The 115,343-nt window shown below is 60.7% G+C and carries 103 protein-coding genes (2 of these 103 running past the window's edge); 73 read left to right on the plus strand and 30 right to left on the minus strand.

Translation table 11 applies throughout. The features are described 5' to 3' along the window. From MTX21_RS38645 to MTX21_RS38660, 4 genes are all read left to right on the plus strand, one after another. Nucleotides 1-1,824 carry the 3' portion of a conjugal transfer protein TraG gene (locus MTX21_RS38645; RefSeq protein ID WP_280969659.1) on the plus strand. Its footprint begins 165 nt before the window's first position, so only the last 1,824 of its 1,989 coding nucleotides appear in the window; its start codon lies off the left edge, out of view; the stop codon is at nucleotides 1,822-1,824. Nucleotides 1,825-1,830: 6 nt separating this feature from the next. Continuing rightward, nucleotides 1,831-2,268 (plus strand): CopG family transcriptional regulator, encoded by a 438-nt coding sequence (locus MTX21_RS38650; RefSeq protein WP_280969660.1) that lies wholly within the window; start codon nucleotides 1,831-1,833, stop codon nucleotides 2,266-2,268. 243 nt (nucleotides 2,269-2,511) lie between these two features. After that, nucleotides 2,512-3,975 (plus strand): amidase family protein, encoded by a 1,464-nt coding sequence (locus MTX21_RS38655; RefSeq protein WP_280969661.1) that lies wholly within the window; start codon nucleotides 2,512-2,514, stop codon nucleotides 3,973-3,975. 38 nt (nucleotides 3,976-4,013) lie between these two features. After that, nucleotides 4,014-4,589, plus strand: a complete 576-nt coding sequence (locus tag MTX21_RS38660) for a TetR/AcrR family transcriptional regulator (protein WP_280969662.1) — start codon at nucleotides 4,014-4,016, stop codon at nucleotides 4,587-4,589. Between the two features lie 75 nt (nucleotides 4,590-4,664). Here the strand turns inward: MTX21_RS38660 and MTX21_RS38665 are convergent, their stop codons facing one another. The 4 genes from MTX21_RS38665 to MTX21_RS38680 form a co-directional block, all read right to left on the minus strand. After that, complete coding sequence (locus tag MTX21_RS38665) at nucleotides 4,665-5,582, minus strand: NADP-dependent oxidoreductase (RefSeq protein WP_280969663.1); 918 nt, start codon at nucleotides 5,580-5,582, stop codon at nucleotides 4,665-4,667. 84 nt (nucleotides 5,583-5,666) lie between these two features. Then, a complete protein-coding gene (locus MTX21_RS38670; RefSeq protein ID WP_280969664.1) occupies nucleotides 5,667-6,212 on the minus strand; it encodes a carboxymuconolactone decarboxylase family protein in 546 nt (181 codons plus the stop codon). A 35-nt stretch (nucleotides 6,213-6,247) separates the two neighbouring features. Then, the gene (locus tag MTX21_RS38675) at nucleotides 6,248-6,934 is read right to left on the minus strand and encodes a nitroreductase family protein (RefSeq protein WP_280969665.1); all 687 of its coding nucleotides are present in this window, start codon (nucleotides 6,932-6,934) and stop codon (nucleotides 6,248-6,250) included. Between the two features lie 95 nt (nucleotides 6,935-7,029). Further along, nucleotides 7,030-8,007 (minus strand): AraC family transcriptional regulator, encoded by a 978-nt coding sequence (locus MTX21_RS38680; protein WP_280969666.1) that lies wholly within the window; start codon nucleotides 8,005-8,007, stop codon nucleotides 7,030-7,032. A 569-nt stretch (nucleotides 8,008-8,576) separates the two neighbouring features. Between MTX21_RS38680 and MTX21_RS38685 the strand changes: the two genes are divergently transcribed. The 12 genes from MTX21_RS38685 (at nucleotide 8,577) to MTX21_RS38740 (ending at nucleotide 19,673) form a co-directional block, all read left to right on the plus strand. Further along, nucleotides 8,577-9,905, plus strand: coding sequence for an MFS transporter (locus tag MTX21_RS38685; protein ID WP_280970925.1), 1,329 nt, complete (start codon nucleotides 8,577-8,579; stop codon nucleotides 9,903-9,905). A gap of 228 nt (nucleotides 9,906-10,133) precedes the next feature. Further along, nucleotides 10,134-11,048 (plus strand): P-type conjugative transfer ATPase TrbB, encoded by a 915-nt coding sequence (gene trbB / locus MTX21_RS38690; protein ID WP_280969667.1) that lies wholly within the window; start codon nucleotides 10,134-10,136, stop codon nucleotides 11,046-11,048. Nucleotides 11,049-11,100: 52 nt separating this feature from the next. Further along, on the plus strand, nucleotides 11,101-11,373 hold the full coding sequence (locus MTX21_RS38695) for a TrbC/VirB2 family protein (RefSeq protein WP_280970926.1): 273 nt from the start codon (nucleotides 11,101-11,103) through the stop codon (nucleotides 11,371-11,373). Further along, a complete protein-coding gene (locus MTX21_RS38700; protein ID WP_280966283.1) occupies nucleotides 11,373-11,636 on the plus strand; it encodes a VirB3 family type IV secretion system protein in 264 nt (87 codons plus the stop codon). Before MTX21_RS38695 ends, MTX21_RS38700 begins: the two co-directional genes overlap by 1 nt. A 10-nt stretch (nucleotides 11,637-11,646) precedes the next feature. Beyond that, the gene (gene trbE, locus MTX21_RS38705) at nucleotides 11,647-14,088 is read left to right on the plus strand and encodes a conjugal transfer protein TrbE (protein WP_280966282.1); all 2,442 of its coding nucleotides are present in this window, start codon (nucleotides 11,647-11,649) and stop codon (nucleotides 14,086-14,088) included. Next, nucleotides 14,085-14,813, plus strand: a complete 729-nt coding sequence (trbJ, locus tag MTX21_RS38710; RefSeq protein ID WP_280966281.1) for a P-type conjugative transfer protein TrbJ — start codon at nucleotides 14,085-14,087, stop codon at nucleotides 14,811-14,813. The genes trbE and trbJ overlap by 4 nt, the downstream gene beginning before the upstream one ends. Further along, nucleotides 14,813-15,181 carry a putative entry exclusion protein TrbK-alt gene (gene trbK-alt / locus MTX21_RS38715; protein ID WP_280966280.1) on the plus strand — a complete coding sequence of 123 codons (369 nt, stop codon included), beginning with the start codon at nucleotides 14,813-14,815 and terminating at the stop codon, nucleotides 15,179-15,181. The genes trbJ and trbK-alt overlap by 1 nt, the downstream gene beginning before the upstream one ends. Beyond that, nucleotides 15,178-16,407 (plus strand): P-type conjugative transfer protein TrbL, encoded by a 1,230-nt coding sequence (gene trbL, locus MTX21_RS38720; RefSeq protein WP_280971351.1) that lies wholly within the window; start codon nucleotides 15,178-15,180, stop codon nucleotides 16,405-16,407. The genes trbK-alt and trbL overlap by 4 nt, the downstream gene beginning before the upstream one ends. 101 nt (nucleotides 16,408-16,508) lie before the next feature. Beyond that, nucleotides 16,509-17,192, plus strand: a complete 684-nt coding sequence (gene trbF / locus MTX21_RS38725) for a conjugal transfer protein TrbF (RefSeq protein WP_280969669.1) — start codon at nucleotides 16,509-16,511, stop codon at nucleotides 17,190-17,192. 122 nt (nucleotides 17,193-17,314) lie between these two features. After that, nucleotides 17,315-18,223 (plus strand): P-type conjugative transfer protein TrbG, encoded by a 909-nt coding sequence (gene trbG / locus MTX21_RS38730; protein ID WP_280970927.1) that lies wholly within the window; start codon nucleotides 17,315-17,317, stop codon nucleotides 18,221-18,223. After that, on the plus strand, nucleotides 18,220-19,431 hold the full coding sequence (locus MTX21_RS38735) for a TrbI/VirB10 family protein (protein WP_280969670.1): 1,212 nt from the start codon (nucleotides 18,220-18,222) through the stop codon (nucleotides 19,429-19,431). The genes trbG and MTX21_RS38735 overlap by 4 nt, the downstream gene beginning before the upstream one ends. Nucleotides 19,432-19,436: 5 nt before the next feature. Continuing rightward, on the plus strand, nucleotides 19,437-19,673 hold the full coding sequence (locus MTX21_RS38740; protein ID WP_280969671.1) for a DUF2274 domain-containing protein: 237 nt from the start codon (nucleotides 19,437-19,439) through the stop codon (nucleotides 19,671-19,673). 589 nt (nucleotides 19,674-20,262) lie between these two features. On the opposite strand, the gene MTX21_RS38745 is transcribed toward MTX21_RS38740, so the two are convergent. Then, a complete protein-coding gene (locus MTX21_RS38745; protein ID WP_280969672.1) occupies nucleotides 20,263-21,153 on the minus strand; it encodes a LysR family transcriptional regulator in 891 nt (296 codons plus the stop codon). A gap of 132 nt (nucleotides 21,154-21,285) precedes the next feature. On the opposite strand from MTX21_RS38745, the gene MTX21_RS38750 reads away from it, so the two are divergent. The 8 genes from MTX21_RS38750 to MTX21_RS38785 all read left to right on the plus strand — a co-directional run bounded on the left by MTX21_RS38750 (nucleotide 21,286) and on the right by MTX21_RS38785 (nucleotide 31,005). Continuing rightward, entirely contained in the window at nucleotides 21,286-21,801 is a 516-nt protein-coding gene (locus MTX21_RS38750; protein WP_280969673.1) for a hypothetical protein, read from the plus strand. Continuing rightward, nucleotides 21,798-23,009, plus strand: coding sequence for an efflux RND transporter periplasmic adaptor subunit (locus MTX21_RS38755; protein WP_280969674.1), 1,212 nt, complete (start codon nucleotides 21,798-21,800; stop codon nucleotides 23,007-23,009). The genes MTX21_RS38750 and MTX21_RS38755 overlap by 4 nt, the downstream gene beginning before the upstream one ends. Continuing rightward, nucleotides 23,006-26,143, plus strand: coding sequence for an efflux RND transporter permease subunit (locus tag MTX21_RS38760; protein WP_280969675.1), 3,138 nt, complete (start codon nucleotides 23,006-23,008; stop codon nucleotides 26,141-26,143). The genes MTX21_RS38755 and MTX21_RS38760 overlap by 4 nt, the downstream gene beginning before the upstream one ends. 23 nt (nucleotides 26,144-26,166) lie before the next feature. After that, a complete protein-coding gene (locus MTX21_RS38765) occupies nucleotides 26,167-26,865 on the plus strand; it encodes a hypothetical protein (protein ID WP_280969676.1) in 699 nt (232 codons plus the stop codon). A 164-nt stretch (nucleotides 26,866-27,029) separates the two neighbouring features. Continuing rightward, nucleotides 27,030-27,692 (plus strand): response regulator transcription factor, encoded by a 663-nt coding sequence (locus MTX21_RS38770; protein WP_280969677.1) that lies wholly within the window; start codon nucleotides 27,030-27,032, stop codon nucleotides 27,690-27,692. Next, entirely contained in the window at nucleotides 27,689-29,062 is a 1,374-nt protein-coding gene (locus tag MTX21_RS38775; protein ID WP_280969678.1) for an ATP-binding protein, read from the plus strand. Before MTX21_RS38770 ends, MTX21_RS38775 begins: the two co-directional genes overlap by 4 nt. Before the next feature lie 362 nt (nucleotides 29,063-29,424). Next, nucleotides 29,425-29,937: a cytochrome b/b6 domain-containing protein gene (locus MTX21_RS38780; RefSeq protein ID WP_280969679.1), complete on the plus strand. Its 513-nt coding sequence runs from the start codon at nucleotides 29,425-29,427 to the stop codon at nucleotides 29,935-29,937. Between the two features lie 729 nt (nucleotides 29,938-30,666). Beyond that, nucleotides 30,667-31,005, plus strand: coding sequence for a hypothetical protein (locus tag MTX21_RS38785; RefSeq protein ID WP_280969680.1), 339 nt, complete (start codon nucleotides 30,667-30,669; stop codon nucleotides 31,003-31,005). Between the two features lie 166 nt (nucleotides 31,006-31,171). On the opposite strand, the gene MTX21_RS38790 is transcribed toward MTX21_RS38785, so the two are convergent. Beyond that, the gene (locus tag MTX21_RS38790; RefSeq protein WP_280964601.1) at nucleotides 31,172-32,203 is read right to left on the minus strand and encodes an IS110 family transposase; all 1,032 of its coding nucleotides are present in this window, start codon (nucleotides 32,201-32,203) and stop codon (nucleotides 31,172-31,174) included. 589 nt (nucleotides 32,204-32,792) lie between these two features. Between MTX21_RS38790 and MTX21_RS38795 the strand changes: the two genes are divergently transcribed. The 3 genes from MTX21_RS38795 to MTX21_RS38805 are packed head-to-tail and all read left to right on the plus strand — an operon-like array spanning nucleotide 32,793 to nucleotide 34,289. Next, nucleotides 32,793-33,338 carry a hypothetical protein gene (locus MTX21_RS38795; RefSeq protein ID WP_280969681.1) on the plus strand — a complete coding sequence of 182 codons (546 nt, stop codon included), beginning with the start codon at nucleotides 32,793-32,795 and terminating at the stop codon, nucleotides 33,336-33,338. 4 nt (nucleotides 33,339-33,342) lie between these two features. Then, nucleotides 33,343-34,092, plus strand: coding sequence for a TMEM165/GDT1 family protein (locus tag MTX21_RS38800; RefSeq protein WP_280969682.1), 750 nt, complete (start codon nucleotides 33,343-33,345; stop codon nucleotides 34,090-34,092). Further along, nucleotides 34,089-34,289, plus strand: coding sequence for a hypothetical protein (locus tag MTX21_RS38805; protein ID WP_280969683.1), 201 nt, complete (start codon nucleotides 34,089-34,091; stop codon nucleotides 34,287-34,289). Before MTX21_RS38800 ends, MTX21_RS38805 begins: the two co-directional genes overlap by 4 nt. Before the next feature lie 403 nt (nucleotides 34,290-34,692). Here the strand turns inward: MTX21_RS38805 and MTX21_RS38810 are convergent, their stop codons facing one another. The 8 genes from MTX21_RS38810 to MTX21_RS38845 form a co-directional block, all read right to left on the minus strand. Next, nucleotides 34,693-35,466, minus strand: coding sequence for a hypothetical protein (locus tag MTX21_RS38810; RefSeq protein ID WP_280969684.1), 774 nt, complete (start codon nucleotides 35,464-35,466; stop codon nucleotides 34,693-34,695). A gap of 97 nt (nucleotides 35,467-35,563) precedes the next feature. Next, nucleotides 35,564-35,956 carry a hypothetical protein gene (locus MTX21_RS38815; RefSeq protein WP_280969685.1) on the minus strand — a complete coding sequence of 131 codons (393 nt, stop codon included), beginning with the start codon at nucleotides 35,954-35,956 and terminating at the stop codon, nucleotides 35,564-35,566. Between the two features lie 56 nt (nucleotides 35,957-36,012). Next, nucleotides 36,013-36,768: a hypothetical protein gene (locus MTX21_RS38820; protein WP_280970928.1), complete on the minus strand. Its 756-nt coding sequence runs from the start codon at nucleotides 36,766-36,768 to the stop codon at nucleotides 36,013-36,015. A gap of 764 nt (nucleotides 36,769-37,532) precedes the next feature. After that, nucleotides 37,533-38,486, minus strand: a complete 954-nt coding sequence (locus MTX21_RS38825) for a LysR family transcriptional regulator (protein WP_280969686.1) — start codon at nucleotides 38,484-38,486, stop codon at nucleotides 37,533-37,535. Nucleotides 38,487-38,531: 45 nt separating this feature from the next. Beyond that, a complete protein-coding gene (locus tag MTX21_RS38830) occupies nucleotides 38,532-39,161 on the minus strand; it encodes an acyl-homoserine-lactone synthase (RefSeq protein WP_280969687.1) in 630 nt (209 codons plus the stop codon). Between the two features lie 107 nt (nucleotides 39,162-39,268). Further along, nucleotides 39,269-40,003 carry a LuxR family transcriptional regulator gene (locus MTX21_RS38835; RefSeq protein ID WP_280969688.1) on the minus strand — a complete coding sequence of 245 codons (735 nt, stop codon included), beginning with the start codon at nucleotides 40,001-40,003 and terminating at the stop codon, nucleotides 39,269-39,271. 247 nt (nucleotides 40,004-40,250) lie between these two features. Next, nucleotides 40,251-40,820, minus strand: a complete 570-nt coding sequence (locus tag MTX21_RS38840; RefSeq protein ID WP_280969689.1) for a sigma-70 family RNA polymerase sigma factor — start codon at nucleotides 40,818-40,820, stop codon at nucleotides 40,251-40,253. After that, nucleotides 40,817-41,026 (minus strand): DUF2892 domain-containing protein, encoded by a 210-nt coding sequence (locus tag MTX21_RS38845; RefSeq protein WP_280969690.1) that lies wholly within the window; start codon nucleotides 41,024-41,026, stop codon nucleotides 40,817-40,819. The genes MTX21_RS38840 and MTX21_RS38845 overlap by 4 nt, the downstream gene beginning before the upstream one ends. 249 nt (nucleotides 41,027-41,275) lie before the next feature. On the opposite strand from MTX21_RS38845, the gene MTX21_RS38850 reads away from it, so the two are divergent. The 3 genes from MTX21_RS38850 to MTX21_RS38860 are packed head-to-tail and all read left to right on the plus strand — an operon-like array spanning nucleotide 41,276 to nucleotide 43,880. Next, on the plus strand, nucleotides 41,276-41,623 hold the full coding sequence (locus MTX21_RS38850; protein WP_280969691.1) for a carboxymuconolactone decarboxylase family protein: 348 nt from the start codon (nucleotides 41,276-41,278) through the stop codon (nucleotides 41,621-41,623). Next, complete coding sequence (locus MTX21_RS38855) at nucleotides 41,620-42,609, plus strand: MBL fold metallo-hydrolase (protein ID WP_280971352.1); 990 nt, start codon at nucleotides 41,620-41,622, stop codon at nucleotides 42,607-42,609. The genes MTX21_RS38850 and MTX21_RS38855 overlap by 4 nt, the downstream gene beginning before the upstream one ends. 44 nt (nucleotides 42,610-42,653) lie before the next feature. Next, nucleotides 42,654-43,880, plus strand: coding sequence for an ABC transporter substrate-binding protein (locus tag MTX21_RS38860; protein ID WP_280970929.1), 1,227 nt, complete (start codon nucleotides 42,654-42,656; stop codon nucleotides 43,878-43,880). 461 nt (nucleotides 43,881-44,341) lie between these two features. On the opposite strand, the gene MTX21_RS38865 is transcribed toward MTX21_RS38860, so the two are convergent. Both MTX21_RS38865 and MTX21_RS38870 read right to left on the minus strand, forming a co-directional pair. After that, a complete protein-coding gene (locus MTX21_RS38865) occupies nucleotides 44,342-45,523 on the minus strand; it encodes an IS91 family transposase (protein ID WP_280970930.1) in 1,182 nt (393 codons plus the stop codon). Nucleotides 45,524-45,529: 6 nt separating this feature from the next. Then, nucleotides 45,530-46,390 (minus strand): site-specific integrase, encoded by an 861-nt coding sequence (locus tag MTX21_RS38870; protein ID WP_128943944.1) that lies wholly within the window; start codon nucleotides 46,388-46,390, stop codon nucleotides 45,530-45,532. A gap of 67 nt (nucleotides 46,391-46,457) precedes the next feature. Between MTX21_RS38870 and MTX21_RS38875 the strand changes: the two genes are divergently transcribed. Further along, the gene (locus tag MTX21_RS38875; RefSeq protein ID WP_280969693.1) at nucleotides 46,458-47,501 is read left to right on the plus strand and encodes an NADP-dependent oxidoreductase; all 1,044 of its coding nucleotides are present in this window, start codon (nucleotides 46,458-46,460) and stop codon (nucleotides 47,499-47,501) included. Nucleotides 47,502-47,848: 347 nt separating this feature from the next. After that, complete coding sequence (locus MTX21_RS38880; RefSeq protein ID WP_280969694.1) at nucleotides 47,849-48,829, plus strand: dienelactone hydrolase family protein; 981 nt, start codon at nucleotides 47,849-47,851, stop codon at nucleotides 48,827-48,829. A gap of 584 nt (nucleotides 48,830-49,413) precedes the next feature. Here MTX21_RS38880 and MTX21_RS38885 read toward each other — a convergent pair. Further along, the gene (locus tag MTX21_RS38885) at nucleotides 49,414-50,973 is read right to left on the minus strand and encodes an FAD-dependent monooxygenase (protein ID WP_280969695.1); all 1,560 of its coding nucleotides are present in this window, start codon (nucleotides 50,971-50,973) and stop codon (nucleotides 49,414-49,416) included. Between the two features lie 790 nt (nucleotides 50,974-51,763). On the opposite strand from MTX21_RS38885, the gene MTX21_RS38895 reads away from it, so the two are divergent. Genes MTX21_RS38895 through MTX21_RS38905 form a run of 3 tightly spaced genes read left to right on the plus strand, consistent with a single transcriptional unit; the run spans nucleotide 51,764 to nucleotide 54,386 of the window. Then, a complete protein-coding gene (locus MTX21_RS38895; protein ID WP_280969697.1) occupies nucleotides 51,764-52,096 on the plus strand; it encodes a hypothetical protein in 333 nt (110 codons plus the stop codon). A gap of 20 nt (nucleotides 52,097-52,116) precedes the next feature. Beyond that, entirely contained in the window at nucleotides 52,117-52,785 is a 669-nt protein-coding gene (locus tag MTX21_RS38900) for a MarC family protein (protein WP_280969698.1), read from the plus strand. 5 nt (nucleotides 52,786-52,790) lie between these two features. Continuing rightward, a complete protein-coding gene (locus MTX21_RS38905; RefSeq protein WP_280971353.1) occupies nucleotides 52,791-54,386 on the plus strand; it encodes an AMP-binding protein in 1,596 nt (531 codons plus the stop codon). Nucleotides 54,387-54,656: 270 nt separating this feature from the next. Here the strand turns inward: MTX21_RS38905 and MTX21_RS38910 are convergent, their stop codons facing one another. The 5 genes from MTX21_RS38910 to MTX21_RS38930 form a co-directional block, all read right to left on the minus strand. Next, entirely contained in the window at nucleotides 54,657-56,738 is a 2,082-nt protein-coding gene (locus MTX21_RS38910) for a DUF4387 family protein (RefSeq protein WP_280969700.1), read from the minus strand. Nucleotides 56,739-56,776: 38 nt separating this feature from the next. After that, nucleotides 56,777-56,968 carry a hypothetical protein gene (locus tag MTX21_RS38915; RefSeq protein ID WP_280969701.1) on the minus strand — a complete coding sequence of 64 codons (192 nt, stop codon included), beginning with the start codon at nucleotides 56,966-56,968 and terminating at the stop codon, nucleotides 56,777-56,779. Further along, on the minus strand, nucleotides 56,940-58,583 hold the full coding sequence (locus MTX21_RS38920) for a thiamine pyrophosphate-binding protein (RefSeq protein ID WP_280969702.1): 1,644 nt from the start codon (nucleotides 58,581-58,583) through the stop codon (nucleotides 56,940-56,942). The genes MTX21_RS38915 and MTX21_RS38920 overlap by 29 nt, the downstream gene beginning before the upstream one ends. Beyond that, entirely contained in the window at nucleotides 58,580-59,443 is an 864-nt protein-coding gene (locus MTX21_RS38925; protein WP_280969703.1) for a hypothetical protein, read from the minus strand. Before MTX21_RS38925 ends, MTX21_RS38920 begins: the two co-directional genes overlap by 4 nt. Before the next feature lie 321 nt (nucleotides 59,444-59,764). Next, nucleotides 59,765-60,943 carry an alpha/beta fold hydrolase gene (locus MTX21_RS38930; protein ID WP_280969704.1) on the minus strand — a complete coding sequence of 393 codons (1,179 nt, stop codon included), beginning with the start codon at nucleotides 60,941-60,943 and terminating at the stop codon, nucleotides 59,765-59,767. A 174-nt stretch (nucleotides 60,944-61,117) separates the two neighbouring features. On the opposite strand from MTX21_RS38930, the gene MTX21_RS38935 reads away from it, so the two are divergent. Both MTX21_RS38935 and MTX21_RS38940 read left to right on the plus strand, forming a co-directional pair. Further along, nucleotides 61,118-61,741 carry a TetR/AcrR family transcriptional regulator gene (locus MTX21_RS38935; protein ID WP_280969705.1) on the plus strand — a complete coding sequence of 208 codons (624 nt, stop codon included), beginning with the start codon at nucleotides 61,118-61,120 and terminating at the stop codon, nucleotides 61,739-61,741. Between the two features lie 134 nt (nucleotides 61,742-61,875). Next, nucleotides 61,876-62,802 carry a LysR substrate-binding domain-containing protein gene (locus MTX21_RS38940; protein ID WP_280969706.1) on the plus strand — a complete coding sequence of 309 codons (927 nt, stop codon included), beginning with the start codon at nucleotides 61,876-61,878 and terminating at the stop codon, nucleotides 62,800-62,802. A gap of 43 nt (nucleotides 62,803-62,845) precedes the next feature. Here the strand turns inward: MTX21_RS38940 and MTX21_RS38945 are convergent, their stop codons facing one another. Beyond that, nucleotides 62,846-63,130: a hypothetical protein gene (locus MTX21_RS38945; RefSeq protein WP_280969707.1), complete on the minus strand. Its 285-nt coding sequence runs from the start codon at nucleotides 63,128-63,130 to the stop codon at nucleotides 62,846-62,848. A 50-nt stretch (nucleotides 63,131-63,180) separates the two neighbouring features. Then, the gene (locus tag MTX21_RS38950; protein WP_280969708.1) at nucleotides 63,181-63,552 is read right to left on the minus strand and encodes a hypothetical protein; all 372 of its coding nucleotides are present in this window, start codon (nucleotides 63,550-63,552) and stop codon (nucleotides 63,181-63,183) included. 151 nt (nucleotides 63,553-63,703) lie between these two features. On the opposite strand from MTX21_RS38950, the gene MTX21_RS38955 reads away from it, so the two are divergent. The 5 genes from MTX21_RS38955 (at nucleotide 63,704) to MTX21_RS38975 (ending at nucleotide 68,536) form a co-directional block, all read left to right on the plus strand. Further along, entirely contained in the window at nucleotides 63,704-64,033 is a 330-nt protein-coding gene (locus MTX21_RS38955) for a hypothetical protein (protein ID WP_280969709.1), read from the plus strand. Between the two features lie 108 nt (nucleotides 64,034-64,141). Continuing rightward, the gene (locus MTX21_RS38960; protein ID WP_280969710.1) at nucleotides 64,142-64,423 is read left to right on the plus strand and encodes a hypothetical protein; all 282 of its coding nucleotides are present in this window, start codon (nucleotides 64,142-64,144) and stop codon (nucleotides 64,421-64,423) included. A gap of 89 nt (nucleotides 64,424-64,512) precedes the next feature. Next, complete coding sequence (locus tag MTX21_RS38965) at nucleotides 64,513-65,706, plus strand: alpha/beta fold hydrolase (protein WP_280969711.1); 1,194 nt, start codon at nucleotides 64,513-64,515, stop codon at nucleotides 65,704-65,706. Nucleotides 65,707-65,719: 13 nt separating this feature from the next. Then, the gene (locus MTX21_RS38970; protein ID WP_280969712.1) at nucleotides 65,720-67,513 is read left to right on the plus strand and encodes an ABC transporter ATP-binding protein; all 1,794 of its coding nucleotides are present in this window, start codon (nucleotides 65,720-65,722) and stop codon (nucleotides 67,511-67,513) included. Nucleotides 67,514-67,546: 33 nt separating this feature from the next. Then, nucleotides 67,547-68,536 (plus strand): phospholipase D-like domain-containing protein, encoded by a 990-nt coding sequence (locus MTX21_RS38975; protein WP_280969713.1) that lies wholly within the window; start codon nucleotides 67,547-67,549, stop codon nucleotides 68,534-68,536. 33 nt (nucleotides 68,537-68,569) lie between these two features. On the opposite strand, the gene MTX21_RS38980 is transcribed toward MTX21_RS38975, so the two are convergent. After that, a complete protein-coding gene (locus MTX21_RS38980; RefSeq protein ID WP_209295339.1) occupies nucleotides 68,570-69,496 on the minus strand; it encodes a LysR substrate-binding domain-containing protein in 927 nt (308 codons plus the stop codon). A 410-nt stretch (nucleotides 69,497-69,906) separates the two neighbouring features. Between MTX21_RS38980 and MTX21_RS38985 the strand changes: the two genes are divergently transcribed. The 7 genes from MTX21_RS38985 (at nucleotide 69,907) to MTX21_RS39015 (ending at nucleotide 80,320) form a co-directional block, all read left to right on the plus strand. Continuing rightward, entirely contained in the window at nucleotides 69,907-70,191 is a 285-nt protein-coding gene (locus MTX21_RS38985) for a hypothetical protein (RefSeq protein WP_280969714.1), read from the plus strand. 61 nt (nucleotides 70,192-70,252) lie between these two features. Then, complete coding sequence (locus MTX21_RS38990) at nucleotides 70,253-71,542, plus strand: DUF3300 domain-containing protein (protein ID WP_280969715.1); 1,290 nt, start codon at nucleotides 70,253-70,255, stop codon at nucleotides 71,540-71,542. Nucleotides 71,543-71,595: 53 nt separating this feature from the next. Further along, nucleotides 71,596-73,017, plus strand: coding sequence for a DUF4403 family protein (locus MTX21_RS38995; protein ID WP_280969716.1), 1,422 nt, complete (start codon nucleotides 71,596-71,598; stop codon nucleotides 73,015-73,017). A 244-nt stretch (nucleotides 73,018-73,261) separates the two neighbouring features. Beyond that, nucleotides 73,262-74,416: an efflux RND transporter periplasmic adaptor subunit gene (locus MTX21_RS39000; protein WP_280969717.1), complete on the plus strand. Its 1,155-nt coding sequence runs from the start codon at nucleotides 73,262-73,264 to the stop codon at nucleotides 74,414-74,416. Continuing rightward, nucleotides 74,413-77,550: a multidrug efflux RND transporter permease subunit gene (locus tag MTX21_RS39005; RefSeq protein WP_280969718.1), complete on the plus strand. Its 3,138-nt coding sequence runs from the start codon at nucleotides 74,413-74,415 to the stop codon at nucleotides 77,548-77,550. The genes MTX21_RS39000 and MTX21_RS39005 overlap by 4 nt, the downstream gene beginning before the upstream one ends. A gap of 291 nt (nucleotides 77,551-77,841) precedes the next feature. Then, entirely contained in the window at nucleotides 77,842-79,095 is a 1,254-nt protein-coding gene (locus tag MTX21_RS39010; RefSeq protein ID WP_280969719.1) for an MFS transporter, read from the plus strand. 175 nt (nucleotides 79,096-79,270) lie between these two features. After that, nucleotides 79,271-80,320, plus strand: a complete 1,050-nt coding sequence (locus MTX21_RS39015) for an adenylate/guanylate cyclase domain-containing protein (protein ID WP_280969720.1) — start codon at nucleotides 79,271-79,273, stop codon at nucleotides 80,318-80,320. Nucleotides 80,321-80,348: 28 nt separating this feature from the next. Here the strand turns inward: MTX21_RS39015 and MTX21_RS39020 are convergent, their stop codons facing one another. Both MTX21_RS39020 and MTX21_RS39025 read right to left on the minus strand, forming a co-directional pair. Then, nucleotides 80,349-80,834 (minus strand): thioesterase family protein, encoded by a 486-nt coding sequence (locus tag MTX21_RS39020; protein ID WP_280969721.1) that lies wholly within the window; start codon nucleotides 80,832-80,834, stop codon nucleotides 80,349-80,351. A 28-nt stretch (nucleotides 80,835-80,862) separates the two neighbouring features. Beyond that, nucleotides 80,863-81,279 carry an IclR family transcriptional regulator C-terminal domain-containing protein gene (locus MTX21_RS39025; protein ID WP_280969722.1) on the minus strand — a complete coding sequence of 139 codons (417 nt, stop codon included), beginning with the start codon at nucleotides 81,277-81,279 and terminating at the stop codon, nucleotides 80,863-80,865. Between the two features lie 609 nt (nucleotides 81,280-81,888). On the opposite strand from MTX21_RS39025, the gene MTX21_RS39030 reads away from it, so the two are divergent. The 16 genes from MTX21_RS39030 to MTX21_RS39105 all read left to right on the plus strand — a co-directional run bounded on the left by MTX21_RS39030 (nucleotide 81,889) and on the right by MTX21_RS39105 (nucleotide 98,998). Further along, nucleotides 81,889-83,040 carry an ABC transporter substrate-binding protein gene (locus MTX21_RS39030; RefSeq protein ID WP_280969723.1) on the plus strand — a complete coding sequence of 384 codons (1,152 nt, stop codon included), beginning with the start codon at nucleotides 81,889-81,891 and terminating at the stop codon, nucleotides 83,038-83,040. A 32-nt stretch (nucleotides 83,041-83,072) separates the two neighbouring features. Continuing rightward, nucleotides 83,073-83,948 carry a branched-chain amino acid ABC transporter permease gene (locus MTX21_RS39035; protein WP_280969724.1) on the plus strand — a complete coding sequence of 292 codons (876 nt, stop codon included), beginning with the start codon at nucleotides 83,073-83,075 and terminating at the stop codon, nucleotides 83,946-83,948. A 3-nt stretch (nucleotides 83,949-83,951) separates the two neighbouring features. After that, complete coding sequence (locus MTX21_RS39040) at nucleotides 83,952-84,920, plus strand: branched-chain amino acid ABC transporter permease (RefSeq protein ID WP_280969725.1); 969 nt, start codon at nucleotides 83,952-83,954, stop codon at nucleotides 84,918-84,920. Next, on the plus strand, nucleotides 84,917-85,654 hold the full coding sequence (locus MTX21_RS39045) for an ABC transporter ATP-binding protein (protein ID WP_280969726.1): 738 nt from the start codon (nucleotides 84,917-84,919) through the stop codon (nucleotides 85,652-85,654). The genes MTX21_RS39040 and MTX21_RS39045 overlap by 4 nt, the downstream gene beginning before the upstream one ends. Then, nucleotides 85,641-86,348 carry an ABC transporter ATP-binding protein gene (locus MTX21_RS39050; RefSeq protein WP_280970931.1) on the plus strand — a complete coding sequence of 236 codons (708 nt, stop codon included), beginning with the start codon at nucleotides 85,641-85,643 and terminating at the stop codon, nucleotides 86,346-86,348. The genes MTX21_RS39045 and MTX21_RS39050 overlap by 14 nt, the downstream gene beginning before the upstream one ends. Nucleotides 86,349-86,420: 72 nt before the next feature. Further along, nucleotides 86,421-87,677 (plus strand): aspartate aminotransferase family protein, encoded by a 1,257-nt coding sequence (locus tag MTX21_RS39055; protein WP_280969727.1) that lies wholly within the window; start codon nucleotides 86,421-86,423, stop codon nucleotides 87,675-87,677. Nucleotides 87,678-87,724: 47 nt separating this feature from the next. Continuing rightward, complete coding sequence (locus tag MTX21_RS39060; RefSeq protein WP_280971354.1) at nucleotides 87,725-89,377, plus strand: hydantoinase B/oxoprolinase family protein; 1,653 nt, start codon at nucleotides 87,725-87,727, stop codon at nucleotides 89,375-89,377. Nucleotides 89,378-89,404: 27 nt separating this feature from the next. Then, nucleotides 89,405-91,483: a hydantoinase/oxoprolinase family protein gene (locus tag MTX21_RS39065; RefSeq protein ID WP_280969729.1), complete on the plus strand. Its 2,079-nt coding sequence runs from the start codon at nucleotides 89,405-89,407 to the stop codon at nucleotides 91,481-91,483. Nucleotides 91,484-91,512: 29 nt separating this feature from the next. Then, on the plus strand, nucleotides 91,513-92,406 hold the full coding sequence (locus MTX21_RS39070; protein ID WP_280969730.1) for a 3-keto-5-aminohexanoate cleavage protein: 894 nt from the start codon (nucleotides 91,513-91,515) through the stop codon (nucleotides 92,404-92,406). Between the two features lie 2 nt (nucleotides 92,407-92,408). Then, a complete protein-coding gene (locus tag MTX21_RS39075) occupies nucleotides 92,409-93,758 on the plus strand; it encodes an aminotransferase class III-fold pyridoxal phosphate-dependent enzyme (protein ID WP_280969731.1) in 1,350 nt (449 codons plus the stop codon). A gap of 34 nt (nucleotides 93,759-93,792) precedes the next feature. Continuing rightward, nucleotides 93,793-94,563, plus strand: a complete 771-nt coding sequence (locus tag MTX21_RS39080) for an SDR family NAD(P)-dependent oxidoreductase (RefSeq protein ID WP_280969732.1) — start codon at nucleotides 93,793-93,795, stop codon at nucleotides 94,561-94,563. A gap of 128 nt (nucleotides 94,564-94,691) precedes the next feature. After that, the gene (locus MTX21_RS39085) at nucleotides 94,692-96,158 is read left to right on the plus strand and encodes a DUF1254 domain-containing protein (RefSeq protein ID WP_280969733.1); all 1,467 of its coding nucleotides are present in this window, start codon (nucleotides 94,692-94,694) and stop codon (nucleotides 96,156-96,158) included. A gap of 553 nt (nucleotides 96,159-96,711) precedes the next feature. Then, nucleotides 96,712-96,930 carry a rubredoxin gene (locus tag MTX21_RS39090; protein ID WP_280969734.1) on the plus strand — a complete coding sequence of 73 codons (219 nt, stop codon included), beginning with the start codon at nucleotides 96,712-96,714 and terminating at the stop codon, nucleotides 96,928-96,930. Between the two features lie 25 nt (nucleotides 96,931-96,955). After that, a complete protein-coding gene (locus MTX21_RS39095) occupies nucleotides 96,956-97,759 on the plus strand; it encodes a pirin family protein (protein WP_280969735.1) in 804 nt (267 codons plus the stop codon). 170 nt (nucleotides 97,760-97,929) lie between these two features. Further along, nucleotides 97,930-98,487, plus strand: coding sequence for a tautomerase family protein (locus tag MTX21_RS39100; RefSeq protein WP_280969736.1), 558 nt, complete (start codon nucleotides 97,930-97,932; stop codon nucleotides 98,485-98,487). After that, nucleotides 98,423-98,998: a VOC family protein gene (locus tag MTX21_RS39105; protein WP_280969737.1), complete on the plus strand. Its 576-nt coding sequence runs from the start codon at nucleotides 98,423-98,425 to the stop codon at nucleotides 98,996-98,998. The genes MTX21_RS39100 and MTX21_RS39105 overlap by 65 nt, the downstream gene beginning before the upstream one ends. 793 nt (nucleotides 98,999-99,791) lie before the next feature. Here the strand turns inward: MTX21_RS39105 and MTX21_RS39110 are convergent. The 3 genes from MTX21_RS39110 to MTX21_RS39120 form a co-directional block, all read right to left on the minus strand. Continuing rightward, on the minus strand, nucleotides 99,792-100,220 hold the full coding sequence (locus MTX21_RS39110) for a heme-binding protein (protein ID WP_280969738.1): 429 nt from the start codon (nucleotides 100,218-100,220) through the stop codon (nucleotides 99,792-99,794). Beyond that, nucleotides 100,213-103,191 carry an FAD-binding and (Fe-S)-binding domain-containing protein gene (locus tag MTX21_RS39115; RefSeq protein WP_280969739.1) on the minus strand — a complete coding sequence of 993 codons (2,979 nt, stop codon included), beginning with the start codon at nucleotides 103,189-103,191 and terminating at the stop codon, nucleotides 100,213-100,215. Before MTX21_RS39115 ends, MTX21_RS39110 begins: the two co-directional genes overlap by 8 nt. Nucleotides 103,192-103,298: 107 nt before the next feature. Next, nucleotides 103,299-104,048 carry a GntR family transcriptional regulator gene (locus MTX21_RS39120; RefSeq protein ID WP_280969740.1) on the minus strand — a complete coding sequence of 250 codons (750 nt, stop codon included), beginning with the start codon at nucleotides 104,046-104,048 and terminating at the stop codon, nucleotides 103,299-103,301. 133 nt (nucleotides 104,049-104,181) lie between these two features. Here MTX21_RS39120 and MTX21_RS39125 point away from each other — a divergent pair, with 133 nt between their 5' ends. From MTX21_RS39125 to MTX21_RS39160, 8 genes are all read left to right on the plus strand, one after another. Then, entirely contained in the window at nucleotides 104,182-105,384 is a 1,203-nt protein-coding gene (locus MTX21_RS39125; RefSeq protein ID WP_280969741.1) for an alanine--glyoxylate aminotransferase family protein, read from the plus strand. 55 nt (nucleotides 105,385-105,439) lie between these two features. Further along, a complete protein-coding gene (locus MTX21_RS39130; protein ID WP_280969742.1) occupies nucleotides 105,440-106,723 on the plus strand; it encodes an MFS transporter in 1,284 nt (427 codons plus the stop codon). 126 nt (nucleotides 106,724-106,849) lie between these two features. Continuing rightward, on the plus strand, nucleotides 106,850-108,049 hold the full coding sequence (locus MTX21_RS39135) for an aminotransferase class V-fold PLP-dependent enzyme (protein WP_280969743.1): 1,200 nt from the start codon (nucleotides 106,850-106,852) through the stop codon (nucleotides 108,047-108,049). 31 nt (nucleotides 108,050-108,080) lie between these two features. Then, the gene (locus MTX21_RS39140) at nucleotides 108,081-108,878 is read left to right on the plus strand and encodes an enoyl-CoA hydratase/isomerase family protein (RefSeq protein ID WP_280969744.1); all 798 of its coding nucleotides are present in this window, start codon (nucleotides 108,081-108,083) and stop codon (nucleotides 108,876-108,878) included. Between the two features lie 143 nt (nucleotides 108,879-109,021). Continuing rightward, the gene (locus MTX21_RS39145; protein ID WP_280969745.1) at nucleotides 109,022-110,008 is read left to right on the plus strand and encodes a tripartite tricarboxylate transporter substrate-binding protein; all 987 of its coding nucleotides are present in this window, start codon (nucleotides 109,022-109,024) and stop codon (nucleotides 110,006-110,008) included. A 137-nt stretch (nucleotides 110,009-110,145) separates the two neighbouring features. After that, nucleotides 110,146-110,688, plus strand: a complete 543-nt coding sequence (locus MTX21_RS39150; protein WP_280969746.1) for a tripartite tricarboxylate transporter TctB family protein — start codon at nucleotides 110,146-110,148, stop codon at nucleotides 110,686-110,688. Nucleotides 110,689-110,698: 10 nt separating this feature from the next. Further along, on the plus strand, nucleotides 110,699-112,225 hold the full coding sequence (locus MTX21_RS39155) for a tripartite tricarboxylate transporter permease (RefSeq protein WP_280969747.1): 1,527 nt from the start codon (nucleotides 110,699-110,701) through the stop codon (nucleotides 112,223-112,225). Between the two features lie 545 nt (nucleotides 112,226-112,770). Then, on the plus strand, nucleotides 112,771-115,343 hold the 5' portion of the coding sequence (locus MTX21_RS39160) for an FG-GAP-like repeat-containing protein (protein WP_280969748.1). The gene runs 2,086 nt beyond the window's last position; the window shows 2,573 of its 4,659 coding nt (coding positions 1-2,573); its start codon is at nucleotides 112,771-112,773; its stop codon lies off the right edge, out of view.

Consider the following 115,343-nt stretch of genomic DNA (forward strand, 5'->3'; position numbering starts at 1 on the left):
GTCTTCTTCTGGTGGTGGTTCGTCTACGACGCCTATGCGCCTCAGGTCTTCGTTGAGGGGGCGTTCATCGCGGCGTCGGGAACCTTCGTTTCGATCGCGGCGGCGATCGGCATGTCGGTGTGGCGGGCGCGTGAAGCCAAGAATGTCGAGACCTATGGTTCGGCGCGCTGGGCCGATGCGGGGGAGGTTCGAGCAGCCGGACTTCTCGGTCCGGATGGTGTGGTGCTCGGCAAACTCGACCGCGAGTACCTGCGCCATGATGGACCGGAGCACGTCTTGTGTTTTGCACCCACCCGTTCCGGCAAGGGTGTCGGTCTTGTCGTCCCGTCCCTGCTGGCTTGGCCCGGCTCGGCCATCGTCCACGACATCAAGGGCGAGAACTGGCAACTGACCGCGGGCTTCCGTTCGCGCCATGGCCGCGTCCTGTTGTTCGATCCCACCAACGCAAAGTCCTCAGCCTACAATCCGCTGCTCGAAGTCCGGCGCGGAGAATGGGAGGTTCGCGACGTCCAGAACGTCGCCGACGTCCTGGTCGATCCCGAAGGCTCGCTCGACAAGCGCAACCATTGGGAGAAGACCAGTCATTCGCTCCTCGTCGGCGCCATTCTCCACGTCCTCTATGCCGAGGCGGACAAGACCCTGGCCGGTGTCGCCGCCTTCCTGTCCGACCCGAAGCGGCCGATCGAGGCGACGCTGAAGGCGATGATGACCACCGCGCACCTCGGCGAGCAGGGTGCCCATCCGGTGGTCGCCTCGACCGCGCGCGAACTCCTTAACAAATCCGAGAATGAACGTTCTGGCGTCCTGTCCACTGCGATGTCGTTCCTCGGACTCTACCGCGATCCCGTGGTGGCCCAGGTGACCCGCCGCTGCGACTGGTGGATTGCCGATCTGATCGCAGATAGCCGCCCGACGACGCTTTATCTCGTGGTGCCACCGTCGGATATTTCTCGGACCAAGCCGTTGATCCGTCTGGTGCTGAACCAGATTGGTCGTCGCCTGACCGAAGATCTGCATACCCGCCACCGCCGGCATCGCGTTCTGATGATGCTCGACGAGTTTCCGGCGCTGGGTCGGTTGGATTTCTTCGAGTCCGCGCTCGCCTTCATGGCGGGGTACGGCATCAAGAGTTTCCTCATCGCGCAATCGCTCAACCAAATCGAGAAGGCCTATGGGCCTAACAACGCCATTCTCGACAATTGTCACGTCCGGGTCAGCTTTGCGACCAATGACGAGCGGACCGCGAAGCGGGTATCCGACGCGCTGGGAACGGCGACCGAGATGCGCGCGATGAAGAACTATGCCGGGCACAGGTTGAACCCATGGCTTGGACACCTGATGGTCTCGCGCCAGGAGACGGCAAGGCCGCTCTTGACCCCGGGCGAGGTCATGCAGCTTCCGCCGATAGACGAGATCGTCATGGTGGCAGGGACGGCGCCGATCCGGACGAAGAAGGTTCGCTATTACGAGGATCGGCGGTTCATCGAGCGGGTTCTGCCGCCGCCTGATCCTGCGAGCGCCGGCCGATCATTGCGAACGGACGGATGGTCAGCGCTCGGACCACCGAAGCCGACGGCAGGTCCAACTGACAAAGCTGCGGAGGCCGAGGAGGACACGGCGAACAGCGGACTCCGTCGTGAGCCCGAACTCCCCGATCACGTCGCGATCGCCAAGGAGACGACCGAACCGACACCGGCAGAAGAATTTGCGGCCGTTCTTGACGATGATGAGGATGCGGTCCGTCAGTCCCGGCTCATACGCCAACAGATGCGCGGTGTCGCGCGTCAAGTCGCCATGGACCCGAATGACGGCATGGAGCTGTGAGGCAATATGCGCGACCGGATGAACGTGTATTTCCCGCCAGAGCTTCTGAAACAGATTTCGGAGCTCGCAGATCGCAAGAAGCTTTCCCGGTCTGCGATCGTGGAGGCGGCAGTTGCTTCGTTTCTGTCACCGGACGGCGCGGACAGGCGGGAGGCAGCGTTCGCCCGTCGCCTGGATCGGCTGTCGCGTCAGATGCAGAGGCTGGAGCGCGACATTGGTCTGACGGCTGAGACCTTGGCGCTTTTCATTCGGTTCTGGCTGACGATTACGCCGCCGTTGCCCAACGATGCGCAGGCGGCCGGGCAGGCAAAGGGCAGGGAACGCTTTGAAGGATTTGTCGAGGCGCTTGGGCGCCGTCTGCAAAAGGGGCAAAGCTTTCTGCGCGAAATTCCAGAAGATATTCGCCGGCAGGAACCGGAGGATGAAAAATCTAGCGGAGTCTAGACTTTCGTCGCGTTTCCGACGTCCAAAGGGAAATCGATCATCGCGACCGAGATCGGCGCTCGTGAGCCCAAGCGGCGTCCAAAGCTCGCCGATTCAGTCCAGCGCCGTCGGACCTCACGCTCATGTGTACCGAGGAGCTGTTCCTTTCTATTGAAGTACGATCGTAATTTAATATTATGACCGTCATGGTATCGGCTGATATCGCGGCAGCCGATTGCCGCAAACCGCTCTTGCGAGGTCTTTATGAACGACATCACCGCCATTACGCGCCCCATGGCTCAGGAAGAACTCATGGATCGCTCCTCGCTGGGGCTCGCGGCCGCTGCAGCAGCTATTCGGCGTGGCGAAATCAGTTCGGAAGCATACACTGCTACGCTTCTGTGGCGTGCCCGAACGCTTGCCGGGCTTAATGCCTTCATCACCCTGAACGAGACGGCCGTGTTGGAGGCTGCGCGGGAAGCGGATAAAGCACGTGCCGCCGGATCGGCGGCTCCGCTACTGGGCGTGCCACTCGGAGTAAAAGACAGTTATCTGACGAAAGGGTTGCCGACGAGCCTCGGCCTCGACAGCCTCGCTCACTTCGTGCCACGCGAAGATGCGGACGCTGTCGATGCCATAAAGCGTGCGGGGGCCTTCGTCTTCGGGAAGAACAATCTCGTTGAGATGTCCTACGGCTTGACTGGCCATAACGCAAGTTATGGCCAAGTGAAGAATCCGCATGCACGAGACCGCGTGTCGGGTGGCTCCTCGAGCGGTTCCGCCGCATCTGTGGCCGCTGGCCTCGTTCCCGCGTCGTTGGGCGGTGATACCGTTGGGTCGATCCGAGTCCCGGCATCGTTCTGTGGCGTGGTGGGATTCAAGCCAACCACCGGACGATGGCCGCGCAAGGGCGTTGCTCCAATCTCCCACACACTCGACACGACCGGTGCATTTGCTCGAAGCGTCGAGGATTGCGTCCTGCTGGATCAGGTCGTGACTGGCGAGCGCACTGCCGAAATTTCAGATGGCCATGACCTGAAAGGAGTCCGACTGGCCTTCGCGCCGCGGCAGTTCCTGGATCTGGTGGACTCGGAAGTCGAGGCGCGCTTCCGTGAGGTGGTTCGGCGGCTGCGGGACGCCGGCGCCGAAATCGTCGAGGTGGACTTTGGCGCCGATTTCAACGCCGTCGTCCAAACTGCGACGTGGGGCATCTTCGCCCATGAAACCATGGGCGCGATCTCGGACTTCCTTCGCCGCCACGATGTTCCAACCACATTCGATGCCATTTACGAAGGGCTTAAGCCCCAACTTCGGCAGGCGTGGGCTCACATCGTACTGCCGGACGGTGCAGGGGCAATCTCAGCGGATGCCTATCGGACGGCGCTCAACGTGAGCCGGCCGGAAATCCAGCGCCGTCTCGATAAGGCGTTCGTCACCCAAGGCGCGCAGGCCATTCTGCAGCCTACCACTCCTTGCACGGCACCTTTGATCGAGGAGCAGGCGACAGTGCATATCGCGGGACAGGATGTCAGTTATCTCGCTTTGGCAAACCACACTGTCTCGGCGAGCAGCGTGGGGATGCCGGGAATCAGTCTTCCCGTTGGCTGGTCTAGCACTGGACTGCCGATTGGCCTCGAGCTTGACGCCCCCTTAGGAAGCGACGGGACGCTTTTCGTCCTTGCCCGCAAGATCGAAGGCGTCCTGGGCGACAAGTCAACTGCGATCTGACGCGACCGGGTGCGGAAAATCTCTGGAGTTGAGAGAAGATGCGTTTCGAGAAAGGCCACAAGTCGGCGACACGTCGGCACATAATCGATGTGGCATCGAAGTGTATGCGCCGGGACGGCATCTCCGCCACCGGGATTGCCGGGATTATGGGCGAGGCCGGTCTAACCAAAGGAGCCTTTTCTCCGCACTTCGACTCCAAGGACATCCTTGTTCGCGAGGCGCTGGCGAGAGCGCTGGCTGACCAGCAGTATCGGCTTGAGGAAGATCAGCTCAAAGGCCTCGATCTCGAAGGCTCAATCCGGAGATACTTAAACTACGCTCACCTTGAAGACCCTGGGGACGGGTGTCCCTCCGCAGCGTTGCTTCCGGAAATCGCGCATCAGCCTCAGAACACCAGGGAAGATTACGAGAAAGCGCTGGAAAGCTACGTTGGGACTTTAGCGGCGCTGCTACCCGGCGCAGATTCTGCCGCGAACCACCGTCGGGCGAGGGCCATCTTCGCTCTCATGGTGGGCACTCTACAGTTTGCGCGGGCTATCCCCGACGCTGCCAAAGCGCAGCAAACTTTGGATGGAGGCATTGAAGCCGCGCTGCACTTGGCGCGAGCTCCATGATTCTAAATCAAGACAGCGGAGAGGCTCAGATCGGAGAACCTTGTGAGAGCTGAGCCCCTCGTCCTGCCCAAGCTCTTACGAGCGGACGTGAATAATCGTCTTGCCTTGGCGTCGCTGGGCCGAGTTGAAGTTGGCGACAGCATCGTCGAGAGAGGAGACCTTTCCGATGTTTGTCCGCAGTCTTCCGTCCCGCACCCTCTGGACGATCTCACTCAATTGACCACGATCGGCCTCCACAACGAAGTCGATGGCCAAACCGTCTAGCGGCCGAGCCTGCACCGGGCCGACGACACTCACCAGCGTCCCTCCGGCTCTGACAAGGGCTGCAGACTGCTTCTGGACGTCGCCGCCGATGACGTCGAATGCAAGATCGACGCCGCCGATATCTTTGAGGGCGTCGTTCTCCAGGTCGACGAATTCATTTGCGCCGAAATCGAGCGCTTTCTGCCGGTCGGCTGCACGTCCTGTTCCGATGACATAGGCGCCAGCTTCTCGTGCGAGTTGAACGACCATAGAACCGACCGCGCCGGCCGCACCATGCGCAAGTACGCTCTGGCCTGGGCGAAGACGGCCGTGCTGGAAAAGTCCCTGCCACGCGGTTAGGCCAGAGATCGGCAGGCTTGCGCCCACCTTGAAATCGACATCACCCGGCAATGGCGCCAGATTGCGCGCCTCGATGGCAATATATTCAGCGAGCGTGCCATCGCGATACCAGTCGGCAAGGCCGAATACGCGCTGCCCCGCCGACAGTCCCGTCGTGCCGTAGCCAAGAGCGGTGACTATGCCGGAAAATTCATGCCCAGGGATCGACGGAGTTCTGTCCCGTTCGCGACGATCGGTCCACGTCGAAGGCCATTCCAATTCCGTCGGAACGAATCCCGATGCGTGAACCTCTACGATGACGTCGTTGATCGCTGGTTGAGGGTCGGGCCGTTCCACCAGCTTCATCCCGCCAAATCCTGCAGCCTGGTCCGTCGCAATAATCGCTTTCATCTTCGACTCCTTGTGTGTGGTGTTTTTGTGTGTGGTGTTTTTCAGATTCCGAGCTTCCCGATCTGCGAGCTGGGAGGACCGTGCTCAGATCGAGCCGGCCGGTGCCACCGCGGGGAAGTCCTTGTCGGGGTTGAACACGTTGTTGAAGAAGTTCGTCAGCGAGTACATGGCCACGAGCGCGACGATCTCCATGATGCTTGCATCCGCGTAGCCCGCATCGCGGACGGCTTGCAGATCGGCGTCTGTGACATGGCCTCGGTTCTCGATGATCTTGCGTGCAAACTGGACGGCGGCATCCCGCTTCGGGTCGCTGGCGTGACCCTTTCGGGCGAGAATGATGTCCTCGGCCGGCAGCTTGGCCATGTGCTCCGCGGTGAAGCTGTGCACCGTCAGGCAGTAGTTGCAACCGTTCACCTCCGAGACCGCAAGGCCGATGCTGTCGCGCGTCTTGACGTCGAGCGCCTTCCTCAACGAGCCGAGCAGAGCGGCCCATGCGTTGAACGCGATCGGGCTTTGCGCGAAGGTCGCCATCATGTTTGGAGTGAACCCGATGCTCTTGGTGAACATATCGAGGGTCGGTTTCGAAGCAGCCGGCACGTGTTCCGGCTTCAGAGCGGCAGCTCTGGCCATGGTATTTCTCCTTGAATGATTGAGTTCAGGGGTGGTTAGGCGAAGTGCAGCACGTTGGCCACGGGCAGGCGCGGCTTCTGCGGCCAGTTGCCGGGCCGCTCCGGCCCGACGGTCAGCAGCATCACCGGGATTTCGTCTTCCGTCAGGCCGAACTCTCTGTGCACGGCCTCTGCATCGAAACCGATCATCGGTGTCGACCCCAGGCCTAGCGAGCGAGCCGCATAGATAATAGCTGCGGCGCCGAAGGTCGCGGAGCGTACGGCTTCGTCGCGCTGGCGCTGCGGATGATCGTCGTACAGGCCGTGCGCAGGCCCCTCCCATTCCGGCACCACATGTGCCGGCATGATTCCGGCTTCCACGACGGGCGCCAGGCGGCCAGGGACGGTGCTGGCATCAGCCAATTGGCCGATGATGACGAAGGTAACGGCTGCTTCGGTGATTGCGGGCTGATTCCAGGCGATCGGCCGCAGCCGTGCCTTTGCTTCGGGTGAGCGCACGGCGATGAAGCGCCAGTTCTGCAGATGGAAGGATGTCGGCGCTGATGTGCCGATCCGCACGAGGTCGCGGATCTGATCGTCGCTGAGGACGGCCGTCGGGTCGTAGTACTTCGCAGCACTGCGGCTCAGAATGGTTTCGATCACGGCGTTTGTCGGCAGCGGCCGCCCAAGTGAACGGGAGGTTTCCGGATCGGCAGCGGCAGCGGTTGTAGCGGTCTGGTTCATTGGGTTGCTCCGTTATCAAGTGATGACGGAGCCCAATTTACTGCTGGGAATGATCGTTTCGAGCCTCTATTGGCTCAATTTGGTGCTCAAAAGGATCATTCTGACGGCGACCGAGACTCATCGCCGTTGTGCGCCAGTCGGCGCCATTCCCCCGGCGTCATCCCCATCCTCTCCGCAAACACTCGCCGGAATGCCGAAACGGATTGATACCCGACCGTCTCAGCCACAGCTTCCGTACTGATCCTTGGGTTCTTGAGCTCGTTGGCGGCCATGCTCATGCGAAGATCGGTCAACAGGTCGAGGGCGGAGCGGCCCAACTTGTCCTGAAAGTGGCGCATGAATGTCGCGCGTGACATGCCGCATAGATCGGCCAGATCGGGAAGTTTCCAAGGTCGCGCCGGATCCGCGAACATCGCCGCAATGGCCGCTGCCAATCTCGGATTGCCGGCAAGGGCCAACAAGCCTTCAGTGGATTTGCCGGCTTCGCTCGCGGCGCGTAGAACCAGAGTGAACAAGACCGAAGAAAGCGCGTTGAGAATGGCGCGTCCTCCCGCTCTGTCACTTGCGGACTCCATTCGCATCAGCCTGACCAGTCCGGAAAGTTGACTCGATGCCGACGGGATGTCCTCTTCTCCATGGCTTTCCATGGCCCGCACCACCAGATTTGCCGGCAGGTAGTTGCGGACCAGTCGATCGTGAGGTGGCGCGACGAAAAAACGTCCGCACAGCAGATCGAGTTGCTCCCCCCATCCATCATTCTCGCTCAACATCCATCCTGCGGAGCCCTTGCTTTGGTGCGTGCTGATTGGCGTTTGGCCGCTGCCGTCGTGCAGCACATGCGCCGAACCGTGCGGGAGCAGCACGACATCCCCGCTTCCAAGCTCCTGCATCGTTCTAGAATCAGGGTCCTCGAAAATGGCCCGGCCCTTGACGATGACATGGTAGGGGATCTCGTTGGCCGCGGCCTGCGGCCAGATAAGACGCCATGGTGCGCCGTAGGCGCAGCGGACCTCGAGTTGGCCGGTCACGGTGATGATTTGCAGGAGATGACTTAACCAATCGACTTGAGACATAAGACCTCGAACGTGAATCGCCGACGCAGCATATCAATTTAGCGACGCGTTCGTCGAAAGGCTTGGCGTTCCGTCCTCATTGATTGCGTCGACGACGCCAGAACGCTCATTGCTGATTGCCGCCATACGGCGGTGAGTTCAGTCATCATCAATACCCACTTTGAACATGGGTGCTCAGGACGCCGCACGAGGTCCGCCAGCGCGAGCTGCAACTTTGAGCGGCCTCTATCTAGTCGAGTGCGGCGCCCCGTTTTTACCGGATGGGCGATGCGGGTCATGGATCTTTACTGGCGCAGCACCAGCAACGGCAACGCGGTAGCCATCATCGAAATCCTGATAGGAGCGAAGGCGAGTCGGCTTGTGCCCCCGAGCCCGCATGCATCAGTGTCCAGTTGATTATCACCTTGTGCGGGTAGAGCGGAGCTGATGAATTTATCGATTCGCGCTTGAGCAAAAATCACATCGGTCTTCCTTTTTCTACGCCAGCCTACCATGGCAACAATTTAGCCAAGCGCACAAAAGGCTGGTCGCGCTATCGGCTCGCACGAGCTGACAGCAAGAGGGTCCGCATGCAAATTTCTGGGAAATGGATTCTCACAGCGCGCGTATTTCTCCCGTTTGCTGCCGGATACTATCTTTCGTATCTGTTTCGAACGATCAACGCTTTGATCGCCAGTCATCTCAGCTCGGATGCCGGCCTTGGGACTGCCGACCTCGGGTTGCTTACGTCAGTCTATTTCCTTGTTTTCGCGGCGGCTCAGATTCCCGTCGGCATATTGTTGGACCGATTTGGTCCGCGTCGCGTCCAAAGTGTGCTGCTATTGCTCGCAGCAGCGGGCGCCGGGCTGTTCGCGGTATCGACCAGCTTCCTGTCACTTTTGATCGCGCGTGCAATGATCGGGCTTGGTGTGGCGGCGGCGCTCACGGCAGGACTGAAGGCCATTATCCTTTGGTTCCCCAGGGAGCGAGTTGCATTGCTGAACGGCTACATGATTATGCTGGGATCGCTGGGAGCCGTAACCGCTACGGATCCCCTCGAACATCTGCTCACTTGGATGAGCTGGCGGCCGCTCTTTGAGATCCTGGCAGCCGCTACGGGTGTGACGGCCATTCTCATCTATGTCATGGTGCCTGAACGACCCATTGTCCCATCAACCGCGCACGCCACCCTTGGCTCCGTTTTCGGCGATCGACGCTTCTGGCGAATCGCACCGTTGTCGGCGACTTGCATTGGATCAGCCTGGTCTCTGCAAGGTTTGTGGGCATCGCCATGGCTGACAGACGTCGAGGGGCTTGATCGCGCAAGTCTGGTCCGACAGCTTCTTACGATGTCGATCGTCTTAAGCTGCGGTGCCTGGTTGTTCGGTACGACGGTCCATTACATCAAACGGAGGGGAATCGGGGCGGAGACGATATTAGTGATGGTAGCAGTTCTGTTTGTCGCAGCTGAGTTAGCCTTGATCTTGCGAGCACCTCTGCCGTCCATTGTGCCCTGGTCCGTTGTCGCCATTGTCGCAACGGCAACTGTGGCCAGCTTCGCGGTGATAGCGGATTACTTTCCTCCGGAACTTGCCGGTCGTGCCAATGGCGCCCTAAACGTCCTGCACTTCGGTTGGGCATTTTTGGCTCAATTCGGGACTGGCCTGATCCTGGAGGAATGGTCTGCGAATGATGGCCGTAGGCCCGTCCAGGCCTATCAAGTCGCGTTCGGCCTCAGCGTAGCACTGCAGATCGCGGCGCTGGTCTGGTTCGTGCTGCCTTCGCGCCGATCCTTCTCCTCATGGATGAGTTCCATCCTCTTCTTCAAGCCGGCTGATGCTTCCTACGCTGTCGAGTCGGTCGGGGTGTATGAGGATTCGGTCATACTCGTGTCCGCGGATGACGATGCGGAGTGGTGAGCGGTAGCTCGCCGAGTACGATACTACTGAGTAGCCCTAAAACATCAGTTCTCACTCTTTCTTTTTCTACGCCAGCCTACGATCACTGAAGCCGCTTGTTGCGCCAAGTCCATCGGTGCCTTTTCTAATCATCCCCATCTGAGGCGCTCTTTGGGCGTCCTCATCCGGTGGGGGCGAACGGTGGCAATCCATTCCATTCAATCGGAAGCGAGTTCGCGCGGTGCGCGAATGCTGCGCAGCGCGCTTGGTTCTGCGATTGCCGGCTACCTCGAAGACGAAGCGATCATCGAGGTGATGCTCAACCCAGATGGGCGGCTGTGGATCGACCGGTTGTCGAATGGTCTGATCGACACAGGGGAAACTCTGTCGGCTGCGGATGGCGAGCGCATCGTTCGCCTGGTTGCGCATCACGTAGGCGCCGAGGTGCATGCCGGCGCGCCACGGGTTTCGGCAGAGCTGCCCGGGACCGGCGAGCGCTTCGAAGGTCTGTTGCCCCCAGTCGTTGCCGCCCCAGTCTTTGCTATCCGCAAGCCTGCAGTCGCGGTGTTTACGCTCGACGACTACGTCGCCAAAGAGATCATGACCTCGGAGCAGGCCAAGGTCCTGAAGAGCGCTGTTGCTGCACGGAAGAACATCCTCGTCGCCGGCGGGACGTCGACCGGCAAGACAACATTGACGAATGCGCTCCTGGCCGAGGTGGCGAAGACTGCTGATCGGGTCGTGCTGATCGAAGATACGCGTGAACTTCAGTGCAAAGCGCCCAATCTGGTAGCGCTCCGGACCAAAGACGGCGTGGCCACGCTATCGGATCTTGTTCGGTCCTCGCTGCGCCTACGACCTGATCGCATTCCGATTGGTGAAGTTCGCGGTGCCGAGGCGCTCGATCTGGTCAAGGCCTGGGCTACGGGCCATCCCGGCGGCATCGGCACTATTCACGCGGGCACCGCGCTCGGTGCGCTGCGGCGGCTTGAGCAGCTCATCCAGGAAGCCGTGATCACGGTGCCGCGCGCTCTAATCGCCGAGACCATCAACCTCGTCGCTGTGCTTGCAGGACGCGGCGCTGACCGTCGCCTCGCTGAGCTCGCCCTCGTCACCGGCCTTGGCGCCGCCGGCGACTACACCCTTTCATCAGCGGGAGACTGACATGCGTCGGCAATTGCGTTTTCTTCGAGGTGCATCGTTGGCCGTGTTCGGCATGGTGGTTTTGGGAGCGGCGCCGGCATGGGCGGCCGGCTCGAACATGCCGTGGGAGCAGCCACTCAATCAAATCTTGCAGTCGGTTGAAGGACCGGTCGCCAAGATCATCGCCGTCATCATTATCGTGGTGACCGGGCTCACGCTCGCGTTCGGGGATTCGTCAGGTGGTTTTCGCAGGCTGATCCAGATCGTGTTCGGATTGTCGATCGCCTTTGCCGCCTCGAGCTTCTTCCTGTCGTTCTTCTCCTTCGGCGGCGGCGTGGTGATCTGATGGATGATCAGGTGGCAGGCTTTGTCGTGCCCGTTCATCGCGCGCTCACTGAGCCAATCCTGATGGGCGGCGCGCCGCGGTCGGTCGCGATCGTCAACGGCACGCTTGCGGCAGCTCTGGGGCTGGGACTTCGGCTCTGGATCGCGGGTCTGGTCCTCTGGTTCATCGGCCACATGGCCGTCGTCTGGGCCGCCAAGCGCGATCCCGCCTTCGTCGATGTGGTGCGCCGACATCTGCGCATTCCCAGTCATCTCAACCTCTGAGCTATCGGTCATGTTGAACCTTGCCGAATATCGCCATTCCAGCGCGCGCCTCGCCGACTTCCTGCCTTGGGCAGCCCTTGTTGACGAAGGAATCATCCTGAACAAGGACGGCTCGTTCCAGCGGACAGCAAAGTTCCGCGGACCCGACCTGGATAGCGCAGTGCCGGCTGAACTCGTCGCCGTCGCGGGTCGCTTGAATAACGCCTTGCGTCGCCTGGGATCAGGCTGGGCCGTATTCGTCGAAGCGCAGCGTCATTTTGCGGGGACCTACCCGCCTAACTCCTTTCCGGATGTCGCGTCTGCGCTGGTTGACGCGGAACGCAGGGCTCAATTCGAGGAGGCGGGTGCCCATTATGAGTCCAGCTACTTCCTGACCTTCCTCTATCTGCCTCCAGAGGAAGGGGCCGCCAGGGCAGAGCAACTGCTTTACGAGGGCCGCGACCGCACCGTCGGAGCCGACGCGCGCGAGGTCCTCCGTGGGTTTATCGACCAAACCAACCGTGTGCTGCAACTCGTCGAAGGGTTCATGCCCGAATGCGCCTGGCTCGATGATCAGGACACGCTGACCTACCTGCACTCGACGATCTCGACCAAGCGTCATCGGGTACGAGTGCCCGAAATCCCGATGTACATCGATGCGCTGTTGGCCGACCAGCCGCTGACCGGCGGGCTCGAGCCGATGCTGGGCTCAGCCGATGTCCGGGTTCTCACGATTGTCGGCTTTCCGGGCGCGACGACCCCGGGAATACTGGATGACCTGAATCGCCTGGCATTTTCGTATCGGTGGTCGACCCGCGCGATCATGCTCGACAAGACCGATGCCACCAAGCTGCTGACCAAAATCCGCCGCCAGTGGTTCGCGAAGAGAAAATCAATCGGCGCCATCCTCAAGGAGGTCATGACCAACGAGGCATCGACGCTGCTCGATACCGACGCCCACAACAAGGCGATCGATGCCGATGCGGCTTTGCAGGAACTGGGGTCGGACCAGGTCGGGCAGGCCTTTGTCACCGCGACCATTACCGTCTGGGACCGCGATCCCGGTGCCGCCGATGAAAAGCTCCGTCTGGTCGAGAAGGTCATTCAGGGTCGCGATTTCACCTGCATGATCGAGACGGTGAATGCCGTCGAAGCCTGGCTCGGCGGCCTGCCCGGGCACGTTTACGCCAACGTGCGGCAGCCTCCGATTTCGACTCTTAACCTCGCCCACATGATTCCGATGTCGGCCGTGTGGGCGGGCGAGGCGAGGGACCTACACTTCAGGGGCCCTCCTCTGTTGTTCGGCAAGACCGAGGGCTCAACGCCGTTCCGCTTCTCGCTCCACGTCGGCGACGTCGGTCATACCCTCGTGGTGGGTCCGACCGGCGCCGGCAAGTCCGTGTTGCTGGCTCTGATGGCGTTGCAATTCCGCCGCTATCCGAACTCTCAGGTCTTTGCGTTTGACTTCGGCGGTTCAATCCGGGCGGCCGCGCTCGCCATGAATGGCGACTGGCATGATCTCGGCGGCGCACTGTCTGGCGGGGACGAAAGCCCCGTTGCCCTGCAACCGTTGGCCTGGATTGACGATCCTTCCGAGCGCGGATGGGCCACGGAATGGATCGGCGCGATCCTCGCACGGGAAAAGATCGAGATCACTCCGGAGGTCAAGGATCATCTGTGGTCGGCGCTGACGTCTCTTGCCTCGGCGCCGAGAGAGGAACGCACCCTGACGGGCCTGTCAGTCCTTCTACAATTGAACTCCCTGAAGCGCGCCCTGCAACCATACTGCCTGGGCGGACCTTCCGGCCGCTTGCTCGATGCTGAATTCGAGCGCCTTGGCGAGGCCTCGGTCCAGGCGTTTGAGACCGAAGGCTTGATAGGCACGAGTGCGGCCCCGGCCGTGCTGGCGTATCTGTTCCATCGGATTGGGGATCGTCTCGACGGCCGGCCGACACTCCTGATTGTCGATGAAGGGTGGCTTGCCCTCGATGACGAGGATTTTGCCGGCCAGCTCCGGGAATGGCTGAAGACGCTGCGGAAGAAGAACGCGTCGGTCATCTTCGCCACCCAGTCGCTCTCGGACATCGACGGCTCCGCGATCGCGCCGGCGATTATCGAAAGCTGCCCAACGCGCTTGTTGCTGCCGAACGAACGAGCGATCGAGCCGCAGATCACGGCGATTTACCGTCGCTTCGGCCTCAATGACCGCCAGATCGAGCTTCTGAGCCGGGCAACGCCAAAGCGCGACTATTACTGTCAGTCCCGTCGCGGCAACCGGATGTTCGAACTTGGTCTTGGTGAGATTGCGCTCGCATTCACCGCAGCCTCTTCCAAGACAGACCAGGCCACCATCACGCAACTTATCGCTGAACATGGCCCCGACGGTTTCGTGCCCGCCTGGCTCCAGCATCGTGGCGTCGCGTGGGCCCTCGACCTGATCCCCAACCTCGTCAATCTGGAGAAATCGCTATGAGACCTCTTCGCCTATTGGCGACTACGGCCGTCTTCGCGCTGGTGCTTGGCGTTACGGCGCCCGCACGGGCACTGATCGTCTTTGATCCCAACAACTACGTCCAGAATGTCCTGACCGCCGCGCGGGAACTCCAGCAGATCAACAATCAGATCACCTCGTTGCAGAACGAGGCGCAGATGCTGATCAATCAGGCAAAGAATCTGGCTAACCTGCCGTATTCGTCGTTGCAGCAACTGCAATCGTCGATTCAGCGGACCCAGCAACTGCTGGCCCAGGCTCAGCGGATCGCCTACGACATCCAGCAGATCGATCGCGCGTTCTCGACCAGCTACGCGCCAGCGACCAGCAGCCAATCGAACCAGTTACTGATCTCCAACGCTCAATCGCGATGGCAGAATTCCTATGCCGCGACGCAAGACGCGCTTCGTGTCCAGGCAGGCATCGTTGGCAACCTCGACACTAATCGCATCCAGACATCGGCCCTCGTAACCTCGAGCCAGAGTGCCAGTGGCACCTTGCAGGCAACTCAGGCCGGTAACCAGATCCTCGCGCTTCAAGCGCAACAACTTGCCGATCTCACGGCGGCCGCGGCGGCGCAGGGCAGGGCGCAGAGTCTCGAAGCGGCTCAGCGCGCCTCGGCCCAGGATCAGGGGCGAGAGCAGCTCAGACGATTCCTGACGCCTGGACAGGGCTATCAATCCTCCAATGTGCAGATGTTCCACTGATGACTGAGGTAAAGGCATTCAAGGCGTTGTCGCTGCTTACGACAATCGGCGTATTAGTGGTCGCGGCCTGCACGATTCAGCTTCGCGGTGGCGACGAGTCGCCAGCGCCGCCGAAGGCGGAGCGGACGACAGATGTAATCAGCTCTGACCTCGCACGCTGCCGCAGCGTCACTGCGGAGGAAACGGCAGGTTATCAGCATTGCAGACAGGTCTGGGCCGAAAACCGGCGTCGCTTCTTCGGCAAGAAGAACGGTCCCACAGATCCTGGCCGAGATGATTCCGCAGGTTTGGCGCCCGGCCCAAAAGACCAGAGCCGGATCCCGCAAGGTTATCCGCAACCGGGGACACCTGAGGCGAGCAAGCCATGACTGGTACCGGGATCATCGACCAATTCCTGGAAACGTTCACGCGTTACATCGACAACGGCTTCGGGTTGCTGGGGAGTGACGTCGGATATCTCGCAACGATTCTTGCCGCGATCGACATCACACTCGCAGCGCTATTCTGGAGTTGGGGACCAGACGAGGATATCATCGCGCGCCTCGTCAAAAAGACGCTCTTCGTCGGCGTGTTTGCTTACCTCATCAGCAATTGGAACAGCCTGGCGCGCATCGTCTTCGAGAGCTTTGCGGGGCTTGGGTTGAAAGCATCGGGTGCAAGCCTGTCTGCATCCGATTTCCTGCGACCTGGAAAGATCGCCCAAGTCGGACTCGACGCCGGCCGACCGCTGCTCGAGTCGATTTCCAACCTGATGGGCTACATCAGTTTCTTCGAAAATTTCGTCCAGATCGTCGTTCTCTTGTTTGCGTGGGTCGTGGTGCTGCTCGCCTTCTTTATCCTGGCGATCCAGCTCTTTGTCACCCTGATCGAATTCAAGCTCACGACGCTGGCCGGCTTCGTGCTCATTCCCTTCGGCCTGTTTGGCAAGACTGCCTTCGCGGCAGAGCGAGTCTTGGGCAACGTTATCTCTTCAGGGATCAAGGTCCTGGTCCTGGCCGTCATCGTCGGCATCGGCTCGACCCTGTTCTCGCAGTTCACCGCAGGCTTCGCCGGTGCACAGCCTACCATTGAAGACGCGATGACCTTGGTCCTTGCGGCACTGTCTTTGCTGGGCCTCGGTATCTTTGGTCCCGGGATCGCGAACGGGCTGGTGTCCGGCGGACCCCAACTCGGCGCCGGTGCCGCGGTTGGAACGGGCCTTGCCGCTGGCGGGATTGTTGCGGCGGGCGCAGGCCTCGCCGCCGGCGGTGCCGGTCTCGCTGGCGGTGCCATTGCAGGTGCTGCGCGCGGTGGGGGTGCCGTCTTGAGCGGAGCGTCCGCCGCCTATCGAAGCGGAGGCATTGCTGGCATTGCGGAGGCAGGTCACTCGGCTGCCATGAGCCCGTTGCGTCGTGCAGCGGCTGCACTCGGCGGAGGCGGGGAAGCCGGCGAGCAGGCCGCGAGCACTTCGGCAGAAGGGCAGCCCGATTGGGCGCGCCGCATGAAGAGAGCCCAAACCGTTCGGCATGGTGCGTCGGTAGCTGGCCACGCGGTCCGCTCAGGCGATCACGGGGGCGGCGGATCCTCCGTCGATTTGTCTGAAGGAGAGCGCTGACACGCAGCCAATGCGTTTTCGCCATACGCCGTGCGGCTGCGCCTCAAATCCGGACACCGCACGACTTGAAACCATTCACTCGATCTCAGGGGCAATCATCGATGTTCAAACGACCTTCCGTTCATTATGGGCGCATGCCCGAGCCGATTACGCCTTATCAAAAAGCCGCGCAGGTTTGGGATGAACGCATCGGATCGGCACGCGTGCAAGCCAAGAACTGGCGCCTGATGGCGTTCGGCTGCCTCATGCTCTCAGCCAGTCTCGCAGGTAGCCTTGTCTGGCAATCGAGCCAAGGCTCGATCACCCCCTGGGTGGTCGAAGTCGACCATCTTGGCCAGGCGCAAAGGGTTGCGCCGGCCAACATCGACTATCAACCCACTGATGCGCAGATCGCCTACCATCTGGCGCGTTTTATCGAGGATGTCAGAGGTCTGCCGGCCGACGGCATTGTTCTGCGCCAAAATTGGCTCCGGGCCTATGATTTTACGACGGATCGTGGCGCGGCTGCGCTGAACGACTATGCGCGCAACAATGACCCCTTTGCCAAGCTGGGTAAGGCTCAAATCTCCGTCGACGTCTCGAGCGTCATTCGCGCGTCTTCGGAGAGCTTTCGGGTCGCGTGGACGCAGCGCACCTACGATAACGGTTCGCTGAGTTCGACCGAGCGTTGGACTGCAATTCTCACGATCGTGATCGAGACACCGCGTGACGCCGAACACCTGCGCAAGAATCCCCTTGGCGTCTATGTCCGCGCCATCAACTGGTCAAAGGAGTTGAGTCAGTGATCAAGCTGCCGCATGACGTTTGCTCGAAGCCCCCCTTCTCGCGTGGTAGCCTCAATTCGGCTCGACCCAAGTTCCTGACCGCGAACCGAGCATGTCTGCACGCTCTCCTGCTTTGTTCGTCGATGCTTGGTGGGTGCGCGACCTACATTCCGCCGGAGATCAGCTATGACGCGGAAGTCCCTCCGTTGCCGGCGGCTCCAGCGCCTCTCGACGACAGACCGCAACCGCTTCACGTTCCACCGCTCTGGAAGCCTGTTCTCGGCGGTAAGTCGGGAGGGAAGGAAGAGCCTGAACCGGTGAGCCGGGTTGAGACGGCAAACAGCGCAGCTCGAGTCGAACCGCGCAAACGCGCGTATTTCAACGCAGCACAAATTTACGCCTACAGTCCCGGCGCGCTCTATCAGATTTACGCCGCGCCAGGGCAGATCACGGATATCGCGCTCGAGGAAGGGGAGCAGTTGACGGGATCAGGGCCGATCGCGGCCGGAGATACCGTGCGCTGGGTCGTGGGCGATACCGAAAGCGGGAGCGGCGACACACGACGGGTCCATATCCTGGTCAAGCCGACCCGCGCATCGATCGAGACCAATCTCGTCGTCAATACCGACCGGCGTACCTACCTGATCGAGCTCCGGTCCCGCGAGCGGCCATACATGCCTTCGGTTGCCTGGTACTATCCGGAGACAGTGCGCGAACGGTCGCGTTCAGTCGCTCTGAGGCCCGTTCTTCCGGATCCGGCACAGCGAATCTCTCGCTACGCAATCGAAGGGGATAGCCCACCTTGGCGGCCGCTCGCCGTGTATGACGACGGCCGCAAGGTCTATGTCGAATTCCCGCAAGGCATCGTGCAAGGCGAGATGCCTCCGCTCTTTGTCATCGGCCCGGACGGCAAGACCGAACTCGTCAACTATCGCGCCTACGGCAACGTGTTGATCGTCGATCGGCTGTTTGCAGCCGCCGAACTTCGGCTCGGTGGTGAGCACCAGCAGAAGGTCAGGATTGTCAGGACCGACGGGAGGCCGTCGTCATGAATACCCCGAGTGCAAACGATCACGAGCAAGCAATTTTGCCACAGACGCAAGAGGAGCAATCCACGAGCTTCCGCTTGAGAGCGGAGCACCCGCGCGTGACACGGTTGTCACGGAAAGTCCTAGCCGGAGGGAGCGCTGTTGCATTGCTCGTCATCGGCGGAGCTGTGTTGTGGTCGCTGCAGAACAATCGTCCCCGAAATCAGGTGGCCGATGAGCTTTACAGCACTGACCACCACAACGTCGCCGACGGCATTACGGCTCTGCCGAAGGACTACAGCGGCGTTCCGCGCCAACCAACCCCGCAGCTTGGTCCACCGCTCCCAGGCGACCTCGGTCGACCAATCCTTGCCGCCCAAGGCCAGTCGCCGACGATCGGCGGTGATCCAGAACAGCAGCGTCGGGACCAGGAGACCGAGGCAGCCCGCATCAGTCGTTTGTTCGCTGCGACCAATGGACGAGAAGTGCGTCCGCCCGCCGCTGCGGCTGTCGGAAGCGAACGCGTCGTGCCACCGAACGCAATGAGCACTGGTGACGACGGATATGGGCAGAACGGTCAAGACCGAAAGCTCGCCTTCGTGAACGCTTCTGTGGACCGTCGAACGGTCAGCCCTGACCACATTACCAAGCCAGCCTCACCGTATATCGTGCAGGCTGGAACGGTCATTCCGGGAGCCTTGATAACCGGGATCAGGTCAGACCTCCCAGGCCAGATTACAGCGCAGGTAACGGAGAATGTTTTTGACACGCCGACCGGCCGCTTTCTGCTTGTCCCTCAGGGAGCGCGTCTGATCGGCATATACGACAGTCAAGTCACGTTCGGCCAATCTCGCGTCCTGCTGGTCTGGACTCGGCTGATCATGCCGAATGGACGTTCTATCGTTCTCGAGCGGCAGCCTGGCGCTGACACCGCGGGCTATGCGGGCCTTGAAGACCAAGTCGACAATCACTGGGGTGAGCTATTCAAGGCGGCGGCACTATCGACGTTTCTAGCGGTGGGGACCGAACTCGGAGCTGGCTCGGACACCAACAGCAACGACAGCGCAATCATTCAGGCGTTGCGACACGGCGCCTCCGACTCACTGAACCAAACCGGGCAGCAGGTGGTTCGGCGCAGCCTCAACATCCAGCCGACGCTGACCATCAGGCCAGCTTTTCCGGTTCGCGTCATTGTTAATCGCGATCTAGTTCTCGAGCCGTATACGGGTTGACACAAATGGCGAAACTTCGAATTGCGGCGCTTACGGATGATCGGTCTATAAAAGTGACAACTGAGCTGCCGGCAACTGTGCACCGCGATCTAGTCGTGTACGCGGAAGTGCTAGGCGGTCAGACCGGCCAGACAATCGACCCGATCAAACTTATCGCACCCATGCTAGCGCGGTTCATGGCCACCGACCGAGCGTTCGCACGCCTTCGGCGTATTCGTCAATCCAAGTCTGCGGAAGCGTAGCGTTCGGACAGGGCTCAAGAAACCTCTGCCGAGTTTCGAAATCGCTTGCATCTTCGAGCTCGCGTTCCGGGCATATCGGGTCAGCAGAACCGTCGCTTCCGCAGAACAGTCCAGTACTCGCTTGCGACAAGGCATGATCCTTAGGGTAAAGAAATCAGAATGCGCTCGCTCGAGAGATAAAGTGCCTTGTTCTCGCTTGACGCTTTGGGCCTGCGCAGGGCCGCGCGACCGACCGCAACTTTCAAACCTTATCTCTGTTCATCTAATTTTCAACTAATCCATAGCTGGCACACGGGTGTAGTGTGTTCCATGAGCCATAAGCTAGACGAGAATTTGTGTGCTCTGACGAGAATCGGTTGCATGAAATGTTGATCAGTTCGGACGTCCTCGCCGAATGTCGAAGGGGAACGATGCTGGGCGTTGCCACGAATTCTAGGAAACGCAGTGAATTGATAGCAAGCGCTGCTAGGCGTGTGGCCCTGTGCGCACAGCCGCACCGAATCTTCAGTAAGGCGCGCCGCCACGGAACCTAAAGGCTGGGCCTACAGGCGGAGGCTTCGCTGCCCTTTCGATCACAGCATTCGGGGCTCTAAATCGTTGTGGTGGCCGAGACAATGGTCTCCCGCAGCCATTTGTGAGCCGGCAGCTCGTCGAAGCGGCGATGCCATGACATTACACTTCGCAATCGTGGAGCATTGAATGGAAGTTCACGGATCTCGATCGGATAGGCGCGCCGGAATTCTTGCGCGAGCTTCCGTCCGAGAATGGCGACCAAGTTCGACTGCACTAGTACTGCACCAGCCGACAAATAGGGTACTTCCAGCGCAATCGACCGGCTCTTCTTCAGGGACCTATCTACGAAGCTCAAATCTTCGGTGCTGGAGGTGATCGCAAGATGTTGAACCTGCGCCAGCGCGCCCATTGTCAATCTCGAGCGAATGGCCGGATGGCCGCTTCGAAGCACCGCGACGTAGCGGTCGTCGATCAGGAGCCGCGATGCGAAGCGCTCTCCGTCCAATTCCCGTCCGGTGATGGCGAGGTCGAGCTCGCCCCGGTCCAACTTATCGACGACGTTCAATGTTCCGCTGGGAATCAGCGAGAGCCGCAGCTTCGGCGCCTGGGCGCGTGTCGCCGCAACGATCGGGCCCGCCGCCACGACTGCCGCATAGTTGTTGGCGGCGATGATGAAACGTCGCTCCGCCGTGGCGGGGTCAAAGTCGTCGCCCTCTATCGCCAACTGCAGATCGTTGAGGGCCCTTCGGATCGGAATCGCAAGTTGTTCCGCACGCGGAGTAGGGACCATGCCCGTCGGCGTCCGGACGAACAGGCCGTCCTTGAGCGTATGCCGAAGTCGGTTCAATGCGTGGCTCACTGCGGGTTGGCTGATCGCCAGCGCCTCGGCCGCCCGCACCACGCTGCGCTTCTGCAGGACTGCATCGAAGACCAACAGCAGATTCAGATCGAGGTTGCGAAGTCTCATGAGGAGTCCTCATATGCACAGGATGAATTGAGAAATAACAACAATTCATTGGAAAAATAGAGGATAGGTCATCAATGTCCAGCCATGCCTTCAATTCTCGAGAGCCCACGCCGGACGGCGCGCCACGGGGCCATGGTCGCCGTCGTCGCAGATCCTGAGCAGCCGTCGTTCGCCACTCAGGAGAATTTCGCTCGCTGGCATCGACTAACGCCGTCTGCCACCTGGCGCTGCGTCAACGTGCCGTGCGGAGACTCGTCGCGCACTGCCAAGGTCCTCGTCGACATGATGGAGAGTAAGCGCGTTCGCTCCGGTCAACTGATCCTCTTAGCATCCGGCGAAGTCGGACGTGGCGTCCTGGAAGTAGTTCTGCGGGGCGCCCTCGAATGCGCGGGAGTTCTGGCCGTAGATGTACCGTGCGCGCCGCTTCCGTTCGGCGAACTCGCGACACATGCGGCCATTCGTCTCGTCATCCACCAAGGCAACGAAGAGGAGTTCGGCCTTGTCGGTCAGTTACAGCGCGCCGACGTCGACGAACGCGTCATGCGGCTCAACCAGGCCGGAGCCACGGGCTCCCAAGCAACCGCAAGCGCCGCCGAAACCTTCCTGTTGGAATTGGTCGCAATGGTCGGTCATCGATTCGGAATATGAGCAAGAAGATGAAGTCGAGAGTATTGAAGATAATCGGTGTGTTGGTGCTGCTCGGTGGAGGCTCGTCCGCGTACTATTGGCATTCGTCGAGGGCGCACGAACAGGGAATGCCTACGCCCACCTCTCAAGCAGCATCGAGCCCCGCGCAGGCCGTTCCGGTGACGGCTGCGAGCGTCGTGCAGGGAGACGTGCCGATCGTGCTAGAGGGGCTCGGCACGGTAACTCCGATCAATACAGCGATCATCCGCACGCAAGTCCAGGGCACTCTGCAAAGCGTCGATTTCATCGAGGGACAGGAGGTGAAGCGCGGCGACTTGCTGGCCAAGATCGATCCGCGCGTTTACCAGGCGCAAGTCGATCAGGCGAAGGCCGCGCTCGCTCGTGACGAGGCGACGCTGAAGAATTCGAAGGCGAACTTGGCGCGGACACAACCGCTCGCGGATCGCGGCTTCGCGACATTGCAACAGCTGGATACGCAGAATTCGCAGGTCGCACAGGGCGAGGGTACGATCCAACTGGACCAAGCCGCGCTCGAAGCCGCGCAGACGCAACTCAGCTTCACCATGATCACCGCTCCGTTCGACGGCGTCACCGGCATCCGCCGCATCGATCCGGGCAACATTGTCCAGCCGTCTGACGCGAACGGGCTGGTCGTCCTTACGCAACTGCAGCCGATCGCGGTGATTTTCACGCTGCCATCGACCGAAATCCCGAATGTGCAGCAGGCCATCGCGTCCGGCGAAGCCACGGTTGATGCATACGATGCGTCCAACCGGAAGAGGCTGGATCACGGCACCCTCATGCTGATCGACAATCAGGTTGACAATTCGACCGGCACGGTGCGGCTGAAAGCATCCTTTCCCAATGCGGGCCAAACGCTCTGGCCGGGCGCCTTCGTCAACATTCATTTGACCATCGCTGTCCGGAAGAACGCGCTTACCGTCCCGCTATCGGCTGTCCAGCAGGGACCGAACGGCGCGTTTGCGTACGTGGTCGGGTCAGATCACAAGACGACCGTTCGCAACGTCGTGATCGGACAGTCTCGCGCGGGCCGGGTGCTCATCGAGCGGGGTCTCTCGGCCAACGAGATCGTGGTCACGGCCGGCCAATATCGTCTGAGCGACGGGAAAACCGTCGAGGTCGTGCCGGATAGCCAAAGCTCCCGGGTGCAAAATGCCACAACCGCCAGCGCGGGGATGCTGCCATGAGCGTTTCGGAAGGGTTCATCCGCAAGCCGGTCGCCACCGCATTTCTCACGATCGGGATCACGCTAGTCGGGCTGATCGCGTTCTTTCAACTGCCGATCTCGGCGTTGCCGTCCGTCGACACGCCCACCATCCAGGTCACGGCGCAACTGCCCGGTGCCGACCCTCAGACGATGGGGTCGTCCGTCGCCACCCCGCTCGAACGGCAGTTCGGACAAATCGCCGGTCTGACAGGAATGACCTCGAGCAGCGGCCTGGGTAATACGCAGATCACTCTGCAGTTCGCGCTGAACCGCAGCGCGGATGCCGCGGCACAAGACGTCCAGACCGCGATCAACGCGGCCGCCGGACAATTGCCCAAGAACATGCCATCCCCGCCGATCTTCAGAAAAATCAATCCTGCCGACGTTCCGGTGCTGCTGATTGCGCTGATGTCCGATACTCAGCCGCTCACGAAAGTGAACGATTATGCCGATAGCATCTTGGCGCAGAAGCTATCTCAGGTACCGGGGGTTTCGTTGGTCACCATCGGCGGCGCGCAGAAACCGTCGATACGGGTACAGGTGAATCCAGCGAAGTTGGCGGCCGCGGGGCTCGACCTCGAGCAATTGCGTGCGACACTAGGCGTCGTCACGGTCAACCAACCCAAGGGCGTCCTCTATGGGGCCCAGCAGGCCTATACGCTCGCGACCAACGATCAGGTCCTGACCGCGCAGGGCTACGAGGACCTCATAATCGCCTACAGAAATGGGGCGCCCGTCCGGCTACGCGACGTCGGTCGAGCGGTCGTCGGTGCCGAGGACATCACGCTACACGGCTGGTTCGACGACAAGCCGGCCGTCGTGCTTGCCATTCAGCGGCAGCCCGGCGCCAACGTCATAGCGACGGTCGACCGGATCAAGCAGATCCTTCCCCAACTCATCTCCAGCCTTCCATCCGATATCAAAGTCGAGATCGCATCCGATCGAACGCAGACAATCCGCGCCAGCGTCGAAGACGTCCAGCTCACGCTGATTCTCACCATCGCACTGGTGGTTGGGGTCATCTTCCTGTTCCTGCGCAATTTTTGGGCGACGATCATTCCAGGGATCTCGGTCCCCATCTCGCTGATCGGAACGTTCGGCGTGATGTACCTGTTCAACTACAGTCTCGATAACCTTTCGCTAATGGGCCTTTCGATCGCGGTCGGCTTCGTCGTCGACGATGCGATCGTGATGATCGAAAACGTCTCTCGGCATATCGAGGAAGGACTTTCGCCGCTCGAAGCGGCGTTGAAAGGTGCGGGCGAAATCGGCTTCACCATCATCTCGATCTCGGTATCGTTGGTCGCCGTGTTCATTCCTCTGCTGATGATGGGCGGCGTGGTCGGTCGCATGTTCCAAGAATTCGCGGTCACGGTTTGCGTGGCGATCGCGGTCTCGGTGATCGTCTCCGTGACGCTGACACCGATGATGTGCGCCTACCTTCTCCGATCCACTCACGGGGCAAATCCTGGATTGCTGTCGCGTGCCCTTGAAAAGGGTTTCGTGACCATCCAGGACGGCTACGAGTCCGTTCTCAAGCTGGCGCTTGCGCACAAGCGACTGACCATATCGGTGATGCTCGCCAGTATGTTGGCCACCGGCGCGCTGTTCGTGACCATTCCCAAAGGATTCTTCCCACAACAGGACACCGGAATGATCACCGGCATCACCGAGGCGTCGGCGGACGTATCACCTAGCCAAATGGCGGAGTTGCAGCGCGGCGTCATCGACATCATCGCGAGGGACCCGTCGGTCGCAAACGCGACAGGCTACATCGGCCCGGGCGGTCCGACCGTCACCGAAAACAACGGCCGTCTGTTCGTGCTTCTCAAGCCGCGTACCCAGCGGCAATTCACAGCCGACCAAGTCATTCGCCAGCTCAGCGTAAAGCTGCAGTCGCTCAAGGGCATTCAAGTGTTCTTGCAGGCGACGCAGGACATCAACCTCGCAAGCCGCCTGTCGAAAACGCAGTATCAGTACACGTTGACGGACGTGAACCAGGACGAGCTCAACACCTGGGCGACGAAGCTCTTCGACGTCCTGAAGACGCTGCCCGAGCTGGCGGACGTCGCGACCGACCAGGCGAATGCGGCGCGGCAACTCAAGCTTCAGATTGATCGCGACGCCGCTTCCCGGCTCGGGATCGACCCGGCGGCGGTAGACAATACTCTCTACGATGCGTTCGGCCAGCGTCACGTCGCCCAGATATTCACCACGCTCAACACCTATTTCGTCATCCTAGAGGCCGATCCCTCCTTCCAGCTCGGTCCTTATGCTCTGAACCGCATCTACGTCCGGTCGTCCGGCGGAGCGATGGTCCCTTTGAGCCAGTTCACCACGGTCGAATACGGCGCGGCGCCGTTGGCCGTGAATCACCAAAGCCAGTTTCCCGCCGTGACGCTAAGCTTCAATCTCGCCCCCGGAACGGCGGTGGGCACAGCGGTCGCAGCGGTGCAGCGGGCGACTGCCTCGCTTCACATGCCAGCCACGGTCGCAACGAGCTTCCAGGGCAACGCCCAAGCCTTCCAGAATTCGCTCGCGAGCACGCCCATCCTGATCGCCGCGGCGGTCGTAGCGGTCTACCTGATCCTTGGCATGCTCTACGAAAGCGCGGTGCACCCGATCACGATCCTGTCGACGTTACCGTCCGCCGGACTAGGCGCGCTGCTTGGACTTTGGGCGTTCGGGTTCGGACTCGACGTGATCGGCCTCATCGGAATCGTCCTCCTGATAGGCATCGTGCAAAAGAACGGCATCATGCTGATCGACTTCGCCCTCGAAGCCGAACGCCACAGGGGCCTCACGGCCGAGCAATCGGCATACGAAGCCTGCCGGATCAGGTTCCGTCCGATCCTGATGACCACCATGTGCGCCATGCTCGGAGGCGTACCGCTGATGGTCGGCACGGGTACGGGTGCGGAGTTGCGCCAACCGCTCGGCTTCGCGATCGTCGGAGGTCTGATCGTGTCCCAACTGCTGACGCTGTTCACTACACCCGTCGTCTACATCTACCTCGACGGCATGACCAAATGGTTCGCGCGCACACGCATGGCCAACCAGACGGCGACCAAAGCTCGAGAGGTATCAGCTTGCGCAGTAGAGCCGCCTCCATAGGCACTATTGCTGCCGAAACGCTGATGGACGAGAAATGGACAAGCGGAGGTCTCGGAGCTTCGGTGCGCGTACTGACGCCCGCAAGAATACTTTCGGAAATCAGCCCCGCTTTTTGGGTTACCAGGGGGGTGGCGACCGCGCTCGGCCAAGTGGCTGGGGAGGGAGCAATCCAGTGGGCGAACGCGCGTATTTGGGGTGCAATCGGTCTGCTCTCGGTCTTCTGTCTCGTGTCCGCCGTCGTCGCGCGAGCCGCTCGAAATCGCTTTCCCACGGCTATCTTCTGGCTGGCGATCGCTGCAGTCGCGTCAGGAGGAACCGCGCTCGCAGAGGCTGCCGACAACGCGCTCGGAATTGGGGATATCGGAGCAGCCCTGAACTTGTCTTCCTATCTTGTTCTATCGTTCGTGCTTTGGCATCGCGTGGCTGGCGTTATCTCGGGACTGACAGGTCCCTCCGGGGGCGGACTCTTCTTCTGGGTGACTGCCGCGCTGGCACAGGCGCTTTGCAGCGGGTTGGCCGACTGGATCGTCGACCCAGATGGGCCAGATTCTCGCGCCTCCCTTATCGTCGTCCTGTTGGGCATCGTGACTGTCGCAGGGCTGTATCTCTGTACGCCAGCCCGACGCCCAGCTTTGTTCTGGAGCGCCTTCATCATTACCGGAATCATCGGTGCCCTCGGTGGAAAAGCCATCTCAATGGGGGCCCGACTTGTTCTGCACTAGGTGTCCTGCACCTGCCCCGGGGCGATACTTCGTTCGACGTGGAGTTGGCGTTAAGCGGGTTTTGCTCGGAAATAGGCCCTAAGTCACCCCTAAGCCGGTACCCCAAGAATCGAACGGGCCATCTTGGCGGCTCGGCCTGAGCGCCTCGGACAAAGGAATGGTGCATGCGAGTTCTGCTGATTGAGGACGATAAGATGCTCGGAGCAGCCGTGCAGCAGGCACTGAGAGATGCGGCCTTCGCGGTGGACTGGACGAGGGATGGCGAGACCGGGATGCTTGCAGCCGAGAACGAGATTTACGAGGTAATGCTACTCGACCTTGGGCTTCCGAAGCTGGAGGGCCTGAAGGTCCTCGAGCGACTGCGCAGTCTGGGACGCAAGCTTCCCGTCATCATCGTCACTGCTCGCGACCATGTCGACGATAGGATCGAAGGGCTTGATCTCGGCGCGGACGACGTCCTTGTGAAGCCGTTCGAGGTCCGCGAACTACTGGCGCGAGTGCGGGCCGTTCTTCGCCGAGACGGAAGCGGAGTGCCGGCGTTACTCGGCAACGGCTGGCTTACCCTCAATCCCGCCACGCATGAAGCAACGCTTTCCGGTCAAACAGTTCTGTTGACCGCCCGCGAATTCGCGCTGCTTCAAGCACTCCTGGTACGTCCCGGTACAATCCTATCGCGGGGAGAACTTGAACGGCAAATTTACGGTTGGAACGAAGAAGTTGAGAGCAACGCCATCGATTTTCTCATCCACACCATCCGGAGAAAGCTCGGACCGACAGCGATCCGCAACGTGCGCGGAGTTGGCTGGATGGTAGATCGCGCATCATGACCGCGTCGTTACGAGGCCGCCTTTTCGTTGGGTTAACGGCAATCATTCTCCTGACCGGTGCCGTCGGTGGAATCCTCGCCTACCGCTGGGCCTTCGGAGAGGCGATCGAAATGCAGGACTCGCTTCTGATCCAGATGGGAGGGCTGCTTCAAAACCGCATCCTGGATGGCGGCCGCGCTCTCCCAGGGGTCGACGATGACGCGGAGGTTTGGGTGATGGAGTTGGGCAAGACGCCGCGAGGGACACCTCAAGAACGGAAGTACTGGAGTTTTCAGGACGGGCTACACGACGCCATGCGGAACGGCCAGCCAATTCGGCTCCTACTACAAACACGAGCGGATGGGACTCGGCTGGCGGTGGCACAGAGCACTGGATTTCGGCACGAAATCGCCGGCGACATGGCATTCCGTACATTTCTTCCAATCGGAGCATTGATTCCCTGTCTGATGGTCGTCGTCGCCATTGTGATCGACCGGTCGCTGCGACCAATGGCTCGGGTTGCCAGCGAACTCGACGGACGGTCTGCGGACGATACGACGTCTCTTCAACTCGATCACGTGCCAAGCGAACTACATCCATTCATCGGATCGATAAACGGCTTGTTTCAACGCATGCGGCTCATGATGGAGCAGCAGCGACGGTTCATTGCCGACGCCGCCCACGAGTTGCGAACGCCTATCGCAGCGTTAAGCGTGCAGGCCGAAAATCTCGAGTCTATCGAGCTACCGCAGTCGGCACGAGATCGGGCGGCCGCTATCAACCAAGGCATGGCACGCACCAAGCACCTCCTGGAGCAATTGCTCGCACTGGCCCGGCACGATGCGTACGCGGTTGTCTCGGAAAGAGAGCCTATCATTGCGTTAGACCGAGCAGCGAAGGACGTCGTGGCCGACATGCTGCCCGAGGCTCTGACGCGCGGCATCGATCTCGGTTTCGAACTTGTCGAGTCCGTTTGGGTGAGGAGTGAACAGGTGATGCTCACTTCGTTAATCCGCAACTTGATCGACAACGCCATTCGTTTCACTCCGAAAGGCGGAAGGGTCGACGTCGGAATCTATCGACAAGGGGGGAGAGCTATTCTGCAGATCGAAGATAGCGGACCAGGAGTCGCGCCGGAAAATATCGAGCGGATCTTCGAACCATTCTTCCGAGGCAGTCATCCCCAAGGAGAAGGTAGCGGGCTCGGGTTATCGATCGTAAGGCGAGCTGTCCACTGCCTCGGAGGTTCGATCGTTCTCGAGAATATTGTCGAGAAGGGTCAAACGGGCCTTCGTGTAACTGTAGAACTTCCTCTGTGTGAAGCTACCTCGACCGAGAGTAAAGCCGATTCATACCGGGCTCGGGGAGATGACTTAAACGTCCTACGCTAAGTCGCTCCTAAGCCGTGCTATTAAAATCGGCATCATCACACGAGCGAACGGAATTTCCTGGAAAGGGAGATCGAGTTGTCTGCAGCCGCAGCTTCGAGCGCGCCCCGATTGTTGAACGAGGTGCCGGACGTCCCGCTGGGTGACCAAAACCTATCGCACACAGTTGAAGTGACGGGCGCATCATTCGATTCAACAGCAGAAGAGTGGCCCTGAATGTCAAGATCGACCATCCACGGGCGGGCTGCCGCAAAACGGCGAGGGCGAGTGGGGCAAATCTAATTCAATGGCGCACGTCACTTTGAGCTGGACTTTCCAACCTTCCATCACGTGCTGCCATTCGCCAGAAAATCCATGGTGTCAAAATGTCGTACGGTGCCACAGCAAAGGTCTTCCACTGGACGGTCGTTGTTCTTTTAGCTGTACAGTATCTTATCGCATGGCTGATGCCGGACGTCGGCTCCGGAAGACCGCCAGGCGCGGCCATGGCACTTCACGCCTCATTTGGAATACTGCTCCTAGTTCTGACGCTGTTGCGTCTTGCATGGCGCTGGACTCATCCGGTAACGCTGGACAGTTCACTGACTCCGTGGGAACGCTTAGCATCCAAAGCAGTCCATTGGCTGTTATATACGTTAGTGTTCGCCGCGACCTTGAGTGGCTGGATGCTCGCCTCCCTCCGCGGTTGGAGCGTTTCGTTCTTTTATCTTGTGCGCCTTCCTATGCTTTGTCCAACCACCGCCACTGCTGAAGCGATTGTCGAACTGCATCAAGCCTCGGAGTTAGCTCTCCTAGTGATGATTGGGCTTCACGTCGGCGCGGCGTTTGCACACGCCGTTATCCGCAGGGATGGTGTGATGCAACGCATGCTGCCGTAACATCGACTTCCGACAATCGAAAGAGCTAGCGAGAGGCGGCAGCGCAGAGGCCGGATGGCGAGTAATGCCGTCCAATGACTTGTGCCGTTTTCGGTGTTGCTATGCCTGGGCCGGACAACGAACCACGTTGTCGCATCGGCGCCACTTCTGGCACCCCATGCTCGATGAATCGCGATAGGCGGTATCCACCGCCGTATTTGTGCTCGAAGCCGTTCGTCAGGTGCGCCGCACGTCGTCAAGCCAATGGCGATGACCATCGCGTGGCAAGGTCACACCGGTCAGCAGCTTTCTTTCAGCGTCATGAGTTGTCCTCGCAAGCATTAGTTTCGTCAGATGCGCCATAATTCAGGCGGTAACTTGGTTCTCATAAAAATGGGGGCGGATATACCCGAGGCTCTTGAGGAAACAGCCGACGGAAGAACCGTGTTGGGTCGAGCTGCGGATTGTCGTCTCCAGCATCTCCGAAGGGTAATGGGCACCATGACAAATGCCAACGTTGCCTATCGAATGGCTCGTCACGAGGGATCTCCAACCGCGAAAGTTAACAGCGAAGAGTGGAGCACTTGACGTGCGTCGAGACCCTTCGATCGGCCACAAAATCTTCAACCAAACGTCACCGATGCCTAAGCGAGTCCTAATCTGGATCATGCGATACATATCGCGTGAAGACGTTGGGCGGGCATTAGGCACGACCGTATCGCGGATCGTCAAATGAGAAGGAGGGTTCGAATGTCAGATCCCATCGAACAAATAGTTGCGAATTCCACGGCACCCGACGAAAGCTGCGGAACACCGCGCGGCAATGTCGCAGTCTCTTTCATCAGCTGGGCGATCGCGCTGGCGATACTCGTAGCTAACAGGTGCAGGTCTTTCGCGGCACCGTACCTGTTCCCGGGCATCGATCGACACGCGGCGCCGTCCCGCTTTCGTCCTTCAAAGGATCGGAAATCCGAATATCCCTTCGGCATGGGCCTTGTGTGGACGGCTCCGGGTTGGCAAGAAGAATCTTCACTTTGCAGCATTGGTCGGAGCAGCCATGTGTTCGGCCTGTTTACGCGGTACGCATGACCGCTGGCCATAATGCCCTCCGCGGATCAGGTCCCGGTCAATAGCACGCATTCGACGATGCTGTGGCCCAAGTGGGTTGTCCTGATCGCCGGATCGACCGGCGCTGCATTAGTGCTGTTCGCCCTTCCAACCGTTACGTCACACCCGGATGACCGGTGTGATCTCGTCACGCCGCGAGAGCGACGGGTTCATTGTAACGTTCGTTCCTTGCCATCATCGCCCAAGCCATCCGGGCGAGTTTGTTGGCGAGCGCAATGGCGGCGACCTTGGTGGGGCGCCGGGCCAACAATCGGGTGAGCCAGGGCCGATGATTGGTGCCATGGATCTTGGCATAGCGGATCACTGCGAGCGCGCCAGCCGTGAACAGGCTACGCAAATAGCGATCCCCTTGTTTGCTGATATTGCCAAGCTTGTCCTTGCCCCCGCTCGAGTTCTGCTTCGGCACGAGCCCAACCCAGGCCGAGAAGTCTCGTCCCGATCGGAAAGCCTTGGGATCCGCAATGCTGGCGACCAGAGCTGTTGCCAGCGCCGGCCCGACGCCGGGGATCGCGTCCAGCCGTTTGCTCGTCACGCTTGATCGATGCCAGGCGATGATGCGTCGGTCGAACTCCAGGATTTGAGCCTTCAGTGCGCGCAATTGACTGCCGAGAGCAGCAAGACACGCACGGGCCACCTCGGGGAGCCGGTGGTCGGCTGTATCGGCGACGACTTCCAGCAGTTGCTCGACACCCCTGCGCCCGACAGGGGCAACAATCCCGAACTCGGCGAGATAGGCGCGGATTGAGTTGATCACGGCAGTCTGCTGGCGGATGAAGAGATGGCGCGCCCGGTGAAGCATCAGACAGCTTTGTTGCTCGACCGTCTTGGTCGGCACGAACCGCATGTTGGGTCTCGTGACTGCCTCGCAAATTGCCTCCGCGTCGGTGCTGTCGTTCTTCTGCCGCTTGACGTAGGGCTTCACATAGGCCGGAGGCATCAATCGCACCGTATGCCCTAACAACTGCAACTCGCGGGACCAATGGTGCGATGATGCGCAAGCCTCGATCCCCACCAGGCATGGCGGCAGCTTCTGGAAAAACGCCAGGACGTGCCGGCGCCTCAACTGGCGGCGTATGACCACCTGGCCGGCTGCATCAACGCCGTGTACCTGAAAGACGGACTTCGCGATATCCAAACCGATAGTCGAAATTGGCTGCATAGGCCGCTCCTCCGAATCGTGGGAGCCTCAAAACGGCGCCCATTCCTTGGCACTCTCGTGCCGGTGGAGGAGCCGTCCACAGCATCAATAGCAGCGAAGCGTCCATTCGAGGAGGCGGTCTGCCGTCATCGCTCCGTCTCCTCGCGATCTTCGGTGGTGCAGCACGCCGACGAAGAGTTCGGCCTTCACATGTGTCGGAGGTGCCCCAATGCATGGCTTGCGCCGGCTGACGCAGGCCCAGACGTTTTTCGGCGCGCATCGTCGATCTCTTTCTCATCACAGCGTCGAAGACCATCAGAAGGGTCAGGTCGACGGATGTGAGGAGACGGCAGGTCTATTCGAAGTATCCAACCTCAATTCATAAGGGTTATGTCGTAATGATAAGAATGCATTAGCTGAACGATAAGCTCGGCGCTATCTTTGCGATTGTTCGGTGAGGAAACTCGCTGAAGACCCTTGCGTCGGACCCGGATCGACCAGCCCCCGGTCCGCTCCGACGCCGCGCGGAGACCCGAAATGATTGCAATCGTCAGGTTTGCGCTGGCGCGACCTTACTCGAGCGCGACCTTATACGTCTTTGGTGATAGCCGTGCTGATCCTGGTCTTTGCCACGTTCGCGTCGTTGCGTAGCCCGACGGACATCTTCCCCAACATCGACATGCTCCTCATCAGCGTACTGTTCAGCTATACAGGTCTGTCCGCGGACAACATAGTGAATCGCATCGTCATATTCGACGGGCGCCCGCTGCTGAACCTGTCAATGACATTGAGTACATCGGGTCCCAGTGATCATCAATTACGGCGTCATCAAGATCTTCTAACGGCCAACCTCGAACATCAATGTCGCGCTCGCGCAGGTCAACGGCATGTCGCAGACCCTGTTGAAACAGATGCGACCGGAGTCGCCGGTGCTGCGTTGGCGCGCGGTCGCTCCGACGATGGCTTGCGACAGGCGCTCGTTGCCGGTCGTTTTTGTTGCGGCGTTATCCTGTCCCTATGGGCGCATGCTCTCAGCGGCTTGCGACACAATACGCTCGTTCCAACGAAAGGAGTTCTCCTGATCGCGCTCGCGCGGGTCCTTGATCGCATCGTGGTAGGCCACACGTCCTCCTTCGGCCAGGCAATCACGAGTTAGGCTAATGTCACACGCGGCGCTGGTCTGGCCGATTGTCACAGCTGCCTTCTTGGCCTCGTTCGTGGAGGCTGTGGAAGCCCTGACCATCGTTTTGGCTGTCGCGATGGTCCGCGGTTGGCGGCCGGCACTTTTCGGCATTCTCGCAGCAGTCATCGTTCTGGCGATGCTCGTCGGCTTCTTTGGGCCTGTGCTGAATCTCTTGCCGCTGCGGGCGCTGCAGTTCACCATCGGTGTTCTGCTGCTGCTGTTCGGTCTCCGCTGGCTGCGCAAATCGGTTTTGCGCGCGGCGGGCTTGATTCCAGTGCATGATGAGGAAGCGGCGTTCGCGGCGGAAACGGCCGCATTGCGTGATCTCGCCCGCGAGAAGAAGTCGCGCCTTGACCAAATCGCGGCCCTCACGACGTTCAAGGCCATCCTGCTGGAGGGTCTGGAAGTCGTATTCGTCATCATCGCGCTCGGCGCAGGCAGGGGAATGTTAGTCTCCGCTGTCGTGGGAGCCGCTTTGGCTTGTGTCGCTATCGCCGGCGTTGGCCTCGTTATCCGTCGGCCGCTCGCCCGCGTTCCCGAGAACACGCTGAAGTTTGCGGTAGGCGCGACGCTATCGGCGTTCGGCGTATTCTGGACTGGAGAGGGCATTGGCATCGAGTGGCCGGGCGCAGATATGGCGATTACTGTGTTCGCGGCCATTTTCCTCGCAGCGGGATACCTGTCAATCAAACTTGCAGGCCACTCCGAGCCGGAGGGCCAACGGTGAAAGGCGTGCTGCGAAAGCTGATTCGCTTGTTTATCGACGATGGTACCTTCGCGCTGACCATTATCGGGATTGTTCTGTTGGCGACGATTGCGAGCGCTTTCCTGCCGACGATAGCCGCGGGAACGATCTTGTCATTCGGCTGTCCGCTTGCCTTGCTCCTGAACGCGCGGATGGCGGCTCGACGGCGCCGCCGATAAACCGCCGAACGATCCTTCAGCGGAAATGCTCGCAGGGCCCGGGCGCTGCTTTTGGCAGGCAAAGAGCTTCCAGCCGCTCTTCCTCTCGTCAAACCACTGTTTCCGCAGACGATAAGTCAGGCAAAGCATTTTGGACTTGGGCGCTCCCACGCTCCCGGTGCTCCGCGACCGCTTTCGCGAAGGCACTGGGCCTTTTCAGTGAATCCCCGCGAGATCGCGCGATCCTGCGCAGATGGACTGAGACCAGGACAAGAAGGGGCCCACGGTTAAGCTGTGAACGCTGCCGCGGGATGCCGGAGACTTTCGGGACGATCTGACGGCGTGGAACCTTAGAAGGCTCAAGATTGAACGAAAGGCTCAACTCCGTGCGCTCGTGCAGAACGTTTCAGTCACATCAAGCAGCTCAAATCCGGTTTGTGTCAGCCTGTCCGGGATGCGTGCCGGCGCGTTGCGGGAGCAGGGCTACACAGGCGACGATCAGTGCCGCCAAAATGGCGGATGCAAGATACCGGCTGAAGGCAAACCCGCCGTTGGCAAGCGGCTTGTCGAGCAGATCGCCGAGCGTCGCTCCGAGCGGCCGGGTCAAAATGAAGGCGGCCCAGAACAGCGTGGTACGGCTCACAGAAGTGAAGTAGTAGGTCGCAGCGGTCGCGACGAGCCCGGCGCCGAACACCAAGGAGCCGCCTTCGTACCCGAGACCGTTGGTGTCGGCCATCCAGTCGCCGAGCGCGGTGCCGAGAGTCTGCGAGAAGAGAATCGAGACCCAATAGAAGGTTTCGGCGCGAGGGGTCGAAACAGTCTTGACCGAGATCGATCCTTCCGAGCGGTACCATATAAATAGCGAGATCATCAGCAGCGCAAACAACAGCGAAGATCCACCCGGATATCCGATGCCCAGAGAGCGGTCCGCGAGGTCCGCCATGGTCGTGCCGGCCGTCGTCGTGGCGATCACGACGAACCAATATAGGAAGGGATGGAATTTCCGCGCCGAGATTTGTGCGGCGACAGCCGTCAGGAAGATGCCGATAAAGACCACACTGCTCAGAGTGTATCCGAAATTCATGGACATGGATAAGGCGTCGCCCGCAGTCTCACCCAGGGTCGTGGCCAAGATTTTGATAATCCAGAAGACCAAGGTTACTTCCGGAACCTTGTTCCATTCGATGCTGTCTTTCACGCGGAAGTCCTTCGCTTGAATCCGTTCGCGCTGGTAGGCGGAGCGTGGACGCCGGTGTTGAACACCGGCCGGCTGATATCGAGCGGTTGTGCGGGCATCAGGCCTTCATGGAGTCTATCACCGACAGGAGATTTGCCAGCGCCTTCTTGCATTTGGCGGCATCCGGATTGCTCTCTCGGACGGCTTCTAGAGCGCGGTCGATGGCCTTGTCGACGGTGTGCCAATCGGTCGAGGCGCGCGGCTTCAATCCGGATTCCGCCTCGTCCCACTTGGTCTCCAGATCCTTGATGCGTGTCTTGGCGCCTGGAAGGTCGCCCCTGTCGACGAGAGCAGCAACGTCGGCAGCGATGCTGCGGAAGGACGCCAGGTCTCCGAGCTTGGATTGCGCGGCTTCTGCCCGCGGCAGAAAGGCGCCGCCGACATAGGGCGCCGATTGGCCGATCGCGACAGCGAGGATCGCCATGGCGCATGTGATCGTGGTCTTGTTCATCTTAAGATTCCTTTCGGTGCTGGTTGATCTGGTAAGCGTTCGCGTTGACGATGCGTTCAGTTGCTCGATAAGGCCTGGGTCTTGCCCGCGCGCTCGCCCTCGAAGGAGAGCCAAGCAACCAAGCCAATGATGACGGTGAGGAAAGCGATGCTGGTGTAGATCGTGCCGAGGCCGAGACCGCCGTAGTCCTGGGATTGCGATAGAAGATCTCCGAGCGAGGCGCCCAAGGGACGTGTCAGGATATAGGCGATCCAGAAGGTGAGGACCGCATTGACGCCGAGCGCATAGGTTCCGGCGATGGCCGCAATCAGCACCGCGAAGACTAGGACGCCGACATTGAAGCCCAGACCGAGGGCTTCTGTCGCAAGATCGCCAGCCGCTGTGCCGAGCGCAAAGGTGAAGAAGATCGCAGCCCAGTAGAAGAACTCGCGTCGCGTCGTGACGATGGTATGAATCGACAAGGTCCGCTCGGCCCGGTACCAGACGGCGAAGATGGCGGCGAGGATGACAGAGAATGCCGCCGTGCTGACGTACAGGCTGATCTCGAGCCTGTCGGAGATAAAATCGGTGACTTGGGTGCCGGCGATGCTGACGAGGACGACGGTCACCCAATAGATCCAGGGTACGTACCGGTTCCTGCTAAGTTGGACGAGAAGCGCCACCACAAGCAGGCTTGCCACGATGAGACCTGTCACAGTCGTTCCGAGACCGACGTGGACGGCCAGATAGTCCGCACTCGTCTCGCCGACTGTCGTCGACATGATTTTGATGACCCAGAAAATGAGGGTGACCTCCGGAACCTTGTTCAGCATGTTGCCGGTGCGTCTGTTTCCAAGCACGTCAATTGACTCCTGTCCGAATGGTGTCGGCGGGAACCGCCGAAACTCGACGACTAGCGTGCGCGTACAGACTTAGGTCCAGGTTAGGAGCTCAGCGGCGAGTAACATCTCTGGGCTGCCCTAAGTCACGCCCAACTCGGTCCGGTCATCGTATTGCGGAGGCAGGAGAACGTTATGTTAAAATTACCACCTGCCAGCCGCTCGACCTTGCTTCTTACGACTGCCGACGTATCGGCGAAAACCGCAAGCACCAAGGCAAACGACGCTGGCCGATCGCGTCGATGAAGACTTCACTGGATGCGACGGTCGGGATCGCCGAAAAGCACGCGAATGGGAAGACCGGGGTGGTTGGCTGATCGCTGCGGCCGCGAGCGAGCGCATCTCGTCCGATGCTGAACCGTGAGTCGCAGGCCGTCCATCGAGGTCACCGTTGCCGGTGATGATAGGTGTTCACGTCGGGGCGGCGTGCGCGCACGCCCTGATCCGTAGAGTTGGGGTGATGCAACACATGCTGCCGTCACGCTGACCTTTGTCCGACAAACACACCGGCTAACCAGAAGCAACGTAGAAATGGATCGTCAATAGCGGCGCCCCCGCTGCGGCTGGAGGCAAGGCGGCGATATAGCCTGGGTCGTGCGAAACTAGTCAACCGGCCAACGATCCCGGCAAATTGATCGCGCTCGTGCTCACGCATTGATGGCCACGCACCGCCGGGTTCCGAAGTTAAGGCGAGCGGCTCATTCGCCTGAGTTCGGCGAAGGGTACCGTTCGGCCAAAAGCTTCAGGAAGCGACCCAATGCCGGGTTTTCATTGTCAGCACGCCAGTACGCAGAAAAATCTATCCGGCTTGGACCAGCCCCATCCCGCAATTCGCGATAGACGACGCTAGTGAGGGTTGCTCCGATTTCAGATTCCATGACAAGGCTGATCCCAAACCCCATGCTGACCAGGTTCTTGATGGTGCTTCGGCTTACGTTGTGGCGTTCGATCCGGGGGCGCTCCTCGGAAGAAACAAGTTTCGACATCAGCAGGGCCTCAAGCTCGCGCCCCATCTCATTCTGATCTAGCAATACGTTCTCATTCCGAAGATCAGTCCAATAAACCACATTGCGAGCCGCCAGCGGATGATCCTTTGGCAGCGAGACCAGGATCCGTTCGGTCCAAAGCGGCTGGATCTTACCGTTCAATGAAGGTATTTCGCCCGTGACTATGAGAACATCCAGTGTTCCGTTCCGGAGAGCGGTCGTCAGACGAGTCCGGGATCGTTCCAGCATTGCCAGTTCAACTTCGGGATATCGCCTTTTGAAATCAAGCAGTGTGGCCCGCAAATTGCCCGCCGAGATCGAAGTCAAGAAGCCGACGGAAAGATAGCCTCCTTCACGTCTACTATTGAACTTTGCAGCAATGAAGAGCGCATCAATTTGCTCGAGGATCATTCTGGCCGTTTGCAGTACATTTTGTCCAGCAGGCGTCAAACTGACGCCGCTGCTTGAGCGTGCAAATAACGGAGAGCCGATTGAATGTTCAAGGTAACTGATTGCTCGGCTGAGCACAGAATGTTGAACAGAGAGCAATTCTGCAGCTTGTCGGAAACTGCCGCAATCGGCCGCAGCAATTGCGAACCGCAGATGGTGTAACTCGATCCTGGTTAGTCGGACGGATGGGATATTGTTCGACTGAGTATCGCTCACTTTGCAATCCTCGTTCGTCCACAATTTCTCTGCGATAGCGATCAGCTAAGCCGCTGCCATCACGGGTTTCCAAAGCACCGGCGTTCGAAACTTTCCAGCGCTCCAGACATGTGCCAGACTTTCTGTTGAAATATCGAGATAGCCTGCAACCGCTAGGGTACTTCCAATCCTCCGAGCCTCTCCAATTCGTCTGAGGGGCCAACCGGCACGCCGCAAGATCCGCTCCATCCGGGCATCGGTGACTGTCACGATATTGGTTAATTGGCGTGATAGGCCAAACTCAATCATGCCGGCGAAAAGTTCGTATGTTTCAGTTGCCAATCCGTGAACAGCGTCTCGGCTACTGTCGTTGCCAATATCAAGCGCAAACCGACTGCTTTCCCATATCGTGGGGCTGGCTTGGAAGGAATTCTCGTCCAGCAATACAGGAAACGCGTCTCGAAGCATTGTCGGGCCAGTGGATGGGAGCAGCCGTACGCAGCCTTGAATGCGTTCGTTACCTCGCTGGATGAGGTAAACCGGATGAAGCGCGTCGAATTCATCGATTTCCATATCGCCGCTGACATGAACATCCCACCCGAGTCGTTCCTTGAACACTCGGTATCTTAGCCTGTGCATCTCGGCGATTTCCTCGACGAAGGTGCCGTAGTGATCGGGCGTAATAAGTTGCATCATGATTGCCTCCTAACGCGGAAAAGCCGTGTCGCATTGAAGGCGAAATATCGTTGAGAGACTGCCTCCGCAGTTACGGAGGTTCATCCGCTTTGGATCAACGTGTATACTTATATGGTCAGTTTCGATGTGGTCAGACAAGCAACTGCCTGGATGGTCGAGCGCACGCCAAGTTTTGTCTTGGCGTTGTCAAGGTGGAAAGCTACCGTATGGCGCGAGATGCCTAGGATACGACCTGTTTCCCATGCCGATTTACCCTGCGCAGCCCATTTAAGACACTCGATCTCACGCGGTGATAATCCGGCGATACTGGGGAAATCGTCCGCTAGGAATTTGCGGCGGGCATGCGCGTGAAAATACATCGCCATCAACTGAAGAACGCTAGCGTGTTCGTCTATCGTACGTTTGAACCGAGCTCGCTGTTCATCGGCGGCAAACGTCAGGGCAGCCACAGCGCCCTTGCTGTCGTGAACCGGAATGGTGAATCCGTGCCTGATGCCGAATTTGGCGGCCTCCTCAAATAACCCACGTTCTAATTCGGAATATGCTGGGGATCTAACTCCGACACCCCATTCAAATGGTTGAGGATAGCGGAGTGCTTGAACGATCACCGGATCGAACCGCTCATAGTGGTTGCGCAAATAATGGGCTGTCCAGCTGGAAGGATAAGTAGAGATGAGGAGTGGTTCCGCCTTCGGGGCACTTGGTAAGGAGAGATAAGCAAAGCAGCATAGATCAAGTGCGGTGGCAATCTCAGTCATGCTTTGTTGGAGAGAATCTGAGTCTTTGCTGTCCGCCAGGCCATCAACAAAGGATTGAAATAGACGGCGCATCTTGCCTTCCATCAGGCGGCTACCGAACTACGGGTAGAGCGGCCATGCTGGCTCGATCAATGAGTCCATCTGCATGATCGCCGAAGAAAACCGGCCGTCCATGGTGTGATCGTTTCGTCTGGAGACTATCCGCGGGGCGCCTTAGACCGTTTCTCCACCTCGTTCCGGCGTGCCTTTGACAATGGAGGTATCTGCAACATCGGCGTCCAGAGTGACATGCGCGCGGCAGAGATGATCTGTCTCCCTCTGGGCCCGACATTCAATCATAGTGGGGAGGCGGTGCAGTAAGCTCCTGACTACGAACTGCTAGATATCCGCCGCCCAGCAGACTCTCGCGCACCATCATTCGGGCACGATGCAGGCGGCTCTTCGCTGCCTCAACCGAGATTCCGAGCTGTTCGGCGGCTTCCGGAGCTGTCAATTCGTCGATATCGCGCAGGATGAGGATCTTGCGGTACGGCTCTGGAAGCTGCGCGATGGCGGCGACCAAGTCGTTACGCAACTCGACCGGGAATGGATCCTGAATAGCGACGTTGTCGAGCGACTCATCGATGGTCTGTATCTTGGTCCGTGCACGGAACAACCGGTAGCACTCCCGCTCAACGATCTTGAAGAGCCAGGAGGCGAACGTGGCCGCCGTCCGGAGCGCGCCGATCTTTCGATATAGCTGCCAGAGGGCTATTTGCACTGCATCTTCCGCATCTTCGCCGGTCGAGCATGCCCGTCGCGCGAACCGCCTCAGATCGGGCTGGCAGATGACCAGAAGCCGCTCGACGGCCGCAGTATCTCCACGGCAGGCAGCCTCAACCAGTTGTGGCTCGACAATCATTGCTTTTCAATCGACTTGCGCCCGACCATAGCGCACATTGGACAAAAGCCGATGAAGCCCGTGCCGATCATCATGGCGCCCGCCGCGATGCCGATCCATGTCCAAGGCGTCGCTCCGTAAGTATAAGAAAGAACAGCAAGCCCCACACCCATCCCGCCTCGAATTGCTCTCTCCCATCCGGGGAGGTTACGTTTCAAATACATCATGTCGATTTCTTCCTCTGTTGACGTTCAAATAGATAGAGGTCCCAAATCCGAAGAAGGGTTCGGCCAGAGAGAAGCAATTTTTTTGGCGGCTGACGCGCTCGAAAAAATAGAAGCAATTTCAATGTGATGCACGGTTTGGTCGTCGCCGGGAAACTGATAATGTCCGGCCATAAAATTATTTTTGCTTCAGCGCGAACCGTTTCTCCATAGGCGCCCCTCTTAGTCCTAGTAAAGCTAGGAGGACAGAATTTGGCTGACTATCAGAGACATGAAGACCTCGCGAAAATACCGGAAGTGCTCAAGTTAGCGGATAAGGAAGGCCAGGCCTTTATGGCTTTCAATCATGCCGCTGAGCGTGATGGTGGTTTGATTCCTCGCAAGTATAGAGAGCTGATCTCAATTGCGGTCGCCCTCACAACCCAGTGCTCCTATTGTATTGATGTGCACACACGAAACGCTCGTGAGAATGGCGTGTCGAAGGAAGAGTTGGCAGAGGTGGCGTTCGTCGCTGCGGCTGTTCGCGCTGGTGGCACCTTGGGACATTCGCTCTTAGCGCTCCGCCTCTTTGAGGACGAGTCCAGCTCTGCCTCGACATGATCACTCTGCGGCCCGTCGACAGTCTCGAGATCTGTGTACTGGTTGACAACGCAACCGATATATTGTCGTCCCCGGGGCCGTCGGCGTCTAGTGAGCTAAGCGGCCATTTGCGACGCGGGCTGCGGAAGCTGGGTGGTAATTGTCTTTGTTGCGCCGCGCACGGTTTCTCGTGCGCGGTTACTGTGCAGAAAGGTTTAGAGAGGCGAACGGTCCTCTTCGACACAGGCCCGGAGCCGTTGATATTAATGAACAACGTGGGGCGCCTCGGTCTCGATTTCGGGACCATTGACGCGATCGTGCTTTCGCACGGACATTTCGACCATGTGGGCGCGGTTCTCGCTGCAATAAGTGCGATCCGGAGCAGGAGTGGCGGCGCCAGTCTGCCTATTTACTTACATCCGGGGATGTTCAATCGGCGCGGATACCAGTTACCGGATGGAGCGGTGGTGATCTTGGATGACGTCCCAGATGTGGACCGGCTCACGGAATGCGGCGCGAGTCCGTTCGTAACCACAGAAGCTGTCAACATATTTGACGGATTATTGCAGGTGAGTGGAGAGATACAGCGCGTCACTCCATTTGAACAAGGGTTGCCTGGACACGTCTGCTGGAGGCAAGACAACGAAAGTTGGGAGCCTGATCCACAGATCATCGATGAGCGATTTCTTGCCATTAACGTGGGCGGCAAGGGCTTGGTGATACTCACAGCTTGCTCTCACGCCGGCGCTGTCAATGTGCTTGAACACGCTCGCGCAACGCATCCCGCATTACCCCTCCATGCTGTGATTGGAGGACTGCATCTCTCGGGTAGCACCGAAACAATCATTTCGCCGACACTCGAGGCTTTGAAGAAGTTCAATCTATCGCTTATTGCCGCCGGTCACTGCACCGGTTGGCGTGCGCAAGCGGAATTGCTGCAGACATTTGGAAGTTCTGTGACGGCGCCCACCGCCGTCGGAAAGACTTATTTTTTCGTAGCAAACTAACAGAAAAAGGGGGGCAGCTAATGAAAAACCATTCTCCGAAGAGAATGAATCCGGCCAAGTCGCTAGCGTGCGTCAAGGCGACTCGGCTTTGTTACATTGCACTATTATCATCTTTACTACTCCAATCGTTCAGCGCAGACGCGGCAGTTAAGATTGGAGTGCTGAACGATCAGTCCGGTCCGTATTCGGAGGTTTCTGGCGCCGGCTCTGTGGATGCTGCCCGCATGGCGATCGAGGATTTTGGCGGCAGTGTATTGGGGCAGCCTATCGAATTGATCGTGGGAGATCACCAAAACAGGGCGGATATAGGGCTCGGCATTGCTAAACGCTGGTTCGACGTCGACGGTGTCAATACCGTCGTCGATATTCCGAACTCCAGTGTGGCACTGGCAATTCAAAGTCTTGCACGCGAGAGGAAAAAGATTGTTCTGTACTCGAGCGCCGGCGCTTCAGAGCTAACGGGGAAGGCGTGTTCGCCGTATGGAATCCATTGGACGTACGACACCTTCGCCATCACCGCTGCTCCGGTTCGTGCTGCCATTCAATCGGGCCTGAAGAGCTGGTACTTTATTACAGTGGATTTCGCCTTTGGACACGCTTTACAGCGAGACGCGACCCGGACGATTGATCTTGCGGGCGGCAAGGTGCTTGGCGCAACTCGTCACCCATTTAATCTGTCCGACTTCGCGTCTGCACTATTAGCTGCCCAGGCCTCGAAGGCTGATATCATCGCCTTAGCCAATGCTGGAGCCGACACCAGTAACGCACTTAAACAGGCCGCGGAATTTGGGCTTCCGAAGGCTGGGCAGAAAGTGGCTGCGCTTGGTCTTACGATCAACGAGGTTCACGCGCTCGGTCTAGAGGTGACTCAAGGAACGTTGCTGACTGAATCGTTCTACTGGAACCTCGACGACCAGAGCCGAGCATGGTCAGACCGATTCATGCAACGGAATAAGAAAATGCCGACGATGCTTCAGGCCGGTGTCTACGGCGCAGTGACCCACTACTTGAAAGCAGTCGCGAATGCGGACACGACAGAGTCAGATGCGGTCCTCGCCGCGATGCGGAAGCTTCCAATCAACGACATGATGACAAAAGACGGTCGGATCCGGGAAGATGGGCGTGTTTTGCGCGACTTCCACGTTTTCCAAGTAAAGGCTCCCTCTGAATCAAAGGGACCATGGGACTACTATAAGCTCCTAAAAACTATCCCGGCCGACGAGGCGACAATCCCGCTGAGAGAAAGTCAGTGCGAAACAATAAAAAGGTAAGCTCCTGCTATTGGCGCGTGTGCACAGACGGCTCAGATTGCACTCCGAACCATGCAGCCTAAGCGGGCACTCTCTCGAAAGAATCAACATGAAAGTGCGCACGGAATCTTGAGGGTTCTGTGAGGTCGCGTGGCAGGCGCGAGCCGCGCGCTCTGTCGTGCGTGCGACCTCATAGAAGCCGGATTGAACGAAGCTGCGGAGTTGTGGGCGCTATGGGAATAGTGCAGCGGGTGCGGCTGCTGGGAAGGCGCTCCTGTGGTCGCCGCGCGTCGGCGAGACATTCATCGGATGTGAGCAGCCCGTTTGATAGGGCCAAGGGCGCGATCCAGCGAGCGACTTGCTGCGCTGGGATGCGTTGCCGAACGATTGGCGTGGTGTTCGGTGACGAGCGCGGCCGCGGCGACTTCGGACGTTGCCACCGCGAAGGTGATCACAGAGGAGGTGGATGGTGCAGGCGCTGGTCATGACGTATCACAACGAAACGGATGGTCGCGGGCGCAGGCTCGCGGGACGACATCGACGCGCCGCATGGTGCCGCCACAATGCGGGCAGACGGGGATCTTCCATTTGGTGAGGGGATCGTCGCCGGCTTCTTGATCAGTCGGAGGGTTGCGGACAGTAAGGAGTTGACGGCAGAAGGCGATTTTATCGCTGCGTCCGCCATTGGCGAGGAAACCATAGTGGCGGATGCGGTGGAAGCCGTCCGGCAGGGTGTGCAGGAGAAAGCGACGAATGAACTCATCGGCATTAAGCGTCATCACTTTGGCTTTGCGATTCTGCCGATAGTCCTTCCAGGAAAAGCTGACCTTGCCGTCGGCAAGCGAGATCAGCCGGCTGTTGGCGATGGCGACGCGATGCGTATAGCGGCCGAGATAAGCCAGCACCTGTTCGGGGCCGCCGAATGGCGGCTTGGCATAGACGACCCAGTCGGTCCGTCGGAGTTGAGCGAGGCGTTGGGTGAACGCGGCGGGATCCGCCAGATGCGCGAGATCGCCAAAGAAACCCAACTGGCCAGCCGCGAAGGCAGCTTGCAGCTCTTGCAGAAACAGGCGGCGGAACAACCGGGAGAGGACGCGTACTGGCAGGAAGAAGCCGGGCCGGCAAGCGACCCAGCGTGTGCCGTCGAGCGAGGGTCCACCGCCGGGCACGACGCAGTGGAGATGCGGATGGTGTTGCAGGGTCTGGCCCCAGGTGTGGAGGACGGCGGTCACGCCGAGCTGAGCGCCGAGATGCTTGGGGTCGGCCGCGATGGTGGCGAGCGTCTCGGCCGCGCAGCGGAACAGGATGGCGTAGACGACGGCCTTGTTCTGGAAGGCGATCTCTCCGGCGGGGGCCGGCAGGGTGAAGACGACGTGGAAATACGGTACGGGAAGGAGTTCGGCTTGCCGTTCGGCGAGCCATTGCGCGCGCGCCGCGCCCTGGCACTTCGGGCAATGCCGATTGCGACAGGAGTTGTAGGCAATGCGTGTGGCGCCGCAGTCATCGCACTGCTCGACGTGGCCGCCGAGCACAGCCGTCCGGCATGCCGTGATCGCGCCCATGACGCGCCGCTCGACGCGGCCCAGATGCTCGGCACGGGCTTGCCGAAACGCTTCGCCGTGGCGGCGGAAGATATCCGCCACTTCCAGAACCGGAGCCATCAGGTCCGCTCAGCCGGGCGGCACGACCTCCAGGCGGAGCCGGTCAAGCGGACTTGGCGTATTGCTGATGGTCTTGGTGGCGACTTGGGTATAGCGCGCCGTGCTGGCCAGACTGGCATGACCGAGCAGCACCTGGATGATGCGCACGTCGGCCCCGTTCTCCAGGAGATGGGTCGCGAATGTGTGCCGCAGCGTATGCACTGTCACCGACTTGCTCAAGCCGGCCGCAGCGCAGGCTGAACGGCAGGCGGCGTGCAGCACGTTGGGGACGAGCGGACGCTCGTCGTCTCGGCCGGGAAACAGCCATCGCTTTGGCCGAGTGAGCCGCCAATACGTCCGCAGAATCCTCAAAAGCTGCGGCGAGAGCATAACGTAACGGTCCTTGCCGCCCTTGCCGTGCTCGACCCGGATCAACATCCGTTGGCTATCAATGTCGACAACCTTCAAGAGGACCACTTCCGATACGCGCAAGCCTGCGGCATAGACGGTGGTCAGCGCGGTACGGCTCTTGAGGCTTGGGATTGCTTCCAGGAAGCGCACGACCTCGTCGGCGCTCAGCACGACCGGCAGTTTGCGCGGTTTACGCGCATAGGCGATGCGCTCCGGAACGGTGTCATGACCAAGGGTCACACCGTAGAAGAACCGCAGTGCGCAAACGATCTGGTTCAGCGCCGGCCAGGACATCCCCGTCGCAACCAGATGAACCTGGAAGGCACGGATATCCTCCAGGTCGAGGCGGTCAGGAGAACGACCGAAATATCGGCTCAACTTCGCTACGGCGTTGAGGTAGGATTGCTGCGTCGCCGGTGACAGATTGCGGACCGTCATGTCCTCGATCATGCGGCGGCGAAGTGGGCTGATCTCAGCCATCGGAAAACCTCCTGTCTAAAGGGTTGGGCTTCGAAAACCCGCAATCCTCTCAGACAGGAGGCAATCCTTGCTACGCCTCCCTACATGCCGCGCCAGCGGCTTCGTTCAATCTAATCGTCAGGTTCGCTTAAAGTCACGACCGGAAGGTATACCGCAAGCTGAACATTTCGAGATCGTGCAATCTGTATTGCCGCAGATTGCTGAGGGAGAATTCTTGATTCAGAATGAATTTCTCTCGGTTGAACCCGCAATGCGAGGCTGGGTGGCAGCGGCCGCCAACTATTCCAAACCTGTCGAAGTCGGCGATGTCATGCGAGCCTTCGCTGTCGGAACGGTCATAAGATCGCGTCATCCTGAGTTTGCTGAGGGCGATTTCGTTGTCGGTATGTTTGGCTGGCAGGAATATGCCATCTCCGACGGAAGCTCGGTGTCCCGAAAAGTCAAAGAGACTGATCTGCCCTTATCTCTCGCCCTAGGTCTTCTAGGTATCAACGGGGTCACGGCGTATTTCGGCTTGTTGGATATTGGTCAGCCGCGCCCAGGAGACACGGTAATAGTGTCGACCGCCGCAGGGGCAGTCGGTTCGGCGGTGGGCCAGATTGCCAAGCTCATGGGGTGTAGAACTGTTGGAATAACTGGGGGGCCTGCGAAAAGTCGATTGTGTTTGGAGGAGTTCGGCTACGACGCGATCATAGATTATAAGTCTGATGAAGTATCTGAAGCTCTCATGGCCTCTTGCCCCCAGGGAGGCGACGTCTACTTTGATAACACGGCCGGTAAGATAAGTGATGCCGTGCTGCCAATGATGAATGTGGGCGCTCGAATCGTGATTTGCGGCACCGCATCGGTTGCGAGCTGGGATCCCGTGCCAATTGGCCCTCGCGTCGAGCGCCATCTTCTGGTGAAGCGGGCACGCATGTCAGGCTTCCTCGTGTTTGACTACAAGCATCGCTATGAAGAGGCAATTGATAGGATCGCGGCCTGGGTGAGAGAAGGCCGCATCCTATATCGCGAGGACATCGACGTTGGCATTGAGTGCTGCCCTGACGCGATCGCCAAGCTCTATCGTGGCGAAAATCTTGGCAAGCAACTCATCCGTCTTTCCAGATAGTCATCACAAGCGCGCCAACAGCATTTCGCCATATCCATCCGCTCAGCCTTTAATTGATCTGCTTCGGCGATCGAACGAATGCACTGCTCAAGCTATATGTTTCGAGATGGTCGCGTGTCCGAGTCGTTGTTCAATCCGACGTTCGCGATGTACAGAATAGGAAATCACGATTTCGGCCAGAAGTGCTAAGGTGCATTGGAGCCGTAGGGTAGCTGGTTAGGTATCTACACTCCATCGGTGTCGATAAGTTCGATTGATTACCAAACGAGTAGGAATTTCCTGTGGCGGTGGCGCGTTGCAGCGAATGCAACCCGACGCAGTGCAATGCTACGAAAGAAGCAATTGGGATGACGCGTTTACTTGGCAGCTTTGTCGTTATGATCGTGTTGGCATTAACTTCGTCGGCCGATGCGCAATCCTTGTCTAAAGACGTTGCCTCACGCATAGAGGCGATTCCCATTCAGACTTTGACTTTGTCGGACGAACAATTTCTAAAAGGAGTACCTGCTGGCGAGCCGGTAACGATTGCGGGCACGCTCAGGGTGGCTCAAGGCGAAGGTCGCCTTCCGCTCGTAGTATTCGTGGCAGGCTCCGGCGGCTTTGCACCCAACACCGATGTTTGGGGCAGGGCGTTCGAGAGAATGGGTATCTCTACTTTCATCATGGATTCGTTCGCGGCGCGCGGAATCGTAAGTACGGTTTATGATCAATCGCTTTTTGGCCGGCTCAACGGGATCCTTGATTTATATCGCAGCCTGAGTGTGCTCGCGGCGCATCCCAGAGTAGATCCAAGCCGCATCGCAGTTATGGGGTTTTCGCGCGGCGGGCACGTCGCACTATATGCGAGTATGAAACGATTTCAAAGGATGTGGAATGTTGGGGGTATTGAGCCTGCAGCTTACATTGCACTCTATCCGTCGTGCTTCATCAATTACGTTTCGGACAGCGACGTAAGTGATCATCCGATCCGTATCTTTCACGGCACTTCCGACGACTACGTTGAGAGTGGTCCTTGTCGCTCGTATGTTGCACGAACGCAGCTGCAGGGAAAGGATATCAAAATCACCGAGTTTACGGATACTTGGCACGCATTTTACTTTCCCAATCTCCCGCGCGTTCCAGTCGTCGTTAAAAACGCGCAGGCAACGCATTGCGTTTTGAAGGAGGTGCCAATCGGAACTATTGTGAATGTAAACACGCAGCAGCCGTTCAAAAGTACCGATGATTGCGTACAACGCAGTCCCCACGTTGCTTATTCATCCTCCTCCACGCAAGCAACGGAGGAAGCCATTAAGACGTTGCTGGCGACCACGTTCAAGCTGAACTGAGAGTGTCGCAATGGCCATTCAAGGGAAATGTAGTACCAGAAGGCGAGGGGGCCTGAGCAGCGCATTGTTTGCGAGCATATGTTTCCTGTCAGTGGTCGTGTTTGCGATCACAGCCTCTACCGCCCAGGCTAGCCCGTGGGATGCATTCGAAAAAGATACACTGAACCCCGGAAAGCGCTCGGAAGCCACTCCGGCCGACGTCGGGCTAACGTACGAGCGGCTCTCGATACCCAGCGGTAATCGACAGTTGGACAGTTTTCTCGTTCGGGCTAAGGATTCCTGTCGGCCTACAGCGGCCTTGCTTATCTTTCACGGTCGGGGCGAAACGATAGCCGACTGGATCCGTGTCCAGCGATATCTTTACGACAGATGCATCTCGTCCATTATATTCGATTACTCCGGGCACGGCAGAAGCAGTGCACCTGGGACTATAGGACATCTGAACGCCGATGGTGCCGCCGCGCTTGCTACGTTTATGAAAGTCTTTTCTACGGCTGAGAAGCGGTGTCTTCTCAGTCACTCGATGGGAGGCGGTCCGCTACTTTATGCAGCAACGCACTCCAACGCCGCTCCGGACTGCATTATTATAGCGAGTCCGTTTTCATCCTTGCGAGCGATGGCCGTGCGAGGAGTCCCGGCGATACGGTTCGGTGTGTACCGGTGCATTCTTCCTTGAGCCGTTCGAGGTACGCTGCGATTTCTCTCCAGTTCTCGCGGGAGGCTGAAGCGGCGAGGTAGCCGTCCGGACGCACGAGCCGGAGGCCGGCCCCCGGCGTGATCGGCCGGATCATTGGCTCAACCAGTTGCGGGTGGCGCGAGACGATCTCCTCCGCCTCCTGCGCCTCACCGGGCGCCGCCAGCAGGCTGAAGCGCGGCGAATTGCCTGAGCCGTAGGGCGCCTCGCCATCGACTGGTGGCACCCGGACGCCGGCTGCGAGGCCGTTGTTTGAGCTTGGTCCGTTGAGCGGGCTCTGCGGATAACCGACCGAGACTTCAGTCATGGACTCCGCCATCGCCTGGCGCACCGGTCCAATGCCCATGACGACATGGGCGACGAAGTTGCGAAGATGCCGGGCAGCGTGGTTGTGCAGCGTGGCCGTCTTCGTAAGCCGGCCCGTCGAGTGGATTACAGCGGCGCCTACCGCCTTGCGCTCGACGTTGTAGCTGTCGAGCAGTGCAGGGGCCGTCGAGATACCATGACAAACCAGCGCCAGCTTCCAGGCGAGGTTGAAAGCATCCTGCATCCCGGTGTTCATGCCCTGACCGCCGGCAGGACTGTGGACATGCGCGGAATCTCCCGCCAGGAAAATCCTGCCCGAACGGTAGTTCGCAACCTGCCTTTCATTAATGCGGAAAGCGGTCGTCCAAAGTGAATCTTTCAGTACAAGTCCGCCGGGCCCCCGCCGATCGACCAGCGCCTGGAACTGTTGGAGCGTCGGTGCGGCAGGCGTTTCGCCGGTCGAAGGTCCGAGACTGGCGATGAGCCGATAGCGGCCGGGCCCCATCGGGAAGAATACGAGGACGCCATCTTCATGCCAGTAAGTGACGAGCTCCGACAGCGCGAACGGCCATCCGGACATGTGGAAATCGCCGAGCGTCCAGTCATTGCCCATGGTGTCGCCGCCGAACTCGAAGCCGAGCCGATGTCTGATCGGGCTATGAGCGCCGTCACAGCCTATGAGCCAATCGAAACGCTCGGTCTGCTCTCGTCCATCGGCCGAGCGGATCGTCGCAGAGACTCCATCGCCATCCTGGGAAAAGTCGATCAGTTCGACACCGAGCTCCGACTTTACGCCGAATCGTTCGAGGTGGCGCTCGAAGACAGCTTCCGTATCGCACTGCGGAACCATCAGTGCGAAGGGATAAGGCGACTGAACGTCCCCGAAATCGACGCGCCCGATCAGCCGACCGCCGGCCAATATGGTTGCAGCCGATACCTTGTTGCCGATTGCCAGCAAATCGTCGGTGGTACCTGTACGGTCCAGAAGCTCCAGAGTGCGACTCCAGAGTGCGACCGCCCGGGATTTGTCGCTGCGCACGGGCATCTTGTCGATGATACGGACCGATACACCATATCGCGCAAGCTCGAGAGCCATCGTCTGGCCCACCGGGCCTGCGCCGACGACGAGAACGCTGTCTGTCATTTTCGTATTCCTTGTGAATCCGTGGTAAGGCGGCACGAGCTGCCTTGGGGCGCGGCACAGTTCGACATAGGTCTCTGCCCCTGATGGATCGTATTCCGCGCAAAACGGCACCTGTCGAATTGCGCGTGGCCGTGGCTCGATCAATCGCCGGCCATGAGCGATCCTGCGAAGATGTCTCGATTTATTTCCAGGAGCCGTTTGGCAGTCGACCGTGATACGGCGTGTTGCGACAATGACCCCACGGCCCGCGCCAGTATCCGGGAGGGCAGCCATTATTGGCTTGACGAAACTTCCATTCGCCGTCAGGCAGTCGGCCATAATAGGGAGTGTCGCGGCAGTGGCCCCAGGGCCCGCGCCATGCCCCGGGGCCGCATCCGCCCGCTGCTTCGGCAGGCTGCGTAACCAGTAGCGATGAACCCAGCGCCAGCACAGCAAGCGCGCCGAGCGTGATATGTGACCTCAGCATTGCGATCTCCTCTTCGATCTCTCTTCTGACGTATCGCCATGACATCCTGATCGGCTTCGATCGTTGCATGACGCGGTGTCATTTGGACCGGCAGAAAGCCGATCCGACGGCTCGCGGTATGCATCTCGCGGAGACACAGAACAAATACGAGTTCGCTATGCTGGTATCGGCAACCGATATGACCGCCGAATTTCCGTGAGTCAGCAGCTTGCCGAAGGCATTCATAGAATCGCTACTGCAGCTTCACTGCCGCTTCCGAACCCCTGTAGCCATAGGCTGTTGCGATAGGTGCATAGCGACACGGTATTTGCCGTCGAAGCGCGGATGAGGTTTCTGCGCGTCACACCGCCACGAGCGGATAACTCAGCCAAGGAGGGCAAGATGAAAGTATCCAGACCATCCGCCACGGCCATTGTCGGTAGCGTCTTGACGCTGGCGATGGCGCTCTCGATCGCCGGCCCGGCGCTGGCGCAGGGCACACCGCAGCAGCGATCCGCCTGCATGGGGGATGCTTTCAGGTTCTGCAGCTCGGATATTCCGAACGTTGCCAGGATCGAAGCCTGCCTGATCCATAACCGGAGCCAGCTGCATCCGGCGTGCCAGGCAGAATTCCGGGCTTCCGGCAATACCCACCTGCACCCCGAGCATTTCCGGTAACGATGGCCGAGGGTGGGTCCGTGAACGACCTTGCGAATGCCTTCCTCCTGGTCTTTGCGGGCCTGTTTCCCGTGGTCAATCCGATCGGGGCCGCACCGCTGTTCCTGCGTTTAACCGCGGGCTGCACAGAGCGAGAGCGCGGCCGGCTGGCATTCTGCGTTGCCTTCAATGGCTTCTGGCTTCTTCTGGGAACGATGCTGTTCGGTTCTTTCATCCTGGAGTTCTTTGGCATCACGGCGCCCGTGGTTCGCATAGCCGGCGGGCTACTCGTCGCCGCGATGGGATGGCAGCTGCTTAACGACGACAGCGGTTCGAAGCACGGCGGGGTCACTGAGGCTGGCGACGTCAAAACCATTCGCGACGGTTTCTACCCGTTGACACTGCCGCTGACCGTTGGACCCGGGTCGATCTCGGTCGCGCTGACCATGGGCAGCCATCGACCTCACGAGTTCACCGCGAATGCGATGCTGCTTGCCGGCTCGGCGCTAGTGGGCCTGCTCGCGGTCGCGCTCGCGATCTATTGCTTGTATCGCCTCGCCGCGCCGATGGTCCGGCATCTGGGGCCGTCCGGAGTCAACGTCCTGATGCGCCTGGCTGCATTCATCCGCATCTGCATCGGGATCCAGATCGCCTGGAGCGGGGCGCGTGTGCTGATGAGCGAGCTGCAGCGTGCGCCCGGACTGTTCTGAGAGAAATGGCGGTATCGAGTGGACGTCTTCGACGCAGTCCATTCGCTCGCGCAACCCTTTGTCTGAAGGACCTGAACATGAATACCAGACCTGCCCCAATTTACCTGGACAAGCTTCTCGCGCGGCTCGAACTCGCCGGCCGGTCGACGGTCGTCCGCCATCAGGGCTCCGATCTCTCCGGCGAGGCACTCCGTGCCATGATCTTCCAGTACGCCCGAGTCCTGTATGACGTCGGGATCACGCGCGGTAAGCTGGTGGCGATGTTTGCGCCCAATCGCCCGGAGGCGATCGCCATTCGTTATGCCGCTCACATTCTTGGCGCAGGCGCCGTTTACCTGTCCGTTCCGCCCACGGAGGAGCAGCGCCAAGCGTTGCTCAAGCAGATGGCGCCGGATCTCCTCGTCGTGTTTCCCGAGACCATACATTACTGGCACGCGAATGCCGGTGTGCGGCTGGCGACGGTGGGCGTCGACTGCGCTGCGTCCTGTGGTCGGCTCGATGTATTGGCCTCATCGGCTTCGGACACTCGGCTCGATGTCATGGCTTGGCCGGAGGACCTCGCCGTCATCATTTCCTCCGGCGGCACCACCGGGGTACCAAAAGGCAGTTGCCGCAGCTTTGCGGCCTACACTGCGATGGTAAGCGTGCCAAGCCCCAGCGACCGTCGTCAGCTTGTCAACGGTCATCTCGCATATCTCTCGCAAGTCCTCGTCGATATCACGCTGCTTGGAGGCGGGTGTGTCGTCCTCGAAGGCGCCTTCGAGGCAGCCGATACCCTTGCCACGATCGAGGCGGAGCGGATTACAGATCTCTTCCTGGTCGAGCCGCAGCTCTTCGAGTTGATGGATCATCCCGACGTCTGCTGCCGAAACTTGTCATCGCTCCGAACGCTTACCCACATCGGCGCATCCGCACCGCAAACGCTGCGCTTGAGAGCACGAGAACGACTTGGTCCGGTCATAGCGCACACCTATGGCGCCAGCGAAATGGGTATCGTAAGCATGTTGACGCCCGCCGAGCACGACCTCTCGCGCCCCGATCTTTTCACCTGCGCCGGCCGCATTCTGCCGGGCGTTGAGGTTCGGTTCCGCCTCAAGGATGGCTCGCTCGGCGAGCCCGGGGACATCGGCAGTATCGAGGTCCGATCGCCGGCGATGGCCAGCGGCTACCGTAACAGGCCCGAGCTCGAGGCGGCGAATTTCAAGGCCGGCTGGTATTGCTCGGGGGATCTCGGTCGGCTTGATTCGGACGGCTATCTCCACATCTTGGGTCGTGCGGCTGATGCCTCCGAGGTCAATGGCATCTTGGTGACGCCGACATTGATTCAGGAAGTCTTGTGCGGGCTATCGTCGGTGCGCTGCGCCGTCGTGGTGATCGACAATGAAGCACGAGTCACCATTGCTGCCGTGAGCGCCTGGACGGGACTCTCCATCGGGGCTGAAACATGCCGTCAAGCGGTCGCTGAACATTTCGGTCAGGAGACCGCGGCATCTCTGGTCGTCGTTTCACTCGATCGGATTCCGCTCACCGAGCAGGGTAAGCCCAATCGTGCTGCCATTAAGGCGTTAGCTCGCTCACGATCGCTGGTCGATGCCGCCTGACTGCGGGCCAGCACTCTCGACGGTAGCAAATTCGACCTGCGGAAACAGCTTTCCTGTAGTCGAGCAATGTCGTGCGCAAGTTTCCCGCTGCTAGCGAAGTGCAACAGCCGATGACGAGACGACCCGCGCTACCATGCGATCGTACGCTAAACTGCGCTTTGGTTCGCTTCCGCCGGGCGCGATGGGCAGCGCAGGGTGAGCCGAACGGCCGTTGCTTTGGGAACCGCGCATCGGCCGCGCACCCCGCCGGCATGCCCATATAGCAGATGGTCAAAGCGACGAGGCCTTGGCGAGCGTCGTCGCGTAGATCGGAATGTTGAGGTTCTCGACGGCAGTCTGCTGCTGCGCTCCGAAAACGTCGCGCTCGTCGACTGATGCCGAGATGTTCGGCCGGTCGATCGAGATCTTGATGGCGTTGCAGGTATCGACGAAGAAGGTGCCGACAACGTGCTCGCGCGGCAGTCCTAGAAGCTTCGCAATATTGCAGCTGGAGAAGACATTGGAGTGCAGCGCTGCCTCGTAGTGCTCCGCAGAGGTAAAGATGATATCGAAGGTTAGACGGTTGATGCCTGCGTCCTTGCTGCGGATCACGACGGCCATGTCAAGCAGACGGTTCGATCTGAGCAGCACACCCGTCGGCGGCGCATCGGCGATCAGCGATAGTGTGCGATCGTCGAGATCGCCGGTGTAATTAGTTTCCCCGATGTCCTCATAATGCGGACGAGCGTCACTTTCCCGCGTCCACGACGCGCCGTTCGCTCGGAAATAAGTGATGTCGAACATCACGTTCTTGATGACGTGCTCGTTCTGGAGCAGATGATAGAGCGACCATTCGTACGCGTCGGGCGCATCGAGGTTGAGCCGCGAAGTGGCTTTCGGCTTTGCAAGCTGTGTGATGCGCTCGATTTCGAGGGCATGCCGTGCGGCCAGCCGCTGCGGATTGCGGTCGACGGTCCGCAGCAGGATCGCCGGATTGGCCGCATCTGCGTCGGTGATCTTGAAGTTCGCATTTTCTAGCGCATCCGGGAATTCGTGCTGAATCAGGTTGATGACAGCCTCCTTGATCTTCGGATAGTGCTCGAAGAACACCGGATCGCGCGTTCCGCTCGGCACGATTGCGCCGAACAGCCCGTCGTCGCGCCGGAAGCTCACGAGATTGGGGGACAGCGGATAGGCGATGTTGCCGGCCGTCGCCTTCCGACCCGGATAGCCGTAGTGAATCAGATAGTGCGTCAGCAGGCTGGCCAGCAGCACGGCGGCTTCCTCCGTCTTTGCGGCGGTTTCGATGATGATTCCAAGCTCGCGCTGGCCGTCCTGAACGGGATTTGCCTGCACGCCGTTACGACCATAGACCAGTACGTCGACTGGGACCTTCGTGAGGTCGGCGGGATCGATATAGATCACCGAGACCTTGCGGGCCCCGAGCCGTCGCGATCCTTCCAGCTTGATGCTCCACGGCCAGGGCTTGCCCGCGCGAACAAACTTGCTGTTGCGGATGCCCGCTATACCGGCGCTGCGCGAGAAGAACTCCGTCTTCTCCATCGCCAACACGCCTTCGGGATAGAACTGGAGCTGCGGATGGCTCTCCTCATACAGCGAGTGCGCCGCGATCGAGTAGGCGGTGCAGCGTCGCGCCGGATTCGGAGAAACGAGGAGGGCTGAGCCGTCGTCATAGATCTCGGCGACCAGGCAGTCCGACGGCGAGCCGGGATCACAGGCAAGTGCGCCACATTCCAGAATGTGGCCGACATGGTAGGCGAGGCCTGCATCGATGCCACGGCGGATCATGTCGGAGGCGAAAAGGGCGACATCGCAAGAGCGACCGGCCAGCACGTATTGTGCGCCGTGCTCGAGGGCAGTGATCAGGGGATGGATGCCCATCTGCCCGACGATCGTGCTCTCGCGCAGTGCTTCCTCGCTGAGCTCGGGGCCGGCGCCGGTTGGACGCAGGGCTCCCTTGCGAAACTCCTGGATGACGATTTCCGGATCGAGCTCGGAGCGGATGACGGCGACCTTCGCGTTCGTCACCGCGAGTTCACCGAAGACTTCCTTGGCGACGCCGATCATCCAGTCGAGGTTGCGGTTGCCGCCCGCCATGCCGGAGGATCCCAGGATCACGGGGCAGCCCAGCCTCTTGCCCGCTTCGACCATGTGACGGAAATCCGCCTTCACGGCTTCGTGCTCAAAATACTCCGTCCCAGTGCCGAGATAGTAGGGCCCGGCATCCATCGAGCCGCCATCGCAGATGATGGCGTCTACGCGACCGCGCAACGCGTTTTCCAGGGACTCTTTTGGATAGCCGTAACCAAGAGCGCCGCAGGCGGAAACGACACGGTAGATAAGCTTTGCCATGATGTGCATCTTTCCTGAAAGGGTGAAGCCTTTTCGGTTCACCGCTGGTGCTGGCCGCCACAGTGGTCGAGGAACTCGGCGAAAACAAATACCGCTTCAGTATGCGGGTATTGGTGCCAAGTATGGCCGACGTCTATCCAGCGATTGTCGGAAAGGGCGGCCGCCGCCGCGATCACCGGGGCGGCAAATTCCGCGTAGAGCTTATGATTTGTAGAGGGTTGCCACAGCATCGTGCAGCTTCAGCGCCAGCGGCGATGCTGCGTAGGCATCGGTCACGACCTCGATGTAGGCACCGGTTTTGGACCTGCCGGCCTCTTCCAGCGCCCGGTCGAACTCGTCGCAGGTGGTAACGCGCGCCGTTAGCCAATCATCATTCCCGAATGCTTTCGCTAGATCCGCATAATGCCACGGAGCGATGTCGTTATAGGCGATGCTCGGCTCCTTGCAGAGCAGCCGCTCGATCAAATAGCCGTTGTTGTTGAGCACGAAAATGATCGGCGTCAAGCCGAGGCGACCAAACTGGCTAATCTCCTGCACGGTAAGCTGATGCGCTCCGTCTCCTGTTACCAGAACGACGCGTTTGTCCGGTGCGGCAACTGCGGCGCCGAATGCAGCCGGTGTCGCCCAGCCGATCGAGCCCCAGAGAGTCTGGTTGTAGAAGGTAGCGTCCTGCGGCAGCAACGCAAACCCCAGGCCCATCGAGACGGTACCCGTTTCAACGACGAGGATATCATTCGGCTTCAGGAAGCGTTCCCATCGCGAATAGAGGGCGGGAGCGTCGATTGGGTCGTTATCCTTGCCACTCACTTTGCCGAGGGATTTCGCCTTGATTCTGGCCCAGCCGCGTTTCGGCAGGTGATTCGCGAGAGCAACGAGCAGATCGGTCATTTCCACATCGTTGAATCTCTTGCCGCCGACCTGAACATGGTGGTGATTGATCGCGATGGTCTTTTCCGGCGAAAGCCGTGCAGTGAAGGCGCCGGTGTTGAAATCCGTCAGCGGCGCACCGACCAGCATGACGCAATCGCGCTCTTCGACGAAGGTACGCACCTCGTCATTCATCAGCGCTCCGTTGTAGATGCCGACATAGGACGGATGCTGCTCGTCGAGCGCGGACTTGCCCATGAGCATGGTGCTGAACGGCAGTCCCGATGCATCGATCAGGCGCTGCAGCACCTCGCGCTGGCCGGTCCGGCTGACGAGAATGCCGGCGATCACGCAGGCCGTGCGCGCCTTGTCGACTGTCGCAGCGATTGCCTCGACGGCCGCGGCGAGATTGTCCGGGTTGCTGCGCGGAGGCGAGATCGGCGTCGCCTCGCCAAGCACCGGCTGATTGGCGAGATCAGCCGGAAACGCCATGTACACCGGCCGGCGGTGATAGAGCGCTTCCGCTATCAGTCGCTCGGTCTCGTAAACGGCATTCTGCGGCGTCATCACGGCATGTGCGCAAACGACCGGTTCTGTCATACGGCGGAACAGGTCGTATTCGCCGTTGCCCAGCGTATGGTGCATCGGCGCGCGGGCGGCCTGCGTCGCCATGTTCGGACTGCCCACGAGGTGAAACACAGGCAGGTGCTCGGCATACGCGCCGGCGATGCCGTTGATCGCGCTGAGTTCGCCGACGCCATAGGTCGTGCACAGCGCTGCCGCACCCTTGATGCGTGCATAGCCGTCCGCCGCATAGGCCGCGTTGAGCTCGTTGCAACATCCGACCCAGCGCATGTTCGGATCGTTGCAGATCGCATCGTTGATCGAGAAGGCGTAGTCGCCGGGCACCCCGAATACGTCGGTGACGCCTATGTCGTGAAGACGGGAGAGAACGTATTGGATGACAGTCTTGGTCATGACGAGATCCGATTGGCTTCGATGGGGAGGAGGTGATTGGAATTGGACTGGAGGACCGACGCACCGCGGCAATGCAGCAGGAACAGGCCCGTATTCCACGAGGCCGAGAACGTCAGCCCGAACGCGAGGGCGGTCCATTTCCCGAGCGGTACCGCAAGCAGGTAGACGGTCACGAACGCCAGAGATATGCCGAGGAAACCTGCAAGGCTGTTGGCGATCACGGCGGCCGCTGCCCGCCCGCCGAGCCGGCGCTGCAGGATGATCATCAGCGAGAGATAGAGGACAGGCGCAGCAGCCAGCACGCCCGTCCACATCGGCTTGGCCACGAGGCCAAGGACCTCGATCGCACCGACCAGCACTGCAACGGCCACACCTCGCACGATCAGATCACTTGCGTGCTGCCCCGGCGCAGACGCCGTCGCGTGACGGTAAGGCCTGACAAGGACGATGCAGAGCGGGAAAACGCATGCGCCGAGTAGGAGCGCAGTGGGCAAGCCCGAGTCTCCCCAGAGCGATAGCGCGAGATAGACGAGCCAGACGCACATTGCCCCGCCGACGCTGATAGTCGTCGACAGGCGTTGTGCAAGCAGCACGTAGGACGTCGCGAAGATGGCGGTCGGAATGTTCTGCGCGAACGTCGACAGAGCTGTCTGTGAAATGAAGGCTGCGTCGTGGTCCTGCGCCAAAAAGAAGAATGCCGGCCCCGACGTGACGGGCAGCGTTGCGAGCAATGCGCCGACTACGGGGCCGGCCTTTTCGGCAAGAACGGTGACGGATACGGCGATCAGCGCCGAAAGCCCCATCTTGAGCAGCAGTGCGAGCACGAATCCTTCATGGATGTGAACAGCAGCGAATGACATGTGGTCGCCTCTGGAATGGTGTGCACTTGCCGCCGTGTGCGAGCGGCGGGACCATCTCTCAAGCGAGCCTCGGTAACAAATACGGTTTGGCTATATGGCTATTGGTGCGCCAGATGGCTGGACACCCGTGCGTCGACGCCGGAGCCAGCAAATTCATTGCAGTAGTTTTGAAGAGCTGGCTTGCCGTGATCTGGCAGACCGTATGGACGATCTTGCCACGAAGCGGATTCACGCGGTCACTTCAGCGGTCGAGCCGCCGATCGGATCTACAAGCGACTCGCGTCGCATGGGCCCGCTCAGCGAAAGAATGACGGACTCAAATCAGAGGTGGAAGATATCGTCCATCCAGCCTGTGGCCTCCTGGGCGAGGCGAAGCCGATTGTTGACCTGTACGTGGCCGTCGGCCCCTGAAGCCGCATCGAGTAGAACGAAGGCTTTTCGGGTCGATTTGATGTCGCGGTGCCAGGCGTGAGCCTGCGCCGCGAAGACGGGCGAGTCGCCCGCGCCGAGGATCGACAGGAATGGAACAGTGACCAAGGCAGGGTCGGCGATCATGTTCGACGTGCGCGCCAGGAAGTCCTGCGGGCTGCTCGCACCGGCTTTCCATAACGTGACTTGCGCGCTGCGCAGTGCAGATGCCGAAGGCGGCTGCGCTGACTTCGCCTTCTCTTTGACCGCCAGCGCGAACATCTCGGCCGGGTTCGGAAACGGCGTGCTGGCGATCACGGTGGCAAAGCGTTCATCATGGCCCGCCGCGCGCGCGGCGAAGTACCCGCCCAGACTGAGCCCGATCAAAGCAATACGGCCGGGCTTCGCGCCGAAACGGCTGACGAGCAGATCGACAATCGCAGCGATCGGCTTCTCCGCTTCAGCTTGCCAATAGAGTCCGTCCGCCTGCGTGATGCCTTGTCCGGGAAGGTCGGCCAGGGCAACGGAGTAACCACGGTCGAGAAGATTGCGGCCGACGGTCAAGAACAGATCTTCAAAGCAAGTGTCGGCACCGCCTATCACGAGCACCACGGGAGCATTCGGATTCGCATTCTGGAAATAGGCGCCCGGCAGTTGCTTGCCGCCGAAAGGTACCTCGAAATGAGACGCGGGGAGCGCAAGCTCCTTCATGGCTGCGACAAAGGCAGTCTTGTGTTTGACCACGAGGGACTTGAACAGATCGCCGGGGCCCGCGAATTGCCAGGCCGAGCGGTAGCTGGCGAACGCCTTGAGCCGGGCCTCACCGGCGGCACGCTTTCGGCCCTGCGCATTCCAGCTGTCCGCCTGGGCGTTCATGGCGTCGCCGTAATTTGAAAAGGCGCGCACCCAGCTGTCCGCATCGCCATCCGTAATCTGCGAAGCGATGTAGAAAGCCTGCCCGATATCAAGGCCGCCCGCGGGACCCCAGCCGAGCGCCGCAACGAAAAAGAAGTCCATGTCCGGATCGGCAAAGCGATAGGTCTGGCCAAGACGCTGATCGGGCCGCTTGTCGGTCGCAGTGGATTGCGCCATTGACCCCTCCGTGGCCAAAGTTGCAGCAGCGAGGCTCGCTCCAGCGACGATTATCGTTCTCCGGTCCATTGCTCAACTCTGTTCTGAGAAAGGTCTCTGAAACTGATGACCGTTGCGATAATATGAGTATTGCTCACATTCTCAACTCGCGTTTGGCGCCACGGGCGATTCCCAGTGAAACCGACATCAAAACAATCAGTTAAACGCAGGACGCCGCAGCAGGCTCGTGCCCAAAACAAGGTCGACCTCATATTGGAAGCTGCCACGCGGCTCATTCAGCGAGGCGGCATGGACGGCCTGACGACGAATGCAATTGCTGAAGCGGCCGGAGTCAGCATCGGCACGCTGTATCAGTATTTTGACAACAGGGACGCGGTCCTCGAAGCTTTGTCGGGGCGAGAGCTGGAAGGACTGTCAAATCGTGTGATGCAGGCGATGACGACTGCCCGCGCCGGGGCGACAGGAGAACGCATTCGGATCATCGTGCATTCCATACTGACGAGCTATGGCGGGCGGCGTCGGGTCCACCGAGTTCTGCTTGAACATGCGTTGTCGCGCGGACCTGCTACCAGGCTGAACCCGCTCTTCAAGAGCCTGACCGACATGCTGACGACAGCCGGCCCGGACGGCTCGGGTGGCGTGAGAAGACCTATGCGCCCGGCGGACGCATTCGTTCTTGTCTACGCCTTCGCCGGTGTGATGCGCGCGGTGGTGGCGACGGAAAATAAACAGGTGCCGCAGCACGAGCTGGAGCAATCGCTGACCAGGCTCATCGCCGGCTTTGTCGAGGGCAGCTAGAGGAGGCTTGCTCGTGGCTCGGCGCGGGTCTCGCCGTTTCCGTGATGGACGGTCGCGACACCTGTGAGCTTGACAGCTTGGCGCCTTTGTTAGCACTTTGCAACCATCGGTTTACCGCTGCGGGAAGACGGAGGATGCAGTACCGCCATCTCTATTATTTCGTGAAAATCGTCGAAGCCGGCAGTTTCTCTCAGGCTGCCAGGACCATTCACGTGGCGCAGCCGGCCTTGAGCCAGCAGATCGGCGAACTGGAAGCGTCCCTAGGCGTCGCATTGCTGCATAGAAGCGCGCGGGGCATCAAGCCGACGGCTGCCGGGCAGCGGTTCTATGACGAAGCATCCTCGATCCTGCGCCGATACGAGAATCTGCCGGCCCTGGTGCACTCCAAGATCGGTGAAATCGAAGGGCCGGTCAGCCTCGGGATGCCGGCATCTCTTTCCACGACCCTGGTCGGGCCGTTCATTGAACTGTGCCGGGCTACTCATCCGAAAATCACGCTTAGATTCGTCGATGGCGATAGCGAATTCCTGCGCGAGGAGGTCGAGAAGAGTCGCCTGGACCTGGCTCTCATTTTTGAAGATGAGTTCTTTCCCACGGTACAGCGGCAGCCGCTGTTCCAGCAGGACCATTATCTCGTCCGCAGCAAGCAATCGGCTCCGATCGCCGGCTCAACAATCCCGATCAAGGAACTTGCGGAGATCCCGCTGATCCTTCCGGGTCAATCGAATGCGCGGCGAATCGTTATCGACCGTGCTTTCGCTAAGGCCGACATCTCGGTGCAGCTTGCCGCGGAGGCGGACAACATCTCGAGCGAACTTTCGGCGGTGCGCTCCGGCGCTGCCAGCACCATCCTGAACTTGGGGGACATGTCAGGTTTCTCGCTCGCCGACTTTGCCGAGCCGGTGCTGATTACGCCGACATTCCATCTTACCTGCTGCCTGATTTGGTCCAACCAGTTCACGCTGACGCTGGGTGCCGAAGGCGTGAAGAAACTCCTGATTGAATTTCTGAAGGAGCAGATCGAGCACGCCAGGAAGCCGGGAGCGGTGTGGTTGGATTAAATACCGATAGGCAGGCACCGGAAGGTGCCTGCCGCTCGTCCGACTAGCGGCCGCCGCCGCCATGCTCGTCGGCAAATGCGACGCCCGCCTGGGTCTCTTCGATGGCCTGGCGGACCAGCTCCACTGCGCGTGCGCGGTGACCGCCCTTGTTTGCAGTCGCCTCCTGCAACGACTGCAGCGCTTGATGCAGCGATGCAAGCGCACGTTCCATGTTACCCTGATAGGCCTCGGCCGATTGCGCTGTGGCCGCGAGCAGCCCGATGCTCGCAATGCCAGTTGCGACAGTTGCGGCGAAGCCGCGGCGCGTGAACTGAGAATCGAATTTCATGTGGTGTTCCTTCTCTCGATGCGGAAATGCCAAGCGCCTGACCGTTCCCCTCATGACGAGGCGATCGGCGCCGTGCGGCCACTTCCGTGGTCGATCGATCGCCCCGCGACAAATACCGTTTGAATATGCGGGCATAGCCGTCGCCGATGGCGACGGATCGGCGTGCCGATGTCGTCTTTGGTGATGAACGTCGTAGACTGTAACGCCTTCGTGAAAGCGTGCATCGAAGCGACATCGACGCAACAAATGGCCGTCGTTGCCGAGGCGCGGATACGAAGCGTAACGCTTTGATAGACCGTACCAAAGGCCAGTCGCGTGGGCAGCTTCAGGACGAGCCGGTCGGCATCAAAGAACGAACCTATAGGCCACGCAGATACCTGCATATGGAAGCTGTATTTGTCCGGGATGCCAGCGTGGATCATTAGTCGCGCCCGTTAAGTGGCGGGACGGAGCGGAGCACTCGCTCGTGAATCTTTTTCGGCGAGACTGAGAAAGGGTCAACGAGCTGGGCTCTGGACCGAAAAGTGAATGCCAGCAGATGAGGGGGCTCCCTGAGGAGCCGAGCAATGATCCATGTCAAATCGACTGTCGATAAGAGCAGGAAGCCAAGCGCTCGCGTCCCACATTCTGCCGGTCTCGGCGACGATGATCGGCGTTTGCGCGACGCTGATCGGCCTGGTCAAGCTAGCCGAAGCGAAGCACGGATCGTCGCATGTCGACGAATACGCCGCTCTCGCATCGGTCATGTTCCTGGCGAGTGCGCTGACATCTTACCTCTCAATTCGATATTCGCAGCGCGCCGGCCTGAGCTATCGCATCGAGCAGATCGCAGACCTGATCTTCCTCGGCGGTCTGATCGGGATAACGCTCGTTGCGACGCTGTTTGCCTATGAAGTGATCTGACCAACAAGGCTTCGCCAAGGGACCGCCTGGCAAGCTGGCGCGGTGGTGCGTCCGACGATGCACTCAGAAAGAGAATAGATTCGTTCAATCAACCAAAGGAGAGGGCCAATGTATCGCAAATCAATCAAGCTCGCCGCCGTTGGCGGCATCGTCCTGACGCTCGCCAGCAGCGCGGCGTTCGCGGAAGGCACGGCAGCTCAACGGCAGGCCTGCACGCCGGACGTGTTTCGGCTGTGCAGCCATTTCATCCCGAATGTCGGCGAGATCGTTGCCTGCCTGCGGGGCAATGAAGCCCGGCTGAGCGAGGCGTGTCATGAGGTGATGTTCGGCGGCCAAGTTGAGCCGGAAAGATACTCGCCGGCCCGCTCGCAGGCGGCATGGACCCGATGAACGGCCCGGGCGCTGGCAACCAAGATACAAGTGAGGCTCTCATGAATATGTTGAAGCAGATGAAAGCACCGTCGGTCCTGAGGCGCTGCTTGGGCGTAATCGCTGGCGCGGCCGCGTTGGCGCTTTCTGTCGTCGGCGCAGATGCGCAAACCTCTTTCTATGACGCATCGCGCCAGGAGATTGCCGGACGTCCGGGAACGCTGATCCGCTCAGAGCCGATGAGCTTCGCGCCTGCGGGCGCGCAAGCCTACCGCGTGCTCTATCGCTCGACCGGCATGCACGGTGAGCCGATTGCGGTGTCCGGTGTCATCATCGTGCCGCCGGGCCCGGCGCCCGCAGGCGGGCGGCCCGTCGTTGCCTGGGCGCATCCGACTACGGGCGTGGTGCCACACTGCGCGCCGTCGCTGGCGATTTTTGTGTTCCAGCAAATGGCGGGCCTGCGTCAGTTGATTGAGCAGGGCGTCGTGGTCGCGGCCACAGACTATCCAGGCTTGGGGACGCCAGGCCCTCATCCTTATCTCGTCGGCGACAGTGAGGCGCGAGCGGTTATCGATTCCGTGCGTGCCGCGCGCAACCTGCCAGGCGCGGAGACCGGCAACAGTTTTGCGGTCTGGGGGCATTCGCAGGGCGGACAGGCCTCGCTCTACTCCGGTCTGATTGCCAGGACTTATGCGCCCGAGCTCAACCTGGTCGGTGTTGCCGCGGCGGCGCCCGCAACTTCGCTCGTCACCTTGATGGGTGACGATTTCAAGACGTCCGGTGGCAAGAACCTGACCGCGATGACGTTGCGGTCGTGGTCGCGCGTTTATGGCGCGCCGATCAACAAGGTCGTGTTGCCGGAAGCCATGTCGGCAGTGGACCAATTGGCCAACGAATGTATCGAATCGATCTTCGACATCCTGGCGCGACGCCGGACGGAGAAGCCGCTCGAGGAGCACTTCCTCTCGGTGCCGAACATCGCGACCGTCGAGCCCTGGCGTTCCCTGGCGGCGCGCAACACCCCGGGCGCGCTGCCGTCGAGCATTCCGCTCTTTCTCGCGCAAGGCACGACCGACGATATCGTGCGCCCCGAAGTGACCGCGAGCTACATGCAGCGGCAATGCAAGGCAGGCAGCAAGGTGCGGATGATGTGGGTGCAGGGCGTCGGACACGGCTTTGTCGCACGCGACAGCGCTGACGCCGCCGTCAGCTGGATGATGGATCGCTTCGCCGGCCGGCCGGCGCCGACCGACTGTGGCAAGCCGCTGTCCAGCACCGCTGATGCGCAATCACCGGCGCAGTAGTCGGAGAAGAGCAATGTCTCGTCTTGTGATCGATCTGCTGAGACCCTATCGCGGCCGGCTGACAATCGTATTTCTCGCCATGCTGATCGAGATTGCGATGAGTCTGGCCGCGCCCTGGCCGTTGAAGCTTGTCCTGGACGATGCGCTCGGCAGTCACCGCTTGCCCGAATGGTTGAGCTGGGCCCACGAATATGGCGGCTTCGGCAAGCATACGCTGGGCGTAGCGCTTTTTGCCGGCGCGGCGACTCTGGCGATCGCAGCCGTCGCGGCGGTCGCGAGCTATTTCGACAGCTACTTCACGACCAGCGTGGGGCAGTGGGTCGCCAACGATTTACGGCTGCGCATCTACGAGCACCTGCACCGGCTCTCGCTCCGCTACTACGATCATGCCAAGATCGGCGCGCTGGTATCGACCATTACCAGCGACGTCGCCACCATCCAGGATTTCGCGTCCTCATCCACGCTCGAAATCGTCATCGATCTTCTCACCATCGTGTTCATGGTAGGAGTGATGTTCTGGCTCGACTGGGACTTCACGTTGATCGCCGTTGCGTTCACGCCCATCCTTCTGCTCTTCGCGTTCCATCTCAAGAGAGCCGTCAAGGCCGCCACCCGCGCTCTCCGGCACCGCCAGGCAGAGGTGCTCTCGATCGTGCAGCGCGGACTTGGCTCGATCCGCCTGACAAACGCTTTCGGAGGCCAGGCTCTGGAGATCGCGCACCTGGAAAACGCAAGCCACGCTTCCGTCGCTGCAGCGCTTCGCGCGCGCGGCATCAAATCGCTGATGTCACCCATGGTCAGCATCGTGGTCGCGATCTGCACCGCCGTCGTGCTCTGGAAGGGAACGTCACTGATCATCGCGGGAACGATGACGGCGGGAGCGCTGACGGTCTACCTCGCTTATCTCAAGAAGTTCTTCAAACCGGTGAAGGATCTCGCCAGCATGACCAGCACCATCGCGCAGACGACAGTCGCGCTGGAGCGGATTCAGGCGATCCTCTCGGCTGACGAAATCGTCCGCGAGCGTCCGGGCGCGATCGATCCGGGCCGGGTCCGCGGCGCGATCCGCTTCGACCGTGTCAGCTTTGGCTATGAGGCGGACAGGCCGGTGCTGCACGAGGTATCCTTCAGCATCGAGCCAGGAGAGGTGGTCGGTATTGTCGGCCCGACCGGCTCTGGAAAATCGACCGTGCTGAGCCTGCTTCCACGCTTCTACGAGCCCATGCTGGGCCGTGTGCTGATCGACGGCATCGACATTGCAGACTACAAGATCGCCGCGTTGCGGTCGCAGATCGGGTTCGTCTTGCAGGATACCGTGCTGCTTCACGGTACGATCGGGGAGAATATCGCGTATGGGCGGCCCAATGCGACCGAAGCTGAGATCATCGAAGCCGCCAGGATCGCCAATGCTGATGAGTTCATCAGCCGGATGCCACAGGGCTATGATTCGGTTGTTGGCGAACGGGGCGAAATCCTGTCGGGCGGCCAGCGTCAGCGCATCGCCATCGCACGGGCGGTGATCCGCAACAGCCCGATCCTGATCCTGGACGAGCCGACCGCTGCTCTCGATCCGGAATCCGAGCACCTGGTGATCGAGGCGCTGCGGCGGCTGATGAGAGGTCGCACCGTCATCATGATCGCGCACCGTCTCAGCACGCTCGTCGATGCCGACAAGATCATCGTGCTGAAGGACGGCGTCGTGGTCGAGCAGGGCACCCATGAGGCGCTGATTGCCGGAGGCGGGCTCTTCTCCGAACTGCACCGGATCCAGTTTCAGGCGGCGCGGCACGTTGCCGACGCTGCCTAGAGGAGGACAAGGCAGATGTCACATCGATTGATCGTGCTTCCGGACGACACCGCGAGCGCCATCGTAGATCCGATCATGTCAGCGCAACACGCGCTGAACATCCGCATGTTCCTGTTCACCGATCCGTCCCTGCTCAATGCCGTTATCGCGGCGCGGCGCCGCGGCGTGCATGTGCGGGTGATGCTCAATCCGGCGAGGCGTGATGGAAGGAGCGACAATGACGCGACCAGGGCCATGCTGCTCCAGGCGGGTGTGGATGTTCGCGATAGCAGCGCAGAATTTGCTGTTACCCACCAGAAGTCGATGGTGATCGACAACCGGATCGGCTTCGTCGAATCCCTGAACTGGGAGACGCGCGACCTCACCGAGACGCGTGACTACGCGGTCGTATCCACGGACGCGGCGCAAGTTGCGGAGATGGTGCGATGCTTCGATGCCGATTGGGAGCAGCGGCCGTTCGAGCCGACACCGGGCTCCAGCCTGATCTGGTGCCCAAACAACGGCCGGCAGCGTATCGCGAACTTCATCGACGGCGCCACGGAAACGCTGTGGCTGCAGAACGAGCGCTACCAGGACATGGTGATCATCGAGCGCCTGGTCCGCGCGGTCAAGCGCGGGGTCCAAGTCCGGATCATGTCCCGTGCGCTTCACAAACTCAAACGCAAGAAGCTGTTTGAGGGTGTCAGCGGGCTGCGCATCGTTCACGACGTCGGCGCCAAGGTTCATGCGCTGAAGAAGCTGAAGCTGCACGGCAAGATGATGATTGCTGACAACAGGCGTGCCGTCGTCGGTTCGATCAATCTCAGTCCTGGCAGTTTTGACGACCGTCGCGAGCTTGCCATTGAGACGTCGTCGGCCCACGTGGTGAGACGGCTCGTCGAGACGGTTGAGCACGATTGGAAGCATTCGTGCAAATTGCCATTATCCGACGAAGCCGTGTTCGCTGATTTGACGGGACACGGAGTGAAGGACGTGAGCCGGCTTGCTCTGGCCCAAAAGGACCGATATGAACCGTATCCTTGAAGCGTACTTCAGTCGTTCCCGCCGTTCCGGACGTCACCGTTCCGGTAGGCGCTCCGCTCCCACTATACTGCCCTCGCTGAGCCGGCGTTCAAGGAACTTGGCGAGCGCATCGCGGACCGCTTCGCTGGCGGCAGTGAGTGGAAAATCGGCAGAATAGGCAATGGAGCAGGTAAAATAGATCGGTGGCTCGATCAACGTCGGCTTGGCGAAAGCGTGAGGCCCAAAATTGGAGAGATCACCTACCGGAAGTATGGTGCAACCCACCCCATTTCGCACCGACCACATTTCACTTACCAGCGAATCTGCTTCGAGAACGACGTTTGTCTTTAGCTTCGCTTCGGCGAATACGCGTTCGATCAAGGCACGACGGCCCTTGACGTTCCCCGGCAGCACGAGGGGCAGCTCCGCGATGCGCTCAAGAGAGATCGGGTCTCCGTTGGTTGTTATCGGCTGACGCGAGACAACGAACAGCTTCTGCCTATACAAGGGTTTGCGCATCAAAGCCGTCGTGAATTCGACCTCATGAAGGACGGCGAGATCGACCAATGACGAGGCGATCTTGTCTTCCAGGCCGAGGCTGTCTCCATCCGAGAACCGGATCACGACCTTCGGAAATGCTTCCCGGCACTCATCTAGAAAGCCTACGAGTACCGGCGCGAGGGAGGATATGAAACCAACGTTGACCACCCCTTCTGGCTGGTCACGGTCCGAACGAACGACTGCGGGCAGCTGGTCGAGTTGATGCAAGATCGCGGAAGCTTCCTTGTAGAAGATTTCCCCTGCTGCTGTCGGCCTAACGCCCCGCGCACTGCGCTGAAGCAAGGCCACTCCCAGCCTTTCCTCCAATTCGGCAACCTGCTGGCTCAGCGCAGGTTGGGCAACATGAACGATGGAGGCTGCGCGGGAGAAGCTGCCTGCCTCGACGATCTTGACGAAATATCGAAGTTGACGGAACTGCATTTTGTCCTGCCCATACCGGGGCCGCACATCATCGATGAGATCGCCGCATTGGGCAACCCGATCTGTGACCCATCAGCCTGATGCCAGCGGTCGGAGAAGGTGGCGGGTGCCGGTTGTGGTACACGATCATGTGAGGCGTCCGAGTATACTAGCTGAGGTTGCGCCGTCCAGGGCCTCCGTTTCCCTGGCTTTTTCGCCTGATTTTGGAGTTGCGCGGCCGGCCATATGACGAGGCGATACCTGCATATTGAAGCGGTATTTGTTTTTGTGTCGTCGCCGAGCCATTTCTCCTCGTGTTGAGGACGGGGCAAATCGCAGCCCTTGAGTCCAGCTTCCACCTTCGCATGGCGACCCTCTGCCGGGGCATCGAACGATGTCGCGCGCCGATTTGTCGCGAAAGGAGACTTCCCATGAACACCATCACGACGAACTCCCGCATCTCCGCGCTCGCGCGTTTCAAGCCGAAATATGCGGCCGTCGCAGTGGCGAGTGCCCTCGGCGTCCTTCTCACGGTGTCCGATGCCAGCGCAATGAGCTGCGTCAGGGGCGTGTATCGCGCTGCCTGCACGACCCGGTACGGCAGTTTCGCCGTAGGCCCCAACGGTGCCGTCGGCATTGGACGCTACGGCAACGTTTACGCCTACCGCCGCGGCTCCGGATGCTTCTGGCGCAACGGTCAGCGCATCTGCCTCTGAGCGCCCGCGCCCATCGATGCAGCCGCGCGCAGACGCGCGGCTGCAAACAAGGAGAACAGAGATGTCAAACAAGATTGCAATGACAATGCGCCGTTTCGCGCTGGGCGCCGCGCCGCTCGTGCTCGTTTCGAACCTCGCAACTGCGCCCGCCAGCGCGCAGGACGCGACTGTTGCGGCTCCAATGCAGGCCGAGACCCAGGACCAGGCGGCGTTCTCGCAGGCGCAGATCGCGCAGCTCGTCGCGCCGATCGCGCTCTATCCGGATTCGCTGCTCACGCAGATCCTGATGGCTTCGACCTATCCGCTGGAGGTGGTCGAGGCGGCTCGATGGTCGCGGGAGAACCCAACGGTCAAGGGACAGGCGCTTGAGGACGCGATGCAGACCCAACCCTGGGATCCCAGCGTCAAAGCCCTGACGGCAGTGCCGCAGACGCTTCAGATGATGAACGATAAGCTGGACTGGACCCAGCAGCTCGGCGACGCGTTTCTGGCCCAGCAGCAGGACGTGCTCAATGCGGTTCAGAAGTTGCGCGCCGAGGCGCAAGCTGCCGGCAATCTGCAATCGACGCCGCAACAGATCGTCACCCTCGCTCCGCCCCCGGCCGATGGCGCCAGTTCGGGAGTGCGGCCGATCGTGATCGAGCCGGTGAACCCCGACGTCTACTACGTTCCCGTCTACAATCCAGCCCAAGTGTATGGCGGCTGGGATTACCCTGGCTATCAGCCGTTCTACTGGTCGCCGCCTGGCTTCGTCGCCAGCAACATCATTTCGTTCGGTGCGGGGATCGTCGTCGGCGCGGCGATCTGGGGCGGCTGCGACTGGTGGCACAACAACGTCATCATCAACGTCAATCGATATAACCTCTTCAATCACGCCAACATGAACATCGGAAACAATGTGTGGGTCCACAATCCCGCGCATCGCGGCAACGTTCCCTATGCCAACGCTGCGCTGACGCAGCGCTTTGGCCGCGACGGCGACGTGGCAGCCCGGAACGCCTTGCGCAACGATCTCGCACACGACGATCTCCTGCGGGATCGCTCTGCCTTCGAGCAACGTGCCATCCCTAGGGATCGGATCGATGCGCCACGTCCCGATGCGTTCCACCGCCCAGAGGGTGATGTCGCGAGGAGGATCGAACCGGCAAGGCCCGGTGCGCGTGAATCCGAGATTCGACGCGAGGCCGGCGAGACGTTCGAGCGCCATGAGGCACTCCCAGAGCGTGACGTCGATCGGCCGCGAACCGGAGAGGGCGCAGACCTTCTTCGAAGGGGTTTCGCCGGTGAGGACCGGCCGCGGGAAGGCGCGTTCGGCGAATTTCACCGGCCGATGGGACGACCCAGACTCTGACCCAGAGACCTTCAGCATCTTGAATGCAACAAACAATCCGTGAGGTAAATGTCATGAAATTCCACCTGAAGCCGTTAGGTAAACGCCACGGGGTGCGAGCAGGACTCGCCGCGCTCGGCATGTTCGGGCTCTGCTCGTCTGCAATGGCGGCGGAGAGGCCGCCTCTCGCTCCCGATACGGTGGCGCCTTTCAGCACGCAGTCGCGCATCGCCGCGACCATCGAATTCGGTCTGCCAGCCCTTGCAGAGGAGATCGAACGAGACATTCCCCGGCGCCTTGCGACCATCGACGAACGTGTGAGCTGCGTGCATCGCCGGGTGCTGTTCTTCCGGGTCAACGCCAATTGCGACATCTACGGCTACGTCGAGCGGTCGGGTCCGGTGTCGCTCTATGGTCGCGGCGGTCGTCTCTATGGTTCGGTGCCGATCTACGGCGCGTTGGAAGGGCAAGGCGCCAACCGTTTCACGGCCCGCATCCATGGAGAGACCGAGGCCAGTGCCACGATCGAGGCCGAAGCGCGGCCGGAACTCTCGCGTGACTGGTCGCTCGACCTGAACTTCAGCGACGGCTTTCGCTGGAGCGAGCCGCCCGTTCTGCATGTGATGGGCCGCGAGATTCCGCTCGCCAACTATGCGGAGCCGCGGATCAGGACGGAGCTTGCGCAGGTGAGGGGGCGTGCGCTTGCAGCTGCCCGCCGTCTCGATCTGCACGACAAGGCTGCCACGGCCTGGCGCCATGCGTTTGAGCCAGTTCAGCTCTCGGCGGACCCTGAAGTTTGGCTGCAGTTGACGCCCCAAAGTGCCGCGTTTGCCGGCGTACATGCCGAAGGCAAGGTGCTCAGCGGATCGCTCGAGCTGGCGGGCGCCGCCGAAACCGTGATCGGACAGCATCCGGCGGCGGTGACGCCGACCGCACTTCCGGCCCTCGGGCGGGAGGTCACCTCGCCCGGCCAGTTCGATGTGATCCTGCCCGTGCGCATCAGCTACGACGTGCTGAAGGGCAAGATCCAGCAGGCCCTCGGCTCAATTGCGCCGGCCGCTGGCATGTCTGTCCGGGATGTTGAAGTCTATCCTTCGTCCGGCAAGCTCGCGATCGGTCTGCGCGTCGCCAAAGCGTCCGACGCAGATCCGAACGCCGGTGAATGGACCTATCTCACCGCTGGTCTCCAGGTGGATGCCGATGGTCATGCCGTGCGGCTTTCGGATCTCAGCGCCTCGACTGACAATGAGGGCGTGGCCGCGATGATCGATCCGATCGTGAGTGGACTGCGCGACAAGATGAGCGTGGACTATGGCGTCGCCTATGAGAACTTGCTCAACGCCGCGAACGCGAAGTTGAACAGGCCGCTGAAGGACGGCTTCCGCATGGAAGGACATCTTTCCTCGGCCAAGCTCGAGAAGCTGTATCTGCCTGCGGACGGAATCGAGATCGCCCTTCGCGCCAGCGGCGAACTGAAGATCCTGTATGGCATGTGAGTGAATGGCGATCTGCAGTTGCTCGCCTTGGATGCGCCGCAAGTCTTTCCTTGCGGCGCATCGCCAAAGCGCTCGATGCGTACAGCAGATCGCAATGCGGTGATGCCCTCCGCTCGCCCTTTCAAAACCTGAAATCCTATTTCCTGGACCGCTGCCAACCAATAGAGGCCGGCAAATGCTGCGTGCAATCAGACCATTTGGCCCAATAGCAGGAATCATTCTATCCGGGGTGTTGGTGCTGGCCATGATTCCGCCCGCCAACGCCCAGCTTGGCGCGTCCAGACCACCCGCCGTTGGAGTCATGGAGGCCGTCACGCGGCCGATCACCCCGACCAATGAGTTCCTGGGGCGAATCGAAGCCACCAATCGCGTCAACGTAGTGGCTCGCGTCACCGCCTTTTTGGAGAAGCGCAATTTCGTCGAGGGCTCCGAGGTCAAGAAGGGCGACCTGCTCTATCAACTGGAGCGAGGTCCCTTCGAAGCCGACCTGAAATCGAAGCAGGCGCAAGTTGCGCAGTTGCAGGCAACTCTGGCGAATGCAAGGCTGACGACGGAGCGGGCAAAGGCGCTGCTCGGCGGGCCAGCCGGCCAGCAATCGACCTATGATGCGGCGCTCGCCAACCAGCAAAGTCTTGAGGCGCAAGTTCAAGCCGCGCAGGCTCAGGTCGAGCTGTCACAGACCAATCTCGATTACACCGAAATTCGCTCTCCGATCGACGGCAGGATCGGCAACACAACGGTGACCGAGGGTAACGTCGTAACGCCGAGCTCGGGCGTGCTGACCACCATCGTCAGCCAGGATCCCATGTACGTCATCTTTCCTGTTTCGGTCCGTGAGGCATTGAGCCTGCGCGAGCACTACGCGGCGCAAGGCGGCTTCAGCGCGGTCGTCATCAGAGTTCGTCTCCCGGACGGGCGTCTCTATGGAGAGCCCGGACAATTGAACTTCGTCAACAACACGATCGCGCAGAACACCGACACCATCACGCTGCGGGGGACCATTCCAAACCCCGTCCTGAAAAATCTCTCCCTGCGCGAACTCATCGACAACGAATTCGTGACCGTGTTGCTGGAAGGCGTCGAGCCGGTCGAGGTGGTGGCGATCCCGCGCTCGGCCGTGTTGTCGGATCAACAGGGCGAGTATGTCTATGTCGTCGCCGCGGACAATAAGGCCGAGCAGCATCGGATCAAGCTGGGTCAATCGACCTCCACGATCGCCGCCGTGACAAGTGGCCTCGCGCCCGGAGACAAGGTGATCGTCGAGGGGCTGCAGCGTGTGCGGCCAGGTGAGGTCATCGCACCCGGCCCCGCCAGCGCGCTCATCCAATCCAGCATGAATGCTCAGGAAGGGACCGCGAAAAGCGCGCTCCGAACGACCCCGTCGGGAATAACCCAATGATTTCGTCCATTTTCGTTGATCGGCCGCGGCTCGCTATAGTCATCGCGCTCGTCATCACCATTGCCGGCGCTCTCGCGTTGATGCGCATACCTGTCGCGCAATTCCCGGACATCGTGCCGCCGCAGGTGACGGTGACTGCGAACTTTCCTGGAGCCTCCGCCGAGGTCGTGGAGTCGAGCGTCGCCCAGCCGCTCGAAGCGGCGATCGTCGGTGTCGACAAGATGCTGTACATGAAGTCGACGAGCGGTAATGACGGCAGCTATACCCTGACCTTGTCGTTTGCGCTCGGAAGCGATCCCGACATCAATACCGTCAATGTCAATAACCGCGTGCAGAGCGCGCTGGCGCAATTGCCTACCGAGGTCCAGGCGCAGGGCCTCGTGGTGCAGAAGAAGTCGTCGGCTGTGCTGCAGTTCCTCGTGCTCTACAGCAAGACCGGCGCGCAGGACCCGCTGTTCATCACCAATTATGCCATCATCAATGTGCTGGACGCGATCTCCCGCACGCCGGGAGTAGGCCAGGCGACTCTGTTCGCTAAGCTGAACTACTCGATGCGCATCTGGTTTGATACCCAGCGTCTCACCAGCCTCAATCTGGCGCCATCGGACGTGGTCGCAGCGATCCGGTCGCAGAGCGTGCAGGCGCCCGTTGGACGCATCGGCGCCCGGCCGATCAGTGACAATCAGCAATTCCAATTCAACGTGCAGACGCAGGGGCGGCTCACGACGTCAGATCAATTTGGCAACATCGTGTTGCGCGCAAACCCGGACGGCTCTATGCTCCGGATCAAGGATGTCGCCCGCGTCGAGATCGGCGCGCAGAACATGGATAGCGAATCCAGGATCGACGGAAATCCGGGCGTGCCGATCGGCATCTATCTCGCCCCGGGCGCCAACGCGGTCACCACGGCCAACGCGGTGCAGACGACACTTGCCAAGCTCTCCGAGCGGTTTCCGCCGGGTTTGACCTATCTGGTGCACTACGACTCCACCACTTTTGTCGCCGACACGATCAAGGAGGTCCTGAAGACGCTGGCCGAAGCCTTCGTCCTCGTCGTCATCGTCGTGTTCCTGTTCCTTGGCAGTTTGCGCGCCACCATCATTCCCGCGATTGCCGTGCCTGTCAGCCTGATCGGCACTTTCGCGGTGCTGCTCGCGATGGGCTATTCGGCCAACACGGTCTCGCTGCTTGCGATGGTGCTCGCCATCGGAATTGTGGTCGACGATGCAATCGTCGTGGTCGAGAACGTCGAGCGCGTCATGGAGGAGGAGCCGAACCTTTCCCCCGCCGAGGCGACCAAAAAGGCGATGGCGCAGATCACCGCGCCGATCATCGCGATTTCGCTGGTGTTGCTGTCGGTCTTCGTTCCGATCGCTTTCATTCCAGGCATCTCCGGTATGCTGTTCCGCCAGTTCGCCGTTACGATCAGCGCGGCGATGGTGATCTCGGCATTGAATGCACTGACGCTGTCACCAGCCCTCTGCGCCGTGTTCCTGCGCCATCGCGGACCCAGGCGCGGCGTCGTGGGACGCGTGCTCGCCGGCATCGACTGGGTCCGTGACGGCTACGCCAGCCTTGTGCGGCGGCTTCTGCGGCTCGCCGTATTATCCCTGGTCGTAGTGCTGATTTTCGCGGGCGGAATCGTCGGCATCTCGCGGCTCACGCCGACCGGCTTCCTTCCCGAGGAGGATCAAGGCGCCTTCTTCGTTGCCGTGCAATTGCCCGACGGCGCCTCCGTCGCGCGCACCAGCGAGGTGACGAAGCAAGTCGAGGAGCTTTTGAAGAAGGAGCCCGCGGTCGATCACGTGCTCTCGATCATCGGCTTCTCCTTGCTTGATGGTGGCAACGAGCCGAACTCAGCCTTCATGGTCGCGCGCTTGAAGCCGTTCGCGGATCGTCGCGCGGCAACGGATACGGTGCAAGCGGTGATCCGGCGAACGTTCGGCGCGGGTGCCCAGATCCGCCAAGCCAACGTCCTCCCGTTCAACCTGCCGCCGATCATCGGGCTTTCGACCTCCGGCGGGTTCGAGTATCAGCTCGACGCACTGGAAGGGCAGGATCCGGCTGCGCTCGGCAGCGTGATGGGTGGACTGGTCAACGCGGCCAATCGCGATCCGCGCCTCGCGCGCGTGTTCTCGACGTTCACGGCCAGCAATCCCTCCGTCTATCTCGACATCGACCGTGCCAAGGCCCAGGCGCTGGGCCTCAATATGAGTGACGTTTTCACCGCCTTGCAGGCGACGCTTGGTGGCGTCTACGTCAATAACTTCAACCTGTTCGGCCGGACATGGCAGGTCAATGTGGAAGGCGAGGCCGCCAACCGCGGCGACATTTCTGATCTCTGGCAGATCTATGTGCGGAACGCGACCGGCGACATGGTGCCGCTGCGCTCGATCGCAAGCGCGAGGATCGTCACGGGACCGCAGGTCATCACCCGCTACAACAACTACCGCTCGGTGACGATCAATGGCGGCCCGGCGCCCGGCGTCTCCTCGGGAACGGCAATCGCGGCGATGGAGCAGCTCTCCAAGACAACGCTGCCGGCCGGCTATTCCTACGAATGGACCGGCACGGCCTATCAGGAGCAGGCAGCGTCGGGGCAGACCGGAATCATTCTCGGCCTGGCAATCCTGTTTGCCTATCTGTTCCTGGTCGCGCTGTATGAGAGCTGGACCATTCCAATTCCAGTCTTGCTTGCGGTCGCGGTCGGTGTGTGCGGCTCTTACCTTGCCATCAAGATCGCAGGGTTGAATCTCGATCTTTATGCCCAGATCGGCCTCGTGGTGCTGATCGCACTGGCCGCCAAGAACGGCATCCTGATCGTCGAATTCGCCAAGGAGCAACGCGACGCGGGCATGTCGATCACGGATGCCGCGGTGCTGGGGTCGCAGATGCGCTTCCGCGCGGTGATGATGACCTCGGTCGCATTCATCCTCGGACTCGTACCGCTGGTGACGGCAACAGGAGCGGCCGAGATCAGCCGAAGGGCTGTAGGCACGGCGGTCTTCGGAGGCATGCTCGCTGCCAGTTCGATAGGCATTTTCCTGGTGCCGATGCTCTATGTGACCTTTCAGCGCTGGCGGGAGCAAGCCAAGAAGCCTTTCGGCGGCAAGCGTGAAGCGTTGTCCCAATAGACGCGAAATTCGTTCTAGCTGACGGTCGGCACCCCCAAAGCGGACAAATGCCAATTGCCTTAAAGTCGAGGCCTCGTTGAAGTGGGCCGGCAGGCGGTTGCCCTTGCCTGAGCGTTGCCGGCGGACCCTTTCGCGCCGGCCATAGCTCTCGCCGATAGCAGCATATCGAAGCTGTATTTGTGTTTGGCCGCCAGCTGGATCATTTGTCCGGCGCGACGACGACCGCCAGTGCGATCTCCTGCATCTTGGGCGCGACGCGATCGTACCCCGGCAATATGAGAGGGCTTGGTGATGACTGACATGGCGAACTGCACTCCGGCGCAGACTGCACGGATCGACCAAACAGGCCCAACGCGCATTTTCCCGCTCCTGCCGCTCTATCTGCTGATTTTCATCGGCTTTTGCGGCTACTCGCTCATGATCACTTTGTTTGCACCCATGCTGATGGGAAACAATGGATTTCTGCCAGACGGCGCCACTGTCGGGCAGCGGAGCATCGTCCTTGGTCTGCTGCTTGCAATTTACCCGCTCGGTCAGTTCGTGGGATCTCCGATCCTGGGCACCTTGTCCGACCGCTACGGCCGCAGACCTGTCCTGGTCAATTCGCTCGTGGTGACCGTGCTTGGATATGTCGTCATAGCTCTCGGCATCCAATGGCGATCTCTCGTCCTGCTGGGAATGGGGTGCTTGATTGGCGGGCTGGCGGAATCGAACATCGCCATCGCGCAGAGCGCGATTTCCGACATGAGCAGTCCAGATGAGCGCCCGCGTCTGTTTGCCTGGACGTACTCCAGCTCCAGTCTCGGCTATATCGCCGGCCCGATAGTCGGCGGCCAGATGGCCCTGCATCTCGGCTGGAGCGTTCCGTTCTGGTTGATGGTACCGCTCCTTGTCACAACGCTCATTTGGACATCGTTTCGCTTCGCCGAGACACACGCGGCTGACCCGCACGCCGATTTCAGCATGATCGCCGCGATCACAAATCTCAGCAGCATCTTTACCGATAAGCCAATCCGGCGGCTCTATCTGCTCAATTTCCTGATCTATCTTGCGCTATTCGGCTACTTCCGGATGGTGCTCGTCTATTTGGTCGATCGCTGGGATACGGGCGTCGATCAAACCACCTTGATCTATTCGGGGCTGGCTCTGATCTCGGCAATCACGAGCTTCTGCATCATGGCCCCATTGACCCGCCAGATTGGTTTGAATCGCCTCGCCATTACCGCCTGCATCGCCGCCGGGGCCGCCATGATTGCGATTACAGTGCCGTCTCAAATAGGCTCGATCTGGATCACCGGCGGTCTGACAACCATGATGGGGACGATCGCGCTTGCCGCATGCCCGACGATCCTGTCCAACGCTGTGTCCTCGGAGCGGCAAGGCCGCGTCATGGGCAACAACCAGGCACTCCAGGTGGGTGCAGAATCCCTGAGCGCCATGATCGGCGGCGCGCTGGCGGCTGTCACGATTCCGCTTCCACTGGTCGCGTTCGGGATATTCCTTATCATCTGCGGAGGCTTGTTGCTCCGGGATTTCGCGGCTTGAACCTGGCTGGTGAATGGGAGACTTTCGGCGAGGGGCGGGCGCTTGGGTATCGCGTTCGCCGACGCCGTCACGAGCGGGTAGTGTGATGACAGAGCGCGCAAATTTGACGTCAGGAGTGAGCAGGTCTTATCGCACGGATCGCATCACACATATCAGTCCTCTGATCAGGGCTTTCATGATCGTCAGCATCGTCGCTGGAGCGGTCCGGGGGCATCTTGCGGATGGTCTCGCTCATTCCGGAGCAGGCGCCCTCCGGGGCGCGTTAACAGGCGCAACTGTCTGCCTCGCCGTGTTGGCGATTGAGTTGTTCGTCTTCGAGAACGATCGTGTCAATCGTTTGCGCAAGCTGCCGTTCTCGGTCGCGATCATGCTTCGCGCCCTCGTCTACATTGCAATCATCCTAATCGCCTTGAGTATCGTGCCCGCACTGATCTCGGGCGCGCCCGTCGCGGTTCCTCGGCCCCGAGATGTGTGGCTGGCGATCGCGCTCAGCATGCTCTTCAACGCGCTGGTCGGCATCAACCAGCTCCTTGGACAAGGCGTTCTCTTCTCGTTCATCGCCGGTCGTTACCATCGGCCGAAGATTGAAGAGCGCATCGTCTTGTTTCTGGATATGGCATCGTCCACCAGCCATGCCGAGCATCTTGGTGAGCTACGCTTCCTCGATTTCCTGAACCGATTCATCGCCGATGTGACGACGCCGATTGTCAGGGAAGGAGGAGAAATTCACAAATACGTCGGCGACGAGGTGATCGCGACGTGGGCGCCCGGAAATGCGACGGCCAATATAAGGTGTGTGACGGCATGCTTTGACGCGCTCAGGACATTGGAGGAGGCGGCTGCCACATATAGCGCGGAATTTGGCGTTGTGCCGCAATTTCGCGCGGGCTTGCACATTGGACCCGTGGTGGTGGGAGAGCTCGGCCTTTTCAGGTTGGAGATTGCGCTGTTGGGGGACACGATGAATACGGCGGCGCGTATTCAAACTGCGTGTCGAGAAACGAAGCATTCCGTTCTTGTTTCACGAGACCTGATGGAGCGGATTGCTCCATTGTCTTCGAGTGTCTCGGCTCTCCCTTTGGGGCGCTTGCAACTGCGGGGGGAAACAGTCCGAATTGGAAGTCGTGGCCTTAACAAATGCACCGCCATAGCCCTGCCGGGGCCGAGAAGGCCTTCAAAACGCAGTGTAGGCACCAGAAGAGGCCGGATGGATCGAGAGCAGTAGCGTTGATTCTAACCTTTGCATCGGTCAATCAACGCGCTTTCATAGAAATGCGCCGGCCGATGCCGGACGGCGGAGTGAGGCGCTGATGAAGCTGGGCAACCGCTTGCAGTCGATCCTTGATTTCGGAAGGGAAAGCAACGACCTTGCGGGTATTGAGGTCAACGTGAAGCGACATGTTTTCCGACGTCGCGGCCAAGCTGCCATCCGAACGATAAAGTTGACGAAATGTATGCAGGCGCTTCTCGTCCGCGCCGATCAGGAATATTGCAGTGCGCACCTGATCCTTCAAGTGAACTTCCCGAAGATAGCGAATGTGGCACTCGGCCGCGAAAGTCGAGCAGCGCGTGGTCTCGATGTATCGTGGACCCAATCCCAGCGACACCCAGAATTCATCAGAAGCGCGGTCGAGAAGCACGTGATAGTAGGCCATGTTGAGATGACCATCATGGTCAATCCAACTGGGCTCCACGTGCATTTCCGAGGAAAGAAAGGGAGCGCCTCGACTAACGTCCATATTCGCAACCTGGAAAGAAATCGGGATCTCAATGGCGGGATCGAATGCTTGCTCCGAGCGAAAGCGCCTTTCCTAAGGCCGCGGCGGTGTCACGCAGGATCTGCAGGCGCTGCGGCATCTTTTTGTCCATCACCCTCTCTTGGGGGCCGCTTATTGCGACCGAATAGAGGACGCTGCCTTCCGGCAGCATGATGGGACATGCGATTGCGGCCGATCCTTCGTATATTTCTCCTACGCAGGTCGCATATCCCTGCTCGCGAACAGTCGCGAATTCTTTCTCGATCCAGCGGCGGCTCGTTTGAGAGAGGTTTGTGGGCTTTGGCAGGTCCTGTGAAAGGGCCTCGGAGATGAGCTCCTTTGACTGATAAGCCATGATTGCCTTGCCCGAAGCCGCGGCGTTGACAGGCATCTCAAGGCCCTCTGCCACGTGCTGTATCCATTTCATGTCGGGCGCCTCGGAAACAGCTACGAAGACATGTGAGCCCACAAGGCGGGCCAGAAAGCACGCTTCGGATGTTGCCTCGGACAGAGCACGGAGATGTGGCCCCGCAAGCGATGAGAGCCAACCTTCCTCCGCGCTCGCATGAAGAACGCGCGTGACGCGTTCGCCCAATTGGTACGTCCGACCACCATCCCCCTCCTTTGCGAGATTGGATCGGACAAGGCCCTTCAGCAACCTATGAGCCGTCGCTTTGGGAAGCCCAAGGAGCGACGAAACGTCTCCAAGCGTTAGCGCCCCGGGAAACGAGGCGATGAGTTCGAGGACATCGAAGTACCGCGTGAGTGGCCCAGGAGAGGGGTCTTTTTCCGACATTCGTTGGATCGCATCAGGGTGATGAGACGGCTCAGTAGGTCAATTTTCCGCTGCTCGCAACCTCCCCATACGGTCGGAGAGGTCTTCCCGAATGCCCTCGCACTTGATCGGGTTGCAACTCCGGACCAGCCTCATCGCCGATGCGACTTGACTCCGATTCCGGCAGGATCTAGTGTTTCGTTATTCGAGATTTCGTCTCGAAAAACGAGACGATATACCTGTCAAAGCGGGAACGGAGCTATGGGAATCACGCGCAAGAGCTTCCTCAAGTCGATGGCTGCGATTATCGCGGCTCCGCTCGCCGGCGTCCCGGCTCGCGCCGAGGAGGCAGATATCCTGGTTGGCGCGACCGTTCCGATGACGGGGCCCTTGTCCCTGACGGGTCTGCAGTATCTCAACTCGCTCAAGATGGCGGAGGAGGACATCAACAAGGCGGGTGGCATCCGGGGCCGCAGGATCAAGATCGTGTTCGAAGATACGCAGGGATCGAACAGCACGGCTGTAAACGCCTACGTTAAGCTGGCCCAGGAAACCAAGCCGTCATTCTTCTTTCTCTCGAGCTATTCGACCCAGAATCTTGCCGTGTCGCCCGAGGTGAAGAAAGTGCAGGTGCCGGCGATGTATGCCGGCGGCGTCGATGCAATTGCGGAGGGTGGCAACGAATGGATGTTCCGTCTTCGGCCTGCAGACAGCTTGGCTGCCTTAGGTATGGTCGATTGCGTGACGAGCGTGTTGAACGCAAAGCGGCCCGGGATTCTGTATATCCAGAATGACTTTGGCCAGGGTGGCGCGCAAGCCGCGGCCAAGGCTCTCGCGGCGCGCGGGGTGGGTATCGTCGGCTCAGAGGCTTATGGTCAGAATGACAAGGACTTCTCGGCGCAGATCGTGAATTTGCGCAACAGGAGCGCGGACGCAGTCTTGCTCTTCGGGTACCCGCAAGACATGGCGCTGGCAGTTCGGCAATACAAATCACTTGGCATGAAGGCTCCGCTCGTCGGTTCGTCCTCTCTGTATGTGACGGCCACGCTGCAATTGTTAACGGCATCTGATATCGAGAACACGTTCGGCGTGCTGGACGCCCTGGTAGATCCGTCGACAAGCCCGAGAATGAAGGACTTCGTCGACCGATATCAGGCCAAGTTCGGGACCGCCCCGGACCCCTACGGTCTCGCTTACTATGATGGCGCTTTCCTCATGGCGGACGCTATGCGCGGGGCTGGACTTGAACCTGTCGCGCTTCGGAACTGGCTCGCGGCGCAGAAGGCCTGGGACGGCATCGGTCACGTCTACAGCTACGATGACAAAGGTAATGGCGTCCACGATGTGGTGATCGTGAAGCCGAAAGCGAACAGCAAGACGCTTGAGCTGGTGAAGAAGGTCTCGATCAACTGAGCTCGGCTGCGACCGGCAGCATCGGAGGACTTGTGGCAGACTTTTTCCAGCTTGCGATCAATGGTTTCGCCATTGGCGGCGTCTATGCGCTGGCTGCCATGGGATTCGTGATCGTGTACGAGACGACCGGGGTTGTGAACTTTGCGGCCGGTCAGTTCGTGATGTTCGGAACGTTTGCAGGCGTCGCGGCTCTGGTGAATGCTCACCTGCCATGGCCCATCGCCTATGGCGTGGCGCTGCTTGCAATGGCGGCCTTTGGAATTGCGTTTTTCGCGCTCGTCTATCGCCCCCTCAGAGCTAGTCCGGCGGTAACGGTCATCATCGGTACGGTGGCTGTCAGCATCATCATGCAGAACGCGGCACTCCTGACGTTCGGCTCGTGGCCGGTGCGACTCGCGTCCCCGATCGAGGGCATGACGGTCGAGCTCGGCGGCGCGGTCATCTCTGTCCATGCCTTGATGACGGTCGGAATGACGGCTCTGCTGGTCGCATGCCTTTGGGTTCTCCTGCACCGCACCAGCTTCGGGATCGGCATGCGAGCCGTGGCGCAGGACGTTCAGGCCGCCAAGCTGATGGGGCTGAAGGTCAACAGGCTCCTCGCCATGTCATGGGTGTTGGGTGCGCTGCTCGCCGGCGCCGCCGGGCTTCTGCTCGGACCAATGTGGTTTGCCGACGTCAACATGGGTGATCCCGTCGCACTGAAGGCGTTCGCCGCGACCATCATCGGGGGCTTCGGCAGCCTGCCTGGTGCCGTGCTCGGCGGCATCTTCGTCGGACTGAGCGAGGTGCTCGGCGCAAGCTATATCTCGTCGGCCTACAAGGACCTGATCTCGTTCGGCATCATGATCGGATTCTTGTTCGTACGCCCGCAAGGGCTGTTCGGCGAAAAGATCCAGGATCGGGGCTGAGGGATGTCCATCTTTCGATCATCGGTCCTGGTCATCTGCATTCTCGCAATTGGTGGATCGCTCTCGCTGGTTCTTCCCGAATATCACCTTCGGCTCCTCAACCTCGCCGTGATCTCTGCGGTCTCTGTGGTCGGGCTTAATATCGCCTTTGGTTATACAGGCCTGATCTCGCTGGGACATGCTGCATTCGTGGGGCTCGGCGCCTACGTGCTGGCGATCCTGACCACGCGGAGCGGGGTATCGCCTTGGTTGGCGATGCCTGCGGCCATTGCCGTCGCCGTGGTGTTTGCAATGGTCATTGGGCTGCCGCTGCTGCGCTTGAAAGGACACTATCTCGCGCTCGCGACGTTAGGGCTCAACGTATCGTTCGTGATCATCACCTCGAACTGGCTCGACCTGACTGGTGGGACCAATGGTATTTCCCGCATTCCTCCCTTCGAGGTCCTGTCCTATCCGCTAACGAGTGAGCGCGGCTTCCTGTGGCTGGCCCTCCTCAGTCTTGCGATCGTGGTCCTGCTCGCATCTTTCTTGCATCATTCGCGCTACGGCCGTGCCTTGATTGCCGTGCGCGATGATGAGCTCGCCTCCGAGATGACCGGACTCGATACCCCGCGCCTGAAGCTGCTAGCCTTCACGCTCTCCGCCGCCTGTGCCGCCCTAGCGGGATGTCTGTTCGCCTGCCATGTCCGTTTCATTTCGCCGGAAGACTTCTCCTATACGAACTCAATAACCTATCTTGCGATGTTGATCGTCGGCGGAGAGAGCTCGATTGGCGGCGCAATTCTCGGGGCGGTGCTGCTTACGTTCCTGCCCGAGTGGCTGCGGTTCCTGGGCAACGCCTATCTCGCACTGTTCGGGATTTTGGTGTTCGTCGTCCTCGTGTTCCTGCCCAGCGGGATCATGGGACTGCGAAGCTTCTTCCGTCTGCCCTCGCGGGCTCCCGTTGCCAAGCCCGCGGAAGCGAAGTCATGATGATTCTCGAAGCACGCGGCATCAGCAAACGATATGGCGGGCTTGCCGCCCTGGACGATGTCGACATCACCGTCTCGCCGGGCGAATTCGTCGCGGTCATCGGGCCCAATGGCGCGGGCAAATCCACTTTGCTCAATGTCCTTACCGGGCTCGTCGTTCCAGACGCCGGCTCCGTGCTGCTTGCCAAGCGGGATATCACGCGTTTTGCGACCAACAAGCGGATCCGCTCAGGCCTTGGTCGTACGTTTCAGCATGGGCGTACGTTTCCGCGTCTGTCGGTTCTCGAGAACGTCATGGTCGGCGCGGCGATCAATCCAAACCTGGGAGAACGTGAACTACGCCGCCAGGCCATGCAAATCATCGAACAGATGGGACTGGCCGACATCGCCGATCGGTCGATCAAGACGCTGTCCTACGGGCGGCGACGGATGGTCGAGCTCGCCCGAGTTGTCGCTTGTGAACCGAAAGTGCTTCTCCTGGACGAGCCGGCCGCTGGCTTAAACTCGGCCGAAGTCGAACAGCTAATGCTACGCTTGTCGTTGCTGAGAAAGCAGCACCAACTGGCGATCGTCCTGATCGAACACAACATGGGCATGGTGATGCGGCTTGCGGAGCGCATTCTCGTGCTGAATTTCGGCTGCAAGATCGCGGAAGGAACGCCGGCCGAGGTTCAGTCCAATCCTGCTGTGCTTTCAGCCTACCTTGGTGAGGGATACGTCCATGCTCGCATGTAGCGACCTGACGATCACCCATGGTGACATCACTGCCGTCTCTGGCGTCAATATGGAAGTCCGGGCCGGCGAGACCGTCGCATTGATCGGCGCAAACGGGGCCGGCAAGACGACGTTGTTGCATGCGATCTCCGGGCTAAACAAGGTGCGCCGGGGCGACATCGCCTTTGACGGCACGTCGATTCTGAAGCTGCCGACTGATCGGCGTGTTGCGCTCGGAATTGCGCAAGCACCGGAGGGCCGGCGCATTTTTCCTGGACTGACGGTTGAGGAGAATCTCGTCGTTGCCACTGCCAGCTGGAAGGGCTGGGCCGGGTCTTGCTCGGAAGAGTTCGACCGTGTCTTCGAGCTCTTTCCCAGGCTCAAGGAGCGTCGGCGCCAGCTCGGTTGGTCGCTTTCCGGAGGCGAGCAGCAGATGCTCGCGATCGGGCGTGCGTTGATGGCACGCCCCCGCCTGCTGCTTCTGGACGAGCCGTCCCTCGGCCTTGCACCGCGGCTGGCTGAGGAGGTGTACGAGCGCGTCAAAATCATCGCGAGCGCCGGTCTTACCATCCTGGTCGTCGAACAGAACACTGTTCTGGCGCTTGCAGTGGCCGACCGCGCCTATGTGTTGGAAGCCGGAAAGATCGTGCTGCATGGTCATGCTGCCGATTTGAAGGACGATCCCCGGGTCCGGGAAGCCTATCTCGGTCGATGAGCCAAAGGAATTCGAATGTACCCTCAATCACATCGCCGGTCCGAGCAGCTTCACGAACGGGCACGGGCCCATATGCCCGGCGGCAACACGCGTTCGACGCTCTATATGAAGCCCTTTCCTGTCTACGCCGCGCGAGGGAAGGGTTGCCGGATCTGGGACGTCGATGGCAACGAGCTGATCGATTGCGGTAACAATTTCACGGCACTGATCCATGGCCACGCCCATCCGGCGTTGGTCGAAGTCGCCGCAGAGCAACTTCCATTCGGTACAGCCTTCGGAATGCCGACCGAATCGGAGATCGATCTGGCTGAGCTTCTCACTGAGCGTCTTCCAGCAGTCGAGCGGATCAGGTTCGCCAATTCAGGAACGGAGGCCGTTATGACGGCCCTCAAGGCGGCGCGAGCCTATACCGGCCGGTTCAAGATCGCGAAATGCGAAGGGGCCTATCACGGGGCCTATGATCATGCCGAGGTAAGTCTTGACACCTCGCCTGAGCAGTGGACCGCGAACGCGCCGATTTCCAAGCCTTACGCGAAAGGTACGCCGCCCTCAGTCCTGAATGACACTATCGTCATTCCTTTCAACGATACCGATGGCGCGGTCGAGCTCATTCGCGAGCACGGTCGTGAGCTGGCCTGCGTATTGATCGATCCGATGCCCAACCGCGCCGGCCTGGTACCGGCGGACCGGTCCTATCTGGAAGCCTTGCGTATGGTGACACATGAGGTCGGCGCTCTTCTGATTTTCGACGAGGTCATCACGTTCCGCCTTGGCTTTCACGGCGCACAGGGCCTCTGGGACATCGCTCCCGATCTGACGACGCTCGGCAAGATCATGGGGGGCGGATTTCCTGTTGGTGCCATCGGCGGCTCGGCCGACGTGATGTCCGTGTTCGATCCGTCGAACGGAAAGCCTGCGCTGCCTCACGCAGGGACCTTCGCCGCGAATCCAATGACGATGCGGGCCGGGCTGGTCGCGATGCAGCTGCTCGACCACGCTGCGTTCACCCGTTTGGATGTGCTTGGAAGCCAATTGCGAGACGGCATCGAATCGGCTCTCCGGCGACATCAAACGGCGGGCTATGTTACCGGCTGCGGTTCGCTGTGCAGGATCCATCTCGGCGATCGCAAAGTGCGGGACTATCGCTCGGCGTATATGAATCCGAACCAAGCAAGGCAGATGGCAGCCTTCACGTTGGCGCTTCTGAGCCGCGGAATTCTGGCGCCAGGCGGGCTGTTCGCTCTATCCACGCCGATGACGTCGAACGACGTCGACATCATCGTGCACGCGGTCGCGGATGCGATCGCTGCCACCGCAGCTACGCGATGAAGATCGTGTCTGGCGACCGTAGACCAGCGACCTCAAGGCTTCCGATGATGTCCAATGTGACAAGTAGTGTCGACCCCATTACCCGATCCGTAGTTCAGCACCGCCTCAGCTCGATCGTGACGGAGATGGGCGAAGCAATGCTTCGGACGTCCTATTCTCAAATCCTCAACTCGAGCCGCGACTTCTCCATTGCAATTTGCGACACCAAGGCGAGGCTGATCGCGCAAGCCGATCATATTCCGATCCATGTCGGCGCCTTGCCCTGGGCGACGATAGCGGTCGAGGAGAAGTTCGACGACGTCGTTCCGGGCGACGTCATACTGCTGAACGACCCCTATCACGGCGGCAGCCACCTCCAGGACATGACGATCTTCGTGCCGATCTTCGATCGCGGCCGGCGATTGTTTTGGGCGATCGTGCGGGCGCATTTCAGCGATGTCGGAGGTGCCACCTATGGCGGCTACAATCCACACGCCACGGAGATTTGGCAGGAGGGCCTGCGTGTGCCGCCTATCAAAATCTACGATGCTGGCAGGCGGCGCGACGACATCGTCGACATGTTGGCTCTCAACGTCCGCAATCCGCGCGACTTTCACGGCGATTTTTCGGCGATGATCGGCGCCGCCCATCTCGGTGAACGCCGTTTGACGCGCCTGTTCGACGAACTCGGCTCCGACGTTGTCGAGCAAGTGATCGAGATCCTTCTCGACTCTGCCGAGCAGAAAGCGCGGGACGTCGTCTCGACTTGGAAGGACGGGGTGTTCTATGGCGAGTCATTCCTGGACGACGATGGTCGTGGGAGGGAAGACATACGGATCGCGGCGAAGGTGACCAAGACGGGCTCCAACATCGAAATCGATCTCTCGGACTCTGATCCGCAGACGATGAGCTTCGTCAATTCCTCCTACGCCAATATGCAGGCCGGCGTTGTGATGGCTTTTGCTTATTTGATCGACGCCGACATACCGAAGAACGCAGGCGCGTTCCGGCCTCTCACCGTAATTGCCAAGAGAGGAACGGTCGTGTGGTCGGATCCGGGCCTGCCGGTCAGCTTTTGTACGTCGCATCCGTCAAACGAGATCATCGAAGCAATCATCAAGGCCTTGTCCCAATGTTGTCCAGAACGGACGATGGCGGGTTGGAGCCGTCGCTTCCGCATCGCGATCCAGGGCGAAAATCCACGGACCGGCCGTCAGTTCATCTGGCACATGTTCCAGGCGCGCCCGGGAGGGGGAGCATCCTCCGGCGGCGATGGCTGGTCCTCGATCGGCGAATGGCATTCGGCTGGTGGCATCAAGTTCGGCAGCATCGAAGTCGCGGAGGCGCGATTTCCGCTCCACTTCCGCCATCATGAGTATCTCGCCGATTCCGGCGGTGACGGTCAGTTCCGCGGAGGCCTCGGCGTCGCACTTGAATTGGTTGTTCAAACCGAAAAGCCAGCGATGGCTAACACCGCTGGCGAGGGGGTGCGTCACGGCGCCTGCGGACTGCTCGGCGGATGTGATGGCGCCCCGCATCGTTATCGTTTGATTTCGCATGGCCGGCCGCCTCGCGCGCTGCGGACCAAGGAGGTCGGCATTGAAGTGTTGCCGGGCGACTGCCTCGAGATTCGTTCCTCCGGCGGCGGCGGATGGGGCCCCCCCGAAAGGCGCTCGGAACAAGCGCGGCAAGCTGATCGCGAACTCGGCTTTGTCAGCTAGCCCTCAGCAGAAAGCAGGTTCGAAACCATGTTGACCATCGGAATCGATGTCGGCGGCACGTTCACCGATCTCGTGGCCATCGACCAGAGCGGCCGAACAGTGTTTGCGAAGTCCCCGTCCACTCCGCAGGACCAGTCAATCGGGGTTATGGTCGGCCTCGAAGAGTTGGCGCGGAGATTGGGATCGCCGCGCGCTGAAATGCTCGGGAAGACCGAGCGCATCGTGCACGGCACGACTGTGGCAACGAACGCGCTGCTTGAGCGCAAGGGCGCCAAGGTGGCGTTGCTGACGACCGCAGGGCATCGCGACGTGATCGAGATGCGGGAGGGTTTGAAAGGCGATCGCTATGATTTGCGATCGCCGCCGCCGGCCCCGCTGGTCCCGCGCAATTTGCGCTTCGGTGTTCGGGAACGGATCGGGCCGATGGGTGAGGTGATCGTTCCCTTGGACGAAGCGTCATTGAATCAGGCGATCGAGGCTGTTCGCGTATCGGGCGCGACGTCAGTCGCAGTGTGTTTCTTGCATTCCTACAGCAATCCATCGCATGAGATCGCTGCCGCTGAGCGCTTGGCAAGGGCGTTGCCGGGTGTCAGCGTCTCGCGTTCGTCCGACGTCCTGCCGCAGATCAAGGAATACGAGCGGGTATCGACAACGATCGTCAACGCCTATGTGAGTCCGGCTGTTCGCCACTATCTGAAGGGCCTGGAGCAGCGGTTGGGGGAGGCCGGCTTCGCCGGCAGCCTCTTCATCATTCTCTCCCACGGCGGCGTGGCGCCGGTCGAAGAGGCGGCGCGGCTCGCGGCCGCTACCGTGCTGTCGGGTCCGGCTGGCGGCGTGTCGGGAAGTAAGCGGTGCGCTGAACTGCTGGGCCTGCCCAATCTCGTGCCGTTCGACATGGGAGGGACCAGCACGGATATTTCGCTAATCGCCGACGGTCGCGCCACTCTGTCGGCCGACGGAGGTCTCGCCGATCAGCGGATTGCCCTGCGCAGCCTCGACATTGCGAGCATTGCCGCCGGGGGCGGATCGATCGCCAGCGTCGATGCCACGGGCTCGTTCCGCGTCGGTCCGGAAAGCGCAGGGTCGGTGCCCGGACCTGCGTGTTATGGCAATGGCGGCCAGGCTCCGACGGTGACTGATGCCAACCTGATCCTCGGCTATCTCGACGCCACCACTTTCATGGGCGGCCGCCGTCCTCTCGATCAGGACGCTGCGGAGGCCGCACTTGATCGGCTGGCAGTCAAGCTCGGCCTAAGTCGGGAGAAGACCGCGGCAGGTATCTTCCGGCTGGTCAATTTGAAGATGGCTGATGGCATCCGGCTCATGACGCTTAGACGTGGCGTCGATCCGCGGCGATTTGCGCTCCTCAGCTTTGGTGGTGCCGCCGGGATCCATGCGGTGGAGGTGGCGCGAGAGCTGGAGATCAAGCGCATCATCATTCCGACCGAAGCTTCAGTTCTTTCCGCCTGGGGCATGCTCACCAGTGATCTGCGGTATGAGGTGAGCCAGACCTACTACAGGACAGGTAAGGCGTCGTCGCACACCCAAGTCCGCGATATGTTCGTGAGATTGCAGAAGCAGGCCTTGGACCGTTTGCGCGCATGGTTCAGCGGACCGATCGAGATCGAGAAATCCGCAGAGATGCGTTACGGCGAGCAGGTGTTCGAGGTTGACGTTCCGTTGTCGGACGTGGATCTGGACGCCGCAGATCTAAGCGAGCAGATCGAACACCGCTTTCACCACGCCCACAAAGATCTGTACACGTATTCGCTGCCCGATGAGGAAGTTGTTCTCGTCAACGGCAGAGTCGCGGCCGTTGGTATGGTTGCACGGACAAAGAAGTCGATACCTGCCGTATCGTCGAACTCCTTGGTGACAGCTCGCAAGCGCAAGGCCTATTTCGGCGAGTGGAGGAACGTCGACGTTTATGCCGCCGAAAAGCTCCAGCCCGGTGACTTCATAGAAGGGCCCGCGATCGTCGAGGCGGAAACGACCACGGTGATCCTCAATGGAGGTGACCAGCTCGCAGTCGACGAGCGCGGCTGGCTGGACATAAAGGTTGCGACCGCAACGCACGCTCAGCCAGAGCTCGTACTCTCTGCCTGATCAAGAAGAATCCCCTGGAGGAAGCAATCGTGAACTTCTCACGCCCGACGATCGTCACCTGCGCCGTCACCGGCAATTTGGCTCAACCGAGCCAAAGCCCCTATCTTCCCGTCACGCCGGCGCAGATTGCGCAGTCGTGCATCGAAGCTGCGGAAGCTGGCGCGGCAATTGTCCATATTCATGTCCGGGATCCTGAAACCGGTGCGCCCTCGATGGACACCAAGCTTTATCGGAAGGTCGTCGACCGTATCAAGGACAGCGGGGTGGACGTCATCATCAATCTCACGACGGGGCCCGGCCAGCGCTTCGTCCCTGGCAAGGAGGACCCGGCTGTAGCCGGCAAGGGAACGTCGCTGATGCGCGGGGAAGCCAGAGTAGTTCATGTTGAGGAGCTGCGTCCTGAGATATGCACACTCGATCTCAACACCATGTACTCTTTCGGCTCCGTCGTCATCAACACGCCTGACTCGCTTCGCGTCATGGCTGCGCGTATCCGAGCCGCGGGTACCGCACCGGAACTCGAAATCTTCGGCCCTGGCGACGTCATTCTGGCGCGTGATCTCGCAGCCGAGGGCGTTCTGCCCAAGAAGAACTTTCTGCAGTTTGTGCTCGGCGTGAAGTATGCCGCGCCTGCTAGTCCGGAAATGCTGTCGGTACTGGCGAGCATGCTGCCAGACGGTTGGGAATGGAGCGCCTTTGGGGTTGGCCGAATGGCCTTTCCGGCGGTCGCGATGTCGGTTCTGCGGGGCGGCCATGTGCGGGTCGGCATGGAGGATAATCTGCAGATTGAGAAAGGTCGGCTCGCGCGCAGCAATGCCGAGCTGGTCGCCAAGGCGGTCCGCATCTTGTCCGATCTTGGATCCCGGCCGGCTACACCCACCGAGGCTCGCGATATCCTCTCTCTCAAAGCTTACAAGAATTGATCTTGGAGAATGCCGGCATGAGCTTAACCCCAGCCGATCCTAGGAATTCAGAAAGCGACATTGATCGTGCGCTGGCGGCCGCACGTACGAACTATACGGCCCGGAATGGCAAGAGCCTCGAAGCCTTTGTCCGCGCCGCGGAGTATCTGCCGGGCGGAACGACCCGGACTGGCCTTTTCAATTCACCCTTTCCGGTATTCATCGCGCGCGGCAAGGATGCATATCTCTGGGATATCGACGGCAAGCGCTATGTCGACGCGCTTAGCGAATATACGGCAGGGCTGCTCGGTCACTCCAATCCCGTAGTGCTCCGCACCATCCGCGAGGCGCTCGACAACGGGCTCAGCTTTGGTGGCCAGATCGAAGCCGAAGCACGTTTCGCTCGCCTGATCGTCGAACGCTTCCCTTCGATCGACAAGGTGCGGTTCGCGAACTCTGGCACCGAAGCCAATCTCTCGGCTCTCGCGACGGCACTGCATCGTACGGGGAGGTCCAAGGTCCTGGTGTTCGAGGGAGCCTATCACGGCGGCAGTCTCAACTTCCCGGTATCCGGTCCATCGCCCCTCAACACCAGGCTCGACGTCGTACAGGCGCCCTACAATGATCCAGACGCGACAAGGAAGGTAATCCGGCGGGAGGGAGATAAGCTGGGGGCCGTGCTCGTCGAACCGATGCTTGGCGCCGGCGGCAGCATACCTGCCGAGAAGCCGTTTCTCGCCATGCTTCGAGAGGAGACGGAGCGCCAAGGCATCGTCCTGATCTTTGACGAAATCCAGACCTCGCGCCTCGCTCCTAATGGGTTGCAGGGCTATTGGGGCATCACGCCCGATATGTCCACGCTCGGAAAATACATGGCCGGCGGGCTCGCATTCGGAGCGTTCGGAGGTCGAGAGGAAATCATGGCCGCTTTTGATCCCAGAAAGCCGGCATCACTGATACTTTCAGGGACGTTCAACAACAACAGCCTGGGTATGCATATCGGGGCGGCCGTCCTATCCGAGGTTGTAACCGCGACCGCTTTGGCGCAACTGACAGCGCGCGGCAACGATTTGCGTGAGCGTCTGAGCGCCATGCTTGAGAAGGCCGGCATCGCGGCACAGTTCACCGGCTTCGGCTCCATCATGGGCATCCACTTCATCGCTGGACAGCTCCGGAACGCGAAGGATGCCGCGAGGTCTGATCCACGGTTACGCGAGCTCTTCTACTTTCACATGCTTGAAGAGCAAATCTGGATTGCGAGGCGGGGTATGATGGCCTTGTCGCTCGCCATGTCCGACGGCGATCTTGATCAGGTGTTTGCTGCGGTTGGAACGTTTGTCGACCGGCACGGACATCTGCTGCCAAGGCGATGATCCACTTACCCGTTCAATCGATACGGAGAATATCATGAAGCTTCGCGGTAAAATGGCATTGGTGACGGGGAGCAGCTCCGGTATCGGTCGCGCAATCGCATTGCTGTTTGCTGAACAGGGCGCGACCGTGGGCGTGGTTGCAAGCTCCGATATCAGCAGAGCGGAGGCCGTGGTCGCCGAGATCAAAGCAAGGGGCGGCAAGGCTCGAGCCTATGCCGCGGACTTGCGGCATGTGGCCGAAATTGATCGGCTGGTGAGTGCTTTTTCCTCCGACCATGGTCGCATCGATATCCTGATCAATTGTGCCGGAGTCTATTTTCCGACCGCACTTGGTGAGACCACCGAAGAAGCATTCGATCTCATGGTGTCCGCCCACCTGAAGAATACGTTCTTCATGGTTCATCGCGTGGCGCCGCTGATGCAGCAGGCGAGGTATGGCAAGATCGTCAATGTGAGTTCAGTGGCGGCGTTTAAGAGCGTTCCGCAGTACGCACTCTATGGCGCTGTGAAAGCTGCAATCGTGATGCTCACGAAGTCTTTCGCGGCTGAGCTCGCCGGCTACGGTATCGCCATCAATGCAGTCGCGCCGGGCAATACAGAGACGCCGCTCAATGCGAGCGACCGGACGGGACCAGGCTCGGAAGAAATCCTTTCCCGCAAGGCTCTTGCGACGCCTAGCGGACGTACATATTCGCCGCCCGAGGAGATTGCGCAGGCCGTCCTGTTCTTGGCGTCGGACGACGTCAAGGCGATGCATGGTTCTACCATCATCATCGATGAGGGCCAGTTGTCGGCGGCACGTTAGCACCGCCCGTCGCGCATTCAGGTTACTCTCGATGGGGCGTATCGGAAGAGATCTCGCCGAACCTCGAGGTAAGCCAACTTTCGAACAACAAAGTGAATTCGACCGATCTTGTAACTTGGAGACAGCTCGTGTTTGGACAGATACAAAAGGGCTTTGCGGCGCTCGCACTCATCTGTTGGCTCGCCCCGTGTAGTCCGGGCGGAGCACAAGCGATTGGCACCAAAACCGCGAAGGATACGGCGGTGCCCAGCGAAGCCAGCGTTGCCGCCACGGAGCAGAAGGTGGTCGACATGGTCACTGAAGCGGTCATCTACGGTTTGCCGCTGGTCATGATGGACCTGACGAGGAGGCGGATGACCAATGTTGCACGTCCGAATGCCATGGCAGCGCCCGTGAACCAGTTCGCTCATGCACCCATCTTCCCGCCGGCCACGTTCAAGAACGTGGTACGAGCCAACGTGGACACGTTGTACTCGTCCGCCTTCCTCGACCTTTCATCGGAGCCGCTGGTCCTGTCGGTGCCGGAATCCGGCGGTCGCTACTATCTCCTACCCATGCTTGACGCGTGGACCAACGTATTTGCGAGTCCGGGTTCGCGCACAACCGGAACAAGGGCTGGCAACTTCGTCATTACCGGACCCGACTGGAGCGGGAAGCTTCCGGGTGGAATGGAGCAGATAAAATCCCCGACGAATATGGTCTGGATTCTAGGGCGTACTCAGACAAACGGCCCTGCCGACTATTCAGCCGTGCACGCGATCCAAGCGGGATACACCCTTACTCCGCTATCGAAGTTTGGTCGGCCGTATTCGGCTCCCGAGGGAGCCGTCGATGCGCAAGCCGACATGAAGACGCCACCTGTTGAGCAACTCCGGCGCATGAGCGGCGCCGATTTCCTTGCCGAGTTGGCCAAGCAGCTGACCGCGAATCCTCCGCCCACAGCCGACGCGCCGATGCTGGAGAAGTTGTCGAGGATTGGTATCGTCCCTGGGCAGCCGTTTGACCCGGCGAAATTGGGTCCCGAAGCGGGCAAAAGCCTGGACGGAGCGGTAGGGCGGACGCTCGCCTATTTGCAAGGGCAAGCCAAGCACATGGGTACGTCAGTCAACGGCTGGCACATTCCCAAGAGCAACATCGGAGCGTTCGGGACGGATTACGAGTCCCGGGCTTACATCGCGCTGATCGCGCTAGCTGCGAACCTTCCTGCAGATGCCCTCTATCCGACAACGTTCGTGGACGGAGACGGCAAACCTCTGAACGGCAATAACCGATATGTCCTGCACTTCGGGCCTGGGCAGATGCCGCCGGTCAACGCATTCTGGTCAGTGACCATGTACGACCCGCAGTCCTTCTTCGTCGAGAATGCAATTCATCGCTACGCAATCAGCAGCTGGATGCCGCTGCAGCAGAATAGTGACGGGTCAACGGATATCTATATCCAGCACGACTCGCCAGGACCCGGCAAGGAAGCAAACTGGCTACCAGCTCCGGATGGCGGCTTCAACCTGACCATGCGGATGTACTGGCCCAGACAGCAGAGCCCCTCAATCCTTGACGGAAGCTGGAGCCCGCCCGCTGTGACGAAAACGCCGTGACGTAGGCAAACGCCCGAATAGTGCCAGGATGCTTCCAAGTGCTGGGCTCACGCGATCGGCGGCTGACTACGTGTCGAAAGGCGAGGGCTTGGAGATTCTGAGCTTGGGATGTAGCGGGTAGGTGATCCGGCAGACCGGGGCGGGATCCTGTGAGTACAGTTACCATTCTGCTGGCATTCCGCTGAGTGCCAGCATCGACACGATCTTCTGAGTTCAGCTGTCTACAATTCGATTCCGGAGCGGTTCTCCTGCCAAATTCGGCGGTCGGAGTACGTGGGAACGAGGATAATACGCCCTTATGGGCGCACGCTTCACTATTGAGCGCGGGGTCCTCGTAAGCCGAAAAAGGGGACACGGCACGACGCATCCGCTTGTCGCGCCACACGAATCCTCCCGACCATATCGCTCGCCGATACCTGCATATTGAAGTTGTATTTGTATTCATACACCCCCACGCGCATATCTCGCGCCATCAGATCACGCCTGTCCGACACATAACTCGATACTTGCAATGCGGGGTCGGAGGGAGGTCAGGCAACGCATGGAGTCAAAGATGGCTGACGAACCTTTCAAGCGGCTGATGTGCCTCGGCTGCGGCTTTTCGTACGACGAAGCCCTTGGCCTGCCTGAGCACGGCTTGGCTCCCGGCACCCGCTGGGCGGACATTCCGGACGACTGGGTGTGCCCGGACTGCGGCACGCCAAAGCACATGTTTGAGATGGTCGAGATCGGCTACGCCTCCGGCGGCCCCGATCTGGCCCGCGTCGCCTGACGCGCCAACACAAGGACACACGGCCATGAGCAATTCATTCATCATTCGCGAAGCGGAACGTGGACACGACCTCATCAGGTCAGATGGATCGCGATCTTCCTACATCGCCGGCCATCCAGACGGCTTCGTCACACGAGCGTCCAGCTTCAATTTCCATGAATATCAGGCCGGACGGCCAGGCTTCGGTCCGGTCCGCGTTTTCGGCGACGAGATCTTCCACGGCGCGGGCTGCGGCTACAACATGCATCCGCACCACAACTTCGTCATCTGCGCCTTCGTGTTCGAGGGCGAGCTCACACACATCAACACGGCTGGCGAGGGCATGGTCGACCGGCTGCAAGCCGGCGACTATTACGTCTTCTCTGCAGGCTCGGGCGGCAAGCATTCCGAGCTCAGCGTCACGCCGGAGGACATGCATGCCATCTATCTTTGGCTGCTTCCCGAACAGCTCTTTCTTCCACCGACCTATCACCGTGCGCATTTCGATTATCGACGCCGGCGCAACGAAATCGTGCAGCTCATCGGTGATGCCGACGGCGCGCTGCCGATCCCCCAGGATCTGCGTGTCTCCCGCCTGATGGCCGACAAGGGCCGCTCGTTTTCGTACAAGCTGCGCACCGCATCGCACGGCGCGTACGTGTTCGTGCGCGAGGGCTCGATCCGCTGCGGCGGCGTCGTGCTCGGCCGACGCGACAGCATCGGGCTTTGGGCGACGGGCTCGATCAATGTCGAGGTCCTTCAGGACGACACCGACGTGATGATCGTCGAGACGATCATGATCGATGATGCAAATATCAAGAAGTGGGAGAGCGAGCATGCCGGCCACTGATGACGCGCGCGACGCCACCACCCCGAGCCCACAACGCGCGCCCGCGGCGGTCGCTGGAGTCGCGGAGCTTACCGAACGGCCTTGTAGCCGCCGCAACATCTGCCGATCACTCCTCTGTCAATCCAACCGCACCGACATCAGCTGCCTCGGCAGCCGACGAGGAAACTGACATGCCTATCATGAATGTTTGTTATGGCGCCGGCGATCTCGACGAGACCGCGAAGGCCAATCTCGCCAAGAAACTCACCGACGTGATGATCCGGATGGAGGGCGGAGCGAATACGCGAGGCGGCCGCGCGTTTGCCTGGGTTCTGTTCAATGAACTTGCCCAGGGCGACTGGTGGGCCGGCGGGGAGACCGGAAACGGTTATGTCTCGCCGCCCGGACGGTTCCTCGTTCACGTCAATCTCCCTGAGGGCTACATGAACGCCGAGCACAAGAGCGAGGTGCATGCATGGGTGACCGAAGCGATCCTCGCCGTTACGACGGCCTCGGGCGAAGACGTCGGCCACAGCATTCAGGTCATCATCGACGAGGTGCCTGAGGGCCATTGGGCGGCCGCCGGGCACACGATCAGCCTCGCCAGCATCGCCGACAGCGTCGGCCTCTCCAAAGCAGGCAGCCGGTTTGCGTGGTCGAAAACCTACTTCGCGGCCAAGGCACGTGCGCGTGCCGCTGCCGGCTTTCCTGCCGATACCGGAGGCCTGTGGACCGATCGAGCCAGCTGATTGGGATTCCCATCAATTAACGAGCCGCAAGAGAACGATTCCCATGCCGTGCCATGACGATCTAACATGGAATTGCGAAGATGCTGGCAACACTTCCCTTCAGCAGGAAGACGAGAGGATCAGTATTGACCCGCCGATTTGTACCGCCAAGACAGTCAATCACATCGCGATCTCCGTCTCCAACCTCCAGCGCTCTAAGGATTGGTACTGCCGTACATTCGGGGTGCGGATCATCCAGGAGAGCGCGAAAAGCGTGCTGCTCGGCTTCGGGGAAAGCATGCTGGTGCTGCGCGAAGAAGGGCAGCCCGGCACGATCTCTCATTTTATGTTCGGGATCGACGGCTACAACGCCGCCTGGCTGCAAGCTCGCCTTGCCGCGATGGGGCTGGACCCGCAGCAGGATAGCAACAGTTTCCACGTGCGGGATCCCGACGGGCTAAACGTTCAGGTCGGCGACCGCGATCTCGGCCTGTCTTCCGGTATCATCGAGAACGGCTTCACAATGCGGTAGACTCTCTGGGTCGTAGGTTTGGTTGGTGTGTGTAAAAGGCGGTAGACGTTTCGGATGTGTCGATCCGACAACATGACGCGCTCTTGTGGTTGGATGTTTCGTTGTAACCCATTGATCTCAAATAGTCGGATCTTGGCTCAGTTCGAGAAAATCGGTTGAGAATCAATAGTCGCAGCGTGTCTCTTAATTAGCCGCTCGGTCGATTTCAGGGGGCTTGCTTCAAGCTGCCCCAGATCTCGAGCAGTTCTCGTTCACGTCCAGGACGCCGCAACGAAGCGGGATGAAACGACCGTGAACAGAACGCGGTCGATGCGTCCATTACCTAAAGAAAATCAATATTTTATAATAAACTCACTGCGTTTGGGACGCAAGGGACACTCAGATCGCAACTTGAACCGAATGTCGGCATCGGTGGTTGCGTCTCCCCGATTTGAACCTGCTCGTCGACCATTGTGGCGGCGACGGATCGCGCATGAACGGCGGTTTGTGGCGGGCTATCGAGATCCGACGTTCCGAGTTAGGCTGCTCTCCGGTAAGAAAACAGAGCTTCCGAAATAGTGGGTTTCGCGATGTAGCGGACCAGAGACTCGAACCCCCGACGAATCACACGATCGCAGTAGAATAGTCGACCCCTGCCACGAAGGGCATGCCGGTCCGGTCAGTCAATCCGCGGAGAGCCCTCGGCGTTGGTGCAGTGCGCGTCCTCGCTGGAAATGCCGACGAAATTCCGATGAATAGTTAAGCGACCCTGGCATCGTCCTACTGTGATCTTTCGCTTTCGTTATGGCGAGTGCTATCCCGCGTTGGCCTTCAGCCCCGCGGCCTGGATGCCGGCGATGGCGCAGGCTTCGTCGTTGTCGGAGGTGTCGCCGGACACACCGACGGCGCCGAGCAGCGTGGTGCCGTCCTGGATCAGCACGCCGCCGGGTACCGGCACCAGCGCGCCCTTGGCGATCGTGTTCACGGCGTCGATGAAATAGGCCTGCTCCTGCGCCCGCTGATACAGCGCGCGCGATCCCAGGCCCATGGCGAGCGCGCCATAGGCCTTGCCGTGCGCGATCTCGGCGCGCATCAGGCTGGTGCCGTCCTGGGCCGCGGCGAGCTTGAGGACGCCACGTGCATCGAGGATGGTGACGACAAGCGGCTTCAGCTTCAGCTCGGTTGCTTTTGCGAAGGCGGCGTCGAGAATCTTGCGGGCGACGTCGAGGGTCAGTTCAGCCATGGCTGGTTTCCTTTGTCATGGGCGAGGTCATAGATGGGGTGTCTGCGCGATCGAGGCTCATCGCCAGCACGCGGGCGACGTGAAGGGCTTCGCGCTGCGCACCGTCGTGGATCTGGTGCCGGCAGGAGGTGCCGTCGGCGACGACCAGTGTCGCTGGGTCGGCGTGCCGCACGGCCGGTAGCAGCGACAGCTCGGCCATCTCGATCGACGCATCGTAGGTATCGGCACCGTAGCCGAAGGCGCCGGCCATGCCGCAGCAGCTTGATTCGATCGTTTCGACCTTGAGGCCGGGGATCAGACGAAGCACCTGCTCGACCGGCTTAAAGGCGCCGAAGGATTTCTGGTGGCAATGGCCATGCACCATCGCCTTGTCGGCGACGGTGCCGAGCGCGAGCTGCAGCCGTCCGGCCTCCGCCTCGCGCACCAGAAACTCCTCGAAGGTGAGGGCGTGGGCGCCGACGGCCTTGGCGTCGTCGTCCTTGCGCAGCGAGGCGAGCTCATCGCGCAGCGTCAGCAGGCAGCTCGGCTCGAGGCCGATAATCGGCACGCCGCGCGCAGCGAAGGGCGCGAAGGCGGCAACGAGACGGTCGAGCTCAGCCTTGGCTTCGTCGACAAGGCCCGCCGAGAGGAAGGTGCGGCCGCAGCAGAGCGGCCGGCCGCCGCCCGAAGGTCTCGGCAGATGCACGCGATAGCCGCCCGCCGCGAGCACGCGCAGTGCGGCGTCGAGATTTTCGCGCTCGTAGATCCGGTTGAAGGTGTCGGCGAACAGCACGACCTCGCGGCCGGCCTCCGGCCCGACGCTGGTAGCCGGCGGCACGAAGACGTCGCGGCGGAAGGCGGGCAGCGCCCGGCGCGCGCTGATCCCGGCAAAGCGCTCGAATAGCTTTCGCAGCAGCGGGCTGCGGTTGCGCAGGTTCGCGAGTGGCGCAAAGCGTGCGGCGAGGCCGGCGTAACGCGGCAGATAGCCGACCAGCCGGTCGCGCAGCGTCAGGCCCTGCGAGGCGACGCGCGCGGCGAGCACCTCGATCTTCATCTTGGCCATGTCGACGCCGGTCGGGCATTCGTGGCGGCAGGCCTTGCAGGAGACGCAGAGCTTCAGCGTCTTCATCATCTCGTCCGAGGCAAGCGCGTCGGGGCCGAGCTGGCCGGAGATCGCCAGCCGCAGCGTGTTGGCGCGGCCACGGGTGACGTCCTTCTCGTTCCGCGTCGCACGGTAGGACGGGCACATCACGCCGCCCTCGAGCTTGCGGCAGGCGCCGTTGTTGTTGCACATCTCGATTGCGCCCTGGAAGCCGCCGCCGGCACCGGGCCAGGCGGACCAGTCGAGCTTCGTGTTCAGCTCAGCGACGCGATAGTCCGGCCGAAAGCGGAACAGCGAGCGGTCGTCCATCTTGGGCGCATCGACGATCTTGCCGGGATTGAGGACGTTATCGGGATCGAAGCGCCTCTTCACCTCGCGGAAGTCGGCGACGAGGCGCTCGCCGAACATGGTCTCATGAAATTCGGAGCGCACCAGGCCGTCGCCATGCTCGCCGGAATGCGAGCCCTTGTATTCGCGCACCAGCGCAAAGGCCTCTTCGGCGATGGCGCGCATCGCCTTGACGTCTTTCTCCAGCTTCAGGTTCAGTACGGGGCGCACGTGCAGGCAGCCCTCGGACGCATGCGCGTACATCGTGCCGCTGGTGCCGTGTCTGGCAAAAACCTCGTTCAGCCGTGCGGTGTAGTCGGCCAGATGCGGCAGCGGCACCGCGCAGTCCTCGACGAAGGAGACCGGCTTGCCCTCCTGCTTCATCGACATCATGACGTTGAGGCCGGCAGCGCGGAAATCGGCGATGCCGCTCTGCAGGGCGGGCTCGGTGATCTCGACCACGCCGCCCCATTTGCGCTTGTCGTTGTTCCAGCCGAAGCCGAGATCGCCCATCAGCTCGGTGAGCTGCTTCAGGCGCGCGACATTATCCGCCTGGTCCTCTTCGGCGAACTCCACCACCAGCACGGCATCGGGATCGCCCTTGATGGCGGCGCCGATGACGGGTGCGAACATCGCGATGTCGCGGCCGAGCGCGATCATGGTGCGGTCGACGAGCTCGACAGCGATCGGCTTGAGCTTGACCAGATGCTGGGCTGCGTCCATCGCCTCGTAGAAGCTGCCGAAATGGCAGACGCCCACCACCTTGTTGCGGATCACGGGCCAGAGCTTCAGCTCGACCTTGGTGGTGAAGGCGAGGGTGCCTTCGGAGCCGACCAGGAGATGCGCCAAGTTGTTCGGCGCGTTGCGGGGGACCAGCGCATCGAGATTGTAGCCGCCGACGCGGCGCTGCACCTTGGGAAAGCGCGCGGCGATCTCCCCGGCCTCGCGGGCGCCGAGGTCGAGCATGTCGCGGAACAGCGCCAGCGTCGTCCCGCTTGCGTTCACGTCGGAGAGGTCGCGCGACACCTCGCCGAACCTTGCCAACGTGCCGTCCGCAAGCGTGGCCTCCATCGACAGCGTGTTGTCGCGCATGGTGCCGTAGCGCAAGCTACGGCCGCCGCAGGAATTGTTGCCGGCCATGCCGCCGATGGTGGCGCGCGAGGCCGTGGAGACGTCGACCGGAAACCACAGGCCGTGCTTCCTAAGCTGGCGGTTGAGGTCGTCGAGCACGATGCCGGGCTCGACCACGCAGGTCCGGTTGTCGACGTCGAGCGACAGGATCCGATTCAGGTGCTTGGACAGATCGACGACGAGGCCGTCATTGACGGTCTGGCCGCATTGCGAGGTGCCGCCGCCGCGCGGGGTGACCTTCCGTCTCTCGTCGCGGGCGATCGCCAGCGCCCGCAGCGCCTCGTCCATGGTCTTGGGCACGACCACGCCGGCCGGCATGATCTGGTAGAACGAAGCGTCGGTCGCGTAGCGGCCGCGGCTGAAGGCGTCGAACAGGACGTCCCCGGTCAATTCCGACCGCAGGCGCCGTTCGAGCGAGGAGGCGTTTGTCATCCCTGATCCCGGACTGATCCAACGGGCCCGCTTGGCCTCATCGAATTATTCATTCCTGTTTCTGACCGATTATATTATGAATGCAAAATGAGCAAGCTGGACAGCTCTTAAGGCTGCGCCGGTGCGTCCTCGGCGGCTTCGGTCAGGTGCTCGATCGCGGCCGTCCGCTTGTTGCGCAAGTGCTGGAACAGGATGTCGCTCAATTCGCTGCCGGCGCGGCGGCGCAGCGCATCGAGGATGGCTTCGTGCTCGCGCATGGCCTCGCCCCAGCGCTGCCGCTTGCGGGCGAAATTTGCGGAATAGCGGACGCGGCGAATCCGTCCTGCGAAGTTGGCGTAAGCGGTCTTCAAGGTCTCGTTGCGCGCGGCATCGACGATGCGCTCGTGGATGCGCTGGTTGGTCTGGAAATAGCCGTGCATGTCGCGATGCAGATAGTGGCCGTACATCTCGTAATGCAGCCGCTCGATATCAGCGATTTCATCGTCGGTGATGGCCTCGCAGGCGAGGCGCCCGGCCAGGCTTTCCAGGCCTGCCATCACGTCGAATAGTTCCTCGAGATCGCGTTGGCTGAGCTGGCGTACCCGCGCGCCGCGGTTGGGCAACAGCTCGATCAGCCCCTCGGCGGCGAGCACCTTGAGCGCTTCGCGCAACGGCGTGCGGGAGATGCCGAGCATCGCGCAGAGCTGGCGCTCAGGAACGCGTGCGCCCTCGGGGATGTTGCCTTCGACCACGTAGTCGCGCAGCCGCAGCAGGATCTCGCCGTGAAGCGAGGCTTCCTGGCGGTCGCTGCCATTGCTGGAGGTTTGGCCGGCGGTTTGGCCGATCGGAACCCCGTCGTCGGGAATCGTGGATTTCATATGCAGCACAATAATTTGCCCGGCTAGCCGCGTCGATGTTCACAATCGCATACCAAAATTAGATTGAAAGGACAAAAAATGAATGCAAAATGGGTGAGAAGCCGGGCCAGAGCCCGCCAATAGGGAGGTTTTCATGCATCAGGGACGCCATTTCCTCCAGATTCCCGGTCCGAGCCCGGTGCCGGACCGCATCCTGCGCGCCATGGACATGCCGGTGATCGATCACCGCAGCGCCGAGTTCGGCGAGCTTGGCCGGGCCGTGCTCGAAGGCAGCCAGAAGATTTTCCAGACGTCAGGGCCGGTGGTGATCTTTCCCTCGTCGGGGACGGGTGCCTGGGAGGCCGCGATCGTCAACACGCTGTCGCCGGGCGACAGGGTATTGATGGTCGAGACCGGCCATTTCGCCACCCTGTGGCGCCAGATGGCCGGTCGCTTCGGGATCGAGGTCGACTTCATCCCCGGCGACTGGCGCCGTGGCGCCGATCCCGCCCAGATCGAGGCGAAGCTCGCCGAGGACACCGCGCGCGCCATCAAGGCGGTGATGGTCGTGCACAACGAGACCTCGACCGGCGCGACCAGCCGCATCGCCGAGATCCGCGCCGCCATCGACCGCGCCTCGCATCCGGCGCTGCTGATGGTCGACACCATCTCCTCGCTCGGCTCGGTCGACTACCGGCACGACGAATGGAAGGTCGACGTCAGCGTGAGCTGCTCTCAGAAGGGCTTCATGCTGCCGCCGGGCCTCGGCTTCAACGCGATCTCGGACAAGGCGCGCGCCGCATCCAAGACCAACAAGATGCCGCGCTCCTATTTCGACTGGGAGGAGATGCTGAAGCCGAACGCCAAGGGCTTCTTCCCCTACACGCCGGCGACGAACCTGCTCTACGGCCTGCGCGAGGCGATCGCGATGCTGCTCGAAGAGGGCCTCGACAACGTCTTCGCGCGCCATCAGCGGCTTGCGGCGGCGACGCGCGCCGCCGTCAATCATTGGGGCCTCGAGGTGCTGTGCCAGGAGCCCGCCGAATTCTCGCCGGTGCTGACGGCGGTGCTGATGCCGCCCGGGCATGATGCCGACCAGTTCCGGAAAGTCGTGCTCGACAATTACAACATGTCGCTCGGCTCGGGCCTGTCCAAGGTCGCCGGCAAGGTCTTCCGCATCGGTCATCTCGGCGAATGCAACGTGCTGACGCTGCTCGGCGCGCTCACCGGCGTCGAGATGGGCCTGTCGGTAGCCGGCGTGCCGCACCGCTCCGGCGGCGTCGAGACTGCGATGAAGCTTCTGGAGCAGCGCCCGCAAGGCAATTCGTCGCCGCATCTGAAGGTGGTCGGCACATAGCCGGCCTCTGCGCGCACCGACAATCAAAACAACAGCGACGCGGGAGGGGATTGCGATGGGAGTCCGGCTCAAGGCCACGCATGTCGTACTGGCAATGCTCTGCGCGATGTATTTCATCACCTATGTCGACCGGGTCAACATCGGCACCGCGGCCAGCGAGATCCAGAAGGAGCTCGGACTCAGCAATACCCAGCTCGGCCTGGTGTTCTCCGCCTTCGCCTATCCGTACCTGCTGTTTCAGGTGATCGGCGGCTGGGTCGGCGATCATTTCGGGCCGCGCAAGACGCTGTTCTGGTGCGGCATGATCTGGGCCGCAGCGACCATCATGACCGGCTTCGTGAGCGGTCTCGCCGCGCTGTTCGTCGCGCGCTTTGCGCTCGGCTTCGGCGAGGGCGCGACCTTTCCGACCGCGACGCGCGCGATGCAATACTGGACGCCGTCGACCCGCCGCGGCTTTGCGCAAGGGCTGACGCATTCCTTCGCCCGGCTCGGCAATGCCGTGACGCCGCCGGTGGTCGCGCTCCTGATCCTCTGGCTGACCTGGCGCGGGGCATTCGTCGTGCTCGGCCTCGTCAGCCTGGTCTGGGGCGTCATCTGGGTCTGGTACTTCCGCAACGAGCCGAAGGACCAAGCCTCCATCACGCAGGCGGAGCTCGCGGCGTTGCCGCCGCGCCCCGTCGGCGAGCGGCCGCGCGTGCCCTGGGGCCCGCTGCTGGGGCGGATGTGGCCGGTGACGCTGACCTATTTCTGCTATGGCTGGTGCCTGTGGCTGTACCTCAACTGGTTGCCGCTGTTCTTCAAGAACACCTACGGCCTCGACATCAAGAATTCCGCCCTGTTCGCCTCGGGCGTCTTCTTCGCGGGCGTGGTCGGCGACAGCGTCGGCGGCGTGCTCTCGGACAAAATTCTTGATCGTACCGGCAATGTCCGCCTGGCACGGCTGAGCGTGACGGTTGCGGGATTTACGGGCGCGCTGTTATCGCTGCTGCCGATCCTGTTCGTCCACGACATCACGGTGGTCGCGCTGTGCCTGTCGGCGGGCTTCTTCTGCGCCGAGCTGGTGATCGGCCCGATGTGGTCGATCCCGATGGACATCGCCCCGAAATATTCCGGCACTGCGTCGGGAATCATGAACACCGGTTCGGCCTTCGCCGCCATCGTCTCGCCGCTGGTGGCGGGATTCGTGATCGACGTGACCGGCAATTGGTACCTGCCGTTCCTCATGTCGATAGGGCTCCTCCTGCTCGGCGGCGTCTCCGCCTTCCTGATGCATCCGGAACGCCCGTTCGCGGAGGCGGAGGGGCGCATCCCCACGGCAAAAGTGGTCGCTGCGGAGTAGGAGGTGGGGCTTGGGGCAAGGTCCGCCGGATATGCATGGGAGGCGCCTTGAGGAGAGGGGACAAGCCGGTCAAATGGTGCTATTCGGCGCCCCACCAACACCAAGGGTAGACCGGGAAGGACGCCGATGACCGTGCACACTGGAAGGCATTTTCTCCAGATTCCAGGACCGACCAACGTACCCGACCGGGTGCTGCGGGCGATGGACATGCCGACGCTGGACCATCGCGGTCCGGAGTTCGCCGAGCTCGGTTTCGCCGTTCTGGCCGCGATGCAGCGGGTGTTCCGGACCAAGCAGCCCGTGATCATCTTCCCCTCGTCCGGGACCGGCGCCTGGGAAGCGGCGATGGTCAATGTGTTCGCCCCCGGCGACAAGGTGCTGATGTGCGAGACCGGCCAGTTCGCCGTGCTCTGGCGCGGCATCGCCGACAAGTTCAAGCTCGACGTCGACTTCATCCCGAGCGACTGGCGCCATGGTGCCGACCTCGCCGAGATCGAGAAGCGCCTCATTGCCGACAAGCAGCATGCGATCAAGGCGGTCTGCGTCGTGCACAACGAGACCTCGACCGGCTGCCTGACGCCGCCGCTCGAGGTGCGCAAGATCCTCGATAGGGTGAAGCATCCGGCGCTGCTGATGGTCGACACCATCTCCGGCCTCGGCTCGATGGAATACGAGCACGATGCCTGGGGCATCGACGTCTCGGTCGCTGGCTCGCAGAAGGGGTTGATGCTGCCGCCCGGCCTCGGCTTCAACGCCATTTCGGAGAAGGCGCTCGCTGCCGCAAAGGCCAACCCGGGCATGCGCTCCTACTGGGACTGGCAGGAAGTCATCAGCTTCAACAAGCTCGGCACCTTCCCCTACACGCCCGCCACCAACCTGCTCTACGGCCTGCGCGAGGCGGTGAAGATGCTGGAAGAGGAGGGGCTCGAGAACGTATGGTCCCGCCACAAGCGCCACAGTGCGGCGACGCGTGCCGCGGTCAAGGTCTGGGGTCTGGAGACACAGTGCGCCGATCCTAACGCGCATTCGCCGGCGCTGACCGGCGTACGCATGCCCGAGGGCCATGACGCCGACAGCTTCCGGAAGGTGGTGCTGGAGAATTTCGACATGTCGCTCGGCACCGGCCTGAACAAGGTCAAGGGCAAGGTGTTCCGGATCGGCCATATCGGCCATTTCAACGACCTGATGCTGATGGGCACGCTGGCCGGCGTCGAGATGGGCCTGGATCTCGCCAAGGTCCCGCATCGCAGCGGCGGCGTGCTGGCGGCCATGGATGTCCTCAAGGGACGCGACGCGGTGCCGATGGCCAAGGCGCAGGTCGCCTGAACCAATTTTAGAAGAGAAGAGAGCGCGCGCGATGAACCTACCTGCGACTGCCAATGAAGACCTGCTCTACTCCGTCCAGGACGGCATCGCGCGGATCACCTTCAACCGTCCGCAGGCGCGCAACGCGCTGACTTTCGCCATGTACGAGCGCATGGCGGAGATCTGCCAGGAGATCAACGCGGACCGCTCGATCAAGGCGTTGATCCTGACCGGCGCCGGCGACAAGGCGTTCGCCTCCGGCACCGACATCTCGCAGTTTCGCGCCTTCAAGACCGCGCAGGACGCGCTGGACTACGAGGCGCGGATCGACCGCGTGCTCGGCACGCTCGAACAGTGCCGCGTGCCCGTGATTGCAGCGATCGCGGGGGCCTGCACCGGCGGCGGTGCCGGCATTGCGGCCTGCTGCGACATTCGCATCGGCACCGAAACAACCCGCATCGGCTTTCCGATCGCGCGGACGCTCGGCAACTGCCTGTCGATGTCGAACATCAGCCGGGTCGTCTCGCTGGTGGGGCCGGCCCGCACCAAGGACCTGATCTTCAAGGCGCGCCTGGTCGAGGCGCCGGAGGCGCTGGCGCTCGGCTTGCTCAACGAGGTCGTGCCCGACGTCGAGACGCTGCAGCGCCGCGCCGACGAGACCGCAAAACTCGTCGCCAGCCATGCACCGCTCACCCTCGAAGCGACCAAGGAAGCGGTGCGCCGCATCCGCCGCACGCTGTCGCGCGAGGAGGGCGAGGACCTGATCCTGAAGGCCTATATGAGCGAGGATTTCCGCGAGGGCATGGACGCCTTCCTCAACAAGCGCACGCCGAACTGGAAGGGCAAGTAGGGGCTCACCGGCTTTACTTGCGTCAGCCGAAAGTCATATGCGGCGGAATGTCCGCCTGCTTGAACTCGTCAGTATTAGTCCGCACAATGCACCGATAAATTTCCCGGCATCACAAAGCCAATAAGAACCAGGGGACGAAACTCGTGCGAATTCCAGTGAAAGCCGTCGGCGCTGCGACGGCGCTGTTGTTGAGCGCGCCGGCGTTTGCCGGCTGGGAGCCGACCAAGCCGGTCGAGATCGTGGTGGCCGCGGGCGCGGGCGGCGCCTCAGATCAGATGGCGCGGATGATGCAGGCCGCGATCCAGAAGAACAATCTGATGAAGCAGCCGATGGTCGTCTCGCTCAAGGGCGGCGCCTCTGGTGCGGAAGCGCTGATGTACATGAAGTCCAGCGAGGGCGATCCGAACAAGGTGCTGATTGCCTATTCGCTGATCTACATGCTGCCGCTGTCGGCGAAGATTCCGTTCAACTGGCGCGAGCTGACGCCGGTGTCCGTCATCGCGCTCGACCAGTTCGTGCTGTGGGACAACAGCTCAGGTCCCAAGACGGTGAAGGATTTCGTCGCGGCCGCGAAGGCGGCGAGCTCGCCGTTCAAGATGGGCGGCACCGGCTCCAAGCGCGAGGACCACGTCTTGACGGTCTTCCTCGAGCAGAAGACCGGCGCGAAGTTCTCCTATCTGCCCTACAAGTCCGGCGGCGAGGCCGCGACCCAGCTCGTCGGCAACCACACCGAGTCCAACGTCAACAATCCATCCGAGAATCTCGAAGTCTGGCGTGCCGGCCAGGTGCGTCCGCTCTGCGTGTTCGACAAGGAGCGCATCTCCTACACCAGCAAGGTGACGGACACGCAGTCCTGGGCCGACATCCCGACCTGCAAGGAGGAGGGCGTCGACGTCCAGTACCTGATGCTGCGCGCGATGTTCCTGCCCGGCAAGGTCACGCCGGAGCAGCAGGCGTTCTATGTCGAGCTGTTCCAGAAGGTGACGCAAACGCCGGAGTACAAGGAATACATGGAGAAGCAGGCGCTGAAGCCGATCTTCCTTACCGGCAAGGACATGGTGAAATTCCTCGAGGAGGACGACGCGCTGAACAAGTCGCTGATGACGGAAGCCGGGTTCGTCGCGAAGTGACCACAGCCTCGGCGTCATGCCCTGCGAAGGCGGGGCATCCAGTATTGCACAGAGTTCGACGAAAGACGGCTTCTGCACGGAGTACTGGATCATCCGCCTGCGCGGATGGTGGCCGCGCAATTTGATCTTGCAGAGCCATGTCCCAAACCGATCCAGAAATCGTCGTCGACGATCCGACCGCGCCCGAGGATGACTCGCCATCCGTCGTGAGCGCTGGCACGATCGAGATCATCGTCTCGCTGCTGCTGCTCGCGCTCGCCGCGACGCTCGGCTACGACAACTGGCGCACCGGCATCTCCTGGGATGCGACCGGGCCCGAGCCCGGCTACTTCCCGTTCTATCTCGCCATCATCCTCGGCGGCGCCAGCCTCTACGGCCTGATCTCCGCGCTGCTTGCGCGCCGCGCGACTGCCGAGACCTTCGTCACGCGCGCGCAGGCCCGCCGTGTGATGGCGGTATTCGTCCCGACGCTCCTGTTCTGCCTGGTGACGCAGTTCCTCGGCCTTTATGTCGCGAGCTTCCTCCTGATTGGCGGCTTCATGCGCCTGATCGGCAAGATCGCGCTGTGGAAGTCGCTGCTCACCGCCTTCCTGTTCACGGCGATCATGTTCGTCACCTTCGACATCGCCTTCGACGTCATCATGCCGAAAGGGCCGCTGGAAGCGGCCTTCGGCTACTAGGCGGACCCCGATGGAAGCCTTCGGTCTCCTGGTTCACGGTTTTGCTGTCCTGCTCACGGGCAAGACGCTCGTGCTGATGATGGTCGGGCTCGTGCTCGGCATCTTCGTCGGCGTGCTGCCGGGGCTCGGCGGGCCCAACGGCGTGGCGATCCTGCTGCCGCTCACCTTCACGATGGATCCGACCTCGGCGATCGTGATGCTGTCCTGTATCTACTGGGGTGCGCTGTTCGGCGGCGCCATCACCTCGATCCTGTTCAACATCCCGGGCGAGGCCTGGTCGGTCGCGACCACCTTCGACGGCTATCCGATGGCGCAGCAGGGCAGGGCGGCCGAGGCGCTGACGGCGGCGTTCACCTCCTCCTTCATCGGCTCGCTGGTTGCGGTGCTCTTGATCACCTTCCTCGCGCCGATGATCTCGTCCTTTGCGCTGAAGTTCGGCCCGCCGGAGTTCTTCGCCGTTTACCTGCTGACCTTCTGCTCCTTCGTCGGGCTCGGGCGCGAGGCCAAGCACAAGACCGTTATCTCGATGTCGCTGGGGCTGCTGCTCGCCGGCGTCGGCATGGACACGGTGTCGGGGCAGTTGCGCATGACCTTCGGCTCGGCCGAGCTTCTGCGCGGCATCAACTTCCTGGTCGCCGTCATCGGCCTGTTCGGCATCAGCGAGATTCTGCTGACGATGGAGGAGCGCCTGGCGCTGCGCGGCCACGCGGCCAGCATCTCGCTGCGCGTCGTGGTGAGCGTGTGGAAGGACCTGCCGAAATACTGGGTGACGCTTGTGCGCTCGTCCTTCATCGGCTGCTGGCTCGGCATCACGCCCGGCGGGGCGATCGCGGCGTCCTTCATGGGCTACAATCTCGCCAAGCGTTTCGCCAAGGACCCCGCAAGCTTCGGCAAGGGCCGCATCGAGGGCGTGTTCGCGCCGGAAACGGCTGCGCACGCCTCCGGCACTTCGGCGCTGCTGCCGATGCTGGCGCTCGGCATCCCCGGCTCCGGCACCGCCGCGATCCTGCTCGGCGGGTTGATGGTGTGGGGGCTCAATCCGGGGCCTCTGCTGTTCGTCGAGCACAAGGATTTCGTCTGGGGCCTGATTGCCTCGATGTATCTCGGCAACGTCGTCGGCCTCGCCCTGGTGCTGACCACGGTGCCGATCTTCGCGTCCATCCTGCGCGTGCCGTTCGCGGCGGTCGCGCCGATGATCGTGGTGTCCTGCGCGATCGGTGCCTACGCGATCCAGAACGCGATGTTCGACATCTGGCTGATGCTGGGCTTCGGCGTCGTCGGCTACGTCTTCAAGAAGATCGGCATTCCGCTGGCGCCGTTCACGCTGGCCCTAGTGCTCGGCAACCGCGCCGAGGATGCCTTCCGCCTGTCGATGATCGGCTCTGCGGGTGACCTCAGGGTGTTCTGGTCGAACGGGTTGGTCGGTTCGATCACGACGCTGGCGATCGTGCTGCTGTTCTGGCCGGTGATCGACGGCCTGATGGGCCGCTTCGGATTGACGCAACGGAGGGCATCCGCCCCGTCAACCCGTCAGTGAGACCGCCGCCCGAAAGGTGAGGCTTTGCCTTTGCCTGCCCGCTTCGGACAACCCCAATCTCGAAAACGTGAAGGGTGGTCAACCCAGCCCTTTGACCTCGCTATCAAGTCGGGCCAATTGGTGACCTGCCGCCGCTAGGTCGTGGCCTCACAGGATAGGCTAGGACTTGGCTTCTGCTGGCGGCCGCCTTTGTTCCGCGGCGATTCTGTTCGAATTTTGGCCGATCCGCGAAATCGAGGATGGCGCGCTTCACTAACGACGCGCCACGTTTAGCTACTTCGGGATCTCCGCAGCCGTTCACTAACATAGGCTAGCAAGGAACTCCCTTCCGGTTTTTTTCCTGACCCGCGACAGATTTTCCGATTCGACTTGCTGGTCGTGCGTGCGCTGTACTCGTGGCGACACCCAGAACGTGCAACCCACGGATGATCCGTCGGAGAAGACGTTCGGAGGTGGTTTGTAGAACAGGCGTTGCGCGGACGTTTAGTTCGGCGCCTTACCGCATGGCGCTCCAACTACATTTTTTATTTTAAGGGGTCACAAAGATGGCCACCACCATTGGCAACCTGATTACCCTCGATGGCCAATTCACGGACTGGCCGGCCACCGACTCCCTGATGACACCGGATAATTTCGTTGCCGGCTATCAGGTGTACGGCGCGCTTCTCAATGACACCACGCTGGGCAACACCTACGTCTTCGGCATCGACACAACCAGCGGGGCTGCGGTCATCGGCGTCGGCACCACCATTTACCTCAACACCGATCAAAACACGGCGACGGGCTATAGCCCAGCCGGCGCCGTAGGCGCGGAATATGAAGTGCAATTCTCCACGTTGGGCGGGACGCTTGCGCCGTATCTGTATTCGCTCACGGCCACCGGAACGCCAACGCTGCTCAACGGCGGCGCACCGCTGAATTTCGCGATCTCGAGCGATGGCAAAAGTGTTGAGCTTGCCGTTCCTCAGTCACTGCTTACGCCGAGCGGCGGGGCGGCACCGCACTCGATCAGCTTCAATTTCTTGAGCAACAATGGCGCCGTCGCCCTGCCCAGCGACTTTAGTAAACCCGAATACAACATCACGGATCCCTCAACACTCATCCCTGTCGATCATAGCGTGAAGAAGGTCGCGATCGTCTATTCCGCGACGACCGCCGCGCAGTACTTCGGAGGCGGAGCTGCAGGCCAGACTGCATATGCGGACCTCTTCATGGCTGCGCAACATCAAGCGCAGGCCGCGGGTGTGTCCTATGACATCCTTACAGAAGCCGACCTGACGAACGTGGCGAAGATGGCGCAATACAGTGCGCTGATCTTCCCGGATATGCAGAACGTCCAGAGTAGCCAGGCCGCGGCCATCGAAAGCGCGCTCCACCAGGTCGTCTACGATTACCACGTGCCGATCATCACGGCCGGTCAGTTCATGACCAACGATCAGACCGGCGCCGCCTTTGCGGCCCCCTATGCCGCCATGCAGTCGCTACTGGACCTGACTCAGAGTTCGTTCGGCACGGCAACCTATTCCGTGACGGCGGATGCGACGGCGCTTGCCAACCACAATTCAGTGGTCTCCGGATACGGGCCGGGAGAGTTGATCGGAGGAGCGAGCGGACAGTTTGCTGGCACGACCGCTGGCCTCTACACGAACACTGGTTATCTTACTTTTTCCGGCGTTACCAAACCCGCAACGGTTCTCGCGGACATCAATATTCAAGGTGGCGCTTCGGTCGCGGGCGTGGTTCAGACCACCACTGGAGCTACCAACACGCATTTCGCTACGACTGGTCTGCTGGGCGACAGCAATCTGCTGCAGCACGCGATCCAGAATGCCGTGTTCGGTACCACCCCGAGCCTGACGCTCGACATCACGCGGATGGCCGGTGTTGTCGACTCTCGTACCGACCTCGATCAATCGCAGTTTCCCGCCGATGTCTCGCCGGCGGGAAAACCCGGGATCTACGACGTGTTGCTCCCGATCCTGCAACAGTGGAAGCAGCAGTACAATTTCGTTGGCAGCTACTACGCCAATATCGGCGACAACGCCAATCCTGCCAATAACAACTCAACCAATTGGGCCGTGTCCGCTCCCATCTACAAAGCGCTCATCGCGATGGGCAACGAGTTCGGAACACACTCCTATACTCACCTGATCAACCCGCCGACAATCGATGCGAACGGCAATCCGGTGCCGACCGCGACTTGGGATGAGAACACCAATACTCTCTACGTCACACCCCCCGCAAATGGCTCGGCGCCGAACTGGACGTTCGCTTACGAATTCGGGCAGTCGAAGACGATTTTTCAGCAGCAGCTCGGGATTACACTTGCTGGTACAGCAGTCCCTGGGGCGAGCGACACCGCCGCAACCGCGCACCAGATTCTGCAGTATTTCCCAACAACGCCGGGTGGTCTGACCGGGTATGTCTCCGGCGGGTGGACGGGCGTCGGCTCGGGCTATCCGAATGCCTTCGGCTACCTCAGCCCCAACGACACGAACTCCGTTTACATCGCTCCGAACATCACCTTCGATTTTACCGAGATTCAGTTCGACAAGAAGACTCCCGCGCAGGCCCTCGCAGATTGGGAGACGCTGTTCAACCAGCTTTCCGCAAACTCGGACACGCCCGTGATCGTATGGCCCTGGCATGACTATGGGCCGACCGACTGGAACACCAGCGGCACGACTACAGATCCGGGCTACACCTCGGCCATGTTCACGAACTTCATCGCTTACGCTTACAACAAAGGCTATGAGTTCGTGACCTCGGAGGATCTCGCCGCGCGCATTGCTGCGGAGCAAAAGGCGACGCTTTCCGAAACGACCAGCGGCAACGTCATCACCGCCAAAATTACACCTGACCCGACCGCTCTCGATCTCGGTGCCATGGCATTGAATGTCACCAATGGCGGTACCCAGGTCATTCAAAACGCTGGCAATTGGTACGCCTACGACAGCCACAGCGTCTTCCTGCCCTATGGTGGCGGCACCTTCACCGTCACGCTCGGCACCACGCAGGATGACGTTACCCATATCGACGCGCTGCCCATGCGTGCCGACCTCAAGTCGGTCACCGGCAACGGGTCAAATCTTGCGTTCTCGATGACGGGCGACGGTGT

Origin of the sequence: Bradyrhizobium sp. ISRA430 (assembly GCF_029909975.1) — a bacterium.
Classification (GTDB): domain Bacteria; phylum Pseudomonadota; class Alphaproteobacteria; order Rhizobiales; family Xanthobacteraceae; genus Bradyrhizobium.

Bases quoted from the DNA above. Each gene is read 5' to 3' on its own strand.
- MTX21_RS38860 (WP_280970929.1), top strand. From the start codon at position 42,654: ATGAATCCGGCCAAGTCGCTAGCGTGCGTCAAGGCGACTCGGCTTTGT.
- MTX21_RS38775 (WP_280969678.1), top strand. From the start codon at position 27,689: ATGACCGCGTCGTTACGAGGCCGCCTTTTCGTTGGGTTAACGGCAATC.
- MTX21_RS38945 (WP_280969707.1), bottom strand. From the start codon at position 63,130: ATGAAATTCGATTCTCAGTTCACGCGCCGCGGCTTCGCCGCAACTGTC.
- MTX21_RS38675 (WP_280969665.1), bottom strand. From the start codon at position 6,934: ATGAACCAGACCGCTACAACCGCTGCCGCTGCCGATCCGGAAACCTCC.
- MTX21_RS38800 (WP_280969682.1), top strand. From the start codon at position 33,343: ATGTCACACGCGGCGCTGGTCTGGCCGATTGTCACAGCTGCCTTCTTG.
- MTX21_RS38735 (WP_280969670.1), top strand. From the start codon at position 18,220: ATGAATACCCCGAGTGCAAACGATCACGAGCAAGCAATTTTGCCACAG.
- MTX21_RS39055 (WP_280969727.1), top strand. From the start codon at position 86,421: ATGCCCGGCGGCAACACGCGTTCGACGCTCTATATGAAGCCCTTTCCT.
- MTX21_RS38755 (WP_280969674.1), top strand. From the start codon at position 21,798: ATGAGCAAGAAGATGAAGTCGAGAGTATTGAAGATAATCGGTGTGTTG.
- MTX21_RS38910 (WP_280969700.1), bottom strand. From the start codon at position 56,738: ATGGCAAAGCTTATCTACCGTGTCGTTTCCGCCTGCGGCGCTCTTGGT.
- trbE (WP_280966282.1), top strand. From the start codon at position 11,647: ATGTTGAACCTTGCCGAATATCGCCATTCCAGCGCGCGCCTCGCCGAC.
- MTX21_RS38840 (WP_280969689.1), bottom strand. From the start codon at position 40,820: ATGATTGTCGAGCCACAACTGGTTGAGGCTGCCTGCCGTGGAGATACT.
- MTX21_RS39140 (WP_280969744.1), top strand. From the start codon at position 108,081: ATGAACCTACCTGCGACTGCCAATGAAGACCTGCTCTACTCCGTCCAG.
- MTX21_RS38670 (WP_280969664.1), bottom strand. From the start codon at position 6,212: ATGGCCAGAGCTGCCGCTCTGAAGCCGGAACACGTGCCGGCTGCTTCG.
- MTX21_RS38745 (WP_280969672.1), bottom strand. From the start codon at position 21,153: ATGAGACTTCGCAACCTCGATCTGAATCTGCTGTTGGTCTTCGATGCA.
- MTX21_RS38665 (WP_280969663.1), bottom strand. From the start codon at position 5,582: ATGAAAGCGATTATTGCGACGGACCAGGCTGCAGGATTTGGCGGGATG.
- MTX21_RS38750 (WP_280969673.1), top strand. From the start codon at position 21,286: ATGGTCGCCGTCGTCGCAGATCCTGAGCAGCCGTCGTTCGCCACTCAG.
- MTX21_RS39095 (WP_280969735.1), top strand. From the start codon at position 96,956: ATGAGCAATTCATTCATCATTCGCGAAGCGGAACGTGGACACGACCTC.
- MTX21_RS39045 (WP_280969726.1), top strand. From the start codon at position 84,917: ATGATGATTCTCGAAGCACGCGGCATCAGCAAACGATATGGCGGGCTT.
- MTX21_RS38820 (WP_280970928.1), bottom strand. From the start codon at position 36,768: ATGCTGAACAAGGTTCCGGAGGTCACCCTCATTTTCTGGGTCATCAAA.
- trbK-alt (WP_280966280.1), top strand. From the start codon at position 14,813: ATGACTGAGGTAAAGGCATTCAAGGCGTTGTCGCTGCTTACGACAATC.
- MTX21_RS38655 (WP_280969661.1), top strand. From the start codon at position 2,512: ATGAACGACATCACCGCCATTACGCGCCCCATGGCTCAGGAAGAACTC.
- MTX21_RS39005 (WP_280969718.1), top strand. From the start codon at position 74,413: ATGATTTCGTCCATTTTCGTTGATCGGCCGCGGCTCGCTATAGTCATC.
- MTX21_RS38650 (WP_280969660.1), top strand. From the start codon at position 1,831: ATGCGCGACCGGATGAACGTGTATTTCCCGCCAGAGCTTCTGAAACAG.
- MTX21_RS39015 (WP_280969720.1), top strand. From the start codon at position 79,271: ATGATCGTCAGCATCGTCGCTGGAGCGGTCCGGGGGCATCTTGCGGAT.
- MTX21_RS38950 (WP_280969708.1), bottom strand. From the start codon at position 63,552: ATGATCCACGCTGGCATCCCGGACAAATACAGCTTCCATATGCAGGTA.
- MTX21_RS39155 (WP_280969747.1), top strand. From the start codon at position 110,699: ATGGAAGCCTTCGGTCTCCTGGTTCACGGTTTTGCTGTCCTGCTCACG.
- MTX21_RS38760 (WP_280969675.1), top strand. From the start codon at position 23,006: ATGAGCGTTTCGGAAGGGTTCATCCGCAAGCCGGTCGCCACCGCATTT.
- MTX21_RS38955 (WP_280969709.1), top strand. From the start codon at position 63,704: ATGTCAAATCGACTGTCGATAAGAGCAGGAAGCCAAGCGCTCGCGTCC.
- MTX21_RS38895 (WP_280969697.1), top strand. From the start codon at position 51,764: ATGAGGTTTCTGCGCGTCACACCGCCACGAGCGGATAACTCAGCCAAG.
- MTX21_RS39100 (WP_280969736.1), top strand. From the start codon at position 97,930: ATGCCTATCATGAATGTTTGTTATGGCGCCGGCGATCTCGACGAGACC.
- MTX21_RS38960 (WP_280969710.1), top strand. From the start codon at position 64,142: ATGTATCGCAAATCAATCAAGCTCGCCGCCGTTGGCGGCATCGTCCTG.
- MTX21_RS38695 (WP_280970926.1), top strand. From the start codon at position 11,101: ATGGTGGTTTTGGGAGCGGCGCCGGCATGGGCGGCCGGCTCGAACATG.
- MTX21_RS38790 (WP_280964601.1), bottom strand. From the start codon at position 32,203: ATGCAGCCAATTTCGACTATCGGTTTGGATATCGCGAAGTCCGTCTTT.
- MTX21_RS38990 (WP_280969715.1), top strand. From the start codon at position 70,253: ATGTCAAACAAGATTGCAATGACAATGCGCCGTTTCGCGCTGGGCGCC.
- MTX21_RS38940 (WP_280969706.1), top strand. From the start codon at position 61,876: ATGCAGTACCGCCATCTCTATTATTTCGTGAAAATCGTCGAAGCCGGC.
- MTX21_RS39040 (WP_280969725.1), top strand. From the start codon at position 83,952: ATGTCCATCTTTCGATCATCGGTCCTGGTCATCTGCATTCTCGCAATT.
- trbJ (WP_280966281.1), top strand. From the start codon at position 14,085: ATGAGACCTCTTCGCCTATTGGCGACTACGGCCGTCTTCGCGCTGGTG.
- MTX21_RS38870 (WP_128943944.1), bottom strand. From the start codon at position 46,390: ATGGCTGAGATCAGCCCACTTCGCCGCCGCATGATCGAGGACATGACG.
- MTX21_RS39150 (WP_280969746.1), top strand. From the start codon at position 110,146: ATGTCCCAAACCGATCCAGAAATCGTCGTCGACGATCCGACCGCGCCC.
- MTX21_RS39060 (WP_280971354.1), top strand. From the start codon at position 87,725: ATGTCCAATGTGACAAGTAGTGTCGACCCCATTACCCGATCCGTAGTT.
- MTX21_RS39115 (WP_280969739.1), bottom strand. From the start codon at position 103,191: ATGACAAACGCCTCCTCGCTCGAACGGCGCCTGCGGTCGGAATTGACC.
- MTX21_RS38880 (WP_280969694.1), top strand. From the start codon at position 47,849: ATGACGCGTTTACTTGGCAGCTTTGTCGTTATGATCGTGTTGGCATTA.
- MTX21_RS38660 (WP_280969662.1), top strand. From the start codon at position 4,014: ATGCGTTTCGAGAAAGGCCACAAGTCGGCGACACGTCGGCACATAATC.
- MTX21_RS38740 (WP_280969671.1), top strand. From the start codon at position 19,437: ATGGCGAAACTTCGAATTGCGGCGCTTACGGATGATCGGTCTATAAAA.
- MTX21_RS39030 (WP_280969723.1), top strand. From the start codon at position 81,889: ATGGGAATCACGCGCAAGAGCTTCCTCAAGTCGATGGCTGCGATTATC.
- MTX21_RS38770 (WP_280969677.1), top strand. From the start codon at position 27,030: ATGCGAGTTCTGCTGATTGAGGACGATAAGATGCTCGGAGCAGCCGTG.
- MTX21_RS38915 (WP_280969701.1), bottom strand. From the start codon at position 56,968: ATGCTGTGGCAACCCTCTACAAATCATAAGCTCTACGCGGAATTTGCC.
- MTX21_RS38815 (WP_280969685.1), bottom strand. From the start codon at position 35,956: ATGAACAAGACCACGATCACATGCGCCATGGCGATCCTCGCTGTCGCG.
- MTX21_RS38985 (WP_280969714.1), top strand. From the start codon at position 69,907: ATGAACACCATCACGACGAACTCCCGCATCTCCGCGCTCGCGCGTTTC.
- MTX21_RS39125 (WP_280969741.1), top strand. From the start codon at position 104,182: ATGCATCAGGGACGCCATTTCCTCCAGATTCCCGGTCCGAGCCCGGTG.
- trbG (WP_280970927.1), top strand. From the start codon at position 17,315: ATGCTTGGTGGGTGCGCGACCTACATTCCGCCGGAGATCAGCTATGAC.
- MTX21_RS39010 (WP_280969719.1), top strand. From the start codon at position 77,842: ATGACTGACATGGCGAACTGCACTCCGGCGCAGACTGCACGGATCGAC.
- MTX21_RS39020 (WP_280969721.1), bottom strand. From the start codon at position 80,834: ATGGACGTTAGTCGAGGCGCTCCCTTTCTTTCCTCGGAAATGCACGTG.
- trbB (WP_280969667.1), top strand. From the start codon at position 10,134: ATGCTGCGCAGCGCGCTTGGTTCTGCGATTGCCGGCTACCTCGAAGAC.
- trbL (WP_280971351.1), top strand. From the start codon at position 15,178: ATGACTGGTACCGGGATCATCGACCAATTCCTGGAAACGTTCACGCGT.
- MTX21_RS38685 (WP_280970925.1), top strand. From the start codon at position 8,577: ATGCAAATTTCTGGGAAATGGATTCTCACAGCGCGCGTATTTCTCCCG.
- MTX21_RS38885 (WP_280969695.1), bottom strand. From the start codon at position 50,973: ATGACAGACAGCGTTCTCGTCGTCGGCGCAGGCCCGGTGGGCCAGACG.
- MTX21_RS39065 (WP_280969729.1), top strand. From the start codon at position 89,405: ATGTTGACCATCGGAATCGATGTCGGCGGCACGTTCACCGATCTCGTG.
- MTX21_RS38970 (WP_280969712.1), top strand. From the start codon at position 65,720: ATGTCTCGTCTTGTGATCGATCTGCTGAGACCCTATCGCGGCCGGCTG.
- MTX21_RS38995 (WP_280969716.1), top strand. From the start codon at position 71,596: ATGAAATTCCACCTGAAGCCGTTAGGTAAACGCCACGGGGTGCGAGCA.
- MTX21_RS38765 (WP_280969676.1), top strand. From the start codon at position 26,167: ATGGACGAGAAATGGACAAGCGGAGGTCTCGGAGCTTCGGTGCGCGTA.
- MTX21_RS39130 (WP_280969742.1), top strand. From the start codon at position 105,440: ATGGGAGTCCGGCTCAAGGCCACGCATGTCGTACTGGCAATGCTCTGC.
- MTX21_RS38785 (WP_280969680.1), top strand. From the start codon at position 30,667: ATGTCAGATCCCATCGAACAAATAGTTGCGAATTCCACGGCACCCGAC.
- MTX21_RS39025 (WP_280969722.1), bottom strand. From the start codon at position 81,279: ATGAAATGGATACAGCACGTGGCAGAGGGCCTTGAGATGCCTGTCAAC.
- MTX21_RS38855 (WP_280971352.1), top strand. From the start codon at position 41,620: ATGATCACTCTGCGGCCCGTCGACAGTCTCGAGATCTGTGTACTGGTT.
- MTX21_RS38905 (WP_280971353.1), top strand. From the start codon at position 52,791: ATGGCGGTATCGAGTGGACGTCTTCGACGCAGTCCATTCGCTCGCGCA.
- MTX21_RS39110 (WP_280969738.1), bottom strand. From the start codon at position 100,220: ATGGCTGAACTGACCCTCGACGTCGCCCGCAAGATTCTCGACGCCGCC.
- MTX21_RS38920 (WP_280969702.1), bottom strand. From the start codon at position 58,583: ATGACCAAGACTGTCATCCAATACGTTCTCTCCCGTCTTCACGACATA.
- MTX21_RS38835 (WP_280969688.1), bottom strand. From the start codon at position 40,003: ATGGAAGGCAAGATGCGCCGTCTATTTCAATCCTTTGTTGATGGCCTG.
- MTX21_RS38700 (WP_280966283.1), top strand. From the start codon at position 11,373: ATGGATGATCAGGTGGCAGGCTTTGTCGTGCCCGTTCATCGCGCGCTC.
- MTX21_RS38925 (WP_280969703.1), bottom strand. From the start codon at position 59,443: ATGTCATTCGCTGCTGTTCACATCCATGAAGGATTCGTGCTCGCACTG.
- MTX21_RS39135 (WP_280969743.1), top strand. From the start codon at position 106,850: ATGACCGTGCACACTGGAAGGCATTTTCTCCAGATTCCAGGACCGACC.
- MTX21_RS38845 (WP_280969690.1), bottom strand. From the start codon at position 41,026: ATGATGTATTTGAAACGTAACCTCCCCGGATGGGAGAGAGCAATTCGA.
- MTX21_RS38780 (WP_280969679.1), top strand. From the start codon at position 29,425: ATGTCGTACGGTGCCACAGCAAAGGTCTTCCACTGGACGGTCGTTGTT.
- MTX21_RS39080 (WP_280969732.1), top strand. From the start codon at position 93,793: ATGAAGCTTCGCGGTAAAATGGCATTGGTGACGGGGAGCAGCTCCGGT.
- MTX21_RS39090 (WP_280969734.1), top strand. From the start codon at position 96,712: ATGGCTGACGAACCTTTCAAGCGGCTGATGTGCCTCGGCTGCGGCTTT.
- MTX21_RS39050 (WP_280970931.1), top strand. From the start codon at position 85,641: ATGCTCGCATGTAGCGACCTGACGATCACCCATGGTGACATCACTGCC.
- MTX21_RS38930 (WP_280969704.1), bottom strand. From the start codon at position 60,943: ATGGCGCAATCCACTGCGACCGACAAGCGGCCCGATCAGCGTCTTGGC.
- MTX21_RS38680 (WP_280969666.1), bottom strand. From the start codon at position 8,007: ATGTCTCAAGTCGATTGGTTAAGTCATCTCCTGCAAATCATCACCGTG.
- MTX21_RS38980 (WP_209295339.1), bottom strand. From the start codon at position 69,496: ATGCAGTTCCGTCAACTTCGATATTTCGTCAAGATCGTCGAGGCAGGC.
- MTX21_RS39000 (WP_280969717.1), top strand. From the start codon at position 73,262: ATGATTCCGCCCGCCAACGCCCAGCTTGGCGCGTCCAGACCACCCGCC.
- MTX21_RS39120 (WP_280969740.1), bottom strand. From the start codon at position 104,048: ATGAAATCCACGATTCCCGACGACGGGGTTCCGATCGGCCAAACCGCC.
- trbF (WP_280969669.1), top strand. From the start codon at position 16,509: ATGTTCAAACGACCTTCCGTTCATTATGGGCGCATGCCCGAGCCGATT.
- MTX21_RS38830 (WP_280969687.1), bottom strand. From the start codon at position 39,161: ATGATGCAACTTATTACGCCCGATCACTACGGCACCTTCGTCGAGGAA.